General features: G+C 70.0%; 125 protein-coding genes and 4 tRNA genes (1 of these 129 cut by a window edge). 39 read left to right on the top strand and 90 right to left on the bottom strand.

Annotation, left to right across the window (positions count from 1 at the left end; genetic code table 11):
- Together rimI and tsaB are read right to left on the bottom strand one after the other, a co-directional pair.
- Positions 1–380, bottom strand: partial view of a ribosomal protein S18-alanine N-acetyltransferase gene (rimI, locus tag ACFQ7Q_RS06545; protein ID WP_383550659.1) — the 5' portion only. It extends 88 nt beyond the left edge of the window; the window shows 380 of its 468 coding nt (coding positions 1–380); its start codon is at positions 378–380; its stop codon lies beyond the left edge, outside the window.
- Positions 381–409: 29 nt separating this feature from the next.
- Positions 410–1,063: a tRNA (adenosine(37)-N6)-threonylcarbamoyltransferase complex dimerization subunit type 1 TsaB gene (gene tsaB, locus ACFQ7Q_RS06540; RefSeq protein ID WP_383550590.1), complete on the bottom strand. Its 654-nt coding sequence runs from the start codon at positions 1,061–1,063 to the stop codon at positions 410–412.
- 126 nt (positions 1,064–1,189) lie between these two features.
- Between tsaB and ACFQ7Q_RS06535 the strand changes: the two genes are divergently transcribed.
- The gene (locus ACFQ7Q_RS06535; RefSeq protein WP_383550657.1) at positions 1,190–1,729 is read left to right on the top strand and encodes a hypothetical protein; all 540 of its coding nucleotides are present in this window, start codon (positions 1,190–1,192) and stop codon (positions 1,727–1,729) included.
- Between the two features lie 149 nt (positions 1,730–1,878).
- On the opposite strand, the gene ACFQ7Q_RS06530 is transcribed toward ACFQ7Q_RS06535, so the two are convergent.
- From ACFQ7Q_RS06530 to ACFQ7Q_RS06495, 8 genes are all read right to left on the bottom strand, one after another.
- Positions 1,879–2,064 carry a hypothetical protein gene (locus tag ACFQ7Q_RS06530; RefSeq protein WP_383550588.1) on the bottom strand — a complete coding sequence of 62 codons (186 nt, stop codon included), beginning with the start codon at positions 2,062–2,064 and terminating at the stop codon, positions 1,879–1,881.
- Positions 2,065–2,174: 110 nt separating this feature from the next.
- A complete protein-coding gene (gene tsaE, locus ACFQ7Q_RS06525) occupies positions 2,175–2,681 on the bottom strand; it encodes a tRNA (adenosine(37)-N6)-threonylcarbamoyltransferase complex ATPase subunit type 1 TsaE (RefSeq protein WP_383550655.1) in 507 nt (168 codons plus the stop codon).
- A 19-nt stretch (positions 2,682–2,700) separates the two neighbouring features.
- A complete protein-coding gene (locus ACFQ7Q_RS06520; RefSeq protein WP_383550586.1) occupies positions 2,701–3,873 on the bottom strand; it encodes an alpha/beta fold hydrolase in 1,173 nt (390 codons plus the stop codon).
- Between the two features lie 32 nt (positions 3,874–3,905).
- Entirely contained in the window at positions 3,906–5,054 is a 1,149-nt protein-coding gene (gene alr / locus ACFQ7Q_RS06515) for an alanine racemase (RefSeq protein ID WP_383550584.1), read from the bottom strand.
- Between the two features lie 157 nt (positions 5,055–5,211).
- Positions 5,212–6,639, bottom strand: coding sequence for an NAD(P)H-hydrate dehydratase (locus ACFQ7Q_RS06510; protein WP_383550582.1), 1,428 nt, complete (start codon positions 6,637–6,639; stop codon positions 5,212–5,214).
- A 94-nt stretch (positions 6,640–6,733) separates the two neighbouring features.
- On the bottom strand, positions 6,734–7,102 hold the full coding sequence (locus tag ACFQ7Q_RS06505) for a holo-ACP synthase (RefSeq protein ID WP_376436494.1): 369 nt from the start codon (positions 7,100–7,102) through the stop codon (positions 6,734–6,736).
- A gap of 4 nt (positions 7,103–7,106) precedes the next feature.
- Positions 7,107–8,954, bottom strand: coding sequence for a glutamine--fructose-6-phosphate transaminase (isomerizing) (gene glmS / locus ACFQ7Q_RS06500; protein WP_383550580.1), 1,848 nt, complete (start codon positions 8,952–8,954; stop codon positions 7,107–7,109).
- A 39-nt stretch (positions 8,955–8,993) separates the two neighbouring features.
- On the bottom strand, positions 8,994–9,749 hold the full coding sequence (locus tag ACFQ7Q_RS06495; protein WP_383550578.1) for a hypothetical protein: 756 nt from the start codon (positions 9,747–9,749) through the stop codon (positions 8,994–8,996).
- A 171-nt stretch (positions 9,750–9,920) separates the two neighbouring features.
- On the opposite strand from ACFQ7Q_RS06495, the gene coaA reads away from it, so the two are divergent.
- On the top strand, positions 9,921–10,922 hold the full coding sequence (gene coaA, locus ACFQ7Q_RS06490) for a type I pantothenate kinase (protein ID WP_383550576.1): 1,002 nt from the start codon (positions 9,921–9,923) through the stop codon (positions 10,920–10,922).
- An 18-nt stretch (positions 10,923–10,940) separates the two neighbouring features.
- Positions 10,941–11,900, top strand: coding sequence for a DUF389 domain-containing protein (locus tag ACFQ7Q_RS06485; protein ID WP_383550573.1), 960 nt, complete (start codon positions 10,941–10,943; stop codon positions 11,898–11,900).
- Positions 11,901–11,926: 26 nt separating this feature from the next.
- Here ACFQ7Q_RS06485 and glmM read toward each other — a convergent pair whose 3' ends face one another.
- From glmM to ACFQ7Q_RS06465, 4 genes are all read right to left on the bottom strand, one after another.
- Entirely contained in the window at positions 11,927–13,285 is a 1,359-nt protein-coding gene (gene glmM / locus ACFQ7Q_RS06480; protein WP_383550571.1) for a phosphoglucosamine mutase, read from the bottom strand.
- Between the two features lie 163 nt (positions 13,286–13,448).
- Entirely contained in the window at positions 13,449–13,967 is a 519-nt protein-coding gene (gene rpsI / locus ACFQ7Q_RS06475; protein ID WP_315891611.1) for a 30S ribosomal protein S9, read from the bottom strand.
- 44 nt (positions 13,968–14,011) lie between these two features.
- A complete protein-coding gene (gene rplM, locus ACFQ7Q_RS06470; protein ID WP_148005774.1) occupies positions 14,012–14,455 on the bottom strand; it encodes a 50S ribosomal protein L13 in 444 nt (147 codons plus the stop codon).
- A 229-nt stretch (positions 14,456–14,684) separates the two neighbouring features.
- Positions 14,685–15,101 (bottom strand): winged helix-turn-helix transcriptional regulator, encoded by a 417-nt coding sequence (locus tag ACFQ7Q_RS06465; RefSeq protein WP_383550569.1) that lies wholly within the window; start codon positions 15,099–15,101, stop codon positions 14,685–14,687.
- Positions 15,102–15,208: 107 nt separating this feature from the next.
- On the opposite strand from ACFQ7Q_RS06465, the gene ACFQ7Q_RS06460 reads away from it, so the two are divergent.
- Positions 15,209–16,150 carry an NADP-dependent oxidoreductase gene (locus tag ACFQ7Q_RS06460; RefSeq protein WP_383550567.1) on the top strand — a complete coding sequence of 314 codons (942 nt, stop codon included), beginning with the start codon at positions 15,209–15,211 and terminating at the stop codon, positions 16,148–16,150.
- 29 nt (positions 16,151–16,179) lie between these two features.
- Here ACFQ7Q_RS06460 and ACFQ7Q_RS06455 read toward each other — a convergent pair whose 3' ends face one another.
- Complete coding sequence (locus tag ACFQ7Q_RS06455) at positions 16,180–17,802, bottom strand: ABC-F family ATP-binding cassette domain-containing protein (protein ID WP_383550565.1); 1,623 nt, start codon at positions 17,800–17,802, stop codon at positions 16,180–16,182.
- 56 nt (positions 17,803–17,858) lie between these two features.
- Between ACFQ7Q_RS06455 and ACFQ7Q_RS06450 the strand changes: the two genes are divergently transcribed.
- The gene (locus tag ACFQ7Q_RS06450; RefSeq protein ID WP_383550563.1) at positions 17,859–18,779 is read left to right on the top strand and encodes a hypothetical protein; all 921 of its coding nucleotides are present in this window, start codon (positions 17,859–17,861) and stop codon (positions 18,777–18,779) included.
- Here ACFQ7Q_RS06450 and truA read toward each other — a convergent pair.
- The 31 genes from truA to rpsJ form a co-directional block, all read right to left on the bottom strand.
- Positions 18,750–19,607, bottom strand: a complete 858-nt coding sequence (gene truA, locus ACFQ7Q_RS06445; protein ID WP_383550561.1) for a tRNA pseudouridine(38-40) synthase TruA — start codon at positions 19,605–19,607, stop codon at positions 18,750–18,752. The two genes, ACFQ7Q_RS06450 and truA, sit on opposite strands and share 30 nt — an antisense overlap.
- Before the next feature lie 80 nt (positions 19,608–19,687).
- Positions 19,688–20,170 (bottom strand): 50S ribosomal protein L17, encoded by a 483-nt coding sequence (gene rplQ, locus ACFQ7Q_RS06440; protein WP_383550559.1) that lies wholly within the window; start codon positions 20,168–20,170, stop codon positions 19,688–19,690.
- A gap of 162 nt (positions 20,171–20,332) precedes the next feature.
- Positions 20,333–21,355 (bottom strand): DNA-directed RNA polymerase subunit alpha, encoded by a 1,023-nt coding sequence (locus ACFQ7Q_RS06435; RefSeq protein ID WP_069171149.1) that lies wholly within the window; start codon positions 21,353–21,355, stop codon positions 20,333–20,335.
- 128 nt (positions 21,356–21,483) lie between these two features.
- A complete protein-coding gene (gene rpsK / locus ACFQ7Q_RS06430; protein ID WP_003956432.1) occupies positions 21,484–21,888 on the bottom strand; it encodes a 30S ribosomal protein S11 in 405 nt (134 codons plus the stop codon).
- Between the two features lie 66 nt (positions 21,889–21,954).
- Positions 21,955–22,335: a 30S ribosomal protein S13 gene (rpsM, locus tag ACFQ7Q_RS06425; RefSeq protein ID WP_005313488.1), complete on the bottom strand. Its 381-nt coding sequence runs from the start codon at positions 22,333–22,335 to the stop codon at positions 21,955–21,957.
- A 186-nt stretch (positions 22,336–22,521) separates the two neighbouring features.
- Positions 22,522–22,635, bottom strand: coding sequence for a 50S ribosomal protein L36 (gene rpmJ, locus ACFQ7Q_RS06420; protein WP_003956441.1), 114 nt, complete (start codon positions 22,633–22,635; stop codon positions 22,522–22,524).
- A gap of 62 nt (positions 22,636–22,697) precedes the next feature.
- Positions 22,698–22,919: a translation initiation factor IF-1 gene (gene infA / locus ACFQ7Q_RS06415; protein WP_003956442.1), complete on the bottom strand. Its 222-nt coding sequence runs from the start codon at positions 22,917–22,919 to the stop codon at positions 22,698–22,700.
- Positions 22,920–23,263: 344 nt separating this feature from the next.
- Positions 23,264–24,100: a type I methionyl aminopeptidase gene (map, locus tag ACFQ7Q_RS06410; RefSeq protein WP_383550557.1), complete on the bottom strand. Its 837-nt coding sequence runs from the start codon at positions 24,098–24,100 to the stop codon at positions 23,264–23,266.
- 96 nt (positions 24,101–24,196) lie between these two features.
- Complete coding sequence (locus tag ACFQ7Q_RS06405; RefSeq protein WP_383550555.1) at positions 24,197–24,844, bottom strand: adenylate kinase; 648 nt, start codon at positions 24,842–24,844, stop codon at positions 24,197–24,199.
- Entirely contained in the window at positions 24,844–26,163 is a 1,320-nt protein-coding gene (secY, locus tag ACFQ7Q_RS06400) for a preprotein translocase subunit SecY (protein WP_383550553.1), read from the bottom strand. Before secY ends, ACFQ7Q_RS06405 begins: the two co-directional genes overlap by 1 nt.
- 211 nt (positions 26,164–26,374) lie before the next feature.
- Entirely contained in the window at positions 26,375–26,830 is a 456-nt protein-coding gene (gene rplO / locus ACFQ7Q_RS06395) for a 50S ribosomal protein L15 (RefSeq protein WP_361445400.1), read from the bottom strand.
- A gap of 1 nt (position 26,831) precedes the next feature.
- On the bottom strand, positions 26,832–27,014 hold the full coding sequence (gene rpmD / locus ACFQ7Q_RS06390) for a 50S ribosomal protein L30 (protein WP_005313525.1): 183 nt from the start codon (positions 27,012–27,014) through the stop codon (positions 26,832–26,834).
- A complete protein-coding gene (gene rpsE / locus ACFQ7Q_RS06385; protein WP_015035588.1) occupies positions 27,014–27,616 on the bottom strand; it encodes a 30S ribosomal protein S5 in 603 nt (200 codons plus the stop codon). Before rpsE ends, rpmD begins: the two co-directional genes overlap by 1 nt.
- A gap of 46 nt (positions 27,617–27,662) precedes the next feature.
- Positions 27,663–28,046, bottom strand: a complete 384-nt coding sequence (gene rplR / locus ACFQ7Q_RS06380; protein WP_352188391.1) for a 50S ribosomal protein L18 — start codon at positions 28,044–28,046, stop codon at positions 27,663–27,665.
- Between the two features lie 3 nt (positions 28,047–28,049).
- Positions 28,050–28,589 (bottom strand): 50S ribosomal protein L6, encoded by a 540-nt coding sequence (gene rplF, locus ACFQ7Q_RS06375; protein WP_361667570.1) that lies wholly within the window; start codon positions 28,587–28,589, stop codon positions 28,050–28,052.
- A gap of 21 nt (positions 28,590–28,610) precedes the next feature.
- Entirely contained in the window at positions 28,611–29,009 is a 399-nt protein-coding gene (gene rpsH, locus ACFQ7Q_RS06370; protein ID WP_158989430.1) for a 30S ribosomal protein S8, read from the bottom strand.
- Positions 29,010–29,217: 208 nt separating this feature from the next.
- On the bottom strand, positions 29,218–29,403 hold the full coding sequence (locus ACFQ7Q_RS06365) for a type Z 30S ribosomal protein S14 (RefSeq protein ID WP_003948630.1): 186 nt from the start codon (positions 29,401–29,403) through the stop codon (positions 29,218–29,220).
- 5 nt (positions 29,404–29,408) lie between these two features.
- The gene (gene rplE / locus ACFQ7Q_RS06360) at positions 29,409–29,966 is read right to left on the bottom strand and encodes a 50S ribosomal protein L5 (RefSeq protein WP_260229393.1); all 558 of its coding nucleotides are present in this window, start codon (positions 29,964–29,966) and stop codon (positions 29,409–29,411) included.
- Complete coding sequence (rplX, locus tag ACFQ7Q_RS06355) at positions 29,966–30,277, bottom strand: 50S ribosomal protein L24 (protein WP_015035583.1); 312 nt, start codon at positions 30,275–30,277, stop codon at positions 29,966–29,968. The genes rplE and rplX overlap by 1 nt, the downstream gene beginning before the upstream one ends.
- Before the next feature lie 2 nt (positions 30,278–30,279).
- Positions 30,280–30,648: a 50S ribosomal protein L14 gene (rplN, locus tag ACFQ7Q_RS06350; protein ID WP_003956455.1), complete on the bottom strand. Its 369-nt coding sequence runs from the start codon at positions 30,646–30,648 to the stop codon at positions 30,280–30,282.
- A 128-nt stretch (positions 30,649–30,776) separates the two neighbouring features.
- Entirely contained in the window at positions 30,777–31,058 is a 282-nt protein-coding gene (gene rpsQ, locus ACFQ7Q_RS06345; protein ID WP_352188389.1) for a 30S ribosomal protein S17, read from the bottom strand.
- Positions 31,058–31,282: a 50S ribosomal protein L29 gene (gene rpmC, locus ACFQ7Q_RS06340; protein WP_361445390.1), complete on the bottom strand. Its 225-nt coding sequence runs from the start codon at positions 31,280–31,282 to the stop codon at positions 31,058–31,060. Before rpmC ends, rpsQ begins: the two co-directional genes overlap by 1 nt.
- Positions 31,282–31,701, bottom strand: a complete 420-nt coding sequence (rplP, locus tag ACFQ7Q_RS06335; protein WP_015035580.1) for a 50S ribosomal protein L16 — start codon at positions 31,699–31,701, stop codon at positions 31,282–31,284. The genes rpmC and rplP overlap by 1 nt, the downstream gene beginning before the upstream one ends.
- Positions 31,702–31,706: 5 nt before the next feature.
- Entirely contained in the window at positions 31,707–32,543 is an 837-nt protein-coding gene (rpsC, locus tag ACFQ7Q_RS06330) for a 30S ribosomal protein S3 (protein WP_260229395.1), read from the bottom strand.
- On the bottom strand, positions 32,543–32,890 hold the full coding sequence (gene rplV / locus ACFQ7Q_RS06325; RefSeq protein ID WP_135332555.1) for a 50S ribosomal protein L22: 348 nt from the start codon (positions 32,888–32,890) through the stop codon (positions 32,543–32,545). The genes rpsC and rplV overlap by 1 nt, the downstream gene beginning before the upstream one ends.
- Positions 32,891–32,932: 42 nt before the next feature.
- Entirely contained in the window at positions 32,933–33,214 is a 282-nt protein-coding gene (gene rpsS / locus ACFQ7Q_RS06320; RefSeq protein ID WP_383550549.1) for a 30S ribosomal protein S19, read from the bottom strand.
- 12 nt (positions 33,215–33,226) lie between these two features.
- A complete protein-coding gene (gene rplB, locus ACFQ7Q_RS06315) occupies positions 33,227–34,063 on the bottom strand; it encodes a 50S ribosomal protein L2 (RefSeq protein WP_383550547.1) in 837 nt (278 codons plus the stop codon).
- 40 nt (positions 34,064–34,103) lie between these two features.
- On the bottom strand, positions 34,104–34,427 hold the full coding sequence (rplW, locus tag ACFQ7Q_RS06310; protein WP_318103821.1) for a 50S ribosomal protein L23: 324 nt from the start codon (positions 34,425–34,427) through the stop codon (positions 34,104–34,106).
- Positions 34,427–35,077, bottom strand: a complete 651-nt coding sequence (rplD, locus tag ACFQ7Q_RS06305) for a 50S ribosomal protein L4 (protein ID WP_383550545.1) — start codon at positions 35,075–35,077, stop codon at positions 34,427–34,429. The genes rplW and rplD overlap by 1 nt, the downstream gene beginning before the upstream one ends.
- Before the next feature lie 4 nt (positions 35,078–35,081).
- The gene (gene rplC / locus ACFQ7Q_RS06300) at positions 35,082–35,726 is read right to left on the bottom strand and encodes a 50S ribosomal protein L3 (protein ID WP_260229398.1); all 645 of its coding nucleotides are present in this window, start codon (positions 35,724–35,726) and stop codon (positions 35,082–35,084) included.
- Positions 35,727–35,739: 13 nt separating this feature from the next.
- The gene (gene rpsJ, locus ACFQ7Q_RS06295; protein ID WP_003948644.1) at positions 35,740–36,048 is read right to left on the bottom strand and encodes a 30S ribosomal protein S10; all 309 of its coding nucleotides are present in this window, start codon (positions 36,046–36,048) and stop codon (positions 35,740–35,742) included.
- 611 nt (positions 36,049–36,659) lie between these two features.
- On the opposite strand from rpsJ, the gene ACFQ7Q_RS06290 reads away from it, so the two are divergent.
- Positions 36,660–37,487 (top strand): RNA repair domain-containing protein, encoded by an 828-nt coding sequence (locus tag ACFQ7Q_RS06290; protein ID WP_383550543.1) that lies wholly within the window; start codon positions 36,660–36,662, stop codon positions 37,485–37,487.
- A gap of 15 nt (positions 37,488–37,502) precedes the next feature.
- Here the strand turns inward: ACFQ7Q_RS06290 and ACFQ7Q_RS06285 are convergent, their stop codons facing one another.
- Positions 37,503–38,444 (bottom strand): hypothetical protein, encoded by a 942-nt coding sequence (locus ACFQ7Q_RS06285; protein ID WP_383550541.1) that lies wholly within the window; start codon positions 38,442–38,444, stop codon positions 37,503–37,505.
- Between the two features lie 256 nt (positions 38,445–38,700).
- Between ACFQ7Q_RS06285 and ACFQ7Q_RS06280 the strand changes: the two genes are divergently transcribed.
- On the top strand, positions 38,701–40,770 hold the full coding sequence (locus ACFQ7Q_RS06280) for a PIG-L family deacetylase (protein ID WP_383550539.1): 2,070 nt from the start codon (positions 38,701–38,703) through the stop codon (positions 40,768–40,770).
- A 108-nt stretch (positions 40,771–40,878) separates the two neighbouring features.
- Here ACFQ7Q_RS06280 and tuf read toward each other — a convergent pair whose 3' ends face one another.
- The 5 genes from tuf to ACFQ7Q_RS06255 all read right to left on the bottom strand — a co-directional run bounded on the left by tuf (position 40,879) and on the right by ACFQ7Q_RS06255 (position 46,380).
- The gene (tuf, locus tag ACFQ7Q_RS06275; protein WP_361445373.1) at positions 40,879–42,072 is read right to left on the bottom strand and encodes an elongation factor Tu; all 1,194 of its coding nucleotides are present in this window, start codon (positions 42,070–42,072) and stop codon (positions 40,879–40,881) included.
- A gap of 151 nt (positions 42,073–42,223) precedes the next feature.
- Positions 42,224–44,353 carry an elongation factor G gene (fusA, locus tag ACFQ7Q_RS06270; protein ID WP_383550536.1) on the bottom strand — a complete coding sequence of 710 codons (2,130 nt, stop codon included), beginning with the start codon at positions 44,351–44,353 and terminating at the stop codon, positions 42,224–42,226.
- Between the two features lie 39 nt (positions 44,354–44,392).
- Positions 44,393–44,863, bottom strand: a complete 471-nt coding sequence (rpsG, locus tag ACFQ7Q_RS06265; protein WP_003966970.1) for a 30S ribosomal protein S7 — start codon at positions 44,861–44,863, stop codon at positions 44,393–44,395.
- 2 nt (positions 44,864–44,865) lie between these two features.
- Positions 44,866–45,237, bottom strand: coding sequence for a 30S ribosomal protein S12 (gene rpsL / locus ACFQ7Q_RS06260; protein WP_003948652.1), 372 nt, complete (start codon positions 45,235–45,237; stop codon positions 44,866–44,868).
- Between the two features lie 681 nt (positions 45,238–45,918).
- Complete coding sequence (locus ACFQ7Q_RS06255) at positions 45,919–46,380, bottom strand: helix-turn-helix domain-containing protein (protein ID WP_383550534.1); 462 nt, start codon at positions 46,378–46,380, stop codon at positions 45,919–45,921.
- 229 nt (positions 46,381–46,609) lie between these two features.
- Here ACFQ7Q_RS06255 and ACFQ7Q_RS06250 point away from each other — a divergent pair, with 229 nt between their 5' ends.
- The 7 genes from ACFQ7Q_RS06250 to ACFQ7Q_RS06220 all read left to right on the top strand — a co-directional run bounded on the left by ACFQ7Q_RS06250 (position 46,610) and on the right by ACFQ7Q_RS06220 (position 50,400).
- Positions 46,610–46,924 carry a WhiB family transcriptional regulator gene (locus tag ACFQ7Q_RS06250; RefSeq protein WP_383550532.1) on the top strand — a complete coding sequence of 105 codons (315 nt, stop codon included), beginning with the start codon at positions 46,610–46,612 and terminating at the stop codon, positions 46,922–46,924.
- Positions 46,925–46,938: 14 nt separating this feature from the next.
- The gene (locus tag ACFQ7Q_RS06245; RefSeq protein ID WP_383550653.1) at positions 46,939–47,643 is read left to right on the top strand and encodes a hypothetical protein; all 705 of its coding nucleotides are present in this window, start codon (positions 46,939–46,941) and stop codon (positions 47,641–47,643) included.
- On the top strand, positions 47,643–47,843 hold the full coding sequence (locus ACFQ7Q_RS06240; RefSeq protein ID WP_383550530.1) for a hypothetical protein: 201 nt from the start codon (positions 47,643–47,645) through the stop codon (positions 47,841–47,843). The genes ACFQ7Q_RS06245 and ACFQ7Q_RS06240 overlap by 1 nt, the downstream gene beginning before the upstream one ends.
- Before the next feature lie 627 nt (positions 47,844–48,470).
- A complete protein-coding gene (locus ACFQ7Q_RS06235) occupies positions 48,471–48,881 on the top strand; it encodes a hypothetical protein (RefSeq protein WP_383550528.1) in 411 nt (136 codons plus the stop codon).
- A gap of 124 nt (positions 48,882–49,005) precedes the next feature.
- Positions 49,006–49,608, top strand: coding sequence for a phage tail protein (locus ACFQ7Q_RS06230; protein ID WP_383550526.1), 603 nt, complete (start codon positions 49,006–49,008; stop codon positions 49,606–49,608).
- Positions 49,609–49,699: 91 nt separating this feature from the next.
- Positions 49,700–49,990: a hypothetical protein gene (locus ACFQ7Q_RS06225; protein ID WP_329117185.1), complete on the top strand. Its 291-nt coding sequence runs from the start codon at positions 49,700–49,702 to the stop codon at positions 49,988–49,990.
- Positions 49,991–50,205: 215 nt separating this feature from the next.
- A complete protein-coding gene (locus tag ACFQ7Q_RS06220; protein ID WP_383550524.1) occupies positions 50,206–50,400 on the top strand; it encodes a hypothetical protein in 195 nt (64 codons plus the stop codon).
- A 36-nt stretch (positions 50,401–50,436) separates the two neighbouring features.
- Here the strand turns inward: ACFQ7Q_RS06220 and ACFQ7Q_RS06215 are convergent, their stop codons facing one another.
- Positions 50,437–51,219 (bottom strand): hypothetical protein, encoded by a 783-nt coding sequence (locus ACFQ7Q_RS06215; protein WP_383550522.1) that lies wholly within the window; start codon positions 51,217–51,219, stop codon positions 50,437–50,439.
- Between the two features lie 307 nt (positions 51,220–51,526).
- On the opposite strand from ACFQ7Q_RS06215, the gene ACFQ7Q_RS06210 reads away from it, so the two are divergent.
- The 14 genes from ACFQ7Q_RS06210 to ACFQ7Q_RS06145 all read left to right on the top strand — a co-directional run bounded on the left by ACFQ7Q_RS06210 (position 51,527) and on the right by ACFQ7Q_RS06145 (position 63,669).
- The gene (locus tag ACFQ7Q_RS06210) at positions 51,527–51,739 is read left to right on the top strand and encodes a hypothetical protein (RefSeq protein ID WP_383550520.1); all 213 of its coding nucleotides are present in this window, start codon (positions 51,527–51,529) and stop codon (positions 51,737–51,739) included.
- A 96-nt stretch (positions 51,740–51,835) separates the two neighbouring features.
- Positions 51,836–52,849: a hypothetical protein gene (locus ACFQ7Q_RS06205; protein WP_383550518.1), complete on the top strand. Its 1,014-nt coding sequence runs from the start codon at positions 51,836–51,838 to the stop codon at positions 52,847–52,849.
- A gap of 28 nt (positions 52,850–52,877) precedes the next feature.
- Positions 52,878–54,080: a phage tail protein gene (locus tag ACFQ7Q_RS06200; RefSeq protein WP_383550516.1), complete on the top strand. Its 1,203-nt coding sequence runs from the start codon at positions 52,878–52,880 to the stop codon at positions 54,078–54,080.
- A complete protein-coding gene (locus tag ACFQ7Q_RS06195) occupies positions 54,077–55,330 on the top strand; it encodes a tape-measure protein (protein ID WP_383550514.1) in 1,254 nt (417 codons plus the stop codon). Before ACFQ7Q_RS06200 ends, ACFQ7Q_RS06195 begins: the two co-directional genes overlap by 4 nt.
- A gap of 28 nt (positions 55,331–55,358) precedes the next feature.
- Positions 55,359–56,282, top strand: a complete 924-nt coding sequence (locus ACFQ7Q_RS06190) for a phage distal tail protein (protein ID WP_383550512.1) — start codon at positions 55,359–55,361, stop codon at positions 56,280–56,282.
- A gap of 37 nt (positions 56,283–56,319) precedes the next feature.
- Positions 56,320–57,519, top strand: coding sequence for a hypothetical protein (locus tag ACFQ7Q_RS06185; protein WP_383550510.1), 1,200 nt, complete (start codon positions 56,320–56,322; stop codon positions 57,517–57,519).
- Positions 57,520–57,559: 40 nt separating this feature from the next.
- On the top strand, positions 57,560–58,774 hold the full coding sequence (locus tag ACFQ7Q_RS06180) for a hypothetical protein (RefSeq protein WP_383550508.1): 1,215 nt from the start codon (positions 57,560–57,562) through the stop codon (positions 58,772–58,774).
- A 52-nt stretch (positions 58,775–58,826) separates the two neighbouring features.
- On the top strand, positions 58,827–59,969 hold the full coding sequence (locus ACFQ7Q_RS06175; RefSeq protein WP_383550506.1) for a hypothetical protein: 1,143 nt from the start codon (positions 58,827–58,829) through the stop codon (positions 59,967–59,969).
- Positions 59,970–59,979: 10 nt separating this feature from the next.
- A complete protein-coding gene (locus ACFQ7Q_RS06170; RefSeq protein ID WP_383550504.1) occupies positions 59,980–61,080 on the top strand; it encodes a hypothetical protein in 1,101 nt (366 codons plus the stop codon).
- Positions 61,080–61,709: a hypothetical protein gene (locus ACFQ7Q_RS06165; RefSeq protein WP_383550502.1), complete on the top strand. Its 630-nt coding sequence runs from the start codon at positions 61,080–61,082 to the stop codon at positions 61,707–61,709. The genes ACFQ7Q_RS06170 and ACFQ7Q_RS06165 overlap by 1 nt, the downstream gene beginning before the upstream one ends.
- A gap of 41 nt (positions 61,710–61,750) precedes the next feature.
- Entirely contained in the window at positions 61,751–62,188 is a 438-nt protein-coding gene (locus tag ACFQ7Q_RS06160) for an ATP-binding protein (protein WP_383550500.1), read from the top strand.
- Between the two features lie 72 nt (positions 62,189–62,260).
- Entirely contained in the window at positions 62,261–63,172 is a 912-nt protein-coding gene (locus ACFQ7Q_RS06155) for a peptidoglycan-binding protein (protein ID WP_383550498.1), read from the top strand.
- Between the two features lie 13 nt (positions 63,173–63,185).
- Positions 63,186–63,419: a hypothetical protein gene (locus ACFQ7Q_RS06150; protein ID WP_383550496.1), complete on the top strand. Its 234-nt coding sequence runs from the start codon at positions 63,186–63,188 to the stop codon at positions 63,417–63,419.
- Positions 63,406–63,669, top strand: coding sequence for a hypothetical protein (locus ACFQ7Q_RS06145; protein ID WP_383550494.1), 264 nt, complete (start codon positions 63,406–63,408; stop codon positions 63,667–63,669). Before ACFQ7Q_RS06150 ends, ACFQ7Q_RS06145 begins: the two co-directional genes overlap by 14 nt.
- Positions 63,670–63,739: 70 nt before the next feature.
- Here the strand turns inward: ACFQ7Q_RS06145 and ACFQ7Q_RS06140 are convergent, their stop codons facing one another.
- The 10 genes from ACFQ7Q_RS06140 to ACFQ7Q_RS06095 all read right to left on the bottom strand — a co-directional run bounded on the left by ACFQ7Q_RS06140 (position 63,740) and on the right by ACFQ7Q_RS06095 (position 76,929).
- On the bottom strand, positions 63,740–67,639 hold the full coding sequence (locus ACFQ7Q_RS06140; RefSeq protein ID WP_383550492.1) for a DNA-directed RNA polymerase subunit beta': 3,900 nt from the start codon (positions 67,637–67,639) through the stop codon (positions 63,740–63,742).
- A gap of 100 nt (positions 67,640–67,739) precedes the next feature.
- Complete coding sequence (gene rpoB, locus ACFQ7Q_RS06135) at positions 67,740–71,222, bottom strand: DNA-directed RNA polymerase subunit beta (RefSeq protein WP_383550490.1); 3,483 nt, start codon at positions 71,220–71,222, stop codon at positions 67,740–67,742.
- 541 nt (positions 71,223–71,763) lie between these two features.
- A complete protein-coding gene (gene rplL, locus ACFQ7Q_RS06130; RefSeq protein WP_073910766.1) occupies positions 71,764–72,147 on the bottom strand; it encodes a 50S ribosomal protein L7/L12 in 384 nt (127 codons plus the stop codon).
- A 111-nt stretch (positions 72,148–72,258) separates the two neighbouring features.
- Entirely contained in the window at positions 72,259–72,789 is a 531-nt protein-coding gene (gene rplJ / locus ACFQ7Q_RS06125; RefSeq protein ID WP_383550488.1) for a 50S ribosomal protein L10, read from the bottom strand.
- Positions 72,790–73,056: 267 nt separating this feature from the next.
- Positions 73,057–73,965 carry a hypothetical protein gene (locus ACFQ7Q_RS06120; RefSeq protein ID WP_383550486.1) on the bottom strand — a complete coding sequence of 303 codons (909 nt, stop codon included), beginning with the start codon at positions 73,963–73,965 and terminating at the stop codon, positions 73,057–73,059.
- Positions 73,966–74,112: 147 nt separating this feature from the next.
- Positions 74,113–74,841, bottom strand: a complete 729-nt coding sequence (gene rplA / locus ACFQ7Q_RS06115) for a 50S ribosomal protein L1 (RefSeq protein WP_361445285.1) — start codon at positions 74,839–74,841, stop codon at positions 74,113–74,115.
- An 81-nt stretch (positions 74,842–74,922) separates the two neighbouring features.
- Entirely contained in the window at positions 74,923–75,357 is a 435-nt protein-coding gene (rplK, locus tag ACFQ7Q_RS06110) for a 50S ribosomal protein L11 (RefSeq protein ID WP_030318720.1), read from the bottom strand.
- 159 nt (positions 75,358–75,516) lie between these two features.
- The gene (nusG, locus tag ACFQ7Q_RS06105) at positions 75,517–76,422 is read right to left on the bottom strand and encodes a transcription termination/antitermination protein NusG (protein WP_383550484.1); all 906 of its coding nucleotides are present in this window, start codon (positions 76,420–76,422) and stop codon (positions 75,517–75,519) included.
- Positions 76,423–76,465: 43 nt separating this feature from the next.
- Positions 76,466–76,753, bottom strand: coding sequence for a preprotein translocase subunit SecE (secE, locus tag ACFQ7Q_RS06100; protein WP_137993978.1), 288 nt, complete (start codon positions 76,751–76,753; stop codon positions 76,466–76,468).
- A 103-nt stretch (positions 76,754–76,856) separates the two neighbouring features.
- Positions 76,857–76,929 (bottom strand) — tRNA-Trp (locus ACFQ7Q_RS06095).
- Positions 76,930–77,132: 203 nt separating this feature from the next.
- Between ACFQ7Q_RS06095 and ACFQ7Q_RS06090 the strand changes: the two genes are divergently transcribed.
- Positions 77,133–78,359 carry a pyridoxal phosphate-dependent aminotransferase gene (locus tag ACFQ7Q_RS06090; RefSeq protein ID WP_329117231.1) on the top strand — a complete coding sequence of 409 codons (1,227 nt, stop codon included), beginning with the start codon at positions 77,133–77,135 and terminating at the stop codon, positions 78,357–78,359.
- A 126-nt stretch (positions 78,360–78,485) separates the two neighbouring features.
- On the top strand, positions 78,486–79,529 hold the full coding sequence (locus ACFQ7Q_RS06085) for an adenosine deaminase (RefSeq protein WP_383550481.1): 1,044 nt from the start codon (positions 78,486–78,488) through the stop codon (positions 79,527–79,529).
- Here the strand turns inward: ACFQ7Q_RS06085 and ACFQ7Q_RS06080 are convergent.
- Both ACFQ7Q_RS06080 and ACFQ7Q_RS06075 read right to left on the bottom strand, forming a co-directional pair.
- Positions 79,474–80,205, bottom strand: coding sequence for a hypothetical protein (locus ACFQ7Q_RS06080; RefSeq protein ID WP_383550479.1), 732 nt, complete (start codon positions 80,203–80,205; stop codon positions 79,474–79,476). The genes ACFQ7Q_RS06085 and ACFQ7Q_RS06080 overlap by 56 nt on opposite strands.
- Positions 80,206–80,243: 38 nt before the next feature.
- Positions 80,244–80,849 carry a TetR/AcrR family transcriptional regulator gene (locus ACFQ7Q_RS06075; RefSeq protein ID WP_383550477.1) on the bottom strand — a complete coding sequence of 202 codons (606 nt, stop codon included), beginning with the start codon at positions 80,847–80,849 and terminating at the stop codon, positions 80,244–80,246.
- Between the two features lie 87 nt (positions 80,850–80,936).
- Between ACFQ7Q_RS06075 and ACFQ7Q_RS06070 the strand changes: the two genes are divergently transcribed.
- Entirely contained in the window at positions 80,937–81,569 is a 633-nt protein-coding gene (locus tag ACFQ7Q_RS06070; RefSeq protein WP_383550475.1) for an NAD(P)-dependent oxidoreductase, read from the top strand.
- Here the strand turns inward: ACFQ7Q_RS06070 and ACFQ7Q_RS06065 are convergent.
- The 10 genes from ACFQ7Q_RS06065 to ACFQ7Q_RS06020 all read right to left on the bottom strand — a co-directional run bounded on the left by ACFQ7Q_RS06065 (position 81,563) and on the right by ACFQ7Q_RS06020 (position 88,180).
- Positions 81,563–82,516, bottom strand: coding sequence for a hypothetical protein (locus tag ACFQ7Q_RS06065; protein WP_383550473.1), 954 nt, complete (start codon positions 82,514–82,516; stop codon positions 81,563–81,565). The two genes, ACFQ7Q_RS06070 and ACFQ7Q_RS06065, sit on opposite strands and share 7 nt — an antisense overlap.
- Positions 82,516–83,028 (bottom strand): SigE family RNA polymerase sigma factor, encoded by a 513-nt coding sequence (locus ACFQ7Q_RS06060; protein ID WP_383550471.1) that lies wholly within the window; start codon positions 83,026–83,028, stop codon positions 82,516–82,518. The genes ACFQ7Q_RS06065 and ACFQ7Q_RS06060 overlap by 1 nt, the downstream gene beginning before the upstream one ends.
- Before the next feature lie 91 nt (positions 83,029–83,119).
- Positions 83,120–84,304 (bottom strand): UDP-N-acetylmuramate dehydrogenase, encoded by a 1,185-nt coding sequence (locus ACFQ7Q_RS06055; RefSeq protein WP_383550651.1) that lies wholly within the window; start codon positions 84,302–84,304, stop codon positions 83,120–83,122.
- A 267-nt stretch (positions 84,305–84,571) separates the two neighbouring features.
- Positions 84,572–86,002 (bottom strand): MFS transporter, encoded by a 1,431-nt coding sequence (locus ACFQ7Q_RS06050; RefSeq protein ID WP_383550470.1) that lies wholly within the window; start codon positions 86,000–86,002, stop codon positions 84,572–84,574.
- A gap of 84 nt (positions 86,003–86,086) precedes the next feature.
- Positions 86,087–86,656, bottom strand: coding sequence for a TetR/AcrR family transcriptional regulator (locus ACFQ7Q_RS06045; protein WP_383550468.1), 570 nt, complete (start codon positions 86,654–86,656; stop codon positions 86,087–86,089).
- Between the two features lie 114 nt (positions 86,657–86,770).
- On the bottom strand, positions 86,771–87,199 hold the full coding sequence (locus ACFQ7Q_RS06040) for a MaoC family dehydratase (RefSeq protein WP_383550466.1): 429 nt from the start codon (positions 87,197–87,199) through the stop codon (positions 86,771–86,773).
- Positions 87,200–87,201: 2 nt separating this feature from the next.
- The gene (locus ACFQ7Q_RS06035) at positions 87,202–87,654 is read right to left on the bottom strand and encodes a MaoC family dehydratase N-terminal domain-containing protein (RefSeq protein WP_383550464.1); all 453 of its coding nucleotides are present in this window, start codon (positions 87,652–87,654) and stop codon (positions 87,202–87,204) included.
- 82 nt (positions 87,655–87,736) lie between these two features.
- The gene (gene rpmG, locus ACFQ7Q_RS06030) at positions 87,737–87,901 is read right to left on the bottom strand and encodes a 50S ribosomal protein L33 (protein ID WP_003956487.1); all 165 of its coding nucleotides are present in this window, start codon (positions 87,899–87,901) and stop codon (positions 87,737–87,739) included.
- 89 nt (positions 87,902–87,990) lie between these two features.
- A tRNA-Met gene (locus ACFQ7Q_RS06025) sits at positions 87,991–88,063 on the bottom strand.
- 44 nt (positions 88,064–88,107) lie between these two features.
- Positions 88,108–88,180, bottom strand: a tRNA-Thr gene (locus tag ACFQ7Q_RS06020).
- A 230-nt stretch (positions 88,181–88,410) separates the two neighbouring features.
- Here ACFQ7Q_RS06020 and ACFQ7Q_RS06015 point away from each other — a divergent pair.
- Both ACFQ7Q_RS06015 and ACFQ7Q_RS06010 read left to right on the top strand, forming a co-directional pair.
- Positions 88,411–89,688 (top strand): amidohydrolase family protein, encoded by a 1,278-nt coding sequence (locus ACFQ7Q_RS06015; RefSeq protein ID WP_383550462.1) that lies wholly within the window; start codon positions 88,411–88,413, stop codon positions 89,686–89,688.
- A 2-nt stretch (positions 89,689–89,690) separates the two neighbouring features.
- Positions 89,691–90,347, top strand: a complete 657-nt coding sequence (locus ACFQ7Q_RS06010; RefSeq protein WP_383550460.1) for an SDR family oxidoreductase — start codon at positions 89,691–89,693, stop codon at positions 90,345–90,347.
- A 57-nt stretch (positions 90,348–90,404) separates the two neighbouring features.
- Here ACFQ7Q_RS06010 and ACFQ7Q_RS06005 read toward each other — a convergent pair.
- Positions 90,405–90,486: transfer RNA gene (locus ACFQ7Q_RS06005), tRNA-Tyr, on the bottom strand.
- 180 nt (positions 90,487–90,666) lie between these two features.
- On the opposite strand from ACFQ7Q_RS06005, the gene ACFQ7Q_RS06000 reads away from it, so the two are divergent.
- The 3 genes from ACFQ7Q_RS06000 (at position 90,667) to ACFQ7Q_RS05990 (ending at position 92,398) form a co-directional block, all read left to right on the top strand.
- A complete protein-coding gene (locus tag ACFQ7Q_RS06000) occupies positions 90,667–91,155 on the top strand; it encodes a YajQ family cyclic di-GMP-binding protein (protein WP_147980723.1) in 489 nt (162 codons plus the stop codon).
- An 89-nt stretch (positions 91,156–91,244) separates the two neighbouring features.
- Positions 91,245–91,745 carry a methylated-DNA--[protein]-cysteine S-methyltransferase gene (locus ACFQ7Q_RS05995; RefSeq protein WP_383550458.1) on the top strand — a complete coding sequence of 167 codons (501 nt, stop codon included), beginning with the start codon at positions 91,245–91,247 and terminating at the stop codon, positions 91,743–91,745.
- Positions 91,745–92,398, top strand: coding sequence for an alpha-ketoglutarate-dependent dioxygenase AlkB family protein (locus tag ACFQ7Q_RS05990; RefSeq protein WP_383550649.1), 654 nt, complete (start codon positions 91,745–91,747; stop codon positions 92,396–92,398). The genes ACFQ7Q_RS05995 and ACFQ7Q_RS05990 overlap by 1 nt, the downstream gene beginning before the upstream one ends.
- Here the strand turns inward: ACFQ7Q_RS05990 and ACFQ7Q_RS05985 are convergent.
- Entirely contained in the window at positions 92,384–92,653 is a 270-nt protein-coding gene (locus ACFQ7Q_RS05985; RefSeq protein WP_329117261.1) for a GlsB/YeaQ/YmgE family stress response membrane protein, read from the bottom strand. The two genes, ACFQ7Q_RS05990 and ACFQ7Q_RS05985, sit on opposite strands and share 15 nt — an antisense overlap.
- 57 nt (positions 92,654–92,710) lie before the next feature.
- On the opposite strand from ACFQ7Q_RS05985, the gene ACFQ7Q_RS05980 reads away from it, so the two are divergent.
- On the top strand, positions 92,711–93,943 hold the full coding sequence (locus tag ACFQ7Q_RS05980; protein ID WP_383550456.1) for an APC family permease: 1,233 nt from the start codon (positions 92,711–92,713) through the stop codon (positions 93,941–93,943).
- Here ACFQ7Q_RS05980 and ACFQ7Q_RS05975 read toward each other — a convergent pair.
- From ACFQ7Q_RS05975 to ACFQ7Q_RS05915, 13 genes are all read right to left on the bottom strand, one after another.
- Positions 93,940–94,344, bottom strand: coding sequence for a YccF domain-containing protein (locus ACFQ7Q_RS05975; RefSeq protein ID WP_383550454.1), 405 nt, complete (start codon positions 94,342–94,344; stop codon positions 93,940–93,942). The genes ACFQ7Q_RS05980 and ACFQ7Q_RS05975 overlap by 4 nt on opposite strands.
- Positions 94,341–95,204, bottom strand: coding sequence for a zinc metalloprotease HtpX (gene htpX, locus ACFQ7Q_RS05970; protein ID WP_383550452.1), 864 nt, complete (start codon positions 95,202–95,204; stop codon positions 94,341–94,343). Before htpX ends, ACFQ7Q_RS05975 begins: the two co-directional genes overlap by 4 nt.
- Positions 95,205–95,376: 172 nt before the next feature.
- Complete coding sequence (gene mscL / locus ACFQ7Q_RS05965; protein ID WP_383550450.1) at positions 95,377–95,829, bottom strand: large conductance mechanosensitive channel protein MscL; 453 nt, start codon at positions 95,827–95,829, stop codon at positions 95,377–95,379.
- A 43-nt stretch (positions 95,830–95,872) separates the two neighbouring features.
- Positions 95,873–97,372, bottom strand: a complete 1,500-nt coding sequence (locus ACFQ7Q_RS05960; protein WP_383550448.1) for an NADH-quinone oxidoreductase subunit N — start codon at positions 97,370–97,372, stop codon at positions 95,873–95,875.
- A complete protein-coding gene (locus ACFQ7Q_RS05955) occupies positions 97,369–98,922 on the bottom strand; it encodes a NuoM family protein (protein WP_383550647.1) in 1,554 nt (517 codons plus the stop codon). Before ACFQ7Q_RS05955 ends, ACFQ7Q_RS05960 begins: the two co-directional genes overlap by 4 nt.
- Before the next feature lie 27 nt (positions 98,923–98,949).
- Complete coding sequence (locus ACFQ7Q_RS05950; protein WP_383550446.1) at positions 98,950–100,938, bottom strand: NADH-quinone oxidoreductase subunit L; 1,989 nt, start codon at positions 100,936–100,938, stop codon at positions 98,950–98,952.
- Complete coding sequence (gene nuoK, locus ACFQ7Q_RS05945) at positions 100,935–101,276, bottom strand: NADH-quinone oxidoreductase subunit NuoK (RefSeq protein WP_383550444.1); 342 nt, start codon at positions 101,274–101,276, stop codon at positions 100,935–100,937. The genes ACFQ7Q_RS05950 and nuoK overlap by 4 nt, the downstream gene beginning before the upstream one ends.
- Positions 101,276–101,842: an NADH-quinone oxidoreductase subunit J gene (locus tag ACFQ7Q_RS05940; RefSeq protein ID WP_383550442.1), complete on the bottom strand. Its 567-nt coding sequence runs from the start codon at positions 101,840–101,842 to the stop codon at positions 101,276–101,278. Before ACFQ7Q_RS05940 ends, nuoK begins: the two co-directional genes overlap by 1 nt.
- Positions 101,839–102,405 (bottom strand): NuoI/complex I 23 kDa subunit family protein, encoded by a 567-nt coding sequence (locus ACFQ7Q_RS05935; protein ID WP_383550440.1) that lies wholly within the window; start codon positions 102,403–102,405, stop codon positions 101,839–101,841. The genes ACFQ7Q_RS05940 and ACFQ7Q_RS05935 overlap by 4 nt, the downstream gene beginning before the upstream one ends.
- Positions 102,405–103,373 carry an NADH-quinone oxidoreductase subunit H gene (locus ACFQ7Q_RS05930; protein WP_383550438.1) on the bottom strand — a complete coding sequence of 323 codons (969 nt, stop codon included), beginning with the start codon at positions 103,371–103,373 and terminating at the stop codon, positions 102,405–102,407. The genes ACFQ7Q_RS05935 and ACFQ7Q_RS05930 overlap by 1 nt, the downstream gene beginning before the upstream one ends.
- On the bottom strand, positions 103,370–104,809 hold the full coding sequence (locus tag ACFQ7Q_RS05925; protein WP_383550436.1) for an NADH-quinone oxidoreductase subunit C: 1,440 nt from the start codon (positions 104,807–104,809) through the stop codon (positions 103,370–103,372). Before ACFQ7Q_RS05925 ends, ACFQ7Q_RS05930 begins: the two co-directional genes overlap by 4 nt.
- A complete protein-coding gene (locus ACFQ7Q_RS05920) occupies positions 104,806–105,375 on the bottom strand; it encodes an NADH-quinone oxidoreductase subunit B family protein (protein WP_362362678.1) in 570 nt (189 codons plus the stop codon). Before ACFQ7Q_RS05920 ends, ACFQ7Q_RS05925 begins: the two co-directional genes overlap by 4 nt.
- Complete coding sequence (locus tag ACFQ7Q_RS05915; RefSeq protein ID WP_362362991.1) at positions 105,366–105,773, bottom strand: NADH-quinone oxidoreductase subunit A; 408 nt, start codon at positions 105,771–105,773, stop codon at positions 105,366–105,368. The genes ACFQ7Q_RS05920 and ACFQ7Q_RS05915 overlap by 10 nt, the downstream gene beginning before the upstream one ends.
- A 174-nt stretch (positions 105,774–105,947) precedes the next feature.
- Between ACFQ7Q_RS05915 and ACFQ7Q_RS05910 the strand changes: the two genes are divergently transcribed.
- Entirely contained in the window at positions 105,948–107,114 is a 1,167-nt protein-coding gene (locus tag ACFQ7Q_RS05910) for a sensor histidine kinase (protein WP_383550434.1), read from the top strand.
- 255 nt (positions 107,115–107,369) lie between these two features.
- A partial coding sequence (locus tag ACFQ7Q_RS05905) for a sensor domain-containing protein (protein WP_383550432.1) occupies positions 107,370–108,142 on the top strand: 773 nt, incomplete at its 3' end.

Genomic DNA, 108,142 nt, shown 5'->3' with positions numbered 1-108,142 from the left:
CGGAAGCCGATGGGCTCGAAGCCGAAGCGCTCGTACAGCTTCTGGGCCCGGGTGTTGTCCACCCGCACCTCCAGCAGCACCTCCTCGCACTCGAAGGCGGTGGCGTGCTGGAGCAGATCGGTGAGCAGCCGGGCGCCGAGCCCGGTTCCCCACTGGTCGCGGGCGACGGCGATCGTCTGGACGTCGCCGAGGCCGCCGGCGGCGGCGAGCCCGGCGTAGCCGACGAGCTTCCCCCGCTCCTCGGCGACGATGTAGCGGCGGGTTGCCCTGGATCCGCGGGCGTGGGCCAGCTCGGACCAGAACATGCCCTCGGACCAGGCGTCCTCGGGAAACAGCTCGTGTTCGAGCACGAGCACCGGCTCGATGTCCCACCAGCGCATCTCGCGCAGCGTCGCGGACGTCACGGCGGTCACTGGGGAGTGACCACCTTGTAGTTCTTCGGCACCTGGGCGTCGGGGCGGCGCAGGTACATCGGCAGCGGGTCGAGGAAGTCGGCGCCCGCCGCGAGCCGTTCCGCCGCGAGGGCGGCCAGGGCGCCCGCGGACTGGTGCTCGGGGTCGCGGGCGTCCGGGAAGACCTCGGGGTACAGGCGCGCGCCCGCGCCGACGACCGGGAGCCCGGCGATCTGCTCGGCGATCTCGGCGGGCCGGTCGACGGCCGCGTCCGTGGTGCGCGTACGGGAGTTCTCGTACCGCGCCCAGTAGACCTCCTTGCGGCGCGCGTCCGTCGCGACGACGAACGGCTCCTCGATCCCGGAGGCGTACGCGAGCCCGTCCAGCGTGCACAGGCCGTGCACGGGCACGCCGAGCGCGGAGGAGAAGGTCGCGGCGGTGACGAGGCCGACCCGCAGTCCGGTGTACGGCCCCGGTCCGACGCCGACCACCAGGCCGGTGACCGCGTCGAGCTTCAGCCCGGCCTCCTTGAGGACCCGGTCGACGGCGGGCAGCAGCAGCTCCCCGTGGCGGCGGGCGTCGACCTGCCGCGACTCGGCGACGACGGATTCGCCGTCGTGGAGGGCGACGGTGACGGCGGGCGTGGCGGTATCCATGGCGAGCAAGAGCACGCAAACAGCCTACGGCTCCCGGCGGCCGGGCACGGCGCCCCGTCCCACCCTCCCGTGGCTGCTAACGTCACCATCGATACATACGTACGGGAGGTTGGCACGGTGGCAAGGAGCAGCTCGGGATTCGTGGCCGGGCTCACCGCGGCGGCGGTCGCCGCCGTCGCCTTCCTCGCCTACCAGGCGTCGGCGAACGCGCCCGCGGACGTCTCGGCCAAGCCGAGGACCACGGCGTCGGCCCCTACAACCGCCCCGACCGGCGGCCCCCAGAAGCCCGCCAAGGATCCCCTCGCCGTCCCGGCGAACTCGGGCAAGGGTGCGCGCGTGGTGTACGCGCTGGCCGAGCGCCGGGTGTGGCTGGTGGACGCGAAGGGCCAGGCCACGCACACCTTCTCGGTGATGCCGAGCACGGTGAGCCCGGCGCCGGGGTCGTACACCGTGAGCTCGCGCTCGGGTGCGGTGACCGGCTCGGACGGCATGCGGATCGAGCACGTGGTGCGGTTCGCGACCGTGCAGGACGTGTCGGTCGGCTTCAGCGCGGCGGTCGACGGCTCGCTCCCGACGCCGGACCCGGAGCGGAAGACCGGGGGCATCCGGATGAAGCGGGCGGACGGCGACGCGATGTGGACGTTCGCGGCGATCGGCGCGAAGGTCGTCGTCGTCGCGTAGCACCGACGGGCACGTCCGCCCGTACGGGGGGTCACCCGGCCACCCGCCCTTGACGCGCTCGCACGGCCTCGTGGCGTGGCTGGACGTGGATACGGGGCCTCGTGGCGTGGCTGGACGTGGATACGCGGCCCCGTGGTCGGACTCGACGCCTACGCGGCCTCGCGGCGGACGTGGTTGTCCCGCTCCTCGCCCCGCTCGGTCTCGTACGAGCCGTGGCCGGCTTCCCGTTCCGTCTCGCGCGGGGGTGTCGACACCGCGCTCGCCGCGGCACAGGAGGCCAGCAGCTCACTCATCGAGATGCGCTCGTCCGCGCGCTCGCGCTCTGGCGTCGCCATGCATGCCTCCCGTAGGTTAGGTACACCTAACCAGCTCGTGCATCCATGTCACCACGGCTCGTACGACCGACGCAACATCTTGCCGACACCTTGTCGGAACCTACGTACGTTCAGCTCAGCGCGAGGTCCTCGTCCGCCCACCGCGTGCCGATCCCGCGCAGCACGAGGGTGCGCCGGTCGTCGTCCGTGTCGCCGACGACCCGGTGGATCAGCACGTGCAGCCGGTCGTCCGTCAGCTCCTCGACCTTGCCGTCACCCCACTCGACGACGACCACGGAATCGGGCAGCGAGACGTCCAGGTCGAGGTCCTCCATCTCGTCGAGACCGCCGCCGAGGCGGTAGGCGTCGACGTGGACGAGGGCGGGTCCACCGACCAGGGACGGGTGCACCCGGGCGATGACGAAGGTCGGGGAGGTGACGGCGCCACGCACACCGAGGCCCTCTCCCAGGCCGCGGGTCAGCGTCGTCTTCCCGGCGCCGAGTTCACCGGTGAGCATGACGAGGTCGCCGGGGCGGAGCAGCTTGGCCAGGCGACGGCCGATCTCCTGCATCTCCTCCGGGGAGTCGATGTCGAGGGTGGCGGCGGAGTGCGGTTCAGCGGAGCGCTGTTCTTCCATACGAGCCATACCTGCCAACCTAACTGCTCCCGGAACCCGCCTTCGCCGCCTTCACGGGCACCGCGCCGACCTTCGCCAGGAGGTCGGCGAGCCGGTCCGTCACCACCTCGGGGTGCTCCAGCATCACCAGATGGCCGCCGTCGTCCACGATGACCAGCTCCGCCTCAGGCAGCAGGTCGGCGATGGCCTCGGTGTGCGCGCTGGGGGTGACCAGATCACGGTCCCCCGCGAGGGCGAGCACCGGGATCTCGCGGAAGACCTCCAGCGCCGCCGCCTTGTCGTGCTCGGCGAAGGCCGGATAGAACTCCGCGACCACGTCGATCGGTGTCGCCTCGATCATCCGCTCGGCGAACCGGGCGATCGCCGGATCGACGTCACGGGACGAGAAGGAGTACTTCTTGATCAGCCCGGCGAAGAGGTCGGCGGTGGCCCGGCGGCCCCGCTCGACGAGCTCCGCCTGCGAGCCGAGCGCCTTGAGCACGCCGGGCAGGACGCGACGCACCGCGTTGACCCCGGCGGACGGCAGCCCGTAGTTGACCTCGCCGAGCCGGCCGGCCGAGGTGCCGACGAAGGCCACGCCGACGACCCGCTCACGGATCAGCTCCGGGTACCTGTCGGCGAGCGCCATGATCGTCATGCCGCCCATCGAGTGCCCGACGAGGACCAGCGGGCCCTCGGGCGCGGCGGCGTCGATGACGGCCCTGAGGTCGCGGCCGAGCTGGTCGATGGAGACGGGGACGCCGTCGGGCCCGGACTGGGCGACCCCACGGGCCGAGCGTCCGTGGCTGCGCTGGTCCCAGTACACGGTACGGACGAGGCCGCGCAGCGCCGCCCGCTGGAAGTGCCAGGAGTCCTGGCCGAGGCAGTAGCCGTGGCTGAAGACGACGGTGACGGGCGCGGGCGGCTTGCGGCCGAAGAGCCGCCGGCGACGCGGGGCGGGCGGGTCCGGCTCGACCTCGTCGATCTCGTAGTACAGCGCGGTGCCGTCGTCGGCGAGCGCCTTGCCGGGGGTGCCGCGCAGGGAGCCGTAGGGGGCGGAGGCGTCGAGGGCGAGCCGTGCCCGCTGCCGCATGCCGCGCCCGACGGTGAGCCGCTCGATGGCGACGCCGGCCGCCGCGCCGGCGGCGATCACGCCTATCGCGGCACCGGCGAGCCCGGCACGCCGCCAGTTGTCGGTGCTGGACTCGCTCACTGCCACTCCCCTGGTCCCTGGTCGGTCGGTGCTTACCCGTTCAGATAGACGCGCGGGACGCGCGCTCCGATGCGGGTGACGATCTCGTACGCGATGGTGTCGGCGGCCTCGGCCCAGTCCTGGGCGGTGGGCTCGCCCCGGTCGCCGGGGCCGAAGAGCACGGCCTCGGTGCCGGGGGCGGGCGCGTCCCCGTCGAGATCGACGACGAACTGGTCCATGGCGACCCGGCCGGCGACGGTACGGACCTTGTCGCCGACGAGGACGGGGCCGCGGCCGGAGGCGTGGCGCGGGATGCCGTCGGCGTATCCGACGGGCACGAGACCGAGGGTGGTCTCGCGGCCGGTGACGTAGTGGTGGCCATAGCTGACGCCGTGGCCTTCGGGGACCTGCTTGACCAGCGCGACGCTCGCCTTGAGCGTCATCACCGGGCGCAGGCCGAAGTCGGCGGAGGTGCCGATCTCGGGGCTCGGCGAGACGCCGTACATGGCGATGCCGGGCCGTACGAGGTCGAAGTGGGTCTCGGGGAGCGTGAGGGTGGCCGGGGAGTTGGCGAGGTGCCGGACCTCGGGCTCGACGCCCGCCTTCTCCGCGTAGTCGAGCATCGAGCGGAAGACGTCGAGCTGGAAGGCGATGGAGGGGTGGCCGGGCTCGTCGGCGCAGGCGAGGTGCGACCAGAGGCCGGTGATGGTCACCAGCCCGTCCTTCTCGGCCTTGAGGGCCTCGCCGACGAGCTGGGGCCAGTCGGCGGGCTGGCAGCCGTTGCGGCCGAGGCCGGTGTCGGCCTTGAGCTGGACGCGCGCCCGCTTGCCCGTGTGGCGGGCGGCTTCCCGGACCTCGTCCAGGGCCCACATCCCGCTCACGGTCATGTCGAGGCCGGCCTCGATGCCCTCGGCCCAGGGGTCGCCGGGGGTCCAGAGCCAGCACAGGATCCGCGCGTCGGTGATCCCGGCGGCACGCAGGGCGAGCGCCTCGTGGGGGGTCGCGGTGCCGAGCCAGTCGGCGCCCGCTTCGAGGGCGGCGCGGGCGCAGCGGATCGCGCCGTGTCCGTACGCGTCCGCCTTGACCACGGCCATCACCTGGACGTGGGGCGCGACGCGGGCGCGCAGCGTGCGGACGTTGGCACGCAGCGCACCGAGGTCGATCTCGGCGCGGGCTCTGCGGGGCGGCGGTGTCTCAGTCATCGCGCCCAGTCTCTCAGGTGTCGGCTCCGAGCCGCCCCAGGCCACTTCCGGGAAGCCCGAGTGGCGACGAACCACCTCCGAAGACGCCCCGAAAAAGCAAGCCCCCAGGCCCCCGCACCACGCCCGCACGCCTCGCTGCGCCCCCGCGGGCTCGCCGCTACGACATCACGTCGCGCCACGCGTCCGGCAGGGCCGCTGCCACGTCTCCTGCCGCGATCGGCGCGCCGGCCGATGCGCGGCGGGCCGCGAGGCCGTGGAGGTAGGCGGCCACCGAGGCCGCGTCCAGGGCGCGCAGGCCCGCCGCCAGCAGGGAGCCGGCCAGGCCCGACAGGACGTCACCGCTGCCCGCCGTCGCCAGCCACGACGTCCCCGTCGGGTTCACCCGGACCGGCCCCGAACCCTCCGCCACCAGCGTCGTCGACCCCTTCAGGAGCACCGTCGCCCCGTACCGCGCCGCCAGCTCCCGTACCGCCGAAAGCCGTTCCGACTCCACCGAGTCACGCGAGACGCCGAGCAGCGCCGCCGCCTCCCCCGCGTGCGGGGTGAGCAGCGTCGGGGCCGTACGCCCCCGCACCACCGACGCGTCCAGCTCCCGCAACCCGTCCGCGTCCACCAGGACGGGTACGTCCGAGGCGAGGACGTCCGCGACCCCCGGCCCGTCGCCGAGCCCCGGTCCGACGACCCACGCCTGCACCCGCCCCGCCTTCGCCGGAGGCCCCGAGTGCACCAGGGTCTCCGGGAAGCGGGCGATCACCGCGTCGGCCGCGGGCCCCACGTACCGCACCGCCCCCGCCCCGCCCCGCAGCGCGCCGGCCACCGCCAGCACCGCCGCGCCCGGGTACCGCGCGGAGCCGGCGACCACGCCCACGACACCCCGCCGGTACTTGTCGCTCTCCGCGCCGGGCGCGGGCAGCATCCCCGCCACGTCCTCGTGCTGGAGCGCCTGGAGCTCCGGCACGGACGGCAGGTACTCCCCGAGACCGATGTCCACGAGCCGCAGCGCGCCCGCGTACTCCCGCGCCGGGTCGATCAGCAGCCCCGGCTTGTACGCCCCGAACGTGACCGTCGCGTCCGCCCGCAGCGCCTCCCCGGCGACCGTCCCCGAGTCCGCGTCCACCCCGCTCGGCAGGTCGACGGCGACCACGGCCGCGTCGGAGCCGCGTGCCGCCCGCGCCACCGGCACGGCGTCCGGCCGCAGTCCGCCGCGCCCGCCGATGCCGGTGATCCCGTCGAGTACGAGATCGGCGGCCGCCAGCGCCTCGTACGGGTCCTCCGTCACCCGCCCCCCGGCCGCCAGCAGCGCCGCGAGACCGCGCTCGTGGGCCCGCGAGCCCAGCAGGACGGCCGTCACACCGGCCCCGCGGCGCGCCAGCCGCGCCCCCGCGTAGAGCGCGTCGCCGCCGTTGTCCCCGCTGCCCACGAGCAGGACGACCCTCGCCCCGTACACATGGCCGCGGCCGAGCAGCGAGAAACAGGCGGCGGCGAGTCCCGCCGCCGCCCGTCGCATGAGCGCGTCCTCGGGCAACGTCGCCATCAGCTCGGCCTCGGCGGCCCGTACGGTCTCCACGCGGTAAGCGGTACGCATGTCCCGCAGTCTGCCGCACACCTCAAGCCACCGCCGGGAGGCGAGGGTTGACGGTCCGGCTCGGGGTCGGCGGCGAGGGCGTGGCCCCGCCCGCCTACCCCTCCGCGATCACCACCGCCGACGCCACCCCCGCGTCGTGGCTGAGCGACACATGCCAGCGCTTCACGCCCAGTTCGGCCGCCCGCGCCGCCACCGTCCCGCTCACCCGCAGCCGCGGCTGCCCGCTGCCCTCGACGTACACCTCGGCATCGGTCCAGTGCAGGCCGGCCGGCGCGCCGAGCGCCTTGGCCAGCGCCTCCTTCGCCGCGAAGCGCACGGCCAGGGAGGCGACCCCGCGCCGTTCCCCGCTCGGGAGCAGCTGCTCGCGCTCCACGAAGAGGCGCTGGAGCAGCCCAGGCGTCCTTTCGATCGACGCGGCAAAGCGGTCGATCTCCGCCACGTCGATCCCCACCCCGATGATCATTCGCTCACTCCACGGTCACAGATTTCGCCAGGTTGCGCGGCTGGTCCACCTCGTTGCCGCGCGCCGTCGCCAGTTCGCAGGCGAAGACCTGCAGCGGCACGGTGGAGACCAGCGGCTGGAGCAGCGTAGGCGTCGCCGGGATACGGATGAGGTGGTCGGCGTACGGGACGACCGCCTCGTCGCCCTCCTCGGCGATGACGATCGTCCGCGCCCCGCGCGCCCGGATCTCCTGGATGTTGGAGACGATCTTGTCGTGCAGCACGGACCGGCCGCGCGGCGAGGGCACGACGACCACCACCGGAAGGTCCTCCTCGATGAGCGCGATCGGCCCGTGCTTCAGCTCGCCGGCGGCGAAGCCCTCGGCGTGCATGTACGCCAGTTCCTTGAGCTTCAGCGCGCCCTCCAGGGCCACCGGGTAGCCGACGTGCCGGCCGAGGAACAGCACGGTGTCCTTGTCGGCGAGCGAACGGGCCAGCGCGCGCACCGGCTCCATCGTCTCCAGGACCCGCTCGACCTCGTCGGCGATCCGGGCGAGCTCCCTGATCACCGCGTGGATCTCGTCGCCCCACTGCGTCCCGCGCACCTGGCCCAGGTAGAGCGCCAGCAGATAGCAGGCGACCAGCTGCGTCAGGAACGCCTTCGTGGACGCGACGGCGACTTCGGGACCCGCGTGCGTGTAGAGAACGGCGTCGGACTCGCGGGGGATGGTCGACCCGTTGGTGTTGCAGACGGCGAGCACCTTGGCGCCCTGCTCGCGCGCGTGTCGCAGCGCCATCAGGGTGTCCATCGTCTCGCCGGACTGGGAGATGGCGATGACGAGCGTGCGCTGGCCGAGGATCGGGTCGCGGTAGCGGAACTCGCTCGCCAGCTCCACCTCGCAGGGGATCCTGGTCCAGTGCTCGATGGCGTACTTCGCGATCATTCCGGCGTGGAAGGCCGTGCCGCAGGCGATGATGACGATCTTGTCGGCCTCGCGCAGCACCGCGTCCGGGATGCGTACCTCGTCGAGCTTGAGGTGGCCCTCGGCGTCGATCCGCCCGAGGAGGGTGTCCGCGACCGCCTTGGGCTGCTCCGCGATCTCCTTGAGCATGAAGTAGTCGTAGCCGCCCTTCTCGGCGGCCGAGGCGTCCCAGTCCACGTGGTACGCCCGTACGTCGGCCGGGGCGCCGCCGAAGTCGGTGACCTCGACGCCCTCGCGGGAGAGCTCGACGACCTGGTCCTGGCCCAGCTCGATCGCGGCCCGGGTGTGCGCGATGAAGGCGGAGACGTCGGAGGCGAGGAAGTACTCCCCCTCGCCGACGCCGACCACCAGCGGCGAGTTCCGCCGGGCGCCGACCACGACGTCGGGCTGGTCGGCGTGGACGGCGACCAGCGTGAACGCGCCGTCGAGCCGCCGGCACACCAGCCGCATCGCCTCGGCGAGGTCACCGCTGGAGGAGAACTCCTCGGCGAGCAGATGGGCCACGACCTCGGTGTCCGTCTCGGACGCGAGGTCGTGGCCGCGCTCCTCCAGCTCGGCCCTGAGGGCGGCGAAGTTCTCGATGATCCCGTTGTGGACGACGGCCACGCGCCCCGCGTTGTCGAGATGCGGGTGCGCGTTGACGTCGGTCGGCCCGCCGTGGGTGGCCCAGCGGGTGTGTCCGATACCGGTGGAGCCGCTCGACAGCGGCCGGTCCACCAGCTCCTTCTCCAGATTGACGAGCTTGCCCGCCTTCTTCGCCGCGGCCAGTCCCCCGTCGGAGAGCACCGCGACGCCGGCCGAGTCGTAGCCCCGGTACTCGAGCCGCTTGAGGCCCGCGATCACCACATCAAGCGCCGACTGCCCGCCGACGTATCCCACGATTCCGCACATGGCGGCAGCCTACGACCGAAGGCGCCCGGAGGGCCGGACTCAGCCGAGCTTGGCCGCCTGCGCGTCGATGAGGACCTTCGGCTGCTCCTTGACCTCACCGGCGAGGCTGATGGTGGAGAGGGCCGCGAGGTTGTTGCCCTTGCGGAAGACGACGAGCTTGCTGATGAACGGCGTGCCCTCCATGTCGGAGGTGACGGTGAAGGCGACGGCCTCCTCACCGGCGGTCACGGTGTCGGGGGCGACCTTGGAGACCTTGGTCTGCTCCCCGCCGCTCTTGACCGTGAAGCCGCCCGCGCACTCGGTGCCGGCCGTCTTCAGCAGCGCGAGGGCGTCCTGCGCACCGGCGCCGTCGTACGACCCGAGGGTCACGGCGGTGACCGGGGCACCGAGCGCCCCGATCGCGGCATCCGTGGGATCCTGCGTCGCGTTCTTCTCCGGAATCGCGACGGCCTTGCGCTGCACGGTCGCAGCGGGGCTGCCGGGAGCGATGAACGACATGGCGTCGGCGATCGGCTTGCAGGCGGCCTTGTCGGTGGCGACGTCACCGGACTTGACGACGTCACCGGCCTCGGCCTTCTGCACCTTGTGCGCCTTGAGGTCGGCCTGCTCGACGACGAGCTTCTCCAGCTCGGCGGCGGACAGCGCCTTGGCCGCAGGCGCGGCGGAGGTGGCGGACGGCTTGGCGGCGTCCTTGCCCTTCTCCTCGCCCTTCCCGTCCCCACCGCAGGCGGTGAGCAGCAGCGCGAGCGAGGCTGCGGAGGCAACGGCGGCGGCGGTTCTCACGGACGTACGCATTCGGATGTGACCTTCTGTTCCTTTGTGCCGCCCCATGGGCGGCGTCCCCCCGCGTAAGTCCACCCCACGCGGCATCTTGCATGATCACGGTAGTGCAGGGGTCGGACAACAGCTTTTCCGCGTGACCCACCCCACCACCCACAACCGCCCCCGACCCACGACAATGGCGGGGTGATCACTTCGCCGCCACGAAGCCCCCACCCCAAGGGGAACGGCAACGGCCAGCGCCGGGCCGAGGCCACGCCGTACGTCGACCTCACCCGAGGCGAGTGGAGCGCGCTGCGCGACAAGACGCCGCTGCCGCTCTCCGCCGACGAGGTCGAGCGGCTGCGGGGCCTCGGCGACGTCATCGACCTCGACGAGGTGCGGGACATCTATCTGCCGCTGTCCCGCCTGCTCAATCTGTACGTCCAGGCCACCAGCGGGCTGCGCGGGGCGCTCAACACGTTCCTCGGGGAGCGGGCCGAGCAGCGCGGCACGCCCTTCGTCATAGGGGTCGCCGGCTCCGTCGCCGTGGGCAAGTCCACCGTGGCCCGTCTCCTCCAGGCGCTGCTCGCGCGCTGGCCGGAGCACCCGCGCGTGGAGCTCGTCACCACCGACGGCTTCCTGTATCCGATGGAGGAGCTGAGGGCGCGCGGGCTGATGTCCCGCAAGGGCTTCCCCGAGTCGTACGACCGCCGGGCGCTGACCCGGTTCGTCGCCGACATCAAGGCCGGCAAGGACGAGGTCACCGCTCCGGTCTACTCCCACCTGATCTACGACATCGTGCCGGGCGAGCGGCTCGTGGTCCGCCGTCCCGACATCCTGATCGTCGAGGGGCTCAACGTCCTCCAGCCGGCGCTGCCCGGCAAGGACGGCCGTACGCGCGTCGGTCTCGCCGACTACTTCGACTTCTCGGTGTACGTCGACGCCCGGCCCGAGGACATCGAGCGCTGGTACCTCAACCGGTTCCGCAAGCTGCGCGACACGGCGTTCCAGAACCCGGACTCGTACTTCCAGCGCTACACCCAGGTCTCCGAGGAGGAGGCCCTGGAGTACGCCCGCACGATGTGGCGGACCATCAACAAGGTGAACCTGCTGGAGAACGTGGCTCCGACGCGCGGCCGCGCGACCCTCGTGGTGCGCAAGGGACCGGACCACAAGGTGCAGCGCCTGAGTCTCCGTAAGCTCTGAAGCCCATAGGGTGCGGCCATGCTGCATCTGCGGATCATCACTCCGTCCGCCCGGACGGAAGCGGTTCTCCATCTGATCGACACGACCGTGGGCACCACCCATCTCGTGGTGCTCGAAGGTGCCGCCCGCGAACCGGCCGGTGACATCGTGATGTGCGACGTCGCCCGCGAGGCCGGTGACGAACTCCTGCACGGGCTGCGGGAGTTGGACATCGACAAGGTCGGTTCCATCGCCGTCACGCACATCGACCTCTCGCTCTCGGAACGCGCCGACCTGGCGGAGCGGGAGGCGCCGGGCGAGGCGGCGGACGCGGTGATCTGGGAGCAGCTCACCGAGACCTCCCAGGAGGAGTCCACCCTCACGATCACCTACGCGGCCCTGATGATCGTGGCGACGATGATCGCGGCCTGTGGCGTGGTCCTGGACAACGCGATCCTGATCGTGGGCGCCATGGCGGTCGGCCCCGAGTTCGGCCCGCTCGCCGGGATCAGCACGGCCCTGGTGCGCCGCGCGCCGCGGGCGGCCTGGCGCTCACTGGTCGCGCTCCTCGTCGGCTTCGCGTCGGCGATCGTGGCGACGACCGTGTTCAGCCTGGTGATGGACGCCCTCGGCCAGTTCAACGTGGACATGCTCGACGCACCGCGCCCGAACACCGGCTTCATCTTCCAGCCCGACCCGTTCTCCTTCGTCGTCGCGCTGCTCGCGGGCGTGGCCGGAGTGGTCTCGCTGACCTCGTCGAAGGCGGGCGTGCTGGTCGGCGTGGCGATCTCGGTGACGACCGTCCCGGCGGCGGCGAACGCCGCCGTGGCCCTCAGCTACGGCGATCTGAACCAGATGTGGGGCTCCGCCGAGCAGTTGCTGCTGAACCTGGGCGGCATCATCGTCGCCGGGGTTCTCACCCTCATCGGCTGGAAACTGCTGTGGCGCACCCAGCGGGGACGGATGACCCGCCCACCGGGTGCGCCACGGAAGCACTGAAGCCTGGGGTCCGAGCCCCGAGGGTCCTAGCCGAGCGCGGACTTCACCACGTCCGCCAGGCGTCCGGCCACGGCCCGCGCCTGCTCGATGTCGGCGGCCTCGACCATCACCCGTACCAGCGGCTCGGTGCCCGAGGGGCGGAGCAACACACGGCCGGTGGAGCCCAGTTCGCGCTCCGCGTCGGTGACCGCGGCGGCCAGCTCGCCGGAGGTCTTCACCCGGGACTTGTCCACGTCGGGCACGTTGACGAGGACCTGCGGCAGCCGCTCCATGACGGAGGCCAGCTCCGCGAGCGACCTGCCGGTGGCCGATACCCGCGCCGCCAGCATCAGGCCGGTCAGCGTGCCGTCGCCGGTGGTGGCGTGGTCGAGCACGATCACGTGCCCGGACTGCTCGCCGCCCAGCGCGTAGCCGTGCTCCTTCATCGACTCCAGGACGTAGCGGTCGCCGACCGCCGTCTGCACGAGCTGGAGGCCCTCGCGCTCCATGGCCAGCTTGAAGCCGAGGTTGGACATCACGGTCGCGACAACGGTGTCGCCGCGCAGCGTCCCGGCCTCGCGCATGGCGAGGGCGAGCACGGCGAGGATCTGGTCGCCGTCGATCTCGTTGCCGGCCGCGTCCACGGCGAGGCAGCGGTCCGCGTCACCGTCGTGGGCGATGCCGAAGTCGGCGCCGTGCTCGACCACGGCGGCCTTGAGCAGGCCGAGGTGGGTGGAGCCGCAGCCGTCGTTGATGTTGAGGCCGTCCGGCTCCGCACCGATGGTGACGACCTGGGCACCGGCCCGGGTGAACGCCTCGGGCGACACGTGCGAGGCGGCGCCGTGCGCCTCGTCGAGGACGACCTTCAGCCCGTCGAGCCGGTTCGGCAGGACGGCGAGGAGGTGGGAGACGTACTTTTCGAAGCCCTCGTCGTAGTCACGGACCCGGCCGACGCCGGCGCCGGTCGGCCGCTCCCACGGGGCACCGGTGCGGTGCTCCTCGTAGACGGACTCGATCCGGTCCTCCAGCTCGTCGGCGAGCTTGTGGCCACCGCGGGCGAAGAACTTGATGCCGTTGTCGGGCATCGCGTTGTGGCTGGCCGAGAGCATCACGCCGAGGTCGGCGCCGAGCGCTCCGGTGAGATGGGCCACGGCGGGGGTGGGCAGGACGCCGACGCGCAGGACGTCCACGCCCGCGCTCGCGAGGCCCGCCACGACGGCGGCCTCCAGGAACTCTCCCGACGCACGCGGGTCACGCCCGACCACCGCGGTCGGCCGATGGCCCTCAAAGGTCCCCGCCTCGGCGAGCACATGCGCCGCGGCGACCGACAGACCGAGCGCGAGCTCCGCCGTCAGATCCGCGTTGGCAACACCGCGCACACCGTCCGTGCCGAAGAGTCGTCCCACAGCTGTCCTCCGAAACTGCTCCGAATTTGCGATCCCCTGAGCGCTAGATGCCCGTTTTCACATCAGAGCTGCCCAGAAAGGCCCAGGGGGAGGAAAAGACGTACGCCCCGGCAGCACGGGCAGTGCCGCCGGGGCGTACGTGCAAAGCAGACCGAGCAGGCGATTAACGCTTGCTGTACTGCGGGGCCTTACGGGCCTTCTTGAGACCGGCCTTCTTGCGCTCGACCGCACGGTCGTCGCGGGAGAGGAAGCCGGCCTTCTTCAGCGCCGGGCGGTTGTTCTCGACATCCGCCTCGTTCAGCGCACGGGCCACGCCGAGGCGCAGGGCGCCGGCCTGACCGGAGACACCGCCACCCGCGATGCGGGCGATGACGTCGTAGCGGTTGTCGAGCTCGAGCACCTTGAAGGGCTCGTTGACTTCCTGCTGGTGCACCTTGTTCGGGAAGTAGTCCTCGAGCGTACGCCCGTTGATCTTCCACTTGCCGGTGCCCGGAACGATCCGGACGCGGGCGATGGCGTTCTTGCGACGACCCAGGCCGGCGGCCGGCTGCGGGTCACCGAAGCGCGACGCCAGGGACTCCGAGGTGTACTCGCCCTCGACGGGGACCTCGGACTCGAAGGTGGTGACCTCGGCGTAGGTCTCCTCGCCCTCGATGGGGTTCTCAACAGTGGTCTCGGCCACGATTCTCCTCAGATTTCTTTCGTTCTTAGGGGGTGTGGCCGGAACTACTGCGCGACCTGGGTGATCTCGAACGGGACCGGCTGCTGGGCAGCGTGCGGGTGGTTCTCGCCCGCGTAGACCTTCAGCTTCGAGAGCATCTGACGGCCCAGGGTGTTCTTGGGGATCATGCCCTTGATGGCCTTCTCGACGGCCTTCTCGGGGTTCTTGGCCAGCAGCTCGTCGTAACGGACGGAGCGGAGACCACCCGGGAAGCCGGAGTGGCGGTAGGCCAGCTTCTGGGTCTTCTTGTTGCCGGACAGGTGGACCTTGTCAGCATTGATGATGATGACGAAGTCGCCCATGTCCATGTGGGGGGCGTAGACGGGCTTGTGCTTGCCTCGGAGGAGGTTCGCAGCCGTCGTCGCCAGACGGCCCAGGACGATGTCCTGAGCGTCGATGATGTGCCACTGGCGAGTGACATCGCCGGGCTTGGGGCTGTACGTACGCACTTCGTAGCCTTCGCTTCTTCAGTGGATGGAGTCCAGACACACCTGAAGCGATCATGCAGCTGGGGCCTGCACTGCCGGGAACACCGCCCGTATGCGAGCCACTGGTAACTGCTCCAGGGAACCTGCGTAAGGGCCCTTCGCGTGAGAACGACGAAGCCAATACGCATAACAAACCGCAACACTACCCGCGGCACCCTCGACGGGTCAAAACGCCTCCGCCCGGCCCGGCTCACCGCGCCCGCTCGCCCCGGGGCGCCCCGTCGTAGATCTCCCGCGAGGCGAGGACCTCCTCGATGTGCCCGTCCGCCCAGTCCTTCACGGCCCGGACCACCGGCAGCAGGCTCACCCCGAGCGCCGTCAGCTCGTAGTCCACCCGTACGGGCACGGACGGCGTCACCGACCGGGCCACGAGGCCGTCCCGCTCCAGCGCCCGCAGCGTCTGCGTGAGCATCTTCTGACTGACGCCGGCGATCGTGCGGCCCAGGTCGCTGTAGCGCCGCGGGCCGTCCGCGAGGGCGCTCAGGACCAGGGTGACCCACTTGTCGGCGATCCGGTCGAGGAGCTGCCGGGCGGGGCACTCGGCGAGGTAGGCGTCATAGGCGCGACGCGCCTCCTCGCGCTGCTGCGCGGCGGTACGCGTGGCCATGGACGCCCCTCCCCGTGCGGTACGCACTCCCGCGTACGTACTTCCCCACGGAGAGTAGCTCTCCCTAGGTTCGCGGCAACACTCCTTCCCATGGAAAGGCGGCCGCCATGCGCGCCCTCGTCATCGACTCCTTCGGCGGACCGGAGGTCCTGCGGATCGCCGACGTACCCGCCCCCACGTCCCCGGGCCCCGGACGGGTACGGGTCCGCGTCGAGGCGGCGACGGTCAACCCCGTGGACCTGGCCACCCGCTCCGGCGCGCTCGCGGCCGCCGGGCTGATGCCCGCACGGGCACGGACCGGCCTCGGCTGGGACGTGGCGGGCGTGGTCGAGGAGACGGGACCCGGCGTCACCGAGCCGCGCCCGGGCGACCGGGTCATCGGCCTGCACGACCGTCTGGACGTGCCGCTCGGCACCCAGGCCGAGCAGGTCGTGCTCGACGCCCGCGCTCTCGCCCCGGCCCCCGCGGGCGTCCCCGCCGCCGCGGCCGCCACGCTGCCGCTGAGCGGTCTCACCGCGCTTCAGGCCCTCGACGCGCTCGGGCTCTCCCCGGGCGAGGCGCTGCTGGTCACCGGAGCGGCGGGAGCGGTGGGCGGCCACACCGTGCAGCTGGCCGTCGCGCGCGGGCTGCGGGTCGTCGCGTCCGCCCGGGAGAGCGACGAGGCGCTCGTCCGCGGCCTGGGGGCGGAGCTCTTCGTGCCGGACACGGCCGACCGGCTCGGGGAGGCGGTCCGCACCCTGGTCCCCGGGGGCGTGGCCGGGGCCGTGGACGCCGCGGTCCTGGGGGCGACCGCCCTCGACGGCGTGCGCTCCGGCGGAGCCTTCGCGGCGCTCGTCGCGGGCGGGGCCCCGGTCCCGCTGCGGGGCACCCGGGTGCACCAGGTCTGGATCCGCGCCGACGGCCGGGCCCTGGCAGGACTGGCCGCCCTCGCCGAGGCCGGCACCCTGACCCCAAGGGTCGCGGCCACCCTCCCCCTCGCCGCGGCACGGGACGCCCACGAGCGTCTGGCGGCGGGCGGCGTACGGGGCCGCCTGGTCCTGCTCCCGTAGAAGCCCCGAGGACCCGGCGGCATCCGCCGTCAGCGCACCCGGTCGACCCGTCGTTCGTCCCAGACGGGCTCCGGGGTCTCGCGGACCACCCCGTCCGAGCCGAAGACCAGATAGCGGTCGAAGGTCTTCGCGAACCAGCGGTCGTGCGTGACGGCGAGCACCGTGCCGTCGTACGACTCCAGACCGTCCTGGAGCGCCTCCGCCGACTCCAGGTCGAGGTTGTCCGTCGGCTCGTCGAGCAGCAGCGCCGTCGTGCCCGAGAGCTCCAGGAGCAGGATCTGGAAGCGGGCCTGCTGGCCGCCGGAGAGCTTCTCGAAGGGCTGGTCGCCCTGCGCCTCCAGCTCGTACCGCCGCAGCACCGACATCGCGCCGCCCCGGTCCTTCGCGTGCTCCGACCAGAGGATGTCCACGAGGGAGCGGCCCTGCAGCTCCGGGTGGGCGTGGGTCTGGGCGAAGTGACCGGGGACCACCCGCGCGCCGGTCTTCCACAGGCCCGTGTGGGCCACGGACGGATCCCCGGCGAGCAGCCGCAGGAAGTGCGACTTGCCCGACCCGTTCGAGCCGAGGACGGCGACCCGCTCCCCGTAGAAGATCTCCAGCGAGAACGGCTTCATCAGACCGGTCAGTTCAAGGTTCTCGCAGGTCACCGCCCGCACACCGGTCCGGCCGCCACGCAGCCGCATCCGGATGTCCTGTTCGCGCGGCGGCTCCGGCGGCGGGCCGGCCTCCTCGAACTTCCTCAGCCGGGTCTGCGCCGCCGCGTACCGGGACGCCATCTCATGGCTGACCGCCGCCGCCTGTCGCAGGTTGATCACCAGCTTCTTCAGCTGCGCATGCTTCTCCTCCCAGCGCCGCTTCAGCTCCTCGAAGCGGGCGAACCGCTCCCGCCGCGCGTCGTGGAAGGTCTCGAAGCCGCCGCCGTGCACCCACACGTCCGACCCGGCGGGGCCGGGCTCGACCGCGATGATCTTCTCGGCGGCCCGGGCCAGCAGCTCCCGGTCGTGGGAGATGAAGAGCACGGTCTTACGGGTCTCCCGCAACCGCTCCTCCAGCCACCGCTTGCCGGGGACGTCCAGATAGTTGTCCGGCTCGTCGAGCAGCAGCACCTCGTCGGTGCCCCGCAGCAGCGACTCCAGGACCAGCCGCTTCTGCTCGCCGCCGCTGAGCGTGCGGACCTCCCGGAACTGCGCCTTCTCGTACGGCATGCCGAGGGCGGCCATCGTGCACATGTCCCAGACGGTCTCGGCCTCGTACCCCTGGACCTCGGCCCAGTCGCTGAGCGCCTGCGCGTACGCCATCTGCGCGGCCTCGTCGTCGACCGTCATGATCAGGTGCTCGGCCGCGTCGACCGCCTTCGCCGCCTCGCGGATCCGCGGCTGGGCGACGGAGACCAGCAGGTCACGGACCGTACGCTCGTCCCGCACCGAGCCGACGAACTGCGGCATCACACCGAGACCGCCGCTCACGGTGACCGAGCCGCCGTGCGGCTGGAGCTCCCCGGAGATCATCCGGAGCAGCGTGGTCTTCCCGGCGCCGTTGGCCCCGACCAGGGCGACCACCGCGCCCTCCCCCACCCGGAAGGAGGCGTCCGCGAGCAGGACCCTCCCGTCGGGAAGGTAGTACTCCAGATGCGCGGCCTCGACATGTCCCATGAGGTGCATTGTCGCCGCCGGCACCGCTGTCTCCCAACCGGTTTAGGATGCGCGGCATGAGCTTTGGGGGACCGCAGTGGCCACAGGAGCCGCAGCAGCAGGGACAGCAGCAGCCGTTCGGACAGCAGCCCGACCCGTTTCCGGGGGCACAGGATCCGTTTCCTGGGGCGCAGGCGTCGCACACACCGGACTGGGGCGCCCTCGCCGACGCCTCCGCGGGCGCCCGGCGGCGTAAGCGCTGGCTGATGATCGGCGGTGGCGCGCTCGCCACCCTCGCGGTCGGCGCGATCGTCGCCACAGCGGTCGTGAGCAGCAACGACACCACCACGACGGGCAAGAACGGCACGGTGACCCCCACCGGCTCGGCCACGGCGAGCGGCACCCCGACACCCGCCCCGACGTTCTCCTCCGTGGCTCCGCCGCCCCCGCCCAACCCCAAGGACTTCATCTCGAACGAGAAGAAGGACAAGGCCCCGCTGAGCGCCGAGGGCCTCTTCCCGGGCAAGAAGCTGACGATGAGCGGCCGCGCGTACAGCAAGGGCGCGACCTCGTCGACGACGAACTGCGCGAGCGTCGCGCAGGGCGCCCTCGGCTCGATCCTGAAGAAGAACGGCTGCGACCGCGTGATTCGCGCCACCTATGTGAAGGACGGGGTCGCGATCACCGTCGGCGTGGCCGTGTTCTCCACCGAGGCCGAGGCGCTGAAGGCGAAGAACCAGGCCAGCGGCGGCATCGCCCCCCTGGCCGGCTCGGGCGTGAAGGAGTTCTGCCGCGCGACGGTCTGTCTGCGCCGGGCGAACTCGATCGGCCGGTACGCGTACTTCACCCAGGCCGGGTTCATCAACGGCAAGAAGGTCACCACGGGCGACAAGGCCGTCTTCCAGGCCAGTGACGACCTGGGCACCTTCTCCTTCAACCAGATCTACGCCCGGGGCCGCTCCCAGGCGTCAGCAGCAGCCGGCGCTCCCGGGGAGTGACCGCTTGTTCCTGGCCTCCCGGTTCCGGGAGGCCAGGAGCTCGTCGGCCGGATAGCCGACCTCTTCGAGGGTGAGCCCGTGCGGCCGGACGACATGCACGGCCGAGTCCCGGACGCCCGCGGCGAGCACCTTCGCCGGCCAGTCGACCGGGCGGTGTCCGTCGCCGACGAAGAGCAGGGCGCCGACGAGCGAGCGGACCATGTTGTGGCAGAAGGCGTCCGCCTTGACGGTCGCTTCGAGGATGCCGCCGGGCCGCCGGTCCCAGCGCAGCTCCTGGAGCGTACGGATGGTGGTGGCGCCCTCACGCTTCTTGCAGTACGCGGCGAAGTCGTGCTCGCCGACGAGCCGCTCGGCGGCGGCGTTCATGGCATCCATGTCGAGGGCCCAGTCGTGCCACAGGACGTGGCCGCGCAGGAGCGGGTCGACACCGCCGGGGTTGTCGGTGACGCGATAGGCGTAACGACGCCAGATGGCCGAGAACCGCGCGTTGAACCCGCTCGGGGCCTCGGTCAGCCGCCAGACCCGCACATCGTGCGAGAGCCGCCCCGCGAGCCGCCTGAGCAGCTTGTCCTGGTGCTCGGCCCACAGCTCGACGGGCAGATCGACGTGGGCGACCTGGCCGCGGGCATGCACACCGGCGTCGGTGCGTCCGGCGACGGTCAGCTCGTACGTCTCCTTGGACCGCGTCACGGTCTTCAGGGCGTCCTCGACGTCACCCTGGACGGTCCGCTGTCCCTGGGCCTGCTTGGCCCAGCCGGAGAAGTCCTTCCCGTCGTAGGAAAGGTCGAGCCGGATCCGTACGAAGCCGGGCTGCACGTCGTCGCTCACGCGATTCATCCTCTCAACATCACGGGAGCGGGCCCGTACCCCTGGGGGTACGGGCCCGCACACGAGATTCGTCGGAACGCTTACGCGTCCTTCGACTCCTCGGCGGCGTCCTCGACCTTGGTCTCCTCGACCTTGGCCTCGTCAGCCTCCTTGACGGCGCGCTTGGCGGCGGCCTCGGCCTCGGCGACGGTCGCCTTCTTGGCGATCTCGCCCTCGACCAGCTCGATCACGGCCATCGGGGCGTTGTCGCCACGACGGTTGCCGATCTTGGTGATACGGGTGTAGCCACCCGGGCGCTCGGAGTAGCGCGGGGCGATCTCGGTGAAGAGCGTGTGGACGATGCCCTTGTCCGTGATCGTCTGCAGCACCAGGCGACGGTTGTGGATGTCGCCCTTCTTCGCCTTGGTGATCAGGCGCTCGGCGACCGGACGCAGGCGGCGGGCCTTGGCCTCGGTCGTGGTGATGCGGCCGTGCTCGAAGAGGGACTTCGCCAGGTTGGCGAGCAGCAGACGCTCGTGAGCGGCGCTGCCACCGAGGCGGGCACCCTTGGCGGGACGCGGCATGGTGTTTCTCCTTGTGATCTGCACCGGCCGTGTGAGGTACCGGTGTCAGTGTCCGAGCAGGCGGTTACCTGTCGGAGACCCGCGCCCCCGAGGGGGCGCGGGGAACTGCGCGACCGGCCGGAGCCGGTCCGCAGCCGGAACGGGACCGTCGGTCCCGAGTTCTCAGTACTGCTCGGTCTCGACGAAGCCCGCGTCCGCGTCGTCGTCGGCGCCGAAGGCGTCGGCGGCGGCGGTCGGGTCGAATCCGGGCGGGCTGTCCTTGAGGGCCAGGCCCATGCCGGCCAGCTTCGCCTTGACCTCGTCGATCGACTTCGCACCGAAGTTGCGGATGTCGAGCAGGTCGGCCTCGGAGCGCGCCACGAGCTCACCCACGGAGTGGATGCCCTCACGCTTGAGGCAGTTGTACGAACGAACGGTGAGCTCGAGCTCCTCGATCGGCAGCGCCAGGTCGGCGGCAAGGGCGGCGTCCGTCGGGGACGGGCCCATGTCGATGCCCTCGGCGTCGATGTTGAGCTCGCGCGCCAGACCGAACAGCTCGACCAGGGTCTTGCCGGCGGACGCCATGGCGTCACGCGGGCGCATGGCCTGCTTGGTCTCGACGTCGACGATCAGCTTGTCGAAGTCGGTGCGCTGCTCGACACGGGTCGCCTCGACCTTGTACGTGACCTTGAGCACCGGCGAGTAGATGGAGTCGACCGGGATACGGCCGATCTCCTGGCCGAGCTGCTTGTTCTGCACGGCGGAGACGTAGCCGCGACCGCGCTCGACGGTCAGCTCCATCTCCAGCTTGCCCTTGCCGTTGAGCGTGGCGAGCACCAGGTCGGGGTTGTGCACCTCGACGCCGGCCGGCGGGGCGATGTCGGCAGCGGTGACCAGGCCGGGACCCTGCTTGCGCAGGTACATCACGACCGGCTCGTCGTGCTCCGAGGAGACGACCAGCTGCTTGATGTTCAGGATGAGGTCGGTGACGTCCTCCTTGACGCCCGGCACGGTGGTGAACTCGTGCAGGACACCGTCGATGCGGATGGACGTGACCGCCGCACCCGGAATCGAGGAGAGGAGCGTACGGCGGAGGCTGTTGCCGAGCGTGTAGCCGAAGCCCGGCTCCAGGGGCTCGATGACGAACCGCGAGCGGAACTCGTCGACGACCTCTTCGGTCAGCGAGGGACGCTGAGCGATCAGCATGGTGTGAATCCTTCGGTTGTGGACGCCCACTATTTGACGTCCGACAGAGGTACTACCAAGGGTACGGGCGGCACGCCTCCGAAGAGCCGTACCGCCCAACCCTCACTTCAACCGTTGCCGGTCGTGCGTCAGACGCGACGACGCTTCGGCGGACGGCAGCCGTTGTGCGGCGTGGGGGTGACGTCCTGGATCGAACCGACCTCGAGGCCCGTGGCCTGGAGGGAGCGGATCGCGGTCTCGCGGCCGGAGCCCGGACCCTTGACGAAGACGTCGACCTTGCGCATGCCGTGCTCCTGCGCGCGGCGAGCGGCCGACTCGGCGGCCATCTGCGCGGCGAACGGGGTGGACTTGCGCGAGCCCTTGAAGCCGACGTGGCCGGCGGAGGCCCAGGAGATCACGTTGCCCGAGGGGTCCGTGATCGAGACGATCGTGTTGTTGAACGTGCTCTTGATGTGCGCGTGGCCGTGAGCGACGTTCTTCTTTTCCTTGCGGCGCACCTTCTTGGCAGCGCCCTGACGACCCTTGGGGGGCATCTATATCTCCTACGGGAGGTGGTCGGTCCTACAGCGAAGACCGTGTGGTCAAGCGTCCGCTGAGGACTACTTCTTGCCCGGCTTCTTCTTACCGGCGATGGCGCGACGCGGGCCCTTGCGGGTACGGGCGTTCGTGCTGGTCCGCTGACCGTGCACGGGCAGGCCACGACGGTGGCGGATGCCCTGGTAGCACTGGATCTCGATCTTGCGGCGGATGTCGCCCTGGATCTCGCGGCGGAGGTCACCCTCGGTCTGGAGGTTGGCGTCCACGTACTCGCGGATCTTGACCAGGTCCTCTTCGGCCAGGTCACGAACGCGGGTGTTCGGGTTCACGCCGGTGGAGGCGAGGATCTCCTTGGACCGGGTGCGCCCGATACCGAAGACGTAGGTGAGTGCGATCTCCACACGCTTTTCGCGCGGGATGTCAACACCGGAAACGCGTGCCATTCAATGGCTCCTGTGTGTTCGGGGGTCTTCCGCAAAGCCGCTCCCCATTCGCCGTATGAGGTACGAATCAGGTCCCCGGCCCCCGCCGGAGGTGCCGCCGACCCTTGCGGGCTGGGCGGGCTCTGCGTATGTACGTACTGCTTGCGTCGCGCGAAGAACTGCGAAATGCAGGTCGGTCGGCGTGCGTCAGCCCTGGCGCTGCTTGTGGCGCAGGTTGTCGCAGATGACCATGACCCGACCGTGACGGCGGATCACCTTGCACTTGTCGCAGATCTTCTTGACGCTCGGCTTGACCTTCATGGGTGTGAGGTTCTCCGGGTCAGTGCCACCACCCGCGCGCGGAGGCGGGGTGCGGGCAAGATCTACTTGTAGCGGTAGACGATCCGGCCACGCGTCAGGTCGTACGGAGAGAGCTCCACGACGACCCGGTCGTCCGGAAGGATTCGGATGTAGTGCATCCGCATCTTGCCGGAGATGTGCGCGAGGACCTTGTGACCGTTCTGGAGCTCCACCTTGAACATGGCGTTCGGGAGGGACTCGATCACGGTGCCCTCGATTTCGATGGCACCTTGCTTCTTGGCCACGCTTCGCCTTTCGAATCGGCTACCTTGATCGACTCTCGATCCCGAATGCGGACACACGGGTACACGAGAGCCGACGCATCAGTCTACGTCAGGCACCTGGAAAAGACGAATCCGGGAAGTTTGCCCACCACTGATGATCGTTACGCAAGCAGCCACGCCGCACCCGCGCCGCCCGACGCGGCCGCGCCCCACCAACGGGTCCAGCGCCGCCACGACGCCCGGCTCGGCCGGCTTCGCCTTGCCGCCGACCCGATTCCCGACGCTCGGCGCCCGGGGGCGCCTCACAGGCTTCGGGCCGCTGCGGCCGACTCAGTCCGCCGATCACACGGGCCCGCCCCGCCGCGCTACGCCAACGGGTCCGGCGCCGCCACGACGCCCAGCTCGGCCAGCTTCGCCTTGCCGCCGTCGGGGGCGGTCAGGACAAGGGGGCCCTCTTCGGTCACGGCCACCGAGTGCTCCCAGTGGGAGGACCAGGTGCCGTCCGTGGAGACGACCGTCCAGTCGTCCGCCAGGACCTCCGTACGCGGCGTCCCGAGCGCGACCATCGGCTCGATCGCCAGGCAGAAGCCGGGGACCAGCTTCGGGCCCTTGCCGCGCTTGCGCGAGACGTAGTTCAGCAGGTGCGGGTCCATGTGCATCTCGGTGCCGATGCCGTGGCCGCCGTAGTCCTCGACGATGCCGTACTTGCCGCCGCCAGGCTTCGGCTGGCGGCGGATGTACGTCTCGATCGCCCGGGAGACGTCCACCAGCCGGTTGCCGGCCTTCATCGCGGCGATGCCGGCCCACATCGACTCCTCGGTCACCCGGGAGAGCTCGATCAGCTCCGGAGCGTGACCCGAGCCCACGAACGCCGTGTACGCGGCGTCGCCGTGCCAGCCGTCGACGATCGCGCCGGCGTCGATGGAGATGATGTCGCCGTCCTTGAGGACGGTCTTCTCGTCCGGGATGCCGTGGACGACGACCTCGTTCACCGAGGTGCAGATCGTCGCGGGGAAGCCGCCGTACCCGAGGAAGTTCGACTTCGCCCCGTGGTCCGCGATCACCTTGCGGGCGACCTCGTCCAGGTCCTTCGTCGTGGCGCCCGGCACGGCCGCCTCGCGGGTCGCCGCGTGGATGGCGGCGACGACCAGCCCCGCCTCGCGCATCTTCGCGATCTGCTCGGGGGTCTTGATCTGCACCATCGTGGCGGGGGCCTTTCCTTGCGTGTACACGGGACAGAACAACGATACGGCCGCGGCGCCCCGAGGGGCACCGCGGCCGTATCGAACGAACCAGGGTTACTTCTTGAGCGCGGCCATCGCCTTCGCGGTGACCTCGTCCACCTTGCCGAGCGCCGTGATCGTCACGACCAGGTTCTGCGCCCGGTAGTAGTCGATGATCGGCTCGGTCTGCGTGTGGTAGACCTCCAGGCGCCGGCGGACGGTCTCCTCGGAGTCGTCGTCGCGCTGGTAGAGCTCGCCGCCACAGACATCACACACACCCGCGGTCTTCGGCGGCGTGTAGGTGACGTGGAAGACGTGCGCGCTGTCGTTACGGCAGATGCGGCGACCCGCGATCCGCTTCACGACCTCGTCCTCGGGGACCTCCAGGTCCAGGACAGCGTCCAGCTGCATGTCCTCGGCCTTGAGGACCGTGTCCAGAGCCTCGGCCTGGGCCACGTTCCGCGGGAACCCGTCCAGCAGGAAGCCGTTGACGGCGTCCGGCTGCTCCATCCGGTCCTTGGCCATTCCGATGGTCACCTCGTCCGGGACAAGGTCGCCGGCGTCCATGTACGCCTTGGCCTTGAGACCCAGCTCCGTGCCCTGCGAGATGTTGGCGCGGAACAGGTCACCCGTGGAGATGTGCGGAATGTCCAGGTTCTTGGCAAGGAACGCGGCCTGCGTGCCCTTGCCCGCACCGGGCGGTCCGACGAGGACGATTCGCATCAGCGGAGGAACCCTTCGTAATTGCGCTGCTGGAGCTGGCTCTCGATCTGCTTCACGGTCTCCAGCCCCACACCCACGATGATGAGGATGCTCGTCCCGCCGAACGGGAAGTTGGCATTGGCGCCACCGAAGCCTGCCAACGCCATCGTCGGCACAAGAGCGATCAGACCCAGATACAGCGAGCCCGGCCAAGTGATCCGGTTGAGCACGTAGCTCAGATACTCGGCAGTAGGTCGACCAGCCCGGATACCCGGGATGAAGCCACCATACTTCTTCATGTTGTCGGCAACTTCCTCGGGGTTGAACGAGATCGCCACGTAGAAGAAGGCGAAGAACACGATCAGGAGGAAGTACGTCGCGATGTAGTAGGGGTGGTCACCCTTGACGAAGTGGGCTTCGATCCAGGTCTTCCACCCCGCGGTGGAGTTCGAGAACTGCGCGATCAAGGCCGGGATGTAGAGCAGCGACGAGGCGAAGATGACAGGAATCACACCCGCCTGGTTCACCTTGAGCGGGATATAAGTGGACGTTCCGCCGTAGGACCTGCGGCCGATCATGCGCTTCGCGTACTGCACGGGGATGCGGCGCTGGGCCTGCTCGACGAAGACGACGAGCGCCACCATCACGAAGCCGATCAGGATGACGGTGCCGAACTCGATCCAGCCCTTGGCGAGCTTGCCGCTCTCCTTGATGGCCCAGAGGGCGCCCGGGAAGCCGGCGGCGATCGAGATGAACATCAGGATCGACATGCCGTTGCCGATGCCGCGGTCGGTGATGAGCTCACCGAGCCACATGACGACGGCGGTACCGGCGGTCATCGTGATGACCATCGTGGCGATGGTGAAGACGGACGGGTCCGGGACGACCTGGTTGGCCACCGTGCAGCCGCTGAACAGCGCACCGCTCTTGGCGGTGGCCACGAGACCGGTGCCCTGGAGGATGGCGAGGGCGATCGTCAGATAACGCGTGTACTGCGTGATCTTCGCGGTGCCCGACTGCCCCTCCTTCTTCAGGGCTTCCAGACGCGGGATCACGACGGTCAGCAGCTGCAGGATGATGCTCGCCGTGATGTACGGCATGATGCCGAGCGCGAAGATGGTGATCTGCAGCAGCGCTCCGCCACTGAACATGTTCACCAGGCCGAACAGGGAGTTGTTGCCCTGGCTCGCCTGGTCCACACACTGCTGTACGGCCTGGTAACTGACACCGGGTACGGGGATGTGTGCCCCGAGCCGGTACAGCACGACGATGCCGAGCGTGAAGAGCAGCTTCTTGCGCAGGTCGGGCGTCTTGAACGCCCGGGCGAACGCGGTGAGCACGGTGCCTCCTGCGACCCCCGCGCCATGCGCCAGAGGTGACGGTCTTGAGGTTCGACGAATAGGTACCAGTCAAAAACCGTGCGGGCATACCGCACGGAGCATAGACAGTGCACGCCACCTTACCGGCGGACATGCCCCCCTAGGAACGACCAACCGGGGATGCCCCATTTGAGAGGCATCCCCGGTCGGATGTTCAGGCCATCGAGTCGTCTCAGACGAGCTCGGTGACGGTGCCGCCGGCGGCGGCGATCTTCTCCTTGGCGGAGCCGGAGACGGCGTCGACCGTCACCTGCAGCGCCACGGAGACCTCGCCGGCGCCGAGCACCTTGACGAGCTGGTTCTTACGAACCGCACCCTTGGCGACCAGATCGGCCACCGTGACCTCGCCACCCTGCGGGTAGAGCGCGGCCAGCTTGTCCAGGTTCACGACCTGGTACTCGGTGCGGAACGGGTTCTTGAAGCCCTTGAGCTTCGGGAGACGCATGTGGAGGGGCATCTGCCCACCCTCGAAGCGCTCCGGAACCTGGTAACGGGCCTTGGTGCCCTTGGTACCACGACCGGCCGTCTTACCCTTCGACGCCTCACCACGACCCACACGGGTCTTGGCGGTCTTGGCGCCCGGGGCGGGACGGAGGTTGTGGACCTTCAGCGGGTTGTTCTCCGCCATGTCAGTCGACCTCCTCGACCGTCACGAGGTGGCGGACGGTGTGCACCATTCCGCGGAACTCGGGGCGGTCCTCCTTGACGACCACGTCGTTCAGGCGCTTGAGCCCGAGCGAACGCAGGGTGTCGCGGTGGTTCTGCTTGCTGCCGATGTACGACTTCGTCTGCGTGATCTTGAGGCGGGCCATTACGCACCCGCTCCCGCACGAGCACGAAGCAGAGCCGCGGGGGCGACGTCCTCGAGGGGCAGACCACGGCGAGCCGCGATCTCCTCGGGACGCTGCAGGCCCTTCAGGGCCTCCACGGTCGCGTGCACGATGTTGATCGCGTTGTCGGAGCCGAGCGACTTCGACAGGATGTCGTGAACGCCGGCGCACTCGAGCACGGCACGCACCGGGCCACCGGCGATAACACCGGTACCGGGGGAAGCCGGCTTGAGCAGGACGACGCCCGCGGCCTTCTCGCCCTGAATCGGGTGAGGGATGGTGCCCTGGATGCGGGGAACCTTGAAGAAGTTCTTCTTGGCTTCCTCGACGCCCTTGGCGATGGCCGCGGGAACTTCCTTGGCCTTGCCGTAACCGACACCTACGGTGCCGTCACCGTCACCCACCACGACCAGCGCGGTGAAGGAGAAACGACGACCACCCTTGACAACCTTGGCGACGCGGTTGATCGCGACAACGCGCTCAACGTACGCGGTCTTCTCGGCGGCAGCGCCACCGTCGCGGCCCTTCCGGTCCCGCCGCTCGCCGCCACCGGCACCGCTTCCGCGGCGCTGGGGTCCAGCCATTGGATTTACCTCTCTCTGTTACGTCCGTTAGTCCCGGAACCGGGGCTTAGAACTTCAGCCCGGCTTCGCGGGCGGCGTCAGCCAGAGCGGCAATGCGCCCGGCGTACCTGTTGCCACCACGGTCGAACACGACAGCCTCGACACCCGCGGCCTTGGCGCGCTCGGCAACGAGCGCGCCGACCTGCTTGGCCTGCGACGACTTGTCACCCTCGCCACCACGGATCGACGCGTCCAGGTTCGACGCGGACGCAAGGGTGTGACCCTTGAGGTCGTCGATGACCTGAGCGGTGATACCGCGGTTCGAACGCGTCACGACGAGGCGCGGACGCTCCGCCGTACCCGACACGTTCTTGCGGATGCGGATGTGACGGCGGGCCTTGGCCGCACGCTTGTAAGCGTCGCCCTTGGCGATCTTCACACCGTATGCCATGGCTTACTTACCAGCCTTTCCGACCTTGCGGCGGATGACCTCGCCGGCGTACTTGACGCCCTTGGCCTTGTACGGGTCGGGCTTCCGCAGCTTGCGGATGTTCGCCGCGACCTCGCCGACCTTCTGCTTGTCGATGCCCTCGACCGAGAACTTGGTCGGCGACTCGACCTTGAAGGAGATGCCCTCGGGCGCCTCCACCAGGATCGGGTGGCTGTAGCCGAGCTGGAACTCCAGGTTGGAGCCCTTCGCGGCAACGCGGTAACCGACACCGCTGATCTCGAGCGCCTTCACGTAACCCTGGGTCACACCGGTGATCATGTTGGCCACCAGCGTGCGGGACAGGCCGTGGAGGGCCTTGTTCTGACGCTCGTCGTTCGGACGGGTGACGTTGAGAACGCCGTCCTCGCCCTTAACGATCTCGATCGGCGCGGCAACGGTGTGGGTCAGGGTGCCCTTGGAACCCTTGACCGTGACCGAGCGACCCTCGATGGTGACGTCCACGCCGGCGGGAACCTGGATAGGCAGCTTGCCAATACGCGACATTAGCTATTCCTCCGTTCCCGACTACCAGACGTAGGCGAGGACTTCCCCACCTACGCCCTTCTTGCCTGCCTGCTGGCCGGTCAGGAGACCGTGGGACGTGGAGATGATCGCCACGCCCAGGCCGCCGAGAACCTTCGGCAGGTTGGTGGACTTCGCGTAAACCCGGAGGCCCGGCTTCGAGATCCGCTTGATGCCCGCGATGGAGCGCTCACGGTTCGGACCGAACTTGAGCTCGAGAACGAGGTTCTTGCCGACCTCGGCGTCCTCGACCTTCCAGCCCGTGATGAAGCCCTCCTGCTGGAGGATTTCCGCGATGTGAGACTTGATCTTGCTGTGCGGCATCGACACGGAGTCGTGGTACGCCGAGTTCGCGTTACGCAGACGCGTGAGCATGTCTGCGATGGGATCAGTCATGGTCATGAATTGGCCTTCGGCCTCTCTCGCCGGGGTTTCCTGTATGCGCCATCCCTCTCCCCACACAGGGGCGGGACGGGTGCGGCGCGGGGACCTACGGCGTAGTAAGTCGTACGGGCGGCGGACGCCCAACCCTCCTAGCCTAAGCCATGGAGGGGCGGGCCTCCGCCAACCCTCTGCTTACCGAGAGACTCCGGTCATCCCAAAGAAGGGATTACCAGGAGCTCTTGGTCACGCCCGGCAGCTCGCCACGGTGAGCCATCTCACGAAGGCACACGCGGCACAGGCCGAACTTGCGGTACACGGAGTGGGGACGACCACAGCGCTGGCAGCGCGTGTAGCCACGCACGCCGAACTTGGGCTTGCGGGCAGCCTTCGCGATGAGAGCCTTCTTCGCCATCTCGCTTACGCCTCCTTGAACGGGAAGCCGAGGTGACGGAGAAGGGCACGGCCCTCAGCGTCGTTGGTCGCCGTGGTCACCACGGTGATGTCCATACCCCGGACACGGTCGATCTTGTCCTGGTCGATCTCGTGGAACATGACCTGCTCCGTGAGACCGAAGGTGTAGTTGCCACGCCCGTCGAACTGCTTGGGGGACAGACCACGGAAGTCGCGGATGCGCGGAAGCGCGAGCGACAGGGTGCGGTCCAGGAACTCCCACATGCGGTCGCCACGGAGGGTGACGTGCGCACCGATCGGCTGGCCCTCACGCAGCTTGAACTGCGCGATGGACTTGCGAGCCTTGGTGACGGCCGGCTTCTGACCGGTGATCGTGGTGAGGTCGCGGATGGCGCCCTCGATCAGCTTGGAGTCGCGGGCGGCGTCGCCCACACCCATGTTGACCACGACCTTCACGAGGCCGGGAATCTGCATGACGTTCTCGTAGGAGAACTCCTCACGCAGCTTGCCCGCGATCTCCTCGCGGTACTTCGTCTTGAGACGCGGAGTGGTGGTGGTAGCCATCAGATGTCCTCACCCGTCCGCTTGGCAACGCGGATCTTGTTGCCCTCGTCGTCGAAGCGGTAACCGACGCGCGTGACGACCTTCTTGCCGTCCTTCTCAACGACCAGCTGGACGTTGGAGACGTGGACCGGCGCCTCGGTCGTGACGATGCCACCGGCCTGCGACGGGCCGGCCTTGGTGTGCTTCTTGACCCGGTTGACACCCTCGACCAGGACGCGGTTCTCGCGGGGGAAGGCCGTGATGACCTTGCCCTGCTTGCCCTTGTCCTTACCGGTGATGACCTGGACCAGGTCGCCCTTCTTGATCTTCATGCTTACAGCACCTCCGGCGCGAGCGAGATGATCTTCATGAACTTCTTCTCGCGCAGCTCACGGCCCACCGGGCCGAAGATACGGGTGCCGCGAGGGTCGCCGTCGTTCTTGAGAATGACAGCGGCGTTCTCGTCGAAGCGGATGTACGAGCCGTCCTGGCGGCGGCGCTCCTTGACGGTGCGAACGATGACCGCCTTGACGACGTCACCCTTCTTCACGTTGCCACCGGGGATCGCGTCCTTGACGGTGGCGACGATGACGTCACCGATGCCCGCGTAGCGGCGACCGGAACCACCGAGAACACGGATGCAAAGGATCTCCTTGGCACCAGTGTTGTCGGCGACACGCAGTCGCGACTCCTGCTGGATCACGTCTATCTCCTGATTGTCTGCCGGTTCCCGGCCGGGGCTTCACGAGGAAGCCCCGGCCGAGCCTGGCGGAACTGACCTGAGGGGAACCCCTCAGGCTGAACTTTTGGATTTCCCTTGCGGGAAATTCCTTACTTGGCCTTCTCGAGGATCTCGACGACGCGCCAGTGCTTCGTCGACGACAGCTTCCGGGTCTCCATCAGGAGGACGCGGTCGCCGACGCCGGCAGCGTTCTGCTCGTCGTGAGCCTTGAGCTTGTTCGTACGGCGGATGACCTTGCCGTACAGCGCGTGCTTGACGCGGTCCTCGACAGCGACGACGACGGTCTTGTCCATCTTGTCGCTGACGACGAGGCCCTCGCGGACCTTGCGAGCGTTGCGCTCGGTCTTCTCAGTCACATTGCTCTCGCTCATCAGGCGTTCTCCACCGTCTCGATGCCCAGCTCACGCTCGCGCATCAGGGTGTAGATCCGGGCGATGTCCTTACGGACGGACTTGAGCCGACCGTGGTTCTCGAGCTGACCGGTCGCCGCCTGGAAGCGGAGGTTGAACAGCTCTTCCTTGGCCTCGCGGAGCTTGGCGACAAGCTCCTCGTTGCCCAGCTCGCGCAGCTCGGACGCCTTGGTACCGGCGGTCATCACAGCTCACCTGCTTCGCGCTTAACGATCTTGCACTTCATCGGCAGCTTGTGGGCCGCACGGGTCAGGGCCTCGCGCGCGATCTTCTCGTTCGGGTAGGACAGCTCGAACATCACCCGACCGGGCTTGACGTTCGCGATCCACCACTCCGGCGAACCCTTACCGGAACCCATGCGGGTCTCGGCAGGCTTCTTGGTCAGCGGGCGGTCCGGGTAGATGTTGATCCAGACCTTGCCGCCACGCTTGATGTGGCGGGTCATCGCGATACGAGCCGCCTCGATCTGGCGGTTGGTCACGTACGCCGGAGTGAGGGCCTGAATGCCGTACTCGCCGAACGCAACCTGCGTACCACCCTTGGACATACCGCTGCGCTTCGGGTGGTGCTGCTTGCGGTGCTTGACCCTACGGGGGATCAGCATTTCGGTCAGGCCTCCGTTCCGGTGCTCTCAGCAGCCGGAGCGGCGGCGGGAGCGTCGGCCTTGGGGGCCTCGGCAGCCTGAGCCTGCTGCGGCTTGCGACCGCGACCGCCACGCTCGCCACCGCGACCACCGCGGCCACCGGCCGGACGGTCACCGGCGCCACGGGCCGGGCGGTTACCCGCACGGGCCGCTGCGTTCTCGGCGCGGACCTCGGCGATGTTCTTGACATCGCCCTTGTAGATCCAGACCTTCACGCCGATGCGGCCGAAGGTCGTCTTGGCCTCGAAGAAGCCGTAGTCGACGTTCGCACGGAGGGTGTGCAGGGGCACACGGCCCTCGCGGTAGAACTCCGAGCGGGACATCTCGGCGCCGCCGAGGCGACCGCCGCACTGGATCTTGATGCCCTTGGCGCCGGCCTTCATCGTGCCCTGCATGCTCTTACGCATGGCGCGACGGAAGGAGACGCGGGAGGAGAGCTGCTCGGCAACGGCCTGAGCAACCAGCTGAGCGTCCATCTCGGGGTTCTTGACCTCGAGGATGTTCAGCTGGACCTGCTTGCCCGTGAGCTTCTCGAGGTCGCCGCGGATGCGGTCGGCCTCGGCGCCACGGCGGCCGATGACGATGCCGGGACGAGCGGTGTGGATGTCCACACGCACGCGGTCACGGGTGCGCTCGATCTCAACCTTCGAGATGCCGGCGCGCTCCATGCCGGACGTCATCATCCGACGGATGGCGACGTCTTCCTTGACGTAGTCCTTGTACAGCTTGTCGGCGTACCAGCGGGACTTGAAGTCCGTGGTGATGCCGAGCCGGAACCCATGCGGGTTAACCTTCTGGCCCATTACCGGGTTCCTTCCTTGCTGCTGACGACCACGGTGATGTGGCTGGTCCGCTTACGGATCCGGTAGGCACGGCCCTGAGCACGCGGACGGAACCGCTTCAGGGTCGGGCCCTCATCCACGAACGCCTCGCTGATGAACAGCGAAGAGGCGTCACTGTGGTCGTAGTTGTGCGCGGCGTTGGCGATGGCGCTGTCAAGCACCTTGCCGACCGGCACGCTCGCGGCCTGCGGGGCGAAACGCAGGACCGCCTGAGCCTCCGTGGCATCCATGCCACGGATAAGGTCCACCACACGGCGGGCCTTCATGGGCGTAACGCGGATGTACCGCGCCTGGGCCCTGGCTTCCATGGTTGTCCTTCCAGTGTCTGTCATGGTCATTCCACCCCGCTACTAGCGGCGCTTCGACTTCCGGTCGTCCTTCACGTGACCCCGGAAGGTGCGCGTCGGCGAGAACTCGCCGAGCTTGTGGCCGACCATCGACTCGGTGACAAACACCGGAATGTGGGTCTTGCCGTTGTGCACCGCGATCGTGTGGCCGAGGAAGGCCGGGATGATCATCGAGCGACGGGACCAGGTCTTGATGACGTTCTTGGTACCGGCTTCGTTCTGAGCGTCCACCTTCTTTACGAGGTGGCCGTCAACGAAGGGTCCCTTCTTGAGACTGCGCGGCATCTAAACCCGCTCCTAGCGCTTCTTGTTCGTCTTGCGGCGGCGGACGATGTACTTGCTCGAAGCCTTCTTCGGCGAGCGAGTACGACCCTCCTTCTGACCCCACGGGGAGACCGGGTGGCGACCACCGGAGGTCTTGCCCTCACCACCACCGTGCGGGTGGTCCACCGGGTTCATCGCCACACCGCGAACGGTCGGGCGAACACCCAGCCAGCGCTTACGGCCGGCCTTGCCCCAGTTGATGTTCGACTGCTCGGCGTTGCCGACCTCGCCGATGGTGGCGCGGCAGCGGGCGTCGACGAGACGGATCTCACCGGACGGCATACGAAGGTGGGCCATCGTGCCCTCCTTCGCCAGCAGCTGCACGGAGGCACCCGCGGAACGGGCGAACTTGGCGCCACCGCCGGGACGGATCTCGATCGCGTGGATCGTGGTACCGACCGGGATGTTGCGGAGGGCCAGGTTGTTGCCGGGCTTGATGTCGGCCGCGGGGCCGTTCTCGACCCGGTCGCCCTGCGAGAGACCACGCGGGGCGATGATGTAGCGCTTCTCGCCGTCCGCGTAGTGGAGCAGCGCGATGCGCGCGGTGCGGTTGGGGTCGTACTCGATGTGAGCGACCTTCGCCGGCACGCCGTCCTTGTCGTGACGACGGAAGTCGATCACGCGGTAGGCGCGCTTGTGGCCGCCACCCTGGTGTCGAACCGTGATCCGACCGGTGTTGTTACGGCCGCCCTTGCTGTGCAGGGGGCGGACCAGCGACTTCTCCGGCGTGGACCGCGTGATCTCGACGAAGTCGGCTACGGAGGAGCCACGGCGGCCCGGCGTAGTCGGCTTGTACTTGCGGATTCCCATTTCTCAGTCCTCGTCCGATTCCGGACGATCCAGACCGCCGTTAGGCGGTCGGACCGCCGAAGATGTCGATACGGTTGCCCTCGGCAAGGGTCACGATGGCGCGCTTGGTGTCCTTGCGCTTGCCGAAACCGGTGCGGGTGCGCTTGCGCTTGCCCTGACGGTTGATCGTGTTGACCCCGGTGACCTTGACCGAGAAGACCGCCTCGACGGCCTGCTTGATCTGGGTCTTGTTGGCGCCGGGCGCAACGATGAACGTGTACTTGTTCTCGTCGAGCAGCGCGTAGCTCTTCTCGGAAACAACCGGCTTGACGAGGACGTCACGCGGGTCCGTGAAGGTCTTGCTGGTGATCGTGGCCTCGGACATCAGGCCTCGCTCCCTTCGTTGTCAGCGGCCTTGGGGCCAGACACGAAGGACTCGAGGGCGGCCTGGGTGAAGACCACGTCGTCGGATCGCATCACGTCGTACGTGTTCAGCTGGCCCGGCTCCAGGATGTGCACCTGGGGCAGGTTGCGGGCGGACAGCCACGCGGCCTCGTCGGCGCGCTCGACGACCAGGAGCAGGTTCTTGCGCTCCGAGATCTTGCCGAACAGCGTCTTGGCGGCCTTGGTGGAGATGCCACCCTCGACCACGCCGGAGACGACGTGGATGCGGGAGTGGTTCGCCCGGTCGGAGAGGGCACCGCGGAGGGCGGCGGCCTTCATCTTCTTCGGGGTCCGCTGCGAGTAGTCACGCGGCACGGGACCGTGCACGACGCCACCACCGGCGAACTGCGGGGCGCGGGTCGAACCCTGACGGGCGCGGCCGGTGCCCTTCTGGCGGTACGGCTTCTTGCCACCACCACGGACCTCGCCACGCGACTTGACCTTGTGCGTGCCCTGACGGGCGGCGGCCAGCTGCGCGACGACGACCTGGTGGATCAGCGGGATGCTGATCTTGGCCTCGAAGATCTCGGCCGGGAGCTCGACGGTCCCGGTCTTGTCGCCGGAGGGCGACAGAATGTCAATGGTGCTCATATCCTCAGGCCCCCTTGGCCGCGGTGCGGACCAGGACGAGGCCGCCGTTCGGACCAGGAACCGCACCCTTGATCAGGAGCAGGCCCTTCTCCGCGTCAACGGCGTGAACGGTCAGGTTCTGGGTGGTCACGCGCTCGTTGCCCATACGGCCGGCCATGCGCATGCCCTTGAAGACACGGCCCGGGGTGGCGCAGCCACCGATCGAACCGGGCTTACGGTGCACGCGGTGGGCACCGTGGGAGGCCTTGCCACCACGGAAGTTGTGGCGCTTCATGACACCGGCGAAGCCCTTGCCCTTGCTCTTACCGGTGACGTCGACCTTCACACCGGCCTCGAAGAGCTCGGCGGTGATCTCCTGGCCGAGCGTGTACTCGGAGGCGTCAGCGGTGCGGAGCTCCACAAGGTGACGGCGCGGGGTGACGTCGGCCTTGGCGAAGTGACCCTTGAGGGGCTTGTTCACCTTGCGCGGGTCGATCTCGCCGAAGGCGATCTGGACCGACTCGTAGCCGTCGATGTCGTTCGTACGCACCTGGGTCACGACATTGGGGCCGGCCTTGACGACGGTCACCGGGACAACCCGGTTGTTCTCGTCCCAGACCTGCGTCATGCCGAGCTTCTCGCCCAGGATGCCCTTGATGTTCTTAGCCATCTCGCGCGTCACCTCAGAGCTTGATCTCGATGTCGACGCCCGCCGGGAGGTCGAGACGCATGAGCGAGTCAACCGTCTTCGGCGTGGGGTCGAGGATGTCGATGAGGCGCTTGTGCGTGCGCATCTCGAAGTGCTCGCGCGAGTCCTTGTACTTGTGCGGCGACTTGATGACGCAGTACACGTTCTTCTCAGTGGGCAGCGGCACCGGGCCCGCGACCGACGCACCAGTGCGGGTCACCGTCTCGACGATCTTCTTCGCCGAGGAGTCGATGACCTCGTGGTCGTAGGCCTTGAGCCGGATGCGGATCTTCTGTCCCGCCATGGCTACTCAGTAGTCCTGTCTCGTAGTAACGCTCTGGACTCGGGGGTTCTCTTGACTCTGTCTCCGACCCACGCGGTCGGGCGTGTCGCACTCCCTCTACGCAGAAATCCCTAAGGATCTCCCAACCAAGGGGGTGCGGTCCCAGAACCGCGAGCCGGGGGCAGAACACCCACCGAGCGCCTGGTCGGCACCCCGCTGACGCTTCCCGGAAGATTCCCGTACGTCCGCTCCTGAGAAGGAGCGACGAGTACTGTGGGACTCGCTTCCGGTCCCCCCGACGGGAGGCGCGCAGCATCGGCACTCAACCGAGCAACCCCGACAGTCTGCCATACGCGGGCATCCGACCGCCAATCGGGGCGCAAGACTGTACCCCACGTCACGTGGGGGTACACGTAGGGGCGCGACCACGCCGTGACCGGCGGATGCGAAGATCAACGGTTCGGACACGCGGGTGGGGCACGGCCGTTCAGATATGCCGGCGCAGCGCCCGGCCCCCGGCCGGACGGTCCCGTCGTCCCAGGTTCCCCACGCCCCCGCGCGGAGCGGCGGTCGAGGCTCGGGCCTTCGGTGTGGTGACGCCTGAGACGCCGCGCTCGGGGCATACACCCGGTGTGCACACCAGTGACGAGATCTACCACCGGGTGCTGTGGGACCCCCGCTTCGATCCGGAGCGCTTCGTGATGGGGATCGCCGAGCGCGGGGCAGGGCCGGCGCGGGTGGCCCTGCCCGACTTCGTACCGGGCGGTGAGATCCCCTGGCATCGGGTGATCTTCTTCGAGGCCGACGGCGAGCTGGTCTGGGACCGGGCGACGGGCCTGGACCGGCTCGACGAGACCGTGGCGGCGGAGGTCGAGCCGGTCCCGCCCGAGGAGGTCCTGGCGGTGCCCGCGACGAACCGGACGGCGGTGGCCTGGGTCCCGCCGCGCCGGCTGTGGCCCGCGATCCAGCACATCCGCCGCGTGCACGACCGCCAGATCCACCGCTGGCCGCCGCACGTCAACGTCCTCTTCGGCTTCGTACCGGAGTCCGAGTTCGAACGGGCCATCCCGCTGGTGGCCGCCGCGGCGCGGGGAACGCACCCGTTCCGGGCCCGGCTGGAGGGCGTCCACTGGTTCGGTCATCGCGAGGACGCCACCGTCTGGCTCGACCCCTGCGCGGCCGGCGAGCAGCCGTGGGCCCGTCTGCGGGAGGCGCTGGAACCCCGGTTCCCGCTGTGCGGCGGGCGGGCCAGGGGCTTCACCCCGCATCTCTCCCTCGGCCGCAGCCGCGACCCGCACACCCTCGCCACCAGCTCCGAGGCCCTGCTCGGCTCCATGACGGCACGGGTGACCGAGCTGGTCCTGCTGTCCCGCCGCGAGGACGGTCCGATGCGGGTACGGGCGACGGTGTCGCTCGGGACCGGCGAGGTGCACCGGCCCGAGGACGCCGCCGCCGCGTAGGCGTACGCGGACCGGTCAGGTGCGCGAGCTCGTCCCGCACTCCTGCGGCAGCTCGTCGAGGTTCTTGCTGCGGTCGTACGGGTCCACGACCGGGCCCGTCGCCGCGGCGTCGGGCAGTGCCATCAGGTCCTCGTCGAACATCGGGTGGAAGAAGCCGTCCACGGGGTGGTCGCAGTCGTCGTTGCCGACGTTCGAACTCCACTCGTTCACCGACAACTTGCCCTTGGTCACGATGTACTCGGCCGGGTCGGGCAGCGAGAAGGTGATCTGGCGACGCACGACCGTCCGCGTCACCTCGTCGGCGCCGGGACGCACCTTCACGACCGGGTAGACGAAGGTGAAGTCGGTGCGGACGAGCACGGTGCCGGCGTTCTCGCCCTTGCCGGCCTCCACGGTCATCCGCCCCCGGGCCTTCACCACGGAGCCCGCGAGCCGTACCTCCTTCGGGCTGAACCGGCTGAACAGCAGCGTGGGGTCGGTCTGCTCGGTGGCCTTGACCAGGCCCTTCTCCATGTCCGAGCGGACGTCGGGCTGCTTCGGGTCGAGGAGGGCCAGCGCGGCCGCCGGCTTGTCGCCCTTGATCACGGCAGGGTCGAGATTGGCCGCGACGAGGAAGCTCTTGGTCGTCCTGAGCGCGGCGGCCACCTCGTCCTTCGACATCCAGCCCACCGCCTTGGCCTGCGGCAGCTCGATCCCCGCCGCCCCGTCGGCCCAGCGCAGGGCCGGCGAGCCCTTGAACGGCTCACGCAGCGTCGGCCGGTCCGGGAATGCCTCCTCGGACGGCGCGGAGGACGGCCGCGCGGTCTCCGCCGCGAGCGGCTGCGTGTCGCCGGTCTCGTGCCACGGCATCAGCTCCGGTCTCACCACGACGACCGCGAGGCCGACGGCGGCCACGATCCCGAAGACCCCGGAGACGGCCCGCGACGCGCCGCTCTGCCCATTGTTGTCCCAGCTCATGTTCCCCACCCCTGGTTCATCGGGGCCATGACATGCCTCGGCCCCGCGCATCGTGCGCAGCGGAGCGTCTCACAGCCCCCGACAACGCGACGCGGCAGCCCAGGCGTTCGGCACACGAAAGCGCGTTCGCGCACAACCCCCCGTACCGCCGGGCCGTCTAGTAAGGCGCGGATCTCGGCCCCGACCTGGCCGTCCGCCGTTTCAGGGGACGTTCAGGGACCGGTACGGACCGGTAGGCGGCACGGGGGAAGCAGCAGTGGAAGACATATCCAGGCCCGCTACGGGTGGCCTGCCCCGGCGGCGCGGTGTTCTCGCGGCCGCCGTGGCTCTCGGTACGACAACCGTCGCGGGCTCGCTCGCCGGCTGCTCCGTGCCCGCTCCACGCCGTACCGGGCCCACCGCCGACCCCGCTCCGGGAATGCCGATCGCCAGTACGCGACGCGCACAGCTCATGCAGTTCGCCGCGCACCCGGACGACGACCTGTACTTCATGAACCCGGACACCCAGCGGATGCTCGACGCGGGCGTCCCGCTCGTCTCGGTCTACGTCACCGCTGGCGAGCACACGGGCCGCAATCGCATCGCCGGAATGCCCGACGCTCCCCCGGACAAGGCCGCCTACTCCTCCGCCCGCCACCAGGGCCTGCGCCAGGCGTACGCGACGCTCCTCGGGCTCGACAAGTTCACGCCCTGGCAGCGGGCGGTCACCACGCTCCGCGGCGGGCGACGAGCCGAGATCGACACGCTCGTGCACGGCGGTCGCCGGGTCGAGCTGATCTTCCTCAATCTGCCGATGCACACCTCGCGGCGCTACATGGCCGTGCCCGCGCTGTGGCACGACCGTGCGCTCGAACTGCGTACGCATCTCTCCGCCGGCTCCCCCGTCGACCGGTCGGACACCTACGACCACGACCAGCTGATCGACGTCCTCGTGGGCCTCCTCGACCGCTACCGGCCCACCGTCGTCCAGACCCTCGACCCGGACCCCGACATCCAGATCGGCGACGAGGCGACCCGCAGGCGCGACAGCGAGCAGCCCGGCTACTCCGACCACGGCGATCACACGGCCGTCGCCTGCTTCTCCTGGGCGGCGCTGATCCGCTGGGTGGCCGAGGCGCAGAAGGGCCCGGGGGCGATACCGGCGTTCGTCGCGACCGCGTTCCGGGGCTACTACAACCGTCACTGGCCCAAGAACCTCCCGCCCCAGGTCCTCGGGGAGAAGGCCGCGCATCTCGTCCCGTACGGCGGCGATCCGTCCTGGCAGTGCGGCAATCCGTCGGGTTGCGGGGACTACGGCGTGGGCGGGGACCGCCCTCTGACCAACTGGAAGGGCTGGGTACGGGCCACCCACCACCGCTGGCCCGGCGCCGGTCCGGCCGTCGTCACGCGGCCCGGCGAGCGGCTCGACGCCTATGGGGTGCTGGGGCTGCGGGCCGTCCGCTGGCGGGAGACGGAGAAGGGGTCCGGCCTGTGGGGCGCGCCGGAGGACCTCGGCGGCGGGCCGCTCGCGCCCGCGCTGGGCTCGGCCACGCTCCCCGACGGCCGGGTGCTGCTCCTCGGGGTGCGGTTCGCCGCGTTCGACGGCCACGGTGGCGCGAACCGGCGGGAGGTCGTCCTGCTGGAACAGCGCTCCCCCGGCGGCCCGTTCCTCGCGTGGCGGGGGCTCGGCAATCCGGAGCGGGGCGACGACCGGGGACGCCGGATCGGTGTGCCGGTGGCCGTGGCCGCGCCCGACGGCCGGGTCCATCTCTTCGTACGCGATGCGGACAAGGGCGTGTCGACGCGTGTACGGGCCACGGACGGGAGCTGGTCGTCGTGGCGGCGCCTGCCCGGCACCGACACCGGCACCGACGAGGTCCAGGACGGTCTGGAGGCCGTGGTCGACAGCGCCGGCCGCGTCCACCTCCTGGCCGCGGGCCGGCGGTCCGTCCGGCACTGGATCGACGGCGCTCCGGCCGCCCCGCTGCCCGGCGCGGGCGACCCGGTCGCCGCCGTCCCGGGCGCCGGGACCGACGCGCTGGAGGTGTACTACCGCAAGCCCGCGGCGAAGGAGCTGCTGTCAGGGCGGGGGAACGCGTCCTTCGACGGGTACGGCCCGGTGGCCGCCGCGGCGGACGGCGCCGGGACCGTGCTGCTCGGCCGGGACCTGCGCGGGCGGATCCAGCTGCGGCGGGGTGGCCGGCTCTGGACCCGTACGCAGGGCACGATTCCCGTCCAGGCGGCGGCTCTGCGGCTCGTCCCCGACGGCCCGCTGGCCGTGGGCCTCGGCGCCGACGCCCACCCGTGGGTGTGGCGCCCGGCCGACCGGGCCGCCGCCTCGGAGTAGGACGCACGGGAACGGAAACGACGAGGGCCCCCGGTCCGCCGCGAACGGCGGCCCGGGGGCCCTCTCATGACGCTCCGTCAGGAGCGGCACAGGTCAAGCGATCGACAATTACTTGTTGATCTTGACGACCTGGCCGGCGCCCACGGTCCGACCACCCTCACGGATGGCGAACTTCAGGCCCTCCTCCATGGCGACGGGCTGGATCAGCTCGACGGTCATGGCGGTGTTGTCGCCCGGCATGACCATCTCGGTGCCCTCGGGGAGGGTCACGACGCCGGTCACGTCCGTGGTACGGAAGTAGAACTGCGGGCGGTAGTTGTTGAAGAACGGGGTGTGACGGCCACCCTCGTCCTTCGACAGGATGTAGGCCTGGGCCTCGAACTCGGTGTGCGGCGTGACCGAACCGGGCTTGATGATGACCTGGCCGCGCTCGACATCCTCGCGCTTGATGCCACGGAGGAGCAGACCGACGTTCTCACCGGCCTGGCCCTCGTCGAGCAGCTTGCGGAACATCTCGATGCCGGTGACCGTGGTGGTGACCTTCTCGGTCTTGATACCGACGATGTCGACGGTCTCGTTGACCTTGAGGACACCACGCTCGATACGACCGGTGACGACGGTGCCACGACCGGTGATCGTGAAGACGTCCTCGATCGGCATCAGGAACGGCTTGTCGACGTCACGCTCGGGCTGCGGGATCGCCTCGTCGACGGCGGCCATCAGGTTCAGGACCGACTGGCCCCACTCCTTGTCGCCCTCGAGCGCCTTGAGCGCCGAGACCTTGACGACCGGCAGGTCGTCGCCCGGGAACTCGTACTCGGAGAGGAGCTCACGAACCTCGAGCTCGACGAGCTCCAGGATCTCCTCGTCGTCCACCATGTCGGCCTTGTTCAGGGCGACGACGATGTACGGAACGCCGACCTGGCGGGCCAGGAGCACGTGCTCCTTGGTCTGCGGCATCGGGCCGTCGGTGGCCGCGACCACGAGGATGGCGCCGTCCATCTGCGCCGCACCCGTGATCATGTTCTTGATGTAGTCCGCGTGACCGGGGCAGTCGACGTGGGCGTAGTGACGCGACTCGGTCTGGTACTCGACGTGCGCGATGGAGATGGTGATACCGCGCTGGCGCTCCTCAGGAGCCTTGTCGATCTGGTCGAAGGCCGAGGCCTCGTTCAGGTCCGGGTACGCGTCGTGCAGCACCTTGGTAATGGCGGCCGTGAGGGTCGTCTTACCGTGGTCGATGTGACCGATGGTGCCGATGTTGACGTGCGGCTTAGTCCGCTCGAACTTCGCCTTCGCCACTGGGGTCCTCCTGGAGTGGTTCTGAACGCCTTGCTTCATCGGCGCCAGGTGATCTTTGCTGGGATGCCATCCGCCGGGGCCCGATTCCTCGGGTTTCGGGGGTCGAAGCCCCGGCGACTGGTGTCAAGCCTAAAGCGTGCACTCGGGTGAGTTACTCGCCCTTGGCCTTCGCGATGATCTCCTCGGCGACGTTCCGGGGAACCTCGGCGTAGGAGTCGAACTGCATCGAGTAGCTTGCGCGACCCGAGGTCTTGCTGCGGAGGTCTCCGACGTAGCCGAACATCTCCGAGAGGGGCACGAGGCCCTTCACGACGCGAGCGCCGCTGCGCTCCTCCATGGCCTGAATCTGACCACGGCGGGAGTTGATGTCACCGATGACCTCGCCCATGTAGTCCTCGGGCGTGGTGACCTCGACGGACATCATCGGCTCGAGGATGACCGGCGAAGCCTTGCGCGCGGCCTCCTTGAAGGCCTGCGAGCCGGCGATCTTGAACGCGAGCTCGGAGGAGTCGACCTCGTGGTAGCCACCGTCGAGAAGGATGACGCGGACGCCAGTCATCTCGTAGCCGGCCAGGATGCCGAACTGCATGGCCTCCTGCGCACCGGCGTCGACCGAAGGGATGTACTCCTTCGGGATGCGGCCACCGGTGACCTTGTTCACGAACTCGTACGAGGCGTCGCCGCCCTCGATGGGCTCGATCGCGATCTGCACCTTGGCGAACTGACCGGTACCACCGGTCTGCTTCTTGTGGGTGAAGTCCACGCGCTCGACGGCCTTGCGGATCGTCTCGCGGTACGCGACCTGCGGCTTGCCGACGTTCGCCTCGACCTTGAACTCGCGACGCATACGGTCGACGAGGATGTCGAGGTGAAGCTCGCCCATACCACCGATGATGGTCTGGCCGGTCTCCTCGTCCGAGTGAACCTGGAAGGAGGGGTCCTCCTCCGCGAGACGCTGGATGGCGACACCCAGCTTCTCCTGGTCACCCTTGGACTTGGGCTCGATCGCGACCTGAATGACCGGCGCCGGGAAGTCCATGGACTCCAGGATGACCGGGTTCTTCTCGTCGCACAGCGTCTCACCGGTGGTGGTCTGCTTCAGGCCCATGACGGCGACGATGTCGCCGGCGCCCACCGAGTCGATCTCCTCACGCTTGTTCGCGTGCATGCGGTAGATCTTGCCGATGCGCTCACGCTTGCCCTTGACGGAGTTCAGCACCGAGGTGCCGGCCTCCAGGCGACCGGAGTAGATCCGGACGAAGGTGAGCTTGCCGAGGTGCGGGTCGCTCGCGATCTTGAAGGCGAGCGCGGAGAGCGGCTCGTCCTCGGAAGGCTTGCGCCTCACGACGACCTCGGCGTCCTTGACGTCGTGGCCCTCGATGGCCTCGACGTCCAGGGGCGAGGGGAGGTAGCGGACGACCGCGTCGAGCAGGGGCTGAACACCCTTGTTCTTGAACGCGGTGCCACAGAAGACGGGGGTGATCGTCTTCTCGCCGCCACCCTTGCCGGAGGCAATGGTGATACGACGGATCGCGGCGTACAGCTGCTCCTCGGTGGGCTCCTGGCCCTCGAGGAAGAGCTCCATGATCCCTTCGTCGTTCTCGGCGACGGTCTCGACCAGCTTGCCGCGCCACTCTTCAGCAGCCTCGGTGTGCGTGGCCGGGATGTCGACGACGTCGTACATCTCGCCCTTGGTCGCCTCGGCGGACCAGACCAGAGCCTTCATGCGGACGAGGTCCACAACACCCTGGAAGTCCATCTCGGAACCGATGGGGAGCTGCATGACGATCGGGACGGCGCCGAGGCGCTCCACGATCATGTCGACACAGCGGTGGAACTCGGCGCCCGTACGGTCGAGCTTGTTGACGAAGCAGATACGCGGAACGCCGTAGCGGTCCGCCTGACGCCAGACAGTCTCGGACTGGGGCTCGACACCGGCGACGCCGTCGAACACCGTCACCGCACCGTCGAGCACGCGGAGCGAACGCTCCACCTCGACGGTGAAGTCGACGTGGCCCGGGGTGTCGATGATGTTGATGGTGTGGTCGACGTCCTCGAGCGGCCAGTGGCAGGTCGTCGCGGCGGACGTGATCGTGATGCCGCGCTCCTGCTCCTGCTCCATCCAGTCCATCGTGGCAGCGCCGTCGTGGACTTCACCGATCTTGTACGAGACGCCGGTGTAGAACAGGATCCGCTCGGTGGTGGTCGTCTTGCCCGCGTCGATGTGAGCCATGATGCCGATGTTGCGCACCTTGGCAAGGTCAAGCGAAGTGGTAGCCATATCGGCTCAGTCTTCTCTCGGTCTCGATGTGGGTTGCGACTACCAGCGGTAGTGCGCGAAGGCCTTGTTGGACTCGGCCATCTTGTGCGTGTCCTCACGCTTCTTGACCGAAGCACCGAGGCCGTTGGAGGCGTCGAGGAGCTCGTTCATGAGGCGCTCGGTCATGGTCTTCTCGCGACGGGCGCGGGAGTAACCCACGAGCCAGCGGAGCGCGAGGGTGGAGGCGCGACCGGGCTTGACCTCGATCGGCACCTGGTAGGTGGCGCCACCGACACGGCGGGACTTGACCTCGAGGGACGGCTTCACGTTCTCGAGGGCGCGCTTCAGCGTGATGACCGGGTCGTTGCCGGTCTTCTCGCGGAGGCCTTCCATGGCGCCGTAGACGATGCGCTCGGCGGTGGAACGCTTGCCGTCCAGCAGGATCTTGTTGATCAGCGAGGTGACAAGAGGAGAGCTGTAGACCGGGTCGATGATGACCGGGCGCTTCGGGGCGGGGCCCTTACGAGGCATTCTTACTTCTCCTTCTTGGCGCCGTAGCGGCTGCGAGCCTGCTTACGGTTCTTGACGCCCTGCGTGTCGAGGGAACCGCGGATGATCTTGTAGCGAACACCCGGCAGGTCCTTCACACGGCCACCACGCACGAGCACGATGGAGTGCTCCTGCAGGTTGTGACCCTCACCCGGGATGTAGGCCGTGACCTCGATGCCCGAGGTCAGACGCACACGCGCGACCTTACGGAGGGCCGAGTTCGGCTTCTTCGGGGTGGTCGTGAACACACGCGTGCAGACGCCGCGACGCTGAGGGGAACCCTCGAGTGCGGGCGTCTTGTTCTTCTCGACCTTGTCCTGCCGGCCCTTCCGGACCAGCTGCTGGATCGTAGGCACTACTTCTCCGGTTTCTGTGTGCCGTCGTAAAACTAACCTGGAACACAGCACCGACCCACGCGGTCGGGTGTGTCGAATACTGCGGACCTCCGCCGAGGGCGGAAAAGGCGCAGATTGCGGTGGCCGTTGACGAACTCGCCGTGCGGCTGATGACACGCACACGAGCCCAGGCACACCCCAGGCACAAGGTCTGAGCGTACCTACCGCATGGACTCCGGTCAAAACAAATGCCCCGCAGCCCGGGCACCCGGCCGACGTGGGAGAACACGGAAGGGGGGCCGGGAGGGCGGAGGGCCTCCGACCGGGGGCCATCCCTGGGGCGGGGACGACGAGGGCCGGGGCCCTGGGCTACGCCCCTGGGGCAGGGAGCCGACGCGATTCACCGGGGCACCTCCGGGAGCTCCCCCAGGGGCGGGGCAGCGCGGAGGCGAACGTCTCGGGGGCGGGCGGCTCGGAGGCGGGGCAGCTCGAAGGCGGGCGGCTCCAGGGCCGGTGCCTCAAGCGGCGGGGCAGCTCAGCAGCCCGGGCACCCCAGTGGCCGTGCGCCTCAGGGCCCGGCGCCTCAGCGGCGGGGCGGTGAGGCGGGTCGGGCGTCGGGGCTCACCGCGGGGGTGGTCGACCGAGGAGCCGGGGTCGACGTCACCCCGGCCCCTGCTCGTACTCCCCGACCGGGATCCCCGCTCAGTCCCGCGCGGCACGCCGCGCATCCGGCGCGTCACCGCTCTCGGTGCCGCCCTGCGCGCCTTCGTCGTCGGGCTCCAGGAACTGGTTCACCACCTTGATGAAGACGCCGAGCCGCTCGTCGGGGACACCGAGCCAGCGCGCGAAGTCCTCCATGGTCGGCTGCCAGTCGTTCGGCGGGAGCAGATCCGCCGCGATCGGCAGCTCCTCCGGCGTCACCCGGCCGGACCGGATCAACATGTCGCGGACGGACACCCCGAGCAGCGGGGCGATCCTGCGCATGGTCTCCAGGTCGGGCATGCTCTGCCGCTGCAGCAGCCGCGTGACGGCGGCGCGGTGGACCCCCGCCTCGTCCGCGATCCGGGACTTCCCGCCGCCGCGCGGGCTGTCGATGTCGTAGCCGCGCTCTCTCATCAGGCTTTCGACCCAGCCTGCGAATTCGTCCAGCCCACGAGTGGTCATGTACCGCTCCTCACTCCTCCAGGCGCCACACTCTAGCGTGCTTGCGCGCACGGAATTACGTGCTTTCGGGCGCGCAATCGTGTCGAAACGGTAAAGGCATCTCCACATTTTTGTTGCGCGCCCGCACGCAACATGTAACGCTGGCTCGCCGCCGACCGCATCGGCCTCCTGAGCCCCAGGGACCTCACCGGCCCCACGGGACCCATTGGCCCCGGAGATGGAGAACACCTTGCCCTTGCCCGATTTCCCCTCCTGGCAGGCCGCCGCCGCGTGCGCCGGCCTCTCCCCGGCCGTCGTCTTCGCCCGCCGCGCCCAGCAGGCGGCCCCGGCACTGCGCGCATGCGAGGTCTGCCCCGTGCGTCGCGAGTGCGAGCAGACCGTCGCACCGGCGGAGAGCTACTTCGACGGCGTCTGCGCGGGACGTCTGTGGCGCAACGGCCGCGCGGTGCCCGCGGCGCGGGTCCGTACGGGACTGGCGACACGGACACGCACGGCGGCCGGCGCGGCCCACACGCCGATATCCGCGACCAGGAGCGTCCGTTGAGCGACCGCAGCGCCATGGACCGGATCGTCACCGACATCACCCTCTGGACGGCCGCGCTCGCCCGCCACTTCCCCGAACTCGCCGAGGAGCTCGCGCCCGGACGCCGCTCTCCCGCCGGGACCGCATCGACCGCTCCGCACCCGGGGCGCGACGACCTGATCCGCGAGGAGCGACGCGAGGCGCTGCTGCTGGAACAGCGGCACGGTCTCGTGGTCCCCGGACACGGCGCGGCGCCGATCCGGCTTCATGTGTCCGACGCGATCCGCGACGTCACCGACGGCGTGGTGGAGCTGGAGGAGGCGGTACGCGCCCGGCTCGGGCTCCCCCGTCCCGGCCGCGCCCCGGTCGTCGAACGGCTCCGGCGCACGATCGCGCTGCTCGACGACATCGCGGCCCACCCCGACCTGGCCCGGCACGTGCGGGACGAGCTGCGTCGCATGGCCCGGCGCTGCGCGCGCACGCTGGGCGACGCGGAGCAGGTCGTACGCGTCTCGGGGCGCTGCCCCTGGTGCGACTCGGTGTCGCTGCGGGCGTTCCCCGACCGGCGCGCCGTGCTCTGCGTGAACCCGGCCTGCACCTGTACCGACGAGGAGTGCGGCTGTCAGGACGACCCGGCCTACCGCCATCTGTGGCCCGAGGCGGAGTGGGGCGACCTGGCGGACGCGGCGGGCTGCCGTACCGAGGAACTCGACGCCGCGATGGAGGAGAACCCGTGCTGATGTCCCTGAGTCCGGCCACCCTGATCCCCGGGCCGCTGGCGGCCGAGGAGGCGGGGGTCGCACCGGCGACGATCCGCAAGTGGGTCCAGCTGGGTCACCTCCGGGCGGCCGGCAAGGCGGGCCGGGCCCAGTTGTTCCGCCTGGAGGACGTCTTCGCCGCGGAACGCGCGACCCGCCGCAAGCCCCGCCCCTCGACGTGACCGACGCACCTCCCCCGAAGAGCGCCCCCTGTCCCTCAGGACAGGGGGCGCTCGCCGTTCCCCGGGGCGCCATTCCCCGCTCGCCGCTTCCCGGGAGCCGCTCCCCGGCACCGCTTCCCGCTCGCCGTTTCCCGAGCGCCGTTCCCCGGGGCGCCGTTCCCGAGCGCCGTTCCCCGGGGCGCCGTTCCCGAGCGCCGTTCCCCGCCCGGCGTTTCCCAGGCGCCCGTTCCACGCCCGCCGTTTCCCGCTCGCCGTTTCTCGAGCACCGTCCCCCGCCCGCCGTTCCCGAGCGCCGTTCCCCGGGGCGCCGCTCCCCGGGCGCCGCTTCCCGCCCGCCGTTCCCCGGGCGCCCCTTCCCGCTCGGCGTTCCCCAGGCGCGCGGGCCGGGCCCGCGGGCCGGGACCCCGACGTATCCCGAGGGGCCCTGGAGCCCGTTTCCGGCCCCGCCCACGAATTAGTTGCGTGCGCGCACGCTCTCTGTCACAGTTGGTGCAGCGGCGGAGCTGTGCCCGAACGACGGGCCACGGCTTCGCCGTTCGCCGTCCGGGTGCGCTGCCGCGCCCCTCCCCTCCCGCAGGCGCGCCCCGGGCGGCGCCCGTCCAGGACCCCTCTTCGAGGAGAACCGTCATGACCACTCCCCCGAGTGCTTTCCCGGACGTCGAGAAGCTGGTCGTCGACGTCCTCAAGGCCGACCCCGCCCTGGCGGGCGCCACCATCGCGGTCCATGCGCCGGCCGGCTTCGACGGCACGCAGAGCGCCGTGCTCGTGAACCGCCGCGGCGGCGCCTGGATCGGCGACCTGCACGTCGACATGCCGCTGATCGAGTTCGAGGTGTACGGGCCGAGCAAGAACGCGGCCCACGTCCTCGCCAACGCGGCACGGCGGGCCCTGCTCGCCACGATCGGCAAGCAGATCGGCGCCACCAACGTCGTCCACGACGTCGAGGAGCAGGACGGGCCCCGCTGGCTGCCCGACTACCTCTACCGGGGCGCCAACCGCTACCTGTGCGTCATCCGCCTCTCCCTGAGCGTCTTCTGAGCCCTCGCCCTCCCTGACGGACGCTCACCCCACAGACCAGGCCCCGCCATCCCGGCGGGGCCTTTGCCGTACCCGGGCCCGACGCCCGGGGCGGTCACCCTCTCACCCAAGGAGAAACCCCACCATGGCAGGAAACAACTCCGCCGAGATCCGCGTCGCAGGCGTCGGCAAGCTCTACGTGGCCAACGCCGGCACCGACATCCCGGCCTTCGGCACCGACTCCGCCACCGACTGGGCGTCCTGGACGGACCTCGGCTTCACCACCGGTGACGGCGTCACCTTCTCGAAGAAGGACAAGCTGGAGGCCATCGACTCGTGGCAGTCCGTCTCCCCGGTGCACTACATCTACTCGGCCCGTGACCTCTCGCTGAAGTTCTCCATGCTCCAGTTCAACGAGGACACGCTGCCGTTCTTCATGGGCGGCGGAAAGGTCGAGGCGGCGGCCGCGCCGGCGACCGACACCTACAAGTACGAGATCGCCGAGCGTCCGTTCGCGGACGTGCGCGCCCTCGGCCTGGAGTTCACCGACGTCAAGGCCGGTGGCACGACCGCGGTCACCTACCGCTTCATCATCCCGCGCGGCCAGGTCACCGCGTCCGACGACATCAAGCTGGCCCGCAAGGCGGCGTCGCAGCTGGGCATCACCTTCACGGCCATGTCGAACGGCAACGGCAAGCCGCTGGCCTCCTTCCTCATGAAGGACAGCCAGTACAGCACCACCGTCTGATCCCTGCTCCACCCCGGGGCGGGACGGCGGACCGTCGTCCCGCCCCGCCCCCTCTCCTCTTCACTCGCTCGAACAAGGAGTACGCATCACCATGGCCCGTTTCGACGTCAACGCCGCCCGCGCCCAGCGCCTGGAGGCCACCGGCAGCAGCTGGTCCTTCGAGCTGGACGGCGAGAGCTACACCCTTCCCACCGAACTCGGCCGCGCGACCGCCAAGGCTCTGCGCAAGCTCGACGACAACGACGTGGACGGCCTGCTCGCGCTCCTGATGGGTGAGAAGCAGTTCGCTCGGTTCGAGCAGCACGACATCACGATGCAGGACATCGCCGCCATCCTGGAGGCCTACGGCAAGGAGACCGGGCTCGGCCTGGGGGAAGACTGAGCCTCGTCGAGTTCGTCGACGAACACGCCGAGGCCCTTGAGGCGGACCTGCTCCGCTACTACGGCACCGATCTCCTCGACTGGTACCGCGGCGGGCTCTCCAGCCGTCGTCTCTACACACTGATCAAGTATCTGCCGGCGGACGGCGCCGTCCAGCGCGAGCTCCACGGGGAAGCCGCGGAGTGGTCGATCTCGGACCATCTCCTCGCGGCGGCGGTGGACCATCTGGCCGTCGCCAACTGGATGTTCATGTGTGTCAATTCCGGCGAGGACGACGACCAGCCCGATCCCCCGAAGCCCGTTCCTCGTCCGGGAGTCGCCGACGAGGACGAGGAGCGGGGCGGGTCGTCCACGCAGGAGGGCGCCGCCGAGGTGGTCTCCCCCGGAGCACTCGCCCGGTTCTTCGGCTGATGCCACACCCCCGCAGCCCCCGGAGGGCCGTTCCCGTCAGGGAGCGGGCTCCGGGGGCGCTTCCTGTGCTCGCTCGGCCGTCAGCTCCTGCTCCAGGGCCCTGGCCCGATCGGAGAGCCGACGCCCCCTGCCGGGGCGCGTCTCGGCTTCGACGGGCTCCGGTTCGACGTGCTCGGACTCGCGGCGGTCGGCGCCGGAGCCCGACTGGACGGGCACCCCGGCGAGCGGCGGCACGATCGGGCGCCCGCCCTTGCCCCGGACGACCTTCCGTACCGGCTGGGCGTTCCGGCGGGTACGGCTCTCCTGAGCGGTCACGAGGACGTCCAGCTCCGACTCCGGTTCGGGTCCCGTCTGGTGCTCGGGTTCGGGTTCGGGACGCTGGGGGCGCTGTTCGAACAGCTCGCGCTCCCTGCGGACCCGCTCCTCGGCCTCGACGACGGCCGCGGGCGGTTCGAGAAGCCGGGCGAAGGGCAGTGCGATGACCCGGGCACCCTCCGGGCCGACGTCCGTACGCCGCTGGGGTCGGCGGATCCCACGCGCGTCACCCTGACCCTGCGCGTAGGCGTCGGCGACACGCTTCTCGTACTCCCGGCGAATGCGGGGGAGTTCGTCGGCCACGGCCTCGGCCCAGCCGGCGGTGAAGGCGGTCGTCTCGCGACGGTCGACCTCGCCCCGGGGGATCACGACGAGCTCCTCGGGGGCGTGCCCTTGGACGTGGACGAGCTCCGAGAGACGTGCGAAGAGATGGGGCAGATCGGGCTGGGAGGCGAACCAGTCGACGACCCGCTCCCGCCGGTTGGCGCCCGGCTCCGTGTCCATGCGTGAGTACTGCCTTCCAACCCCCAGGGGTCCCCCCGCGCGCCCCGCGCGCCCCTCGCCCCCCGAAACGGTCGGGTCCAGGGAACGCGTCCTCCAGGTTACCCGGTCGAACACAAGCTCTGTTCCGGCGCCAACCTCACCCGGGAACAAGCCAGGAGACACACCGTCAGGTGTTTCCGGCTCGACAAACACCGAACAGATGTTCCACACTGCTATTCGCACAGCAGTTCGAACACGTGGTGCCCCCGCTCCTCACTCCGCGGCGCCGCCACACACGCAAGGGCACGTAACGGGAAGGCAGGCGTCCATGACCCAGCAGGCCGAGGCATCGCGACCGCACACCCCTCTCCAGGACCGCCTCCGCCAGCTCCTCGACGGACCCGTCGCCCTCGACAAGAGAGCGCTGCTCGGCACGCTGTACGCCGAGGTCACCCGCTGCGAGACCCTCGCGTATACAGCGGGCTGGAACGACGCCCTCGCGACGACGCGACGCGACTCCCGCCGAAGCGACGACGCCTAGCCGCCCGACCGCCCTTCACGCACGAGCCCCTGCCGAAGTTCCTTGCCGGCAGGGGCTTTTCGGCATGGCCGTCACCGGCCGGAAGCGGAGGAATCCATGGGAAAGACGATCGACGACGTCTCCCAGGAGATAGCCCAACTCAAGAACGACCTGGCCACGGGCACCGTGAAGCTCACGTACAAGGTTCCCGACGACAAGAACCCCGACAAGGCGATCGACAAGGAGGCGCTGGTCTCCAAGCTCAAGCACCACCTCATCGGAGACTCCCCCAAGATCCTCACGGAGGAAGCCGCGGCGCCGTGGGTCAAGCAGATCGGCGACATCCACGAGGAGGCCACGAAGGCGCCCCTGACGGAGTGGCTCGAAGCGGCCGGCCTCGACGGTGTCGCCGCCGGCGTCGAGAAGATCTACGAGGGCAAGAACTTCGGAGTCATCTGGCCGTACTTCCTCTCGGCCTTCATGGGCCTCGCCGTCCCCGCGCTCGGCCTCCTGCTGGCGGCGAAGTCGATCGACATCGTCCGGAACGTCACGGACAAGCTCTTCGGCTGGGTCATCGCCAACAACGAGAACGGCGGGTGGAGTCGCCAGAACCGCGAGGACGTCGAGCGCCGGGAGCGCCGGGTCTTCAACGGCGGCGCCGGCCTCGCCGACCTTCCGGAGACCCCGGACTTCGGGCCCCTGCGGCGGCAGCTCGAGGAGCTGAATCCGCATCTGGTGACGTTCAACGACCAGGCCCCCTCGTTCATCAGGGAGTTCCGCAAGCTTCCCAAGGAGTCCGCGGCCACCAAGGCGGCGGCGGGCGTCAAGAAGATCGCCGACGCCATCAAGGACATCGACCACACGCGGATGCAACCGGTCGCCACCGGCGTCGGCAAGATCCAGGAGGCCGTGCGGGACGCGGACCCCCGGAAGATCGAGAAGGTCGCCAAGGCCACCGAGAAGCTCAAGCTCGCCACGACCAACTTCAACCCGGACAGGGTCCCGAAGGCGGAACCACTGCAGGACGCGGCCACCGCGGCAGGGAACCTGGCCCGGCAGATCGGCCCCCTGGACCGCGCGCTGGCCGGCCTCCGGACGACCGTCGGGCAGCTCAACACAGGGCTCTCCTGACCCACCCCACCACGAAAGGAGGTAACCCATGTCTCTCGTCAGGTCCCTGAAGAACGCGTCCACGTCCCTGAGCGCCCTCAAGACGCAGGCATCCGGCGCCGCGACCTCGGTCAAGAAGGTCGGTGACGCCGGCAGGACGGCGAACGGTCAGCTCAAGAACCTCAAGACCGGTGCCCAGGGCGCCGGCACCCAGCTGAAGAACCTCAGGACCGCCTCGGACCAGGCCGAGCGCGCCATGCAGAAGGCCGGTCAGACCGGTCAGTCCGCCGGCGCCAAGCTCGGGAAGTTCGAATCCGGCGCCAACAAGGCCGCCAAGGGCCAGGACAAGCTCAACAAGTCCATGAAGGGCAACTTCCTGGCCCGTCTGATCGAGCTGTTCATGCCGCTCATCGAGAAGATCGTCGAGATGGCGATGCGCTCGAAGACCATGCAGACGATCATGAAGAAGGCCTTCAGCGCCATCAAGACCGTGATCAGCTCGGTCATGAAGGCCATCGGCCCGATCATGAAGAAGGCCGGCGATCTGATCAAGACGGTCTGGAACGGCATCAAGAAGGCCGTCTCCACCGTCGTCAAGGCCGTCGCCACCGTCATCAAGACCTACGTGAAGATCTGGAAGACGGTCATCACCACGGTCATGAACGCCATCAAGACGGTCGTGCGGACCGTCTGGAACGGCATCAAGGCCGTGATCACCCCGGTGGTCAACTGGATCAAGACGACGATCCCGAACGCCTTCAAGGCCGTGAAGGACAAGATGTCGTCCATCTGGAACGGCCTCAAGGACATCGCGTCCCGGGCGTTCAACGGCATCAAGAGCGGGGTGTCCGGCCCGATCAACGCCGTCATCGGCCTGATCAACCGGATGATCGGCAGCCTGAACCGGGTCAAGGTCAGCGTCCCCGGCTGGGTGCCCGTCGTCGGCGGCAAGACCTTCGGCGTCAACATCCCGACCATCCCCATGCTCGCCACCGGTGGTGTCGTCATGCCCCGCTCCGGCGGTGTCCCGGCGATCCTCGCCGAGGCCGGCGAGGCCGAGGCCGTCCTCCCGCTCTCCAAGCTGGACCGGCTGCTCGCCCTCACCGCCCGGCGCGCCCGCGCGTCGGCGCAGATGCAGGCGGGCGGCCGCGCCGGCGCCGGACTGCACATCGAGCACTACCACGCGTCCCGCGGGAGCGACCCGCAGTCGACGGCGGACGCACTGATGTACCTGGCGAAGGCGCGCGGATGAGTGCCGCCGCGTTCGCCATGCCGCGGTTCGGGAGCGTCACGCCGGTGGTGGCCTCCCTGCGGCAGAGCGCGGGCCAGGCGGGCGACGCCCTGAAGCGGATCACCCGGGAGGTCGGACGGGTGGCCGGCGGCATGGAGGGGTTCGCCACCTCCGTCCGTACCGCCGGGACGAACGTACGCACCCTCGGCACCCATGCCTCCGGCGCGTCGACGTCCCTGCGACGGATACGGCAGGCCGGCCCCGCCAACGGGGTGCGGCGCTTCGGCACCGCCGCCGGGAAGGCGAGGACGGCGGCCGGCAAGCTCGGCACCGGCGTGGGCGCGCTGCTCGCGATCATCGGTCCGCTGCTGCCGGTCACCGATGTCATCGGCAAGCTGATGGAGACCTACGGAACGGTCATGACCGTCGCCTCGGTCGCCATGATCGCCGTCAACGTCGCCATGCGGGCCAACCCGATCGGCTTCCTCGTCGGCATCATCGTGCCCATCGCCGCGTACCTCATCGAGCTCGCGGTGAACTCCCAGACCGGCCAGAAGATCATCCGGCAGGTCTTCGAGCAGGCCCTCAAGGGCTTCAAAGCGGTCTGGACGTTCCTGCAGCCGATCATGAAGGCCCTCGGCAAGGCCGTCGGGACGTACTTCAAGGGCTATCTGACCCTCTTCATCACGGCCCTGAAGGCCATCGGCTCCGGCATCAGCGGCATCTCCAAGGTCGGCTCCGCCGTCTCCTCCGCCTCCCACGCGCTGCGGTCCATCGCCTCCCGCACGATCGGCGGCATCAAGGGCGCCGTGAAGCCGGTCCTGTCCTTCGTCACGGACAGGATCCCCGGCTTCTTCCGCACCGCCAAGGACGCGGTCAGCAGGGCCATGCGCGGCATCGGCGACCTCGTCAAGGGCGCCCTGAGCACCGTCATCGGCGTCGTCAAAGGCCCGATCAACGGACTCATCGCCTTCGCCAACTGGATCATCGACGGTCTGAACGAGCTCAGCTTCGAGATCCCCCTCACCGGCAAGAAGTTCGGCGTCGAACTCGACAAGATCCCGATGCTCGCCGAGGGCGGCATCGTCCTCCCCGGCACGGCGGACGACTACCGCATCGACCCGCTCTCCCAGCTGGAGAACCGTCGCGTCCCCGCCCTCACGGAGGCCCCACGGCCGCCGCACCGCGTACGGGAGTTCCACGAACAGCCCGGCGCCGGACCCCGGTCGATCGCCGAGGACCTGCTCTTCCTCGCGACCGCCCACTCCTGACACCCATCCGAAGTGAGGTGACGGCCCCATGGCCGAGACCACAACCGCATACGCCGGAAACACCTACACCGCCGACCTCGCGCCCGGCTCACTGATCACCCAGGACGGGCAGATCCAGTGGGCCGGGCTTCTCATCGGCCCCGGCACCCCGTTCGCCGTCGACCGCTCCGGTCTCACCGGCTGGGAGGACCTGCCCGAGTACGACGCCTCCGACGCCGAACGCCCCACCTCGCACGGCGCCTGGCCCGGTTCCCGGTACGCCAAACCGCGCAAGGTCGGCGGCACGATCGTGCTGATGCCGGAGTGGAACCAGGCGCCGGACGCCATCCGCGCGCTGCGCCAGGCCCTCGCCCTGCTCGACGAGGAGCGCTGGCTCACCGTCCGTCTGCACGGCGAACTGCTCACCGTACGAGCCCGGATCGCGCAGCGCGTCATCCCCGCCGACCAGGGCTTCGCCACCCAGGGCAGCTCCAAGATGTCCATCCAGTGGCTCGCGGCCGACCCACGGCGGTACGTCGTCAACGAGGAGACCGCCACCACCACCGCCCCCCAGCCCGAGTCCGGCCTCACCTGGCCGCTGACCTGGCCGCTCGACTGGGGCCAGGCCACCAGCACCGGCGACGCCGTCGCCGTGAACAGCGGCTCGGCACCCACCCATCCGGTGATCGTCTTCCGCGGTCCGTGCTCCATGCCGACCGTCACCGAGCGGACCAGCCGCCGTCGGCTGCGGTACGCGATCGACCTGGCGGCCGGCGACCAGCTGGTCGTCGACACGGCCGCGGGCACCGTCACCCTCAACAACACCGCCTCCCGCCGCCACACCGCCATGGCCGACTCCAGCCCCGAGGAGCTGTTCCTCCTGGAGCCCGGCCGCACCGAGCTGGCCTTCCGCCCCGACGGAGCCACCAAGGACGCCCTGATGACGGTCCGCTGGCGCAGCGCCGAGTGGTGACAGCCCCTCCGACCACCCTCGAAGAGAGAGGTGCACCATGACCGTTTCCGCCGCCTGGCTCACGGCCACCGGCCAGACCCGCGAAGACACCCGCCTTGCCCTGGCCGCCCTGCTGACGCCCAGCGGACAGAGCGCCGAGGAGACCCCGCTGCGCTCCCGCCCCGGCATCGTGCCGGGCGGCTTCGCGCTGACCGGGACCGCGCCCATGCAGTGCACGATCGGCACCGGCCGGGCGATCGTCCAGGGCAAGGACACCGACCAGGGCGCCTACCTGGTCGCCGCCTCGGCGCCGCAGACGCTCACGATCGACGACGGCGACCCGCAGTACGACCGGATCGACCTGGTCGAGCTGGCCGTCGTCGACGACGCGTACGACAGGACCGGAACCACGGAAGCCGTCGTACGCCTGGTCAAGGGCAAGGCGGAGGCCGTTCCCGCCGTCCCGGCCAGCGGCCCCGGCAGCACGATCCCGCTCTACACGGTGACCGTCCGGGCCGGCACCTCGGCCGGCACCGGCGGCATCGCCTGGACCACCGGCGGGGTCGCCACCCAGCACTGGCCGGTGGTCGCGCTCGGCGGCATCACGCCCACGAGCGGCTTCAAGGGTGCGTACGCCGGCCAGTACCGGGACGCCGGCTCCACCCTCCAGCGCTGGGACGGCGCGACATGGATCTCGTACCCCAGGGCGCTCGGCGGCATCGCGCCCAGCGGCACGGCGACCGCCGGCGGCTACACCGGTCAGTACCGCGACAACTCCGGCGTCCTGCAGCGCTGGGACGGCCAGGCATGGCAGTACGCCCAGGGCAGCGCGAGCGTTCTCTTCTGCGCCTCGCAGACCCTGACGACCCAGGCCCAGAGCATCGCGCCGAGCACCTGGACCCCGCTCAACCTGCCGACGGTCGACGTCGACGAGGCGACCGGCTGGAACGGAACCCACACCTACACCGTGCCGCGCACCGGTTGGTGGCGGGTCTCGGCCCACGCCGTCTGGGCCAACGACGCCCAGACCGGGATGCGCGGCGCCCGCGTCGTGGTCAACGGCTCCGGCGTACAGCGCGCCACGTGGCTCACCCCGGCGGGCAACGGCGCCGTCGCCGTCGGCGGCCACGCCCTGCTGAAGCTGACGGCCGGCAACACGCTCCAGCTCGCCGGATACCAGAGCCACACCGCGGCGGTGAAGACCCTCGGCGGCTCCGGCTACGCCTGCACCCTCTCCGCCGAGTGGATCAAGTCCTGACCCCGGCCTCCCCACCCGCCTCCCCCGATTGGAGAACCCCATGAACCTGCGCAGCAGCTGGGTCGTCGAGACCGGCCAGACCCGCGAGGACACCCGTCTGACCCAGGTCGGCGCGACCACCCCGGTCAACCCCGTCCAGGTCCGCTCCGGCATCCTGCCGGGCTCCTACGACGGCCGGTTCCGGCTCTCCGGCTTCTGGATGACGGGCGCCTCCGCCATGGCGGCGACCGTCTCCGAGGGCCGGGCCGTCATCCAGGGCGACATCTCCCAGGGCGTCTACCCGGTGGCCCTGCCGGCCTCGGAGACCGTCACCTTCGAGCCGGGCAACGCCCAGTACAACCGCATCGACCTGGTCGTCCTCAAGATCTACGACAAGCTGTACGACGGGCCCGACCGCAACGAGGCCGTGGTCGAGGTCATCCAGGGCAAGGCCGACCCGACCCCGCAGGCCCCGGCCGCGCCGCCGCGCAGCCTTCCGCTGTACGAGGTGACGGTGCCCGCAGGCGTCAGCGCGGGCAACGGCGGCATCAACTGGAACATCGCGCTGAAGGACCTGCGCACGCCGGTCGTCTCCGTCGGCGGCATCCTCCCCGTGGAGGGCCCGGTCCTGCCGGGCGCCTACCCGGGCCAGTTCCAGGACTCCGGCGGCGCGCTCCAGCGCTGGGACGGCGGCGCGTGGGTGCCGTACCCGTCGGCGCTCGGCGGCATCATCCCGAGCAGCGCGGGCACGCTCACGGCCAGCTACACGGGCCAGTACCGGGACACCGCGGGCGGTCAGCTCCAGCGCTGGAACGGTTCGGCGTGGCGGCCGGCGTACCCGGGTCCGTACTTCAACGACTCGCTGGACGCGGGCTACACCGTCTCCACGACCTACGTGAACACGCTGGTCGAGCGGACGACGAACCCGCTGGTGGTGACCTTCGTCGCCCCGGAGTCCCGTCAGGCGATCCTCACCTTCGGCTCGCGGATGGAGCTGAGCCTGGTCTCCGGCACGACGGGCATCGCCAGCTCGGCCTACATGTGCGTACGCGTCACCCAGGGCGCCACCGTCCACCGGGAGGTGGAGGACGAACTCGCCGCGATCGCATCCAAGTCGGCCGACCCCACGGACGCGTTCTCCGCGTCCAGCACGCAGCGTCTGCACACCCTGACGCCGGGCGCGACCTACACCGTGACCGCGTACTACCGGACGTCCAACGCCAACGTGCGGGCGTGGTTCGACAACACCTTCATCCAGGTCACGCCGCAGTACTGAGCCGCGAGCCGTCACGCGGCCGCCCGATCGCCCCCATCCCCAGGAGATCCCCATGCCCGTACGCTCCGGCTGGCTCATGCCCACCGGGCAGACCCGCCAGAACACCCGTATCACCTCCCTCGGCGCCACCACCCCCGCCAACCCGCTCGCTTCCCGCTCCGGTGTCCTGCCCGGCACGTACGACGGCAAGTTCCGGGTCGGCGGTCTGTGGATGAGCGGCAGCGGACCGATGACGGCCACCGTCTACCACGGCAAGGCCGTCATCCAGGGCGACACCACCGACGGCGCCTACCCCGTGGCCCTGGACGAGGACCTCACCCTCACTTTCGGCGACGGCGATCCGCTGCACACGCGCATCGACCTCGTCGTGGTCCGCGTCTACGACCACGACGTCGACGTGCTCGGCAAGTACGAGGCGGCCGTGGAGATCGTCCGGGGCGAGGCGAGCGCCACCCCGGTGGCGCCCACCCCGCCCACGCTCTCGCTCACGCTCTTCTCGGTCAGGGTGAAGCCCGGGGCCTCGGCGGGAACGGGCGGCATCGGCTGGACCGACAGCGGTGTCGTCACCGACCTGCGCACGACGGTCGTGAGCGCCGGCGGCATCCTGCCCGTCTACAACAACGCCGGCGTGGCCGGCGCCTACCCGGGCCAGTACCAGGACAACGACAACTCCCACTTCCTGCAGCGCTGGGACGGCACCGCCTGGGTCGCCTACCCGAAGGAGATCGGCGGCATCGCGGCCAACGGGACGCTGTCGACCGGCGGTTACACCGGGCAGTTCCGGGAGAACAACGGAGTCCTGCAGCGGTGGAGCGGGGCCGCGTGGGTGAACTACCAGCCGCCCGTGGAGGTGGAGACCACCACGGCGGGCGCGACGGCGGCCACCGGCTGGACCCTGTCCGGCTTCGTGGCGCGCAGGACCCGAGGCGTGGTCACCGTCTCCATGACCGTGACCCGCAGCGGAGCCGACCTCACCGCCACGAGCGCGGGCAACCTCACCCCCGACGAGCTGCTGGGCACCCTGCCGGCCGGCTGGCGGCCGGCGAACGACTTCGACGCCATCGGCAACGACGCCTACGGCTCGGGGTCCGTCACGTTCCAGTCGAACGGGTCGGTGTACCTGCGGACGTGGTCCGGAAACGGAGTGCTGACCGCCGGCAAGTTCCTCCGCACGACCGCCACCTTCGTCCAGTAAGGGGTACGCGATGGCTCTCGACACGCCCTACCGGGCGATCTTCTGCGACCTGTTCACCGACCAGACCATCGACATCCTGCCGCTGCGGGACGTCCAGTTCGACGACTACATCGGCAAGGCCGGCTCCCTGTCCGGCACCGTGCCCGTCCCCGACCGGGACATCGCCGACCGGGTCCGCAAGATCCAGGCGGGCCGCACCACCGTCTACCTGGAGCGCGGCGGGGACCTGTGGTGGGGCGGCATCATCTGGACCACCACGCTGCAGTCAAGCGGACGCGGGGTGCTCACCCTGGGGGTCCAGGCCGCCACCTTCGACTCGTACGCCACACGCCGCCGCATCCGCACCGACGTCACGTACGCCACGCCGACGGATCAGCTGACCATCGCCCGCAGACTGTGGACGGACGTCCAGAACGGGCTCGGCCGCAGCGGCATCGACATCGGCGACGAGACCTCCGGTGTCCTGCGGACGGCGTCCTGGCGGCTCGGCGACGAGACTGTCTACCAGGAGGCGCTGGACCAACTCGCGGCCCAGGAGAACGGCTTCGAGCAGCAGATCCTGGTCTACCGCGACCCGGTCACCGGCACCCGGATCCGTCAGCTGAGGCTCGGCCACCCGAAGATCCGTACCGGCGCGACCGACATGATCTTCGACCGGCCCGGCGCCATCCTGTCGTACTCCTTCCCGGACGACGCCACCCGCGGCGGCACCACCGCCCTGGCCCGCGGCGCGTCCGCCAACTCCAACGCCGCCGCCGAGTCCCGGCCGACCATGTCGGCGGAGAAGGTCAACACCGCCCTGCTCAACGGTGGCTGGCCGCTGATCGACCTGTCGTCGGACCACAACGAGGTCAGCGACACCAAGACCCTCGACTCGCTGGCCGCCGCCAACCTCGCCCAGGCGGCCGGCTCCGTGCTGATCCCCGCGATCAGCATCCGGCTCGGTGGGATCGTTCCGCCGGCGCTCCTCGGCCGCACCGCCCGGATCCGGATCACCGACGAGTGGCACTCCGAGGGTCTCGACCGCCGCTACCGCATCATCGGCGTGAAGGTCAGTCCCCCGGAGCGCGGCCGCCCCGACACCGCAGAGCTCTATCTCGAGGAGGCGTGATGGCCCAGCTGCCCGAGGACATCATCGACCGGCTGACCCAGATGGAACGCCGGATCCAGGCCCTGTCCACCGCCGTGAACACACGCCCCGCCCTCAACGACATCGCCGACGGCGCGCTCACCGTGAAGCGGACCAACCCCGACGGCACCATCAGCACGCTCCTCCAGATCGGCAGCAGCACGCCGACGACCACGCGCCCCGTGGTGCGGATCAACGACGCGTACAACCACGAGATCTTCTCGGACGACGTGGTCACCGGCGGTATCGCCAGGCCCTGGCTGGCGATGCTGACGCCCCAGGACCTCAACTCCGCGCGCTGGCTCTCCACGACCGCCACCGGATGGACCACGATCGCGCGGTCCCACAACCCGATCTGGCAGCCGAGGATGCGGCTGATCCTGGACACCAAGGTCAGCAGCGGCGCCACCGGATCGGTACGGGTACTCGTCGACGGCGCCGTCTGGGGGCCCACCGTGACCGCGCCCAACGCCTTCGACCACAGCGGCTTCGTCACCACCGACATGACCGCCCGCTTCGGCTCGCTCCTGAGGGTGGAGGTCCAGGCCATGGTCAGCAGCGGTGGCACCGTCTACGCCCAGCCCGCACTGATGTACGGCACCCAGAGCTGACCCGAACCGAGCCGACCGAGCCGAACCCCGAGGAGCCCACCATGCCCATCGACCCCACCCAGCCCTGGGGCGTCTCCATCGACTACGCCGGGCGGGCCACCGTCACCGACGGCGGCCACGACATCGACGTACGCGTCTACGACAACACCCTCGGCGGCCCGCTGGAACCCGACCAGCTGACGGGCGCCTACCCCGCGGTCTACGTCACCGCCCAGGTCGACGAGCACGACGGGACCGGCGCCGCCCTGCGCGGCTACGGCCTCGTCGTCGTCGACCCGCCGGACAGCGCCCCGGTCGTCCCCGACCCGGCCGCCGTCCAGCAGGCCGTCGCGGCGGCACTCGCCGACTTCGAAACCCGCCGCGCCGCCTACGCCGCCCTCTGCGCGACCTGGGCTCCCGCACCGGCGCCCACCCCGACCCCCGCCCCGGAACCGGAGCCCGAGCCGGAACCGGAACCGAGCCCCGCACCGGCGCCGTAAGAGCCGCGCCCCGCCCCGTACGCCCGCCCCCGCGCGGGCTTTTTTCATGCCCCCGCACATCTGGAGGACACCATGGCCACTCCCCTCACCGCCGATCAGCTCCTCGCCGCCCTGCGCGCCGAGGGCGTCACCGTCGTCGAGCACGACGGCTGGCGCACCCACAACCGCAACCAGGCCGGCCCCTGGGGGCCCGTCAACGGCGTGATGATCCACCACACCGTCTCCAGCGGCACCGCCTCCTCCGTCGAGCTCTGCTACAACGGCTACGACGGCCTGCCCGGCCCGCTCTGCCACGGCGTCATCGCCAAGGACGGCACGGTCCATCTCGTCGGCAACGGCCGCGCCAACCACGCGGGCGGCGGCGACCCGTCCGTCCTCCAGGCCGTGATCACCGAGACCTACGGGGACCGGCCGCCGGCCCCGCACGAGCACCAGGGCAGCGCCGGCGCCGTCGACGGCAACACCCGCTTCTACGGCTTCGAGTGCATCAACCTCGGCGACGGCACCGACCCCTGGCCGGCCGCCCAGCTCGACGCCATCGAGCGGGCGTCCGCCGCGATCTGCCGCGCCCACGGCTGGGGCGCCAAGTCCGTCATCGGACACCTCGAATGGTCCGACTGGAAGAGCGATCCGCGCGGCTTCGGCATGCCGGGGATGCGGGACCGCGTCCAGAAGCGGCTCGCCGCGTCCCCCGCCAAGCAGCAGCCGGCCGCGCAGAAGCCGGCCGCCCCGCGCTACCAGCCCTTCCCCGGCACCTCGTTCTTCAAGACGAACCCCAGCTCCCCGATCGTCACCGCGATGGGCCGCCGCCTCGTCGCCGAGGGCTGCTCCGCCTACGCCACGGGCCCGTCCCCCCGCTGGAGCGAGGCCGACCGGCGCAGCTACGCGAAGTGGCAGCGCAAGCTCGGCTTCAGCGGCTCCGACGCCGACGGCTGGCCGGGCGCCATGTCCTGGAACGCGCTCAAGGTCCCGTACACCAAGTAAGGAGCACACCCCCATGTCCGAAGCCGCCAAGCGCACCGCCCGTACCGTTCTGCAGTCCGCCGTCGCCCTCGCCGTCGTCTTCCCCGCGGTCGTCGACGCCTCCGGCCTCCCGGCCACCCTCCCCTGGGTCGCCGGAGCGCTCGCCGCCGCCGGAGCCCTCACCCGGGTGATGGCGGTCCCGGCCGTCCAGAGGCTGCTCCCCGCCTGGCTGCGCACCACCTCGGGAGCGGCCGATGACCGAGCCTGAACAGCACGACCCGGTCACCGTCGCCGTCGAACTGGAGCGGCTCCGCGGCACGCTGGAGGCCGGGTTCGCCCGTGTCGACGGCTCGCTGGCGCTGCTCGTGCAGCGCAGTGACCAGACGGACAAGCAACTCGCCGACATGGAGTCCCGGCTGGACGCGCTGGAGCGCGCCCGCTGGCCGCTCACCAGCATCGCCGCGCTGACGGCGAGCGCCGGCCTGATGCTCGCGGTCTGGGAGCTGGCCGGCCGCTAGCCCCTCTTGTCCCGAACACGCCGAAGGGCGGCACCCCGGTGTCGGGGTGCCGCCCTTCGGTTCGCACTACTTACTGGTTGTACGGACCGTAGTCGTAGTCCTCCAGCGGAACGGCCTGGCCGGAGCCGGTGCCGAACGGCGAGTAGTCGATGTCGTCGTAGCCGACGGCCGAGTACATCGCGGCCTTGGCCTCCTCGGTCGGCTCGACCCGGATGTTGCGGTAGCGGGACAGACCCGTACCGGCCGGGATGAGCTTACCGATGATGACGTTCTCCTTGAGGCCGATGAGGCTGTCGGACTTGGCGTTGATCGCCGCATCCGTCAGGACTCGGGTCGTCTCCTGGAAGGAGGCGGCCGACAGCCAGGACTCCGTCGCCAGCGAGGCCTTGGTGATACCCATCAGCTGCGGACGGCCGGAGGCGGGGTGACCGCCCTCGGTGACCACACGACGGTTCTCGGTCTCGAACTTCGAGCGCTCGACGAGCTCGCCCGGCAGCAGCTCCGCGTCGCCGGACTCGATGATCGTCACACGGCGCAGCATCTGCCGGATGATGATCTCGATGTGCTTGTCGTGGATCGACACACCCTGCGAGTTGTAGACCTTCTGGACCTCGCCGACCAGGTGGACCTGGACCGCGCGCTGACCGAGGATCCGCAGCACGTCGTGCGGGTTGGTGGCACCCACGGTGAGCTTCTGGCCCACCTCGACGTGGTCGCCCTCGCCCACCAGCAGACGGGCACGCTTCGAGATCGGGAACGCCGTCTCGTCGCTGCCGTCGTCGGGGGTGACGACGATCTTCTTGGTCTTCTCGGTCTCCTCGATACGGACGCGGCCGGCCGCCTCCGAGATCGGGGCGACACCCTTGGGCTGACGAGCCTCGAAGAGCTCGACGACACGGGGCAGACCCTGGGTGATGTCGTCACCGGCCACACCACCGGTGTGGAAGGTACGCATCGTCAGCTGGGTACCGGGCTCACCGATGGACTGGGCGGCGATGATGCCGACCGCCTCACCGATGTCGACCAGCTTGCCGGTGGCCAGCGAACGGCCGTAACAGAAGGCACAGGTACCGACGGCGGACTCACAGGTCAGGACCGAGCGGGTCTTGACCTCCTCCACGCCGGCGCCCACGAGGGCGTCGATGAGCACGTCACCCAGGTCGACGTTGGCCGGCGCGATGACCTTGCCGTCCACGACGACGTCCTCGGCGAGCATCCGCGCGTACACGGAGGTCTCGACGTCGTCCGTCTTCCGCAGGATGCCGTCGGCACCCTTCTCGGCGATCCGCAGCTTCAGACCGCGCTCGGTGCCGCAGTCCTCCTCGCGGATGATCACGTCCTGCGAGACGTCCACCAGACGACGGGTCAGGTAACCCGAGTCGGCGGTACGCAGGGCGGTGTCGGCCAGACCCTTACGGGCACCGTGCGTCGAGATGAAGTACTCGAGGACGGAGAGACCCTCACGGAAGGACGCCTTGATGGGACGCGGAATCGTCTCGTTCTTGGCGTTCGACACCAGACCACGCATACCGGCGATCTGCCGCATCTGCATCATGTTTCCTCGGGCACCCGAGTCAACCATCATGAAGATGGGGTTCGTCTTGGGGAAGTTCGCATTCATCGCCTCGGCAACCTCGTTGGTCGCCTTGGTCCAGATGTTGATGAGCTCCTGAGTGCGCTCTTCCTTGGTGATGAGACCGCGCTCGTACTGCTTCTGGACCTTCTCGTCCTGCTCTTCCCAGCCCTTGACGATCGCCTTCTTGGCCTCGGGGACGACAACGTCCGAGATGGCCACGGTGACGCCGGAACGGGTCGCCCAGTAGAAGCCCGCCGCCTTCAGGTTGTCGAGCGTCGCCGCCACGATGACCTTGGGGTAGCGCTCGGCGAGGTCGTTGACGATCTCGGAGAGCTGCTTCTTGCCGACCGAGTAGTCGACGAACGGGTAGTCCTCGGGCAGCAGCTCGTTGAAGAGCGCGCGGCCCAGCGACGTACGCAGACGGAACGAGTCACCCTGCTGCCACTCCGGCTCGCCCTCCTCGGCGACCGGGGGAACCCAGCCGCGCGGCGGAACGGTGCCGATCGGGAAGCGGATGTCGATCTGCGACTGCAGCGCGAGCTCGCCGGCGTCGAACGCCATGATCGCCTCGGCCGTGGAGCCGAACGCGCGGCCCTCGCCCTTGGTGTCACGGAGCTCACCGTCGGTGGTCAGGAAGAACAGACCGAGGACCATGTCCTGGGTCGGCATCGTGACCGGACGGCCGTCGGCCGGCTTGAGGATGTTGTTCGAGGACAGCATCAGGATGCGGGCCTCGGCCTGCGCCTCCGCGGAGAGCGGCAGGTGGACGGCCATCTGGTCACCGTCGAAGTCCGCGTTGAACGCGGTGCAGACGAGCGGGTGGATCTGGATGGCCTTGCCCTCGACCAGCTGGGGCTCGAAGGCCTGGATGCCGAGGCGGTGCAGCGTGGGCGCACGGTTCAGCAGAACCGGGTGCTCGGCGATGACCTCTTCGAGGACGTCGTACACGACCGTGCGGCCGCGCTCGACCATCCGCTTGGCGCTCTTGATGTTCTGCGCGTGGTTCAGGTCGACCAGGCGCTTCATCACGAACGGCTTGAAGAGCTCCAGCGCCATGGCCTTGGGCAGACCACACTGGTGCAGCTTCAGCTGCGGACCGACGACGATGACGGAACGCGCGGAGTAGTCCACACGCTTACCGAGCAGGTTCTGACGGAATCGACCCTGCTTGCCCTTCAGCATGTCGCTGAGGGACTTCAGCGGACGGTTGCCGGGGCCCGTGACCGGGCGACCACGACGGCCGTTGTCGAAGAGGGCGTCGACCGCCTCCTGGAGCATCCGCTTCTCGTTGTTCACGATGATCTCGGGGGCACCGAGGTCGAGCAGACGCTTCAGACGGTTGTTGCGGTTGATCACGCGGCGGTACAGGTCGTTCAGGTCGGAGGTCGCGAAGCGGCCACCGTCCAGCTGCACCATCGGACGCAGGTCCGGCGGGATCACCGGCACGCAGTCGAGAACCATGCCCTTGGGGCTGTTCGCGGTCTGCAGGAACGCGGAGACGACCTTGAGGCGCTTGAGCGCACGGGTCTTCTTCTGGCCCTTGCCGGTACGGATGATCTCGCGGAGGCGCTCGGCCTCCTCGTCCAGGTCGAAGGACTCCAGGCGCTTCTGCAGCGCCGCGGCACCCATCGAACCGTCGAAGTACGTGCCGAAGCGGTCACGCAGCTCGCGGTAGAGGAGCTCGTCGCCCTCCAGGTCCTGGACCTTGAGGTTCTTGAAGCGGTTCCAGACCTCGTCGAGACGGTCGATCTCGCGCTGCGCACGGTCGCGCAGCTGCTTCATCTCACGCTCGGCACCCTCGCGCACCTTGCGGCGCACGTCGGCCTTGGCACCCTCGGCCTCGAGCTCGGCCAGGTCGGTCTCGAGCTTCTTGGCGCGGGCCTCCAGGTCGGAGTCGCGACGGTTCTCGATCTGCTGACGCTCGACGGAGACGTGCGCCTCCAGCGAGGGCAGGTCACGCGTACGACGCTCGTCGTCCACGAACGTGATCATGTACGCGGCGAAGTAGATGACCTTCTCGAGGTCCTTCGGCGCGAGGTCCAGCAGGTATCCCAGACGCGACGGGACGCCCTTGAAGTACCAGATGTGGGTGACGGGGGCGGCGAGCTCGATGTGGCCCATCCGCTCACGGCGCACCTTGGCGCGGGTGACCTCGACGCCACACCGCTCACAGATGATGCCCTTGAAGCGGACACGCTTGTACTTGCCGCAGTAGCACTCCCAGTCCCGGGTCGGACCGAAGATCTTCTCGCAGAAGAGTCCGTCCTTCTCGGGCTTGAGCGTGCGGTAGTTGATGGTCTCGGGCTTCTTGACCTCGCCGTGGCTCCACTGACGGATGTCGTCAGCGGTGGCCAGACCGATCCGGAGCTCATCGAAGAAGTTGACGTCGAGCACTATGCGTCAATCCCTCTCAGGGTTGTAAGTCTTGGGGTCTGAAACGGGGGTCCTGGGGCCGGCCGGGGGCTCATTGCTGAGCCCCCGTACCGGACTCCCGTCAGACCTCTTCGACGCTGCTCGGCTCGCGCCGGGACAGGTCGATACCGAGCTCCTCCGCTGCGCGGAAGACGTCCTCGTCGGTGTCGCGCATCTCGATGGACATGCCGTCCGAGGACAGCACCTCCACGTTGAGGCACAGGGACTGCATCTCCTTGATGAGCACCTTGAAGGACTCGGGGATGCCGGGCTCAGGGATGTTCTCGCCCTTGACGATGGCCTCGTAGACCTTCACGCGGCCGGTCACGTCGTCGGACTTGATCGTCAGCAGCTCCTGGAGGGCGTAAGCGGCGCCGTATGCCTCCAGCGCCCACACCTCCATCTCACCGAAGCGCTGGCCACCGAACTGGGCCTTACCACCCAGCGGCTGCTGGGTGATCATCGAGTAGGGACCGGTCGACCGGGCGTGCAGCTTGTCGTCGACCAGGTGGTGGAGCTTGAGGATGTACATGTACCCGACCGAGATCGGGTCCGGGAACGGCTCGCCGGAGCGGCCGTCGAACAGACGCGCCTTGCCGGAGGGGAGCACCATGCGCTCGCCGTCGCGGTTCGGGATCGTGTGCTGCAGCAGACCCGCGAGCTCGTCCTCACGCGCACCGTCGAAGACGGGGGTGGCGACGTTGGTGCCCGGGGCGACCTGGTCGGCACCGATGGCCTGCAGGCGCTGCGCCCAGTCGCCCGCGAGACCGGAGACGTCCCAGCCGCGGCTGGCGAGCCAGCCGAGGTGGATCTCCAGGACCTGTCCCGGGTTCATTCGGGACGGGACACCCAGCGGGTTGAGGATGATGTCGACCGGAGTTCCGTCCTCGAGGAACGGCATGTCCTCGATCGGAAGGATCTTCGAGATGACACCCTTGTTGCCGTGACGGCCGGCGAGCTTGTCACCATCGGTGATCTTGCGCTTCTGGGCGACGTAGACGCGGACCAGCTGGTTCACGCCCGGGGGAAGCTCGTCGCCCTCCTCGCGGTCGAAGACGCGGACGCCGATGACCTTGCCGGTCTCGCCGTGCGGCACCTTCAGCGAGGTGTCACGGACCTCACGCGCCTTCTCACCGAAGATCGCGCGGAGCAGACGCTCCTCCGGGGTCAGCTCGGTCTCACCCTTGGGCGTGACCTTGCCGACGAGGATGTCGCCGGCGACGACCTCGGCACCGATACGGATGATGCCGCGCTCGTCGAGGTCGGCGAGGACCTCCTCGGAGACGTTCGGGATGTCCCGGGTGATCTCCTCCGGACCGAGCTTGGTGTCACGGGCGTCGACCTCGTGCTCCTCGATGTGGATCGAGGAGAGGACGTCGTCCTGCACGAGGCGCTGCGACAGGATGATCGCGTCCTCGTAGTTGTGACCCTCCCACGGCATGAACGCCACGAGCAGGTTCTTGCCGAGCGCCATCTCACCGTTCTCGGTGGCCGGACCGTCGGCGAGGACCTGGCCCTCGATGACCCGGTCGCCCTCGGAGACGACGACCTTCTGGTTGACCGAGGTGCCCTGGTTCGAGCGGGAGAACTTGGCCATCCGGTACGTGGTGTACGTGCCGTCGTCGTTGGCGACGGTGATGTAGTCGGCCGAGACCTCCTGGACGACACCGTCCTTGTCGGCCTTCGGCACGTCACCGGCGTCGGTGGCGCAGCGGTACTCCATGCCGGTACCGACGAGCGGGGCCTCGGACTTAATCAGCGGCACCGCCTGACGCATCATGTTCGCGCCCATGAGGGCACGGTTGGCGTCGTCGTGCTCGAGGAAGGGGATCATGGCCGTCGCGACCGACACCATCTGGCGCGGCGAGACGTCCATGTAGTCGACCTCGGTCGGCGGGACGTAGTCGACCTCGCCACCACGGCGGCGGACCAGAACGCGCGGCTCGGTGAAGCGGAGCTCGTCGTTCAGGGTCGCGTTCGCCTGGGCGATGACGTAGCGGTCCTCTTCGTCGGCCGTGATGTAGTCGACCTCGTCGGTGACCTGACCGTCGACGACCTTGCGGTACGGCGTCTCGATGAAGCCGAACGCGTTGACGCGGCCGTACGAGGCGAGCGAACCGATCAGACCGATGTTCGGGCCTTCGGGGGTCTCGATCGGGCACATGCGTCCGTAGTGGGACGGGTGCACGTCTCGGACCTCGAAGCCGGCCCGCTCACGGGACAGACCACCGGGACCCAGCGCCGAGAGACGACGCTTGTGCGTCAGACCCGACAGCGGGTTGTTCTGGTCCATGAACTGCGACAGCTGGCTGGTGCCGAAGAACTCCTTGATGGAGGCGACGACCGGCCGGATGTTGATCAGGGTCTGCGGCGTGATCGCCTCGACGTCCTGCGTGGTCATGCGCTCACGCACGACGCGCTCCATACGAGCCAGACCCGTACGGACCTGGTTCTGGATGAGCTCGCCGACGTTACGCAGACGACGGTTGCCGAAGTGGTCGATGTCGTCGGTCTCGACGACGATGTCCCGGCCCGACTCGCCGATCGTCTCGGTCTCGCCCGCGTGGAGCTTCACGAGGTACTTGATCGTGGCGATGATGTCGTCGGTGGTCAGGACACCGGCGTCCAGCGGCTCATCCGCGCCGAGCTTCTTGTTCACCTTGTAGCGGCCGACCTTCGCGAGGTCGTAGCGCTTCGGGTTGAAGTAGAGGTTCTCGAGCAGCGTCTGAGCGGCCTCACGGGTCGGCGGCTCGCCCGGACGGAGCTTGCGGTAGATGTCGAGCAGCGCGTCGTCCTGGCCCTGGGTGTGGTCCTTCTCCAGGGTGGCGCGCATGGACTCGTACTCGCCGAACTCCTGCAGGATCTGCTCGGTGGTCCAGCCGAGCGCCTTCAGGAGGACGGTGACGGACTGCTTGCGCTTGCGGTCGATGCGGACACCGACCATGTCGCGCTTGTCGATCTCCATCTCCAGCCAGGCACCCCGGGACGGGATGATCTTGGCCGAGAAGATGTCCTTGTCGGACGTCTTGTCGATCGAGGAGTCGAAGTAGACGCCCGGCGAACGGACGAGCTGCGAGACGACGACACGCTCGGTGCCGTTGATGACGAAGGTGCCCTTGTTCGTCATGAGCGGGAAGTCGCCCATGAAGACCGTCTGGGACTTGATCTCGCCGGTCTCGTTGTTCGTGAACTCGGCGGTGACGAAGAGCGGGGCGCCGTACGTGAAGTCACGGTCCTTGCACTCGTCGATCGAGTTCTTCGGGGGCTCGAAGCGGTGGTCGCGGAAGGTCAGCGACATCGACCCGGAGAAGTCCTCGATCGGAGAGATCTCCTCGAAGATCTCTTCCAGACCCGACTTCCTGGGGACGTCCTGTCCCGACTCGAGAGCTGCCTCGACGCGAGCCTTCCAGGCGGCATTGCCGAGCAGCCAGTCAAAGCTCTCGGTCTGCAGCGCGAGGAGGTTCGGAACCTCGAGGGGCTCCTTGATCTTTGCAAAGGAGATGCGCAGCGGGGCGGTGCTGGCGCCGTTGTTCGTATTGGTCGAGGCGTTGCGCGAGGCGGCCAAGAGGGGGTCCTTCCGAGGGCTCGGACTCACTACGCGCGTACCGGTCCCCAGCGACGCAGAGGGACAGACGATTCCTGATGGGGCCAAAGGCCCAGGTCAGGTCAGGTCTGCCGACAATGCTGTGCGAGGGTATGCCCCTGGTGACGGGCAGGGGGCAGCTAACAGGCAGCGCAAAGGGTCAGTGTAGCCACTTGGCCCACTGATGTCCAGGGCGAGTTTTTCGCGACCCTCGTTGTTCTCAACTCCGCGGTACCTCGCGCCGTGCGGCGCACCTCGATACTGCCCGTTCCGCCGTCGATCCATGCCTCGGATACGGATCGTTGTGACGACGCGTCCTGAGAATTGCGCGCTGCGTGCGGTTCGTCAAGGCCCCCCGGTCAGCGGGGGCGCACGGCGAAGATCACCATACTCCGCTCCCCAGGGCTCGCACGACCCCCGCCACGCCCTTCCCGGGTACGCCGAAGGGCGACCACCCGGATGGGTGATCGCCCTTCGAAGGCGCCTGAGAGGCGCCTGAGCGAGTCAGGAGACTCGCAGGGTCTTACTTGACCGTGACGGAGGCGCCGGCAGCCTTGAGGGACTCGGCAGCCTTCTCCGCGGCCTCCTTGGCGACCTTCTCGAGGACCGGCTTCGGGGTGCCGTCGACGAGGTCCTTGGCCTCCTTCAGGCCCAGGGAGGTGAGCTCACGCACGACCTTGATGACCTGGATCTTCTTGTCGCCCGCACCCTCGAGGATGACGTCGAACTCGTCCTGCTCCTCGACAGCCTCGGCACCGGCGACCGGGGCGCCCGGGCCGGCAACGGCGACGGCCGCGGCGGCGGTGACGTCGAACTTCTCCTCGAAGGCCTTCACGAACTCGGAGAGCTCGATGAGGGTCATCTCCTCGAACTGCGCGAGCAGGTCGTCCTGGGACAGCTTCGCCATGATGGCGTCCTTCCACTAATTCGGCAGGTGCCGGATGTACATGTAGGCGGGCGTACGTTCGGCCCGCTGCGACCGTCGCCCTAGCGGGCGGCGATCATTGCGCGAGCCGAATTACTCGGCACCGCCCTGCTCGGCGAGCTTGACGCGAAGCGCCTCCGCGGTGCGGACGAACTTCGACGGCAGCGCCTGCAGGAGCGAGGCAGTCTGGGACTGCTTGCCCTTGAACGCGCCGGCCAGCTTGCTGAGCAGAACCTCGCGGGACTCGAGGTCCGCAAGCTTCTTGAACTCGTCGGCGGTCAGCGCCTTGCCATCAAGGACACCGCCCTTGATGACGAGGTTCGGGTTCTCCTTGGCGAAGTCACGCAGAGCCTTCGCCGACTCCACCGGGTCACCGGTGACGAAGGCGACCGCGGTCGAACCAGCAAGCTGGTCGTCCAGCGCGGCGATCCCGGCCTGGTTGGCCGCAATCTTGGTCAGCGTGTTCTTCACCACGGCGTACTGGGCGTTCTCACCGAGCGAACGACGCAGCGTCTTGAGCTGCGCCACGGTGAGCCCCGTGTACGAGGTCAGCACGACGGCGTTCGAGCTGCGGAACTTGTCCTCCAGCTCGGCTACCGCGGCAGCCTTGTCGGGCCTTGCCATAGAGCGTCGGCCTCCTTCCGGGTGATGAGGACCGCTCAGAAGGGGCTGAACAAAGAGAAACGCCCCGGCGCAGGCGCACGGGGCTCAGCTCGACCGAATCGAACGATCCGGGAACTCTTCCACGATTACCTGCGCGGGTCGTTCGCGTCTCAGCGAATCCTTCGGCCACCGGACCCTCTTGCGAGAGCACGGCAACGACCAGCGGTCTTTGGCTTCTGTGGAAGAGTACGCGACGGTCGCGGCGGGGAGCAAATCCGCCCCTACGGCTCAGCTCTCGCCGAGGCCCTTCAGCATCTGCGACAGGTCGTACGTGTCCTTGGCCGGCGGGGCCTTGACGGTGGCCTTGGGGCCGTAGTCGGTGTAGTCGGCCTTCATGTGCACCGTCCCCACGACCGTGGTCATGCCGACGACCATGCGGACCGGGTAGCCGGCCGCGTCGACCCAGACGTCGGTGTCGTAGCCCTTCAGGCCGATCTTCTCGACGTTGGCGATGAGCTTCTCGCGCTCCGCCTTCGAGAGCGTCGCGGACTTCGCCTTGTTGGCGTCCAACATCTGCTGGAAGCTGAGCGTGCCCTTGTAGTGCTGGGCCTGGACACCGTTGATCTTCTCGGCGCCGATGTGCTCGAGGTTCGGGGAGTCGAGCATCAGGGCGAGCTGCTGGGCCGGGTCCTGGTTCACGCTGCTCTGCAGGCCCCCGGTGAGATCCTCCTGGCCCTTCTCGCCCTTGAGGTCCACCTTCATCCAGCGCTTGCCGTTCATCTCGGCGGCCCGTGCGGCACCCATGTCCATGTACATGGCGTCGCCGAGCATGATCATGCGCGTCTGCTCGGGGGCGTCCGGGTCGCCGGCCGTCATCAGCGAGCCCTTCATGCTGATGTCCAGGGCCGCCGGGTCCCATCCCTGGACGCCGGTCATCTCCATCGTGCCGCCGCCGTCCATGGCGGCCGGCATCGTGATGGTCATCCGGATCCTCGCGGACTTGGCCTCCGAGGTCTTCTCGTAGGCGGCCTGGATGACCTTCGTGACGGCCTCGTGGGTCTGGAGCTGCGGCTCCGCCTCGACCGGGGCCTGCGCGGCCTTCTTGGCCCCCTCACCGTCCTGACAGCCCGCGACACCGGCGATGACGGCCACCGCCGTCAGCGAGACGCCCACGCGCTTCCACGCGGTCATTCCCATCGAGTCCCCACCCCTTGATCTGCTGTTCGTCGTTCGACTGAACGGTAACCCAGGGCTCTGACGGGGTCGTACGAGAAAAGGACCGGCCCCCTGCCCCTCCGAGGAGGGGCAGGGGGCCGGTCGACCACTTCAGCGAGCCGGATGGGCTCAGACCGCGGCCGGGTCCTCCTCGACGAGGAGGTTGCGGGTGCGGTTGGAGTCCAGCGGGATGCCGGGGCCCATCGTCGTCGTCAGGGTCGCCTTCTTGATGTAGCGGCCCTTGGCGGCGGACGGCTTCAGACGGAGGATCTCCTCCAGAGCCGCGGCGTAGTTCTCGACCAGCTTCGTCTCGTCGAAGGAGACCTTGCCGATGATGAAGTGCAGGTTCGAGTGCTTGTCGACGCGGAACTCGATCTTGCCGCCCTTGATGTCGTTGACAGCCTTCGCGACATCGGGGGTGACGGTGCCGGTCTTCGGGTTCGGCATGAGACCACGCGGGCCGAGGACGCGGCCGAGGCGGCCGACCTTGCCCATGAGGTCCGGGGTGGCCACAACGGCGTCGAACTCGTTCAGGCGCTGGCCCTTGGAGATCTCGTCGATGAGCTCGTCGGAGCCGACGATGTCGGCGCCCGCGGCGATCGCGGCCTCGGCACGGTCACCGGTCGCGAAGACCAGGACCCGGGCGGTCTTACCGGTGCCGTGCGGGAGGTTCACGGTGCCACGGACCATCTGGTCGGCCTTGCGCGGGTCGACGCCCAGGCGGAAGGCGACCTCGACGGTGCCGTCGAACTTGGTGGCGGCGGTGTCCTTGGCCAGACGGACGGCCTCGAGGGGGGCGTAGTTGCGCTCCCGGTCGATCTTGGCGTCCGCGGCGCGGAGTGCCTTGCTGCGCTTCACTGCTTCTCCTGTTGGTTCAGGTGTGTGGAGTCGTGGTGCGGGCCGGCGCTGGCCCTACCACTGAGGTCACAAGGGGGCTGATCAGCCCTCGACCGTGATGCCCATGGAACGGGCGGTGCCGGCGATGATCTTCGACGCGGCGTCGAGGTCGTTGGCGTTCAGGTCGGGGAGCTTGACCGTGGCGATCTCGCGGACCTGGGCGGCCGTGAGCTTGGCAACCTTGGTCTTGTGCGGCTCGCCGGAGCCCTTGTCCACACCCGCGGCCTTGAGGATCAGCTTGGCGGCCGGCGGAGTCTTGGTGATGAAGGTGAAGGAACGGTCCTCGTAGACCGTGATCTCCACCGGCACGACCATGCCACGCTGCGACTCGGTCGCGGCGTTGTAGGCCTTGCAGAACTCCATGATGTTGACGCCGTGCTGGCCCAGCGCGGGACCGACCGGCGGGGCCGGGTTGGCCGCACCAGCGTTGATCTGGAGCTTGATAAGCCCCGTGACCTTCTTCTTCTTGGGAGGCATTGCTCTCTCCGGGTCCTAGTGAGAGTGTTCAGCCCGCCATCCGGTCATCCGGATGGAGGCATACCGCACCACGATAACGGGTATAGACGTGCGGCTAAAAACCGAGCAGGTCAGAGCGGCTACGAGAGCCACTCTGACCTGGTCGGAAACCTGTGAGGGTCAGTTCTTCTGGATCTGGTCGAAGCTGAGCTCGACCGGGGTCTCGCGACCGAAGATCTCGACGAGGCCCTTGACCTTCTTGGAGTCGGCGTTGATCTCGTTGATCGTCGCCTGGAGGGTGGCGAAGGGGCCGTCGGTGACGGTGACCGAGTCGCCGACCTCGAAGTCCAGGACCTCGATCGTGACCTTGCGGGCCGGAGCCGGCTTGCCCTCGGCCTCGGCGGCCTCGCGGGCGGCCTTCTCCTCGGCCTCCGGGGCGAGCATCTTGACGATCTCGTCCAGGGTCAGCGGGTACGGGTCGTAGGCGTTGCCCACGAAGCCGGTGACGCCGGGGGTGTTGCGGACGACGCCCCAGGACTCGTTCGTCAGATCCATGCGGACGAGAACGTAACCGGGCAGCTTGTTCTGCCGGACGTTCTTGCGCTCGCCGTTCTTGATCTGGACGATCTCTTCCTCGGGGACCTCGGCCTGGTAGATGAACTCCTCGACGTTCAGCGAGACGGCACGCTGTTCGAGGTTGGCCTTCACGCGCTTCTCGTAGCCCGCGTAGGTGTGGATCACGTACCACTCGCCGGGCAGACCGCGAAGCTCGTCACGGAGGGCCTGGATCGGGTCGACCGGAGCGGCGGGCTCCTCGTCGGCCTCTTCGAGCTCGGCCTCGACGTCGGCGTCCTCGACGGACTCGTCATCGTCTTCGTCGGACTCGACGTCGGTGTCGTCCTCGACGTCGGTGTCGTCCTCGACGTCCTCGTCGGACTCCTCGGAGTCGTCCACGATGGTCAGGGCGGCCTCTTCGGCAGCCTCGCCCGCAGCGGCGTCAGCAGCCTCAGCCTGGTCCTCGTCGGCCGCCTCGAGGATGTCGAGCTCGTCCTCGGAAACGGACTCGTTCAGGTTCGGGTCAGACACGGTGGCTGCTTCTTCCTGGATACAGATGGGGTGGAACAAGAAGTCAGCCGAAGACGTACTTGACTGCTTCCTGGAAGCCATAGTCAATCACGGTCACAAGGCCGATCATGATGACAACGAAGACAATCACTACCGTGGTGTACGTCGTCAGCTGGCTGCGAGTGGGCCAGACGACCTTGCGAAGCTCCGCGACGATCTGGCGGTAGAAGAGCGCGAGACGGCCCAGAGGGCCCTTCTTTCCGCGCTTGCCGCCCTTGCGGGCCTTCTTCTTCGAGTCCGGCGCCTCGTCCTCGGCATCAGGCATGTCGATGGAGCCCACGGCGTCCGTCACGCTTCTCACCTGATCCCGGGTCATGGCAGTGCCGTGCCGGGTGGATCCGCACGGCGGTGCATCGAAGTACGTACATGCGCACACATCCTGGCGGTGTGTGTAGCAGGGCCGGAGGGACTTGAACCCCCAACCGCCGGTTTTGGAGACCGGTGCTCTACCAATTGAGCTACGACCCTTTGTGGCTTCCCCAACCTACCGCATCGTGAGATGTGGTCGGTGAGGGCCAACGAGCAGTGAGTGTACGTGTTCATGGGCGCCGCGTCGAACAGAAAGCACGTGGGAGCCCTCGTGGACGCTCGTACGACCAGGAATGACCGTTCCTGTCCGCTCCCTGAAACCTGTGTGCCGGGCGGGAAGGCGGTCTGGGAGCATGGGCCGCATGAGCGCTGCTACCCCTCCGACCGAGCGCCGGGTCTCCGCCCGCATCGGTGCGATCTCCGAGTCCGCGACCCTCGCCGTCGACGCCAAGGCCAAGGCCCTCAAGGCCGCCGGGCGCCCGGTGATCGGTTTCGGCGCGGGTGAGCCCGACTTCCCGACCCCGGACTACATCGTCGACGCCGCCGTCGAGGCGTGCAAGAACCCGAAGTACCACCGCTACACGCCGGCCGGTGGTCTGCCCGAGCTGAAGGCCGCGATCGCCGCCAAGACGCTGCGCGACTCCGGCTACGAGGTCGACGCCTCCCAGGTCCTGGTGACCAACGGCGGCAAGCAGGCCATCTACGAGGCGTTCGCCGCGATCCTCGACCCGGGCGACGAGGTCATCGTCCCGGCCCCGTACTGGACGACGTACCCCGAGTCGATCCGGCTCGCGGGCGGTGTCCCGGTCGACGTCGTCGCCGACGAGACCACCGGCTACCGCGTCTCGGTGGAGCAGCTGGAGGCCGCGCGCACGGAGAAGACCAAGGTCGTCCTCTTCGTCTCCCCGTCGAACCCGACCGGCGCCGTCTACAGCGAGGCCGAGACCGAGGCCATCGGCCGCTGGGCCGTCGAGCACGGTCTGTGGGTCCTCACGGACGAGATCTACGAGCACCTGGTCTACGGCAGCGCCTCCGCCGTCTCCCTGCCGTCGGTCATGCCGGAGCTGCGCGACAAGTGCATCGTCGTCAACGGTGTCGCGAAGACGTACGCGATGACCGGCTGGCGCGTGGGGTGGATCATCGGCCCGAAGGACGTGGTGAAGGCCGCGACCAACCTGCAGTCGCACGCCACGTCCAACGTGAGCAACGTGGCGCAGGTGGCCGCTCTCGCCGCCGTCTCGGGCAACCTGGACGCCGTCGCGGAGATGGGCCGGGCCTTCGACCGCCGCCGCCAGACGATCGTGCGGATGCTCAACGAGATCGAGGGCGTGCTGTGCCCGACCCCGGAGGGCGCGTTCTACGTGTACCCGTCGGTGAAGGCGCTGCTCGGCAAGGAGATCCGCGGCAAGCGCCCGCAGAACTCGGTCGAGCTGGCGGCCCTGATCCTGGACGAGGCCGAGGTCGCGGTCGTTCCGGGCGAGGCCTTCGGCACCCCGGGCTACCTGCGGCTCTCGTACGCGCTGGGTGACGAGGACCTGGTGGAGGGCGTCTCCCGCATCCAGAAGCTGCTTGCGGAGGCCCGCGACTGAGCACCTCCCGCGGAAGTGGACGGGCCCCTGGTTCCCCGGAACCGGGGGCCCGTTTTTACGTTCTAGCAAGGTCCCGATCGAGGAAAGGGGCTGTATTCGTCCATTCGGGTGCGGCAAGATCAGTCGATGGAGCACGTTTCCGAGAACGCTTTCCGCGACATCAACCTGCTGCCCAAGGCGCATCTGCACCTGCACTTCACCGGTTCGATGCGGCCCACGACCCTCCTGGAACTCGCCGACAAGTACGGCGTCCATCTCCCGGATGCGCTGAGCAGCGGCACACCGCCCAAGCTGCGGGCGACCGACGAACGCGGCTGGTTCCGGTTCCAGCGCCTGTACGACATCGCGCGGTCCTGCCTCCGAGAGCCCGAGGACATCCAGCGACTGGTCCGCGAGGCGGCCCAGGAGGACGTGCGGGACGGCTCGGGGTGGCTGGAGATCCAGGTCGACCCGACCTCGTACGCCCCGCTGCTCGGCGGTCTGATCCCGGCCATGGAGGTCATCCTGGACGCGGTGGACGCGGCCGCGCGCGACACCGGGCTCGGGATGCGGGTCCTGGTGGCCGCGAACCGGATGAAGCACCCCCTGGAGGCCCGCACGCTGGCGCGGCTCGCCGTGAGGTACGCGGATCGGGGCGTGGTCGGGTTCGGGCTCTCCAACGACGAGCGCCGGGGCATGGCCCGGGACTTCGACCGCGCCTTCGCGATCGCCCGTGAGGGCGGTCTGCTGGCGGCCCCGCACGGCGGGGAGTTGACGGGTCCGTCGTCCGTACGGGACTGCCTGGACGATCTCCGGGCGGCGCGGGTGGGCCACGGGGTGCGGGCGGCGGAGGACCCGCGGGTGCTGCGCAAGCTCGCCGAGAGGGGCGTGACCTGCGAGGTCTGCCCGGCGTCCAATGTGGCTCTCGGGGTCTACGAGAAGCACGAGGACGTGCCGCTGCGCACGCTCTTCGAGGCGGGGGTCCCGATGGCGCTGGGGGCGGACGACCCGCTGCTCTTCGGGTCGCGCCTCGCCGCGCAGTACGAGATCGCCCGCCGCCACCACGGCTTCACGGACGCGGAGCTGGCCGAACTGGCCCGCCAGTCGATCCGCGGCTCGGCGGCCCCGGACGACGTCAGCCGGAAGCTCCTGTCGGGCATCGACGCCTGGCTGGCCGCCCCGGCGGCGTGAAGCGGTGCAGGGGCGGCCGGGCCTGGAAGCCGATGTCGATCTCGGCGCGGTCCCACCGGCCGTCGGAGCTCGGTTCCAGGAGCGGGGTGAGCGAGCCGGTCAGGGCGTCGTGGCCCTGGCGGGCGCGCTTGTGCAGCGGGCCGAAACCGGCCGCGACCTCGAAGGTGGTGGCTGCGGCGGAGAAGACGTCGCGACCGCCGAAGAGGAAGAGCGTGCGGGCGTGGACCGCGGGGCGCAGCCATTCGCTCGCCCGCCAGTGACGCCGTTCCCATTCCGTCTGCCAGGCGGCCGCGTGCGCGGCGGTGCGGGCCTCGTCCGTACGGATGGTCAGTGGGGTGCCGCCCGTGCGGAGCCGGGCGCGCAGGTCCGGCCACGCGGAGGGGCGCAGGCCGGGTGTGCCGCCGTGGGCGAGGACGAGATCGACGGGCGTTCCCGGGGCGAAGGTCCTGGGGAGGCTCTCGCGCAGGGGCACGTGGACGATCGTGTGCCGGGAGAAGGCGGCGAAGGAGAAGAGCGCGGCGAGCCGGGAGAGCCCGTCGTGGTCGCCGAGGAGATAGCCCCAGCGTTCGCCGAGCGGATCGTTGAGCGTGGTGTGCCGGAGCGGGTGCCAGGGCTGGACGATCCGGTACGCGTGCGGCCCCGTGCGGGGCCTGAATTCACGGCACTTGAGACGCATGCGGACAGCGTGTCCGGGGCTCGGGTACGGCCGCAACGTCATTTCCGTACGGCGATCCCGGCCACCAGGGTGCGGGCGATCGACGTCGCGAAGGTGTCGAGGTCCTGCGGCGGCTCCTTGCCGACCTTCGCGTCGTAGGCGAAGGCCCGCTGGGAGCACGCGCCGAGCAGCAGGGACGCCGCCGCGAACGTGTCGGCGCCGGCGTCGACGCGGCCCGCCGCCTGTTCGGCGCGGAGATAGGCGTCGAGGCTCTCCAACGGGCGGTGCGGACCGGCGTCGAGCCGCCGCATCGACGCGTCGTGGCGGGCCTTGAGCCGGGTCTCGGCGTAGAGGGAGGCGGCGATCGGGAAGCTCTCGGCGTAGAAGAGCGCGGCCCGGCGGGCGATCTCGGTGAGGTTCTCCTCCACGGTGCGCAGCCCCGGCTCGGCGGCCAGCGATTCGAGCAGCGGTGCCAGCTTGGGGAGGCGCTCGGTCAGGACCGCGACGAACAGTTCCTCCTTGCCCTCGAAGTACTTGTAGAGCGCCGCCTCCGAGCAGCCGGCGCCCCGGGCGATCTCCTTGGTGGTCGTACGGGCGAGGCCCACGGTGGTCCACAGCTCGTGCGCCGCGTCGAGGATCCGTTCCCGTGTGGGCTTCTTCTCCATGGCTGCTCCAACTGGCTTGACGCAAGGGTGAGTACACACTCACTCTAGGGGTGAGTGAACACTTACCCACCCCAAGGAGGGTGCGCCATGAAGCTCACTGTCTTCGGTGCGACCGGTGGCATAGGCCAGGAGATCGTCCGCCAGGGACTGGCCACGGGCCATGAGGTCACGGCGGTGGTACGGGACCCGGCACGGTTCACGGTCACCGGCGAACGCCTGACGGTCCACCGGGCGGACCTCACCGACCCCGGCACCCTGCGCGCGGCCGTCGCGGGCAAGGACGCGGTGCTGTCCGGGCTCGGCGCACGCAGCCGCGCCGACGCCGGCATCGCCGCGAAGCTGACCCGCTCCGTCCTCGCCGCCATGGACACGGAGGGCGTCCGGCGCCTGCTGGTGGTCAGCGCCGCCCCGCTCGGCCCCACCCCGGACGGGCAGACCGTCCTCGACAAGACGGTGCTCGCGATCGTCAACTCCGTCCTGAAGGACGTCTACGACGACCTGCGCGCGATGGAGCGCGACCTGGCGGCGAGCGCCACGGACTGGACGTCCGTACGCCCGCCCAAGCTGACGGACAAGCCCCTCACCGGCCACTACCGCTCGGTCGTCGGCGGCAACCCGCCCCGGGGCCGCTCCCTCGCCCGCGCCGACGTCGCCCACGCCATGCTGGCGATGATCGACGACCCGGCGACGGTGAAGCAGGGCGTGGGGGTCGCCTACTGACCGGCGCCCGGGCAGTCGTCGTCCCGCGCCTCCACCGGCCGGTACGTGGTCGTCCGCGCGCCGTCGTCCGGCCGGCCCGGCCACGGGCCCGGCAACTCGAGGACGGCGGTCCGCTCCGAGGTCAGGGTCATGAAGGTCGCCAGGGGAAGGTCGTTCACCCAGTCGACGATCGTCTCCGTCCGCCCCTGGCCCTCGGCCCGCCACAGCCGCCCCCCGAAGACCGCGTAGCGCATCCCGCACTCCTTGCGCATGTCGTACGGGTAGCGGACGCCCCGGACCGGCCGGTCCGGGCCGAGCGTGGCGGCCGGAGCGTCCCGGTACCGCCGCTCGGGCTCCTGCCCGAGGCACTCCGGCGCGGGCCCGGCCAGCAGGCGGAAGCGGAGCGTCGGCAGGGCGGTGGGCGTGTCCGTCTCGAAGACGGCCGTGTCCGGCTCGGAGCGGGAGTGGTAGCCGTCAGTCCAGCTCATGTAGCCGCGCATCCGGTCCGCCGCCCACCTCACCGTCACGGTCGATCCGCCGTCGGCCCGCTCCCAGACCCGTCCGCCGAAGACGGCGTACCGCAGGTCGCAGACGGCGGACAGGTCGTAGCGGTAGCGGACGTCCTCCACCGGCGTGCGTGGACCGGTGTCCAGCGGGTCGTCGGCTCCGGAGGGCGGCTGGGGCCGGTACTTCCCCTCGTACGGATACGAGGGGACGGCCGGCCCGGAGGTCGGGCCCGAGGGCAGGGCCGGCGGAGACGGCTCCGCCCAGCGCACGCCCAGGACCGAACCACAGGCGACCGCCACGGTGGCGGCGCCGGCCGCGAGCGAGCGACGTACCCGCCGGATGCTCCGCCCGCGCCCCACGACGGCGGCGACGGGTGCAGGTCCCGCGTCCCCGTCGGCGGCCAGGTCACGCAGCCCGCTCCTCAGGGAGTCCTCGGAGACGGAGTTCTCGGCGTCGTCCATCACGCGCCCCTTCCCGCGTATCCGGCGAGCGCGCCCCCGGCGCGCAGCCGTTCCAAGGCCCTGTTGGTCCGGCTCTTGACCGTCCCGGGCGAGCAGCCGAGCAGCTCGGCCGTCTGTTCCACGGACAGGTCCTCGTAGAAGCGGAGCACCACCACCGCGCGCTGCGCGCGGGGCAGGGCGGCCAGCGCGCGGGCCAGTTCGAGGCGCGCGTCGGCGCCGCCTGCCATGTCGTGGGTGTCGGGCGCGCTGTCGCCGCCGGGGCGCACGACCTCGGTGTGCCAGCGGCGGCGGCGCCAGGTCGCGTAGAGATTGACGACGACCTTGCGGGCGTACGCCTGGGGCGACTCCCAGCGGGCCGAGCCGCCCCAGCGCAGATAGACCCTGACCAGGGCGGCCTGGACGAGGTCCTCGGCCGCATGCGGGTCGCCGGTCAGCAGCCGGGCGGTGCGCAGCAGCGACGCGTACGCCGACTCCGCGAATTCGGCGAAATCCGGTGGGCCCGTCCCGTCCACCGTTCCCCCTCGACGAGCGTGCGGCCCCCGCTTCCCGGGAGCCTGTCACCCACTCGACAACCTGGGGAACCCGGAGGGTTCCACCGAATCCTCAGATGCTGACGCCGACCGTCACCGGCTCGTTGACGAGCGTGATCCCGAAGACGTCCCTGACCCCTGCGACGACCTCGCGGGCGAGCGCGAGGAGGTCCTCGGTGGTGGCCTCGCCGCGGTTGGTGAGGGCGAGGGTGTGCTTGGTGGAGATACGGGCGGGGCCGGAGCCGTAGCCCTTGGTGAAGCCGGCCTTGTCGATCAGCCAGGCGGCCGAGGTCTTGACCGCGCCGTCGTCCCCGGCGGGGAAGGCCGGCGGGGTCGCGTCGGCACCGAGCCGCACAATCACCCGGGCGAGGAAGGTCTCGTACTCCCCCGAGGTCAGGATCGGATTGGTGAAGAAGGAGCCGGCCGACCAGGTGTCGTGGTCGTCGGCGTCCAGGACCATGCCCTTCCCGGCCCGCAGGCTCAGTACGGTCTCCCGGGCCTGAGCGAGCGGGACGCGGTCACCGGCCTCCACGCCGAGGGCGCGGGCGGTCTCGGCGTACTTGATCGGCGCGGAGAGCCCCGCCGCGTCCTCCAGCTCGAAGCGGACGCGCAGCACGACGTAGCGGTCGGGGTCGCCCTTGAAGCGGCTGTGCCGGTACGAGAAGGCGCACTCGGCGTTGGTGAGGGTGACCGTCTCGTCGGCCCGGCGGTCGTAGGCGACGACCTCGGTGATGGTGGCGGAGACCTCCTGGCCGTACGCCCCGACGTTCTGGATCGGGGTCGCGCCCGCGGATCCGGGGATCCCGGCCAGGCACTCGATCCCGGCGAGCCCGGCCTCGACGGTGCGGGCCACGGCGTCCGTCCAGACCTCGCCCGCGGCGAGCTCCAGCTTCGACCCGTCGAGCGCGAAGCCCTTGGTCGCGATCCGCAGGGCGGTGCCGTCGAAGCCCTTGTCGCCGATGACCAGGTTGGATCCGCCGCCGATGACCAGCAGCGGGGTGCCGGTGGCGTCCGCCTCGCGGACGGCGGCGATCACCTCGTCGTCGGTCGTGGCCGTGACGAGCCGGGCCGCGGGACCGCCGAGCCGGAAGGTGGTCAGGGGGGCGAGGGGGGCGTCGTGGAGTTCCTGCACGCGCTCAAGAGTACGGGCTCGTCCCGCACGCGAAGGGGGACGGGCCGCGGCCCCGGCCCGCCGGGACCGAACCTGCCCGCCCGCCCCGACGAGGCCGCGCCCCCTCGCACCGAAGAGACCGGACACCGGCCCCGGGAGGCCGGAGGCCACGCGGCGGGAGCCCGGGACGCCGCCCACGGGAGCGCCGAAACCCCCGCCGGAAGCCCCGACGCCGAGCCGCGAGTTGCCCGCCACCCGCCATCGCCCCCGAAGTCGGACGGCGCCGGGTCTTCCCGGCGGCGTCCGGCTTCATGGCGCCGGTCATGCCCCGCGCCCTGCGTCGTGGCGGGCGTCCACGCGGCGGCGCGCCCCCACCGCGCGCGCCGCCGTGTTGCGCCCTGCCCGCCGATTCGGTCACACCGCGGCGAGGGGGCGCTCCTCGGGGTCCTTCGCCGGGGGCGCCGACACCGCCCGGTGCCTCGGGATGAAGAGGGAGGCCACGGCCCCCAGGGCCACCGCTCCCGAGCCGACCCACAGCGCGGGCACCAGGCCGTCGACGAAGCTCCGGGCGGACTCGTACCCGCCCTGCGCGGCGAAGATCGAGGCCATCACCGCGACGCCCAGCGCTCCGCCGACCTCGCGCAGCGCGTTGTTGGCGCCGGAGGCGATGCCCTGCTCGGACGGGCGGACGCTGGACATGACGAGGTTGGCCGCCGGTGCGAAGTACAGCGCCATGCCGATGCCGCTGACGACCAGCGCGGGGAGCTGGACCGCGTACGAGGCGTCGGGGGTCAGGACGAGCGCGAACCAGGCGAGACCGAGCGCCTGCAGGGCGAGCCCCGCCGCGACGACCGGGCGGCCGCCGATCCGGTCGGAGAGGGCGCCCGCGAGCGGCGCGACGAGCATCGGCATTCCGGTCCAGGGCAGCATCCGCAGTCCCGCCTCGGTCGGCGAGTAGCCGAGCACGCCCTGCATGTACTGGCTGAGCAGGAAGATCGAGCCGAACATGCCGAGGAACATCAGCAGGCTGGCCGCGTTGATCCCGGTGAAGGCGCGGTCGCGGAAGAGCCGCATGGGCAGCATCGGCGCCTTGGCCCGGATGCCGTGGTGGATGAATCCGCCGAGGAGCGCGGCGCCGGCGATCAGCCCGGTGAGGACGGTCATGGAGGTCCAGCCGTCGATCGGGCCGCGGATCAGCCCGTACACGATGCCGAACAGACCGCCGCTGGCGAGGAGCGTGCCGGCGATGTCGAGACGGGCGCCGGTGCCGTGCGACTCGGCGAGCCGCAGCCGGGCGAGGGGCAGCAGGGCGAGGCCGAGCGGAACGTTCAGCCAGAAGATCCACTGCCAGGAGATGTGCTCGGTGAGGGTGCCGCCGATGAGCGGGCCGGCGGCGACGGCGAGGCCGTTGACGGCGCCCCAGATGCCGAAGGCCATCCCGCGCTTGGCGGCCGGGACGGCTGCGGTGAGCAGGGTGAGGGTGAGCGGCATCATGATCGCGGCGCCGACGCCCTGGACGGCGCGGGCGGCGATCAGGGCGTCGATGCCGGGAGCGAGCGCGGCCGCGGCGGAGGCGACGGTGAAGATCGCGACCCCGATGCCGAAGAGCCGGCGGCGGCCGAAGCGGTCGCCGAGGGCCGCGCCGAACATCAGCAGGACGGCGAAGGTGAGGGTGTACGCGCTCACCGTCCATTCGAGGTCGTGCAGCGCTCCTCCGAGGTCCTCGCGGATCGAGGGCAGGGCGGTGGTGACGACGAGGTTGTCGAGAGCCGCCATGAAGCCGGCGACGCTGGTGATGACGAGGGCCCAGGCGGCGGAACCGCGACGGGCTGCTGGCTGGTTCATTGCGTGCCTCTCAGGTCTCAGGTTAGTTATTGATGACTAACTTTCGCGATCATGAAAAACCGGTGCGCATCACGCTGACAGGCGCTACTTCTCCAGACGGCCGAGGCGGCGGGCGGAGGGATAGAACCCCTCCCAGACCCGGTGCTCGGGCGGGAACCCCATGGCGACGAGGGTGTTGACGAGCATGCCGTACGCGAGGAAGGTCGTGGTCTCGCCGACATCCGCGCCGAGCGGCAGATGGACGGTCTCCCAGAGCTCCATCCAGCCGGCCCGGACGGCCTCGCCGAACTCGTGGTCACCGGCCTCCTCGGCGGCGGCCACCGTGACGTACACCTGCATCTGCATCAGGAGCCGGTCCGGCTGCTCGGCGATCAGCCGGGTATAGGCGTTGGCCATGGCATTCAGGGCCTCCTCCCCCGTCAGCCCCTCGGCGGCCTCTCGGAAGACCCGCCGGGTGTCCGCCAGGCAGCGCTCGGACGCCGCCAGGAAGATCGCCTTCTTGCCCGGGAAGAGACGGAAGAGGTACGGCTGCGAGACACCGACACGGCGGGCGATCGCCTCCGTGGAGGTGCCGTAGTAGCCACCGCGGGCGAACTCCCTCATCGCCGCGAGAATGACGCTCTCGCGCCGCTCCTCCGCACTCATCCTGACCATGCGACTAAGTTAGTACTCAATCACTAACTTGGTCAAGGGTCACCGGAGGCTCGGCCCAAGAGGAAGGGGGCGACCGCTTCCGCGGCCGCCCCCTCCTCCTGGCGATCGGTGACGCTACGCGAGCCTGACCACGGCCCGGGACATGCCCAGGACCTTCTGGCCCGCCGACATCGCGGTCAGGTCCACCCGGACCTGACCGTCGTCCAGCTTCGCCGCCACCTTCGCGCTGACCTCGATCAGGGCGCCGTCGTCGTCGTTGGGCACGACCACCGGCTTGGTGAAGCGCACGCCGTACTCGACGACGGCCGCCGGGTCGCCGGCCCAGTCGGTGACGACGCGGATCGCCTCGGCCATGGTGAACATGCCGTGCGCGATGACGTCCGGCAGGCCGACGCCGACCGCGAACTTCTCGTTCCAGTGGATCGGGTTGAAGTCACCCGAGGCGCCGGCGTACCGCACCAGCGTGGCGCGCGTCACCGGGAAGGACTGCGCCGGCAGCTCCGTGCCGACCTCGACCTCGTCGTAAGCGATCTTCGCGGTCATCCTCAGGCCTCCTCGGGCGCGCGCGACACGAGCTTGGTCCAGGCGGTCACGACGTGCTCGCCGGACTCGTCGTGGACCTCACCGCGGATGTCCAGGATGTCGTTGCCCGCCATCGACTTGATCGCCTCGATGGTCGAGACGACCGACAGCCTGTCGCCCGCCCGCACCGGCCGGGTGTACGTGAACTTCTGGTCGCCGTGCACGACACGGCTGTAGTCCAGGCCCAGCTGCGGGTCCTCGACGACCTGCCCGGCGGCCTTGAAAGTGATCGCGAACACAAAAGTCGGCGGGGCGATCACATCGGGGTGGCCGAGCGCCTTCGCCGCTTCCTGGTCGACGTAGGCCGGATTCGCGTCGCCGATCGCCTCGGCGAACTCGCGGATCTTCTCGCGGCCGACCTCGTACGCCGCGGTGGGCGGATAGGTCCGGCCCACGAAGGACTGGTCGAGCGCCATGGACTCGATACCTCCTGGATTTGTTGCCGACAAACGACACGAGGCCGCCCCCTGGTGGGGACGGCCTCGTGTACGAGCCTGATTAACGCGTCTCGCGGTGCGCAGTGTGCGAGTTGCAGCGAGGGCAGTGCTTCTTCATCTCAAGACGGTCCGGGTTGTTACGCCGGTTCTTCTTGGTGATGTAGTTCCGCTCCTTGCACTCCACGCAGGCCAGCGTGATCTTCGGGCGGACGTCGGTGGCAGCCACGTGAGTGCTCCTTGGACGGACGGATGGACGGATGAACGCATAAAAGAGTAGCCGATCGAAGGACCGACCCCACAATCGGCTACTGTGTGTAGCGGTGACCGGACTTGAACCGGTGACACAGCGATTATGAGCCGCTTGCTCTACCGACTGAGCTACACCGCTTTGATGATCCGGATCCCGCCCGAAGGCGGGTTCCCTCTCACCAGAGCCCCAATACGGAATCGAACCGTAGACCTTCTCCTTACCATGGAGACGCTCTACCGACTGAGCTATTGGGGCGAGCGATGAAGACATTACACGGTCCTCCGCCGATCGCCCAAATCCGTTTCGTGCCCCCTCTCCACGCGCCCGCGCACGAGGTCTTCTCCCCCGTCCCGTAGGCCACACGTGGCCTCATCAGTACGACTATTGCGCTCCTCCTCGAAGGGCGGCCGGAGCGCCCCTAGGCTCGGCCCCACGCTGCGTGATCTTGAGCTTGAGCTGGAACGTGAGGAGCCTTGAGGAGCCCGATGTCAGCCGACAGCAAGCAGCCCCAGCCGCCCGACGACTGGGCCGCCGCCACCGCCGACTCCACCTCGCTCCTGCTCTCCAACGCCCGCCTCACCGACGGCCGGACGGTCGACGTCCGGATGGGCGGGGGCCGGATCGAGGCCGTCGGCACGGCCGGCAGCCTCACCGCCCTCGGCGCCCGTGTGGACCTCGCCGGCTACCTCCTGCTCCCCGCCCCCGCGGAGCCGCACGCCCACTCCGACACCGCGCTCAGCGCAGACTCCCCCGGCCCCGTCTCGTACGCCCCGCAGGAGGTGCAGCGGCGAGCCACCGAAGCCGCGCTGCTGCAACTGGGTCACGGCGCCACGGCGCTGCGCGCGCACGTCCGGATCGGCGACGTACAGGGCCTGGGGCCCCTCGAAGCGGTCCTCCAGGCCCGGCGGTCGCTGCGCGGCCTGGCGGACCTCACGACGGTCGCGGTGCCGCGCCTTCTCACGGGGGCGGCGGGCGCGGACGGGCTCGCGATACTGCGGGACGCCGTGAAGATGGGCGCGGGCGTGGTGGGCGGCTGCCCGGACCTCGACCCCGACCCGGCCGGGTACGTGGAGGCGGTCCTGGAGGTGGCCGCGGAGCACGGCTGCCCGGTCGACCTGCACACCGACGGTGACGACCCGGCGCGGCTCGCCCGGCTGGCGGCGATGGCGGGCGGACTGCGGCCGGGGGTGACGATCGGTCCGTGCGCGGGCCTCGCCCGGCTCCCCTCGGAAGCGGCGCGACGGGCGGCGGACCAACTGGCCTCGGCCGGGGTGACGGTGGTCTGCCTCCCGCAGGGCGGCTGCGGCGCGACCGAGCTGCGCGGCGCGGCGCCGGTCCGGCTGCTGCGCGCCGCGGGCGTGCGGCTCGCGGCGGGAAGCGGGGCGCTGCGGGACGTCTCCAACCCGGTGGGACGCGGGGACCCGCTGGAGGCCGCGTACCTGCTGGCCTCGCTGGGCGGACTGCCCGCCGAGGACGCGTACGGGGCGGTGAGCACGGCGGCCCGTACGGCGATGGGGCTCCCGGAGGTACGGGTGGAGGCCGGGTTCCCCGCCGAGCTGCTCGCGGTGCGCGGGGAGCGCCTCTCGGGCGTGCTGTCCCTGGCGTACAGCCGGATCGTGGTGCACCGGGGCCGGGTGGTGGCGCGGACCAGCGCCGTACGGGAGTACTGCGACTCGGCGGCGGCGCTCGACCTGCCGCGCCAGGCACGTCCCGAACGTCCCGAGCCGGGAAGCCCTCCGGCCGGTCCCGTCGTACGGTCGTGAGTATGCGCATTGTCATCGCTGGAGGACACGGTCAGATCGCCCTGCGCCTGGAGCGCCTGCTCTCGGCGGCGGGGCATGAGCCGGCGGGGCTCATCCGCAACCCGGAGCAGGCCGACGACCTGCGCGCGGCCGGCGCCGAACCGGTCGTGCTGGACCTGGAGTCGGCGTCGGTGGAGATGGTCGCGGCGGTCCTGCAGGGCGCCGACGCGGCGGTCTTCGCGGCGGGCGCGGGCCCGGGCAGCGGCACCGCCCGCAAGGACACGGTGGACCGCGCGGCGGCGGTCCTGTTCGCCGACGCGGCGGAACGGGCGGGCGTACGCCGGTACATCGTCGTCTCGTCCATGGGCGCCGACTCGGCCCATCCGGGCGACGAGGTCTTCGACGTCTACCTGCGCGCCAAGGGCGCCGCGGACGACTCCGTGCGCGCCCGCGAGGGCCTGGACTGGACGATCCTGCGCCCCGGCTCGCTGACGAACGACGCGGGCACGGGCCTGGTCCGCCTGGGCGCCGCGACGGGCCGCGGCCCGGTCTCCCGCGACGACGTGGCGGCGGTCCTGGCCGAACTCCTGGACACCCCGGCGACGGCGGGCCTGACCCTGGAACTGATCAGCGGCTCGACGCCGGTCGCGGTGGCGGTGAAGGACATGGCGGGCAACTGACCCACGAGACAAAGAAGAAGGTCCCCGGTGCGAACACCGGGGACCTTCTCTATCGCGTGGCGGCGCCAGGATTCGAACCTGGGTAGGCTAAGCCGACGGATTTACAGTCCGCTCCCATTGGCCACTCGGGCACACCGCCATGGGATCGCTGCTCGGAGCCGCTTTTCGGCGGTGCTCCGTGGCAACGACGTAAACGATACCTGATCCTCAGGGGTGCTTCGCCACCGGATTGATCAGCGGTTCGGGCGTGATCGGATGACTAGGCTTGCCTCGTACGCCAACGCAACCGCAACGCATTCGACGCAAGGAGCCACACGTCATGGCCGACTCCAGTTTCGACATCGTCTCCAAGGTCGAGCGGCAGGAGGTCGACAACGCCCTCAACCAGGCCGCGAAGGAGATCTCGCAGCGCTACGACTTCAAGGGCACCGACGCCTCGATCTCCTGGTCGGGCGAGAAGATCCTGATGCAGGCCAACGGCGAGGAGCGCGTGAAGGCGATCCTCGACATCTTCGAGACCAAGCTGATCAAGCGCGGGATCTCGCTGAAGTCGCTGGACGCCGGTGAGCCGCAGCTGTCCGGCAAGGAGTACAAGATCTTCGCCACGATCGAGGAGGGCATCTCCCAGGAGAACGCCAAGAAGGTCGCGAAGGCCATCCGCGACGAGGGCCCCAAGGGCGTCAAGGCGCAGGTCCAGGGCGACGAGCTGCGGGTCAGCTCGAAGAGCCGGGACGACCTGCAGGCCGTGCAGGCGCTGCTCAAGGGCAAGGACTTCGACTTCGCGATCCAGTTCGTGAACTACCGCTAGTCACGAACTGCGTGTCCGAAAGCCGCCAGCCTCCGGGGTGGCGGGCCTCGCACACTGGACGTGGAGTGAGTGCGAGGAGAGGAACCGCCATGACGGTGTACGCGTACGTCGAGGGGCCCCTGGGCGAGATGCTGCTCGTCGGGCGGGGCTCCGACGAGGACGGCCGGACCGCGCTGGTCTCGCTGTCGCTGCCCGGGCAGAAGGGTGCCGCCGCCGTCGAGGACGGCTGGCGGCACGCCCCCGAGGCTTTCGAGGAGATCGCCGCGCAGCTCGGGGAGTACTTCGCCGGGCGCCGGGACCGCTTCGACATCCCGTTCGCGGACGGCGGGACGGACTTCCAGCGGCGCGTCTGGCGCGCCCTGGAGGAGATCCCCTACGGAGCCACCGTCTCGTACGGCGACATCGCCCGGCAGGTGGGTTCCTCCGGGGCCGGGGTGCGGGCCGTCGGCACCGCCATCGGGCGCAACCCGCTGCTGGTGGTCCGGCCCTGTCACCGGGTGATCGGCGCGGACGGGACTCTGCGCGGGTACGCGGCCGGCCTGGAGCGCAAGGAGCGGCTGCTCGGGCTCGAAGGCGCCCTGGCGGTGTGATGGACGGCCTGTTCGCCCGGGAGAGGGCCGTCGTGGCCCCGGGTGCGGTGCACGTTCCCGGGTGGCTCTCCCTCGACCGGCAGCGGGAGTTGGTGGCCGCCTGCCGGGAGTGGGGGCGCGGGCCGGTGCCGTACCGGCACACCGTGCTGCCGGGCGGCGGCGTGATGTCCGTCCGCTCGCTCTGCCTGGGGCGGCGCTGGGTCCCGTACCGCTATCTCGACACGGTCGATGTCGAACTGCCCGGCTGGTTGGGTGAGTTGGGGCACGAGGCGGTGATCGAGGCGTACGGGGACGGTCAGGGCTTCAGCCCCGACACCGCTCTCGTGAACTTCTACGACGCGGGCGCCGGGGCCAGGATGGGGCTGCATCAGGACAAGGAGGAACGGTCCGGTGCGCCGGTGGTGTCGCTGAGTCTCGGTGACCGTTGCGTGTTCCGGTTCGGGAACACCGAGACCCGGGGGAAGCCGTACACCGACGTGGAGTTGGTCTCCGGGGATCTCTTCGTCTTCGGCGGGCCGTCGCGCTTCGCGTACCACGGGGTGCCCAAGGTCCTTCCCGGCACGGCCGATCCGGCCCTCGGGCTGACGGGGCGTCTGAACATCACCCTCCGTGAGACCGGGCTGTGGCGCGACGCGGCCTCAGCGCGAGCGTGAGTGGCCGAAGAGGATCCGGTACCCGATCAGCAGCACCAGGGAGCCTCCGACGGCCGAGAGCCAGGTGGCCGTGTCGTAGAAGCCGGTGGCGATCGGGCGGTCCAGGAACGTGGACGAGATCCAGCCGCCGATGAAGGCGCCGGCTATGCCGATGAGGGTCGTGCCGATGAGCCCGCCCGGGTCGCGGCCCGGGAGCAGGATCTTGGCGACGACGCCCGCGAGCAGGCCCAGGACGATCCAGCTGATGACGTTCATGGTGAGGAAGACGCGGTGGCCGCGGGCGCGGTTGCGGCGGGCCGTAGTGTGCCGTGCATGACACAGGAACTGCGCCGCTCGCTCGGTGTCCTCGACGCCGTCGTGATCGGGCTGGGCTCGATGGTGGGCGCCGGGATCTTCGTGGCGCTCGGCCCGGCGGCCGAGGCGGCCGGTTCGGGGCTGCTGCCGGCGCTCGGGCTGGCCGCGCTCGTCGCGTACTGCAACGCGATGTCCTCGGCCCGCCTGGCCGCCCGGTACCCGGCCTCGGGCGGAACCTATGTGTACGGTCGCGAACGTCTCGGGTCGTTCTTCGGATACCTGGCCGGCTGGGCGTTCGTCGTCGGCAAGACGGCCTCGTGCGCGGCGATGGCGCTGACGGTCGGGGCGTACGTCTGGCCGGAGCAGGCCCATGCGGTGGCGGTGGCGGCCGTGGTGGCGCTGACGGCCGTGAACTACGGCGGCGTGCGGAAGTCGGCCCTGCTGACACGGGTGATCGTGGCGCTGGTCCTCGCGGTCCTGGCGGCGCTGGTGGCAGTGTCCTTCGCCTCCGGCTCCGGGGACTTCGGGCGGCTAGCCCTGGGCGAGGACGTGACGGCCGGCGGGGTGCTCCAGGCGGCGGGGCTGCTGTTCTTCGCGTTCGCGGGGTACGCGCGGATCGCCACGCTCGGCGAGGAGGTGCGCGATCCGGCCCGGACGATCCCCCGGGCGGTGCCCCTGGCGCTCGGAATCGCGCTCGCCGTCTACGCGGCGGTGGCGGTGTGCGTCCTGGCCGTCCTCGGGCCGCAGGCGCTGGCGGCGTCCCCCGCCCCGCTCGTGGACGCGGCCCGGGCGGCCGACGCCGGATGGCTGGTTCCCGTCGTCACCGTGGGCGCGGCGGTCGCCGCGCTGGGCTCACTGCTCTCGCTGATCCTCGGGGTGTCGCGTACGACGCTGGCGATGGCCCGGGACGGTCATCTGCCGGCCGGGCTCGCCGCCGTGCACCCCCGCTTCCAGGTGCCGCACCGGGCGGAACTCGCGGTGGGCGCGGTGGTGGCCGTGGTGGCGGCGACGGCGGACGTACGGGGCGCGATCGGCTTCTCGTCCTTCGGCGTCCTCGTCTACTACGGGATCGCCAACGCCTCCGCGTGGACGCTGGGCCGCTCCCACCGTCCGCTCGCCGCGCTGGGCCTGGTGGGGTGCGGGGCGCTCGCCTTCGCCCTGCCGCCTGCCTCCGTGCTCGCCGGACTCGGGGTCCTCGCGGTGGGCACCGTGGCGTACGCGGTCAGCCGGGGACGGCGCGAACACCCCTAGTGCGTGGAGTACGCGTACGGGTACGGCTCGTCCGTACGGACGATCTCCTTGCCCAGCGGCAGCAGCGACACCGGGATCAGCTTGAAGTTCGCGATGCCGAGCGGGATGCCGATGATCGTGATGCAGAGGACGATGCCGGTGGTGATGTGGCCGAGCGCGAGCCACCAGCCCGCGAGGATCAGCCACAGCACGTTGCCGACGCAGGAGGGCGCGCCCGCGTCGTGCCGGTCCACGACCGTGTAGCCGAAGGGCCAGAGGGCGTAGACGCCGATGCGGAAGGCGGCGAGGCCGAAGGGGATGCCGATGATCGTGATGCAGAGCAGGATGCCGGCCAGCATGTAGCCGAGGAACATCCAGAAGCCGCACAGGATCAGCCAAATGACGTTCAGGATTGTCTTCATGGGCGACGACCTGCCATCTGCTCGAGTCGGGCGATGCGCTCCGCCATCGGCGGGTGCGTCGAGAACATCTTCGATAGACCCCTGCCCGCTCCGAACGGGTTCGCAATCATCATGTGGCTCGCGGTCTCGATCTTGGGCTCGGGCGGCAGCGGCAGCTGCTTCGTCCCCGCTTCGAGCTTGCGCAGGGCGCTCGCGAGGGCCAGTGGGTCGCCGGTGAGCTGGGCGCCGGAGGCGTCCGCCTCGTACTCCCGCGAGCGGCTGATGGCGAGCTGGATGACGGAGGCGGCGACCGGGCCGAGGATCATGATCAGCAACATGCCGAGGAGGCCGGGGCCGTCGTCGTCGCTGGAGCGGCCGATCGGGATCAGCCAGGCGAAGTTGACCAGGAACATGATCACGGAGGCGAGCGCTCCGGCGACGGAGGAGATCAGGATGTCCCGGTTGTAGACGTGGCTCAGCTCGTGGCCGATCACTCCGCGCAGCTCGCGCTCGTCGAGGATCTGCAGGATGCCCTCGGTGCAGCACACGGCCGCGTTGCGGGGGTTGCGGCCGGTGGCGAAGGCGTTCGGCGCCTGGGTCGGCGAGATGTAGAGCCGGGGCATCGGCTGGCGCGCCTGGGTGGAGAGCTCGCGCACCATCCGGTAGAGCCCGGGCGCCTCGAACTCGCTCACCGGCCGGGCCCGCATGGCCCGCAGTGCCAGCTTGTCGCTGTTCCAGTAGGCGTACGCGTTGGTGCCGAGCGCCACGACGAGCGCGACGATCAGCCCTGTACGCCCGAAGAAGCTGCCGATGAGGATGATGAGGGCCGAGAGCCCTCCGAGGAGCACGGCAGTCCTCAGCCCGTTGTGCCGGCGGTGCACGGTACGCCCTCCAAGTGGTGCGGCAGGGGAACCCTTTGCTGTGTGGTGGTCCTTCCCCAGACTTCGTCCGGGGGGACCCCATGTCCAGTGGACCCTCCCGTACTGGTCAACGCCAGGCGGGATGCGCGGGTTCCCCTGCCCCCACCGGGGGCTCTGTGGGCCGTACGGGTGATCAGCGCGGGGCCGGGAGGCCCGCCATCAGCAGTGCGGAGGGGACGGGCTCGACCTCGCTGGTGCAGTGCGCGCAGCGGGTGGCGATGGCCGGGATCTCGGTGAAGCAGCGGGGGCAGTCGCGCTTCTCCGCCTTGGCGTCGGCCTCTTCCTTGGCGAACCTCTCCTGGACCTTCGCCATGGGAACGACGATCATGAAGTAGAGCACCGCGGCGGTGATCACGAAGGCTATGGCGGCGGCGATCGCCAGACCGTACGGGAAGATCGTCTTGCCGACGGTGAACTGGGCCTCGCTGAAGTCGCCGACGGAGCCGGTGGCGAGACCGATGAGCGGGGTGATGAACGCCTTGCTGAAGCCGGTCACGACGGTGGTGAAGGCCGATCCGACAGCCAGACCGATGGCCATCGAGACGACGTTCCCGCGAAGTATGAAGTCCTTGAAACCGTTCAGCACGGGTGAAGCTCCTTGATGCTTTTCTCTGTGGGGGGGTGGTGGCTCAGAAGAGCGTGGTGGCCGCGAAGCGCAGCGCGAACTGCGGGTAGCCCGACAGCACGACGCCCACGACGGCGGCGACCGCGATCGCCAGGGTGATCGGGGCGGGCACGCGCGCGCGGGCCTGCTCCACCGCCGGCGCGCGGAACAGCAGTGCCGTCCACCGCAGGTAGTAGTAGAGGCCGATCACGACGTTGACACCCATGATCACGGCCAGCCAGCCGAGGCCCGCGTCGACCGCCGCCGAGAAGACGGTGACCTTGGCGAAGAGGCCGATGATACCGGGCGGCAGGCCGGCCAGATTGAGCAGGAAGAAGCCCAGCGTGAGGGCGATCACAGGCCGGTCGGCGTAGAGGCCGCGGTAGTCGGAGATCCGGTTCTCGGGGTGCGTACGGGAGACCAGCACGACCACAGCGAAGGCGCCGAGGTTCACGACGGCGTACATCAGTGCGTACGCGACGGTGGCGCCGATCTGGTCGTCGCTGGAGTACGCGGCGGCGGCGATCGGCACCAGGAGGTAGCCGGCCTGGGCGACCGAGGACCAGGCGAGCAGCCGGACCGCGCTCCACGCGCGCGTGGAGACCTGCCGTAGGGCGGCCACGTTGCCGACGGTCATGGTGAGCGCGGCGAGGACCGCGAGCGCCGGGCCCCAGACGTCGGCGTACGAGGGGAAGGCCACGACCGTGATGAGGATGAGGCCGGTGAAACCGACCGCCTTGCCGACCACGGAGAGATAGGCGGCCACGGGCAGGGGGGCGCCGACGTAGGTGTCGGGGACCCAGAAGTGGAAGGGGACGGCGGCCGTCTTGAAGGCGAAGCCCACCAGGGTGAGGGCGACGCCCGCCTGGGCGAGGGTCTCCAGCTGACCGGGCACGTCGTCGAGGCGCTGGGCGATCTCGGTGAGGTGGAGGGTGCCGGTCGCGCCGTACACGAAGCTGACGCCGAGCAGCGTGACGGCGGTCGCGGTGACGGAGGAGAGGAAGAACTTCAGCGCGGCCTCGCTGGACCGCCGGTCGCCCCGGCGCAGGCCGACCAGCGCGAAGGCGGGCAGCGAGGCCACTTCGAGGGCGACGACGAGGGTCGCGAGGTCCCGGGAGGCGGGCAGCAGGGCCGCGCCTGCGGCCGAGGAGAGCAGCAGGAACCAGTACTCGCCGGCCGGAAGCTTCTCGCGGGTGTCGGAGAGCGACAGCAGGGCCGTGAGCAGCGCCCCGCCGAGCACCAGGAACTGGATGACCAGGGTGAAGCGGTCGGCGGTGTAGCTGCAGGCGGCGGTCGCGGCCGGATCGGTGGTGAGGCAGAAGGTCGAACGGTCGCCGGCGCGCAGCGGGATCAGCAGGGCGATCGAGGCGACGAGCCCGGCGATCGCGGTCCAGCCGAGGAGCTGCTTGTGGCGCGCGGGGACGAAGAGGTCGGCGACGAGCACGGCCAGGGCGACCACGGCGGTGAGCGTGGGTGGCGCGATCGCGAGCCAGTCGACGGACTGGACGAGGTTCGTGGTCGTCACGAGTTCCCTCCCGCGAGGAGCTTCTGGACGGCCGGGTCGGTGAGGCCGAGGAGGACCGCGGGCCACAGGCCGGCGAGGACGGTGAGGGCGACGAGCGGGGTCCAGGCGGCGAACTCGTACCCCTGGACGTCGGCGATCACCGTCTCCCCGCCGGGGCGGGGGCCGCCCATGCAGACGCGGCGGACGACGACGAGCAGGTACGCGGCGGTGAGCAGGGTGCCGAAGGCGCCGATCGCCATGAAGGTGAGGAAGGCGGGGCGGCTGAGGCCCTCGGCCGGTTCGAAGGCGCCGAACAGGGCCAGCATCTCTCCCCAGAAGCCGGCGAGGCCGGGCAGTCCGAGGGAGGCGACGGCGGAGAAGGCGAGCAGTCCGCCCAGCCGGGGGGCGCGGCCGTAGAGCGCGGCGCCGGTGGCGCCCGCGAGGGTGTCGAGGTCGGCGGTGCCGTACCGGTCCTTGAGCGCGCCGACCAGGAAGAAGAGCAGGCCGGTGATGAGGCCGTGGGCGATGTTGGCGAAGAGCGCGCCGTTGACTCCGGTGGGGGTCATGGTGGCGATGCCGAGGAGCACGAAGCCCATGTGGCCGACGGACGAGTACGCGATCAGGCGCTTGAGGTCGCCCTTGTTGCCGGGCTTGGCGAGGGCGAGGCAGGCGAGCGATCCGTAGATGATGCCGGCGACGGCGAAGGCGGCGAGGTAGGGGGCGAAGATCCTCATGCCGTCCGGGGCGACCGGGAGGACGATCCGGACGAACCCGTACGTGCCCATCTTCAGCAGGACGCCGGCGAGGAGGACCGAGCCGACGGTCGGGGCGGCCGTGTGGGCGTCCGGGAGCCAGCTGTGCAGCGGCCACATCGGGGTCTTCACCGCGAGCCCGATCCCGATCGCGAGAACGGCGATGACCTGCACGGATGTGGTCAGTCCACGGCCGTTGTCAGAGGCCAGTGCCACCATGTCGAACGTGCCCGCCTTCACCCCGATGAGGAGCAGGCCCAGCAGCATGACGACCGAACCGAGCAGTGTGAAGAGGATGAACTTCCAGGCGGCCGCCTGCCTGCCCTCGCCGCCCCAGCGGGCGATGAGGAAGTACATCGGGATGAGGACCATCTCGAACGCCAGGAAGAACAGGATCAGGTCGAGGACGGCGAAGGTGGCGAGGGTGCCGGACTCGAGGACGAGGAGCAGTGCCACGAAGCCCTTGGGGGAAGGACCGCCGGGCATCTTGAAGTAGCTGTAGAGCGCGCAGAGGAAGGTCAGCAGCGCGGTCATGACCAGGAGGGGGAGGGAAATGCCGTCGACACCGAGGTGGATCCGCACGTCGAGTGCGGGGATCCACGTGATGTCCGTGCTCGCCTGCATCCTCGACGGCTGGTCGTGGTCGAAGCCGAGGGCGAGGACGATCGCGGCGACGAGGACGACACCGGTGACGATCACACCGTGGCGGAGCACGGCCTGGTCGGGCGACTTCCCCTTCAGCCCGGGCGGGGCGGGGAGAAGAGCGGCGGCGGCGCCGATGAGCGGGCCGGCGACGATCAACGCAAGAAGGAACTGCATCACGGATTCGCTGATATCGATCACGTCTCACGCTCCGGCGGCGACGAGTACGGCGGCGATCGCCAGGACGACGGAGCCGGCGAGCAGGGCGCTCAGATAGGTCTGCACGTTGCCGGTCTGGGCACGGCGGACGAGCCATCCGAGCCATTTGGTGCCGGTGCCCGCGCCACTCACGTAGGTGTCGACGACCTCGCGGTCAAGGAAGCGGACCAGGGAGGCCGCGGCCAGGACGGGGCGGACGAACACCGCGGTGTAGAGGGCGTCCAGGTGAAAGCCGGTGGCCGCGTGGCGGTGCAGCGGGCCGAGCAGGACACGGCCGGGGTCGGCCGGGTCCTCGGCCGGGTGCGGCAGGTGCAGGGCCTCGGCCTCGACCTGGCCCGCCTCGGCGTCGGGGTGGGCGACGTGCGCCGCGACCGGCTCGGGGGCGGGGCCCTTGGCGGCGAGCACCTTGGTGGCGAGGGTGCGCCAGACCGCGTAGGTGACGACGGCACCGACGAGCGCGATGCCCGTGCCGAGGACGGCGGTGGTGACGGTCGGGGTGAGGGCGTTGCCGTCGAACCAGTCGTCGAGGTACGTGACGCTCAGACCGAAGCCGAGGGAGGGGATCGCGAGCACCCACAGGACGGTGGTCATGGCGAGCGGCTGGCGACCGTGGTCGGGGGCCTCGGCGCCCCGGCCCCGGAAGGCCAGCAGCCAGAGGCGGGTCGCGTACGCGGCGGTGAGGAGGGCGGTGAGCAGGCCCGCGACGAGGACGGTCCAGCCGGCCCCGGCGGGGGCGACGGTGCGGTCCCCCAGCGCGGTGTGCTCGGCGGCCACCAGGACGGCTTCCTTGGAGAAGAAGCCGGCGAACGGCGGCACGGCGGCGAGCGCGAGGAGGGCGACGGTCATCGTCCAGTACGCGTCGGGGATCCGCTTGGTCAGGCCGCTCATCCGGGACATGGCCGAGAGCGAGTTCGTACCGGCGGCGTGGATGATCGCGCCGGCGGCGAGGAAGAGGAGGGCCTTGAAGGCGCCGTGGGAGATGAGGTGGAAGACGGCGGCCCCGCGGTCGCCGACGGCCAGGGCGCCCGCCATGTAGCCGAGCTGGCCGATGGTCGAGTACGCGAGGACCCGCTTGATGTCGTCCTGGGCGAGCGCGGCGAGCGCGGAGCCGACCATCGTCACCGCGGCCATCACGGCGAGCACGGTCAGCGCGGCCGCGGACGAGGCGAAGACGGGCAGCAGGCGGGCCACGAAGTAGATACCGGCGGCGACCATCGTCGCCGCGTGGATGAGCGCGGAGACGGGGGTGGGGCCGGCCATGGCGTCGGGGAGCCAGGTGTGCAGCGGGAACTGCGCCGACTTGCCCGCCACACCGGCGAGCAGCAGCAGCGCGATGAGAGTGGGGTGGTCGAGCCCGCCGGCCGCGACGGCGCCGAGGATCCCGTCGATCCGGAACGTGCCCGCGTCCGTGGCGAGCGCGAAGAGACCGATCAGGAAGGGGACGTCGCCGAGCTTGGTGACCAGGAAGGCCTTGAGGGAGGCCGCCCGCGCCTCGGGGGTCTCCCAGTAGTGGCCGACGAGGAAGTACGAGCAGATGCCCATGACCTCCCAGCCGACCAGGAGCACCATCAGGTCGCCGGAGTAGACGACCAGGAGCATCGCGGCGGTGAAGAGGGAGACGAGCGCGGCGTACGAGGGGTAGCGCGGGTCGTCCCGGAGATACCCGGTCGAGTAGATCTGCACACAGGTGGCGACGACGCCGACCAGCACGGCGGCGAGGGCGGCGAAGCCGTCGATGTACAGGGCGAGGTCGATCGGGACCGAGCCGGTCGGGGTGAGCTGGGTGGCGGCCTCGATGGTCTTGCCCCCGCCCTGCCGGAAGGCGACGAGCACGGCCAGGACGGCCGCGGCGAGCGTCGGCAGCACGGCGAGGGGGCGGACGAAGCCGGGGGCCGTGCGGCCGAGGAGCAGCCCGGCGACGGAGCCGAGGAAGGGAAGGAGGGGGACGAGCCAGGCGAGGGTCGTGGTGGTCACGCGGTGGCCTCGGCCTTCTCGTCGTCGGAGGGGGCCTCCGCCGTGTCGCGCAGCCGGTCGACGTCCGAGCTGCCGCGGTTGCGGTAGACCATCAGGACGATCGCGAGACCGATGCCGATCTCGGCGGCGGCGATGGCGATGGTGAAGAGGGTGAGCGCCTGGCCTGCGTGGAGGGCGTCGCGGAGCCAGACGTCGAACGCGACCAGGTTGAGGTTGACGGCGTTGAGCATCAGCTCGACGGACATCAGCACCAGGATCGCGTTGCGGCGGGCGAGGACGCCGTAGAGGCCGACGCAGAAGAGCAGGGCGGCGAGGACGGCGGGGTAGGCGAGATGCATCAGTCCCGGGCCTCCTTGGCGTTCTTGCGGGACAGGACGATCGCTCCGACCAGTGCGGCGAGGAGGAGGACGGAGAGGGCCTCGAAGGGCAGCACCCAGTGCCGGAAGAGGATCTCGCCGGACACCTTGGTGGAGCCCTGGGCCGGTCCGTCCAGGTCGATCCAGGTCGTACGGAACGCGTCGACGACCACCCAGACGAGCGCCGCGGCCGCGGCGAGCGCGACCGCGAGGGCGACGAGGCGGTTGCCCGAGTCGGCGTCCGGGGAGCGGCCGATGGGGGCCTTGGTGAGCATGAGGCCGAAGAGGAGGAGGACGACGACGGAGCCGACGTAGATCAGCACCTGGACCCAGGCGATGAACTCGGCGGTGAGGAGGAGGTACTCCACCGCGAGCCCGCCGAGCGTCACGACCAGCCAGAGCGCGGCGTGGACGAGCTGGCGCGTGGTGACGGTGACGACGGCCGCGCCGAGGGTGACGAGGCCGACGAGGAGGAAGGCGATCCCGACGCCGGAGGGCGAGAGGAAGCCGGGGGTGGCGGCGGCGAGGCCGGTGGCGGCGAGGGTCACTGCTGGTCCCCCTCGGCCTCGGCGGCCTGGGCGGCCGCTGCCGCGGCGGCGGCCTTCTCCACGGCCTTGCGTGCCGCGGCGATCTCCTTGGGCTCCTCGGCGCGCGGGTCGAGCGCGGGCGGTTCCGGGACCGTCCACATCCACTCGCGGAGCTTGTCGCGCTCATGGGTGAGTTCGTGGATGTCGGTCTCCGCGTACTCGAACTCGGGCGACCAGAACAGCGCGTCGAAGGGGCAGACCTCGATGCAGATACCGCAGTACATGCAGAGGGCGAAGTCGATGGCGAAGCGGTCGAGGACGTTGCGGCTGCGCTCGCGGCCGCCGGGGGTGGCGGCGGGCACCGTCTCCTTGTGGGAGTCGATGTAGATGCACCAGTCGGGGCACTCGCGTGCGCAGAGCATGCAGACGGTGCAGTTCTCCTCGAAGAGCCCGATGACACCGCGGGTGCGGGGCGGGAGTTCGGGCTGCTTGTCGGGGTACTGCGCGGTGACGGTCTTCTTCGTCATCGTGCGGAGGGTGACGGCGAGGCCCTTGGCCAGGCCGGAACCGGGGATCGGGGACATCAGTTGATCGCCACCTTCACGATGCCGGTGAGCGCGATCTGCGCGAGGGCGAGCGGGACGAGGGTCGTCCAGGCGAGCTTCTGGAGCTGGTCCTCGCGGAGGCGGGGGTAGCTCACGCGGAGCCAGATGACGACGAAGGCGAGGATCGCGGTCTTGAGGAGGGTCCAGACCCAGCCGAGGCCGTCGGCGCCGAAGGGTCCGTGCCAGCCACCGAGGAAGAGGACGGTGGTCAGACCGCAGAGGACGACGATGCCGGCGTACTCGGCGAGCAGGAAGAGCGCGAAGCGGAGGCCGGTGTACTCGGTGTACGCGCCGAAGATGATCTCGGAGTCGGCGACGGGCATGTCGAACGGCGGGCGCTGGAGCTCGGCGAGGCCGGCGACGAAGAAGACGATCGCGCCGACGATCTGCCAGGGCAGCCACCACCACTCGAAGGCGTTGAGGATGCCGGGGAGGGAGACGGTGCCGGCGGCCATCGCCACGGAGGCGGCGGTGAGCAGCATCGGGAGCTCGTAGGCGAGCAGCTGGGCGGCGGTGCGGAGGCCGCCGAGCAGGGAGAACTTGTTGGCGGACGCCCAGCCGGCCATGAGGCTGCCGAGGACGCCGACGCCCATGACGGCGAGCACGAAGAAGATGCCGGCGTCGACGACCTGGCCGACGGCTCCTTCGCTGGGGCCGATGGGGATGGCGACGAGGACGAGGAGGTACGGGAGGAGGGCGACGGCGGGCGCGAGCTGGAAGATCCGGCGGTCGGCGTTGGCCGGGACGACGTCCTCCTTCTGCGCGAACTTGACCCCGTCGGCGACGAGCTGCGCCCACCCGTGGAATCCACCGGCGTACATGGGCCCGAGGCGACCCTGCATGTGGGCCATGACCTTGTGCTCGGTCTGCCCGATGACGAGGGGCAGCACGAGGAACACGGCGAAGACGACGAGCAGCCGGAGGGCGACGTCGAGAGCGTCGTTCACGCGGGTTCGCCTCCGGCGGGGGTGGTGGGGTCGGTGGGGTCGGACGCGTCTGGGGCGCCGGTGGCGCCGGATGCCGGCTCGGGGGCGGGGGCAGCCTCGGGCGTGGGCTCCGTCTCCGGGGCAGGAGTCGCCTCGGCGGCGGACTCCGGGGCGGGGGCCGCCTCAGGCGTGGGCTCGCTCTCGGGGGCCGGTGCCCGATCCGGGGCGGGGGCCGCCTCGGGCGTGGGCTCCGCGTCGGGGGCGGGTGCGCGCTCCTCGGCGGGCTCGGCCTCCGGGGCAGGAGTCGCCTCGGGCGTGGGCTCGGCCTCGGGAGCCGGTGCCGACTCCGCGGCCGGCTCGGCCGCCGAGGTCGGCGTCGGCTCCTCAGTCGGTTCGGCCTCCGGGGTCGGTGTCGGCTTCGTTTCCGGGGTTGGTGGGGTTGTTTCGGGCTTGTCGTCGTAGGCCGGGCGGGCGTGGTGCCATGGGGCGTCCGCGCTCCGGGTGCGGGGCGACTTCTGTGCCGGGGTCTCGGGCTCGGAGGGCTCGCCCTCCGGCGTGACCGGTTCGGCCGCCTGGCTCGCCGAGCCGTCCGCTGCCGTGCGACTGCGACGCGGCGGGCGAACCGGCGCCGCGCTCGGCTCCGCCGCTTCGGCCGCCTGGCTCGCCGAGCCGTCCGCCGTCGTGCGGGTGCGACGGGGCGGGCGGGCGGGGGCTTCGGGGGTGCCCGGCTCGGCGGCCTGGGCGGTGGGCTCCGGGGCCTGGGTGGCCGAACCGTCCGCTGCCGTGCGGGTGCGCCGAGGTGGGCGGTCGCCCGCGGCCGCGCGGGCCGGGCGGTCGCCGGCCGCCGCGCGGGCGGGGCGGGCCGGGGCAGGGGGGAGCTGGCCCTTCATGGGGCCCCAGTCGTTGGGGTCCGGGACGCCCGGGGGAAGCATCTGGCGGCGCTTCGGGCCGCCGTGCTCCGACTCGCCCGGCTCCTTCGCACCCGGCCACGCCTTCGCGACCCGCGCCGCCAGGACGAAGTCCTTCCGCAGCGGGTGGCCCTCGAAGTTCTCCGGCAGGAGCAGCGGGACGAGGTTCGGGTGGCCCGTGAACTCGACGCCGAACATCTCGTGCGTCTCGCGTTCGTGCCACTCCGCGCCGGCGTAGATCTCCACGGCCGTGGGAAGCGTCGCCGCGGCGTGCGGGACGGTCGTGCGGACCAGCAGGCGCCGCACCGCGCCGCCCTCCAGCGCCACCACGTGCGCGCAGACCCGGAAGCCCACGCCCGGCTCGTCGACCGCGCTCAGCCAGTCGAAGTACGTGCAGCCCAGCTTGTCCCGCGCGATCTCCAGCGACGCGATCCACGAGCCGACGGGGACGTCCACCGTCAGCAGGTCGTACGCCCGCTCCGCCGTCGCCTCCTCGCCGAAGATCTCGGTCACGGCCTCCGGGAGGGTGTCGTACCCATGCGCGTTCACTTGTCGTCACCGCCCGGCTTCGGCGGGGTGACGAGCCCGCTGGTCAGCTGGCCCACCGACGGACCCGAGTACCGCGCCGCCAGGGACTCCCGCGCGATCTTCTCCTGGAGCTTCAGGATCCCCTGGAGCAGCGCCTCGGGACGCGGCGGGCAGCCCGGCACGTACACGTCCACCGGGATGATCTGGTCGACGCCCTTCGTCACCGAGTACGAGTCCCAGTAGGGCCCGCCGCAGTTCGAGCAGGCGCCGAAGGAGATGACGTACTTGGGCTCGGGCATCTGCTCGTACAGCCGCTTCACCGCCGGCGCCATCTTGTCCGTCACCGTGCCGGAGACGATCATCAGGTCGGCCTGGCGCGGGCCCGGCGCGAAGGGGATCACGCCGAGCCGGATGAAGTCGTGGCGGGCCATCGACGCGGCGATGAACTCGATCGCGCAGCAGGCGAGGCCGAAGTTGAAGACCCACAGGCTGTAGCGGCGGCCCCAGTTCAGGACCACCTTCATCGGCTCGGGGGCCAGCCGGGCCAGCGGGCCCAGCTTCGGGGTGGGGAGTGGGGTCACGTCCATGTCAGGACGCCCTTCTTGTACGCGTAGAGCAGTCCCACGGCCAGGAAGCCGAGGAAGATGAACATCTCGACCAGCGTCGTCGCGCCGTAGCCGGGCGCGGCGAACACGGTCGCCCACGGGAAGAGGAAGATCGAGTCGACGGCGAAGATCACGTAGAGGAAGGCGTACACGTAGTAGCGGACCTGGGTGTGCGCCCAGCCCTCCCCCACCGGGTCGACACCGCACTCGTACGTCAGCAGCTTCTCCGGCGTCGGCACGACGGGCCGCAGCAGTCGGCCCGCGCCGAACGCGACGGCGACGAAGAGCACGCCGACGACAGCGAGAAGTCCGACGACGGAGTACGACTGGAAGTAGTCCGCCGCGAGTCCGATTCCCGCCCTTACGGTCGGATCCGGCACGTCCACCCCTCGCTCCCTGCCCGCTTCGACGATCTGTACGCACGCGAGTCTAGGCCCTGTTAAAGAGGCCGTAAGAGGTCGTGTCCACGGAGTGAGCGGGTGGGGATATCCCTACTTCCCTTCACCCACGTACCCCATGGCGTGCCCGGCCTCCGGACCGGCAGGCTTGGGCCCATGAGCGTCGACACCGATACCCCTGACAGCGACCGGCTGCCGCCCGCCCGCATCGGCTACGGCCGGCACACCTGGAGGGAGGTCTCCTTCCTGCTGGCCAATCTGCCGATCGCGCTGGTCGGCTTCGTGTACGCGGTGGTGGCGGTCGCCATCGGTGTCGGACTGTCCGTCACGGTCATCGGGCTGCCCCTGCTGGCCCTCGGCCTCGCCGGAGCGCGCGGCCTGGGCCGGGCGGAGCGGGCGAGGGCCCGGGCTCTGCTCGGCGTACGGGTGGAGGAGCCCAGCCCGCTCCCCCGCCGGCACGGCTTCTTCCCCTGGCTGTGGACGGCGCTGAAGGACCCGGTGGCCTGGCGGACCCTGCTGTACGGCTTCATCAGGCTGCCCTGGGGGATCGTGACCTTCGTCGTCACCCTCGTCTCGCTGATCGTGCTCTGGCCCGTGCTGCCGTTCCTCGCCCGGGGGCTCGCCAACGCGGACCGGGCCATGGTCCGCGGTCTGCTCTCGCCCTCCGACGAGCTGGAGCGGCGGATCGCCGAGCTGGAGAGCGACCGGGGCGTGGTCGTGGACACCGCCGCCGCCGATCTGCGCCGCATCGAGCGCGATCTGCACGACGGCGCCCAGGCCCGGCTCGTCGCGCTCGCCATGGGCCTCGGCCTGGCGAAGGAGAAGCTCCTGGAGGACCCGGAGGCGGCCGCGTCCATGGTCGACGAGGCGCACGGCGAGGTGAAGCTGGCGCTCCAGGAGCTGCGGGACCTGGCCCGGGGCATCCACCCGGCGGTCCTCACCGACCGCGGTCTGAACGCCGCGCTCTCCTCGATCGCCGCCCGGTGCACCGTCCCCGTGAAGGTGACCGTCGATCTGACCGAGCGGCCGGCGGAGGCCATCGAGGGCATCGCCTACTTCACGGTGTCGGAGCTGCTCCAGAACGTGTCCAAGCACGCGCAGGCACGTTCCGCCTCGGTGGAGGTGTGGCGCCGGGAGGACCGGCTGCTGCTCCAGGTAAGGGACGACGGGCGCGGCGGGGCGCGGCTGGACGGCGGTACGGGGATGGCGGGGCTCGCGGAGCGCCTGGGGGCGGTCGACGGACTCTTCGTCCTCGACTCGCCGGAGGGCGGTCCGACGACGGTCACGGCCGAACTCCCGTGGCGCGCCCGCCCGACCGGGTAGCCGGAACACCGCCACCACCCCGGCCCGTCGGCCCACAAGGCCGTCGGGCCACCGCGCTGTCCACGAGCCCCAGGCCGTCGGGCTGTCGGGGGGGCGCGAGCCCCCGCCGCCCCGCCCCCGCCCCCAGGTCCGGCCCCCCGCCCCCAGGTAGGGAAAACCCCCCGCCCCAGACGCCCACCTCCCTCATGGTCCGTGGCGGGCCTGGCCGGGAGGCTTGGATGCGTCGAACTCCTCCAGCAGAAACGGACAACAGCGATGGCCACCCACCGCCTCCCCGCCGCGATCCGCGCGCCATTCGAGGGCCGCACCTGGCGCGAGTTCGGCTATCTGGTGCTCGGGCTGCCGCTGAGCGTCGCCTACTTCGCGCTCTCCATCGCCCTGGTCTCGGCCGGTGCGGGCCTTCTGGTCACCTTCCTCGGCATCCCCGTCCTGGCCGGTGCGCTCGCGATGTGCCGCGGCTTCGGCGCCGTCGAGCGGGCCCGGGCGCGCGGTCTGCTCGGACTGGACGTGGCGACGCCCGAGCCGGTGCGGGGCCGTACCGGCGGGGCGATGTCGTGGATGGGGGCGATGCTGAAGAGCGGCGCGTCCTGGCGGCACCTGCTGTACGCGATCCTCCACATGCCGTGGGCGATCTTCGCCTTCACGGTCTCGGTGGCCTTCTGGATGTACGGCTGGGCTCTCTTCACGTACCCGCTGTGGCAGTGGGTGTTCCCGATGTACGCCGGCCAGGACGGCATCCAGCTGTACGGCGACCGGACGCACGCCTTCTATCTGGACTCCCCCTTCGAGATCGCCGTCACCAGCGCCGTCGGCCTGCTCTTCGTGCTCGCCGGACCCTGGATCATCCGCTCGCTGGCGGCCGTCGACCGGCTGATGGTCTCCGGGCTGCTCGGCCCGTCGCGGCTCGCGACCCGGGTCACGGAGCTGGAGACGGACCGGGGCGTGGTCGTGGACACCGCCGCCGCCGATCTGCGCCGCATCGAGCGCGATCTGCACGACGGCGCCCAGGCCCGGCTCGTCGCGCTCGC

The organism is Streptomyces sp. NPDC056527, assembly GCF_042794475.1.
Lineage (GTDB): Bacteria > Actinomycetota > Actinomycetes > Streptomycetales > Streptomycetaceae > Streptomyces.
Note: the sequence above shows the minus strand (reverse complement) of the source record. Positions and strands in the feature narration are given on the sequence as shown.

Bases quoted from the DNA above. Each gene is read 5' to 3' on its own strand.
- ACFQ7Q_RS06530 (WP_383550588.1), bottom strand. From the start codon at position 2,064: ATGGCGACGCCAGAGCGCGAGCGCGCGGACGAGCGCATCTCGATGAGT.
- tsaE (WP_383550655.1), bottom strand. From the start codon at position 2,681: ATGGAAGAACAGCGCTCCGCTGAACCGCACTCCGCCGCCACCCTCGAC.
- alr (WP_383550584.1), bottom strand. From the start codon at position 5,054: ATGACTGAGACACCGCCGCCCCGCAGAGCCCGCGCCGAGATCGACCTC.
- ACFQ7Q_RS06510 (WP_383550582.1), bottom strand. From the start codon at position 6,639: ATGCGTACCGCTTACCGCGTGGAGACCGTACGGGCCGCCGAGGCCGAG.
- ACFQ7Q_RS06505 (WP_376436494.1), bottom strand. From the start codon at position 7,102: ATGATCATCGGGGTGGGGATCGACGTGGCGGAGATCGACCGCTTTGCC.
- glmS (WP_383550580.1), bottom strand. From the start codon at position 8,954: ATGTGCGGAATCGTGGGATACGTCGGCGGGCAGTCGGCGCTTGATGTG.
- ACFQ7Q_RS06495 (WP_383550578.1), bottom strand. From the start codon at position 9,749: ATGCGTACGTCCGTGAGAACCGCCGCCGCCGTTGCCTCCGCAGCCTCG.
- ACFQ7Q_RS06485 (WP_383550573.1), top strand. From the start codon at position 10,941: ATGCTGCATCTGCGGATCATCACTCCGTCCGCCCGGACGGAAGCGGTT.
- ACFQ7Q_RS06465 (WP_383550569.1), bottom strand. From the start codon at position 15,101: ATGGCCACGCGTACCGCCGCGCAGCAGCGCGAGGAGGCGCGTCGCGCC.
- ACFQ7Q_RS06460 (WP_383550567.1), top strand. From the start codon at position 15,209: ATGCGCGCCCTCGTCATCGACTCCTTCGGCGGACCGGAGGTCCTGCGG.
- ACFQ7Q_RS06455 (WP_383550565.1), bottom strand. From the start codon at position 17,802: ATGGGACATGTCGAGGCCGCGCATCTGGAGTACTACCTTCCCGACGGG.
- ACFQ7Q_RS06450 (WP_383550563.1), top strand. From the start codon at position 17,859: ATGAGCTTTGGGGGACCGCAGTGGCCACAGGAGCCGCAGCAGCAGGGA.
- rplQ (WP_383550559.1), bottom strand. From the start codon at position 20,170: ATGCCGCGTCCCGCCAAGGGTGCCCGCCTCGGTGGCAGCGCCGCTCAC.
- ACFQ7Q_RS06435 (WP_069171149.1), bottom strand. From the start codon at position 21,355: ATGCTGATCGCTCAGCGTCCCTCGCTGACCGAAGAGGTCGTCGACGAG.
- rpsK (WP_003956432.1), bottom strand. From the start codon at position 21,888: ATGCCCCCCAAGGGTCGTCAGGGCGCTGCCAAGAAGGTGCGCCGCAAG.
- rpsM (WP_005313488.1), bottom strand. From the start codon at position 22,335: ATGGCACGCGTTTCCGGTGTTGACATCCCGCGCGAAAAGCGTGTGGAG.
- rpmJ (WP_003956441.1), bottom strand. From the start codon at position 22,635: ATGAAGGTCAAGCCGAGCGTCAAGAAGATCTGCGACAAGTGCAAGGTG.
- map (WP_383550557.1), bottom strand. From the start codon at position 24,100: ATGGTGCAGATCAAGACCCCCGAGCAGATCGCGAAGATGCGCGAGGCG.
- ACFQ7Q_RS06405 (WP_383550555.1), bottom strand. From the start codon at position 24,844: ATGCGAATCGTCCTCGTCGGACCGCCCGGTGCGGGCAAGGGCACGCAG.
- rplO (WP_361445400.1), bottom strand. From the start codon at position 26,830: ATGGCGGAGAACAACCCGCTGAAGGTCCACAACCTCCGTCCCGCCCCG.
- rpmD (WP_005313525.1), bottom strand. From the start codon at position 27,014: ATGGCCCGCCTCAAGATCACGCAGACGAAGTCGTACATCGGCAGCAAG.
- rpsE (WP_015035588.1), bottom strand. From the start codon at position 27,616: ATGGCTGGACCCCAGCGCCGCGGAAGCGGTGCCGGTGGCGGCGAGCGG.
- rplR (WP_352188391.1), bottom strand. From the start codon at position 28,046: ATGGCATACGGTGTGAAGATCGCCAAGGGCGACGCTTACAAGCGTGCG.
- rplF (WP_361667570.1), bottom strand. From the start codon at position 28,589: ATGTCGCGTATTGGCAAGCTGCCTATCCAGGTTCCCGCCGGCGTGGAC.
- rpsH (WP_158989430.1), bottom strand. From the start codon at position 29,009: ATGACCATGACTGATCCCATCGCAGACATGCTCACGCGTCTGCGTAAC.
- ACFQ7Q_RS06365 (WP_003948630.1), bottom strand. From the start codon at position 29,403: ATGGCGAAGAAGGCTCTCATCGCGAAGGCTGCCCGCAAGCCCAAGTTC.
- rplE (WP_260229393.1), bottom strand. From the start codon at position 29,966: ATGGCTACCACCACCACTCCGCGTCTCAAGACGAAGTACCGCGAGGAG.
- rplX (WP_015035583.1), bottom strand. From the start codon at position 30,277: ATGAAGATCAAGAAGGGCGACCTGGTCCAGGTCATCACCGGTAAGGAC.
- rpsQ (WP_352188389.1), bottom strand. From the start codon at position 31,058: ATGAGCGAGAGCAATGTGACTGAGAAGACCGAGCGCAACGCTCGCAAG.
- rpmC (WP_361445390.1), bottom strand. From the start codon at position 31,282: ATGACCGCCGGTACCAAGGCGTCCGAGCTGCGCGAGCTGGGCAACGAG.
- rplP (WP_015035580.1), bottom strand. From the start codon at position 31,701: ATGCTGATCCCCCGTAGGGTCAAGCACCGCAAGCAGCACCACCCGAAG.
- rpsC (WP_260229395.1), bottom strand. From the start codon at position 32,543: ATGGGCCAGAAGGTTAACCCGCATGGGTTCCGGCTCGGCATCACCACG.
- rplV (WP_135332555.1), bottom strand. From the start codon at position 32,890: ATGGAAGCCAGGGCCCAGGCGCGGTACATCCGCGTTACGCCCATGAAG.
- rpsS (WP_383550549.1), bottom strand. From the start codon at position 33,214: ATGCCGCGCAGTCTCAAGAAGGGACCCTTCGTTGACGGCCACCTCGTA.
- rplB (WP_383550547.1), bottom strand. From the start codon at position 34,063: ATGGGAATCCGCAAGTACAAGCCGACTACGCCGGGCCGCCGTGGCTCC.
- rplW (WP_318103821.1), bottom strand. From the start codon at position 34,427: ATGTCCGAGGCCACGATCACCAGCAAGACCTTCACGGACCCGCGTGAC.
- rplD (WP_383550545.1), bottom strand. From the start codon at position 35,077: ATGAGCACCATTGACATTCTGTCGCCCTCCGGCGACAAGACCGGGACC.
- rplC (WP_260229398.1), bottom strand. From the start codon at position 35,726: ATGGCTAAGAACATCAAGGGCATCCTGGGCGAGAAGCTCGGCATGACG.
- rpsJ (WP_003948644.1), bottom strand. From the start codon at position 36,048: ATGGCGGGACAGAAGATCCGCATCCGGCTCAAGGCCTACGACCACGAG.
- ACFQ7Q_RS06285 (WP_383550541.1), bottom strand. From the start codon at position 38,444: ATGAGCTGGGACAACAATGGGCAGAGCGGCGCGTCGCGGGCCGTCTCC.
- fusA (WP_383550536.1), bottom strand. From the start codon at position 44,353: ATGGCTACCACTTCGCTTGACCTTGCCAAGGTGCGCAACATCGGCATC.
- rpsG (WP_003966970.1), bottom strand. From the start codon at position 44,863: ATGCCTCGTAAGGGCCCCGCCCCGAAGCGCCCGGTCATCATCGACCCG.
- ACFQ7Q_RS06255 (WP_383550534.1), bottom strand. From the start codon at position 46,380: ATGACCACTCGTGGGCTGGACGAATTCGCAGGCTGGGTCGAAAGCCTG.
- ACFQ7Q_RS06245 (WP_383550653.1), top strand. From the start codon at position 46,939: ATGGACCGGATCGTCACCGACATCACCCTCTGGACGGCCGCGCTCGCC.
- ACFQ7Q_RS06240 (WP_383550530.1), top strand. From the start codon at position 47,643: ATGTCCCTGAGTCCGGCCACCCTGATCCCCGGGCCGCTGGCGGCCGAG.
- ACFQ7Q_RS06235 (WP_383550528.1), top strand. From the start codon at position 48,471: ATGACCACTCCCCCGAGTGCTTTCCCGGACGTCGAGAAGCTGGTCGTC.
- ACFQ7Q_RS06230 (WP_383550526.1), top strand. From the start codon at position 49,006: ATGGCAGGAAACAACTCCGCCGAGATCCGCGTCGCAGGCGTCGGCAAG.
- ACFQ7Q_RS06225 (WP_329117185.1), top strand. From the start codon at position 49,700: ATGGCCCGTTTCGACGTCAACGCCGCCCGCGCCCAGCGCCTGGAGGCC.
- ACFQ7Q_RS06215 (WP_383550522.1), bottom strand. From the start codon at position 51,219: ATGGACACGGAGCCGGGCGCCAACCGGCGGGAGCGGGTCGTCGACTGG.
- ACFQ7Q_RS06210 (WP_383550520.1), top strand. From the start codon at position 51,527: ATGACCCAGCAGGCCGAGGCATCGCGACCGCACACCCCTCTCCAGGAC.
- ACFQ7Q_RS06205 (WP_383550518.1), top strand. From the start codon at position 51,836: ATGGGAAAGACGATCGACGACGTCTCCCAGGAGATAGCCCAACTCAAG.
- ACFQ7Q_RS06200 (WP_383550516.1), top strand. From the start codon at position 52,878: ATGTCTCTCGTCAGGTCCCTGAAGAACGCGTCCACGTCCCTGAGCGCC.
- ACFQ7Q_RS06195 (WP_383550514.1), top strand. From the start codon at position 54,077: ATGAGTGCCGCCGCGTTCGCCATGCCGCGGTTCGGGAGCGTCACGCCG.
- ACFQ7Q_RS06190 (WP_383550512.1), top strand. From the start codon at position 55,359: ATGGCCGAGACCACAACCGCATACGCCGGAAACACCTACACCGCCGAC.
- ACFQ7Q_RS06185 (WP_383550510.1), top strand. From the start codon at position 56,320: ATGACCGTTTCCGCCGCCTGGCTCACGGCCACCGGCCAGACCCGCGAA.
- ACFQ7Q_RS06180 (WP_383550508.1), top strand. From the start codon at position 57,560: ATGAACCTGCGCAGCAGCTGGGTCGTCGAGACCGGCCAGACCCGCGAG.
- ACFQ7Q_RS06175 (WP_383550506.1), top strand. From the start codon at position 58,827: ATGCCCGTACGCTCCGGCTGGCTCATGCCCACCGGGCAGACCCGCCAG.
- ACFQ7Q_RS06170 (WP_383550504.1), top strand. From the start codon at position 59,980: ATGGCTCTCGACACGCCCTACCGGGCGATCTTCTGCGACCTGTTCACC.
- ACFQ7Q_RS06165 (WP_383550502.1), top strand. From the start codon at position 61,080: ATGGCCCAGCTGCCCGAGGACATCATCGACCGGCTGACCCAGATGGAA.
- ACFQ7Q_RS06160 (WP_383550500.1), top strand. From the start codon at position 61,751: ATGCCCATCGACCCCACCCAGCCCTGGGGCGTCTCCATCGACTACGCC.
- ACFQ7Q_RS06155 (WP_383550498.1), top strand. From the start codon at position 62,261: ATGGCCACTCCCCTCACCGCCGATCAGCTCCTCGCCGCCCTGCGCGCC.
- ACFQ7Q_RS06150 (WP_383550496.1), top strand. From the start codon at position 63,186: ATGTCCGAAGCCGCCAAGCGCACCGCCCGTACCGTTCTGCAGTCCGCC.
- ACFQ7Q_RS06145 (WP_383550494.1), top strand. From the start codon at position 63,406: ATGACCGAGCCTGAACAGCACGACCCGGTCACCGTCGCCGTCGAACTG.
- rplL (WP_073910766.1), bottom strand. From the start codon at position 72,147: ATGGCGAAGCTGTCCCAGGACGACCTGCTCGCGCAGTTCGAGGAGATG.
- rplJ (WP_383550488.1), bottom strand. From the start codon at position 72,789: ATGGCAAGGCCCGACAAGGCTGCCGCGGTAGCCGAGCTGGAGGACAAG.
- ACFQ7Q_RS06120 (WP_383550486.1), bottom strand. From the start codon at position 73,965: ATGGGAATGACCGCGTGGAAGCGCGTGGGCGTCTCGCTGACGGCGGTG.
- rplK (WP_030318720.1), bottom strand. From the start codon at position 75,357: ATGCCTCCCAAGAAGAAGAAGGTCACGGGGCTTATCAAGCTCCAGATC.
- ACFQ7Q_RS06090 (WP_329117231.1), top strand. From the start codon at position 77,133: ATGAGCGCTGCTACCCCTCCGACCGAGCGCCGGGTCTCCGCCCGCATC.
- ACFQ7Q_RS06085 (WP_383550481.1), top strand. From the start codon at position 78,486: ATGGAGCACGTTTCCGAGAACGCTTTCCGCGACATCAACCTGCTGCCC.
- ACFQ7Q_RS06080 (WP_383550479.1), bottom strand. From the start codon at position 80,205: ATGCGTCTCAAGTGCCGTGAATTCAGGCCCCGCACGGGGCCGCACGCG.
- ACFQ7Q_RS06075 (WP_383550477.1), bottom strand. From the start codon at position 80,849: ATGGAGAAGAAGCCCACACGGGAACGGATCCTCGACGCGGCGCACGAG.
- ACFQ7Q_RS06070 (WP_383550475.1), top strand. From the start codon at position 80,937: ATGAAGCTCACTGTCTTCGGTGCGACCGGTGGCATAGGCCAGGAGATC.
- ACFQ7Q_RS06065 (WP_383550473.1), bottom strand. From the start codon at position 82,516: ATGGACGACGCCGAGAACTCCGTCTCCGAGGACTCCCTGAGGAGCGGG.
- ACFQ7Q_RS06050 (WP_383550470.1), bottom strand. From the start codon at position 86,002: ATGAACCAGCCAGCAGCCCGTCGCGGTTCCGCCGCCTGGGCCCTCGTC.
- ACFQ7Q_RS06045 (WP_383550468.1), bottom strand. From the start codon at position 86,656: ATGGTCAGGATGAGTGCGGAGGAGCGGCGCGAGAGCGTCATTCTCGCG.
- ACFQ7Q_RS06040 (WP_383550466.1), bottom strand. From the start codon at position 87,199: ATGACCGCGAAGATCGCTTACGACGAGGTCGAGGTCGGCACGGAGCTG.
- ACFQ7Q_RS06035 (WP_383550464.1), bottom strand. From the start codon at position 87,654: ATGGCGCTCGACCAGTCCTTCGTGGGCCGGACCTATCCGCCCACCGCG.
- ACFQ7Q_RS06015 (WP_383550462.1), top strand. From the start codon at position 88,411: ATGTCAGCCGACAGCAAGCAGCCCCAGCCGCCCGACGACTGGGCCGCC.
- ACFQ7Q_RS06010 (WP_383550460.1), top strand. From the start codon at position 89,691: ATGCGCATTGTCATCGCTGGAGGACACGGTCAGATCGCCCTGCGCCTG.
- ACFQ7Q_RS06000 (WP_147980723.1), top strand. From the start codon at position 90,667: ATGGCCGACTCCAGTTTCGACATCGTCTCCAAGGTCGAGCGGCAGGAG.
- ACFQ7Q_RS05995 (WP_383550458.1), top strand. From the start codon at position 91,245: ATGACGGTGTACGCGTACGTCGAGGGGCCCCTGGGCGAGATGCTGCTC.
- ACFQ7Q_RS05990 (WP_383550649.1), top strand. From the start codon at position 91,745: ATGGACGGCCTGTTCGCCCGGGAGAGGGCCGTCGTGGCCCCGGGTGCG.
- ACFQ7Q_RS05985 (WP_329117261.1), bottom strand. From the start codon at position 92,653: ATGAACGTCATCAGCTGGATCGTCCTGGGCCTGCTCGCGGGCGTCGTC.
- ACFQ7Q_RS05980 (WP_383550456.1), top strand. From the start codon at position 92,711: ATGACACAGGAACTGCGCCGCTCGCTCGGTGTCCTCGACGCCGTCGTG.
- ACFQ7Q_RS05975 (WP_383550454.1), bottom strand. From the start codon at position 94,344: ATGAAGACAATCCTGAACGTCATTTGGCTGATCCTGTGCGGCTTCTGG.
- ACFQ7Q_RS05955 (WP_383550647.1), bottom strand. From the start codon at position 98,922: ATGCAGTTCCTTCTTGCGTTGATCGTCGCCGGCCCGCTCATCGGCGCC.
- nuoK (WP_383550444.1), bottom strand. From the start codon at position 101,276: ATGCATCTCGCCTACCCCGCCGTCCTCGCCGCCCTGCTCTTCTGCGTC.
- ACFQ7Q_RS05935 (WP_383550440.1), bottom strand. From the start codon at position 102,405: ATGTCCCCGATCCCCGGTTCCGGCCTGGCCAAGGGCCTCGCCGTCACC.
- ACFQ7Q_RS05920 (WP_362362678.1), bottom strand. From the start codon at position 105,375: ATGGACGTGACCCCACTCCCCACCCCGAAGCTGGGCCCGCTGGCCCGG.
- ACFQ7Q_RS05910 (WP_383550434.1), top strand. From the start codon at position 105,948: ATGAGCGTCGACACCGATACCCCTGACAGCGACCGGCTGCCGCCCGCC.